At 70.7% G+C, this 115,343-nt stretch carries 61 protein-coding genes and 5 pseudogenes (1 of these 66 cut by a window edge); 27 read left to right on the forward strand and 39 right to left on the reverse strand.

All coding sequences use genetic code 11. From position 1 onward, the window contains the following. Positions 1-174: 174 nt before the first annotated feature. The 3 genes and pseudogenes from ACZ5NH_RS04555 to ACZ5NH_RS04565 form a co-directional block, all read right to left on the reverse strand. Positions 175-945 (reverse strand): class I SAM-dependent methyltransferase, encoded by a 771-nt coding sequence (locus ACZ5NH_RS04555; RefSeq protein ID WP_468772936.1) that lies wholly within the window; start codon positions 943-945, stop codon positions 175-177. Between the two features lie 255 nt (positions 946-1,200). Continuing rightward, positions 1,201-2,379: an acyltransferase family protein gene (locus ACZ5NH_RS04560; protein ID WP_388625733.1), complete on the reverse strand. Its 1,179-nt coding sequence runs from the start codon at positions 2,377-2,379 to the stop codon at positions 1,201-1,203. 180 nt (positions 2,380-2,559) lie between these two features. Beyond that, positions 2,560-2,766 (reverse strand): annotated as a pseudogene (locus tag ACZ5NH_RS04565) (TIM barrel protein); the annotation flags it as partial. Here ACZ5NH_RS04565 and ACZ5NH_RS04570 point away from each other — a divergent pair. Then, positions 2,761-2,934: pseudogene (locus ACZ5NH_RS04570) on the forward strand (substrate-binding domain-containing protein); the annotation flags it as partial. The pseudogenes ACZ5NH_RS04565 and ACZ5NH_RS04570 sit on opposite strands and share 6 nt — an antisense overlap. Before the next feature lie 18 nt (positions 2,935-2,952). Here the strand turns inward: ACZ5NH_RS04570 and ku are convergent. Continuing rightward, positions 2,953-3,918, reverse strand: coding sequence for a non-homologous end joining protein Ku (gene ku / locus ACZ5NH_RS04575; RefSeq protein ID WP_468772937.1), 966 nt, complete (start codon positions 3,916-3,918; stop codon positions 2,953-2,955). A gap of 55 nt (positions 3,919-3,973) precedes the next feature. Next, on the reverse strand, positions 3,974-4,936 hold the full coding sequence (locus ACZ5NH_RS04580; RefSeq protein ID WP_468772938.1) for a hypothetical protein: 963 nt from the start codon (positions 4,934-4,936) through the stop codon (positions 3,974-3,976). A gap of 131 nt (positions 4,937-5,067) precedes the next feature. Here ACZ5NH_RS04580 and ACZ5NH_RS04585 point away from each other — a divergent pair. The 4 genes and pseudogenes from ACZ5NH_RS04585 to ACZ5NH_RS04600 form a co-directional block, all read left to right on the forward strand. Beyond that, positions 5,068-5,251, forward strand: a pseudogene (locus ACZ5NH_RS04585) (abortive phage infection protein); the annotation flags it as partial. 447 nt (positions 5,252-5,698) lie between these two features. Beyond that, complete coding sequence (locus tag ACZ5NH_RS04590) at positions 5,699-6,136, forward strand: Fur family transcriptional regulator (protein ID WP_451556840.1); 438 nt, start codon at positions 5,699-5,701, stop codon at positions 6,134-6,136. 33 nt (positions 6,137-6,169) lie between these two features. Then, positions 6,170-8,395, forward strand: a complete 2,226-nt coding sequence (gene katG, locus ACZ5NH_RS04595) for a catalase/peroxidase HPI (RefSeq protein ID WP_468772939.1) — start codon at positions 6,170-6,172, stop codon at positions 8,393-8,395. Positions 8,396-8,614: 219 nt separating this feature from the next. After that, positions 8,615-9,328 carry a DUF4232 domain-containing protein gene (locus tag ACZ5NH_RS04600; protein WP_468772940.1) on the forward strand — a complete coding sequence of 238 codons (714 nt, stop codon included), beginning with the start codon at positions 8,615-8,617 and terminating at the stop codon, positions 9,326-9,328. A gap of 176 nt (positions 9,329-9,504) precedes the next feature. Here ACZ5NH_RS04600 and ACZ5NH_RS04605 read toward each other — a convergent pair whose 3' ends face one another. Next, positions 9,505-10,440: a serine hydrolase gene (locus ACZ5NH_RS04605; protein WP_468772941.1), complete on the reverse strand. Its 936-nt coding sequence runs from the start codon at positions 10,438-10,440 to the stop codon at positions 9,505-9,507. After that, positions 10,437-11,429, reverse strand: coding sequence for a LysR family transcriptional regulator (locus tag ACZ5NH_RS04610; protein WP_468772942.1), 993 nt, complete (start codon positions 11,427-11,429; stop codon positions 10,437-10,439). The genes ACZ5NH_RS04605 and ACZ5NH_RS04610 overlap by 4 nt, the downstream gene beginning before the upstream one ends. Positions 11,430-11,853: 424 nt before the next feature. Between ACZ5NH_RS04610 and ACZ5NH_RS04615 the strand changes: the two genes are divergently transcribed. Together ACZ5NH_RS04615 and ACZ5NH_RS04620 are read left to right on the forward strand one after the other, a co-directional pair. Continuing rightward, entirely contained in the window at positions 11,854-13,425 is a 1,572-nt protein-coding gene (locus tag ACZ5NH_RS04615) for a B12-binding domain-containing radical SAM protein (RefSeq protein ID WP_468772943.1), read from the forward strand. Between the two features lie 30 nt (positions 13,426-13,455). Then, a complete protein-coding gene (locus ACZ5NH_RS04620) occupies positions 13,456-14,280 on the forward strand; it encodes an AfsR/SARP family transcriptional regulator (protein WP_388625757.1) in 825 nt (274 codons plus the stop codon). Here ACZ5NH_RS04620 and ACZ5NH_RS04625 read toward each other — a convergent pair. Genes ACZ5NH_RS04625 through ACZ5NH_RS04655 form a run of 7 tightly spaced genes read right to left on the reverse strand, consistent with a single transcriptional unit; the run spans position 14,267 to position 21,039 of the window. Further along, on the reverse strand, positions 14,267-14,521 hold the full coding sequence (locus tag ACZ5NH_RS04625; RefSeq protein ID WP_468772944.1) for an acyl carrier protein: 255 nt from the start codon (positions 14,519-14,521) through the stop codon (positions 14,267-14,269). The two genes, ACZ5NH_RS04620 and ACZ5NH_RS04625, sit on opposite strands and share 14 nt — an antisense overlap. Next, the gene (locus ACZ5NH_RS04630; protein WP_468772945.1) at positions 14,460-15,116 is read right to left on the reverse strand and encodes an ACP S-malonyltransferase; all 657 of its coding nucleotides are present in this window, start codon (positions 15,114-15,116) and stop codon (positions 14,460-14,462) included. Before ACZ5NH_RS04630 ends, ACZ5NH_RS04625 begins: the two co-directional genes overlap by 62 nt. Further along, a complete protein-coding gene (locus ACZ5NH_RS04635; RefSeq protein WP_468772946.1) occupies positions 15,113-15,871 on the reverse strand; it encodes an enoyl-CoA hydratase/isomerase family protein in 759 nt (252 codons plus the stop codon). The genes ACZ5NH_RS04630 and ACZ5NH_RS04635 overlap by 4 nt, the downstream gene beginning before the upstream one ends. A 5-nt stretch (positions 15,872-15,876) precedes the next feature. After that, entirely contained in the window at positions 15,877-17,142 is a 1,266-nt protein-coding gene (locus ACZ5NH_RS04640; RefSeq protein WP_468772947.1) for a hydroxymethylglutaryl-CoA synthase family protein, read from the reverse strand. After that, positions 17,136-18,443 (reverse strand): beta-ketoacyl synthase N-terminal-like domain-containing protein, encoded by a 1,308-nt coding sequence (locus tag ACZ5NH_RS04645; protein WP_468772948.1) that lies wholly within the window; start codon positions 18,441-18,443, stop codon positions 17,136-17,138. The genes ACZ5NH_RS04640 and ACZ5NH_RS04645 overlap by 7 nt, the downstream gene beginning before the upstream one ends. Continuing rightward, entirely contained in the window at positions 18,440-19,213 is a 774-nt protein-coding gene (locus tag ACZ5NH_RS04650) for a phosphopantetheine-binding protein (protein WP_468772949.1), read from the reverse strand. Before ACZ5NH_RS04650 ends, ACZ5NH_RS04645 begins: the two co-directional genes overlap by 4 nt. An 11-nt stretch (positions 19,214-19,224) precedes the next feature. Then, on the reverse strand, positions 19,225-21,039 hold the full coding sequence (locus ACZ5NH_RS04655) for a polyketide synthase (RefSeq protein WP_468772950.1): 1,815 nt from the start codon (positions 21,037-21,039) through the stop codon (positions 19,225-19,227). A gap of 245 nt (positions 21,040-21,284) precedes the next feature. Here ACZ5NH_RS04655 and ACZ5NH_RS04660 point away from each other — a divergent pair, with 245 nt between their 5' ends. From ACZ5NH_RS04660 to ACZ5NH_RS04675, 4 genes are all read left to right on the forward strand, one after another. Further along, positions 21,285-22,055: a polyketide synthase gene (locus ACZ5NH_RS04660; RefSeq protein WP_468772951.1), complete on the forward strand. Its 771-nt coding sequence runs from the start codon at positions 21,285-21,287 to the stop codon at positions 22,053-22,055. Positions 22,056-22,131: 76 nt separating this feature from the next. Then, the gene (locus ACZ5NH_RS04665; protein ID WP_468772952.1) at positions 22,132-23,100 is read left to right on the forward strand and encodes a zinc-binding dehydrogenase; all 969 of its coding nucleotides are present in this window, start codon (positions 22,132-22,134) and stop codon (positions 23,098-23,100) included. A gap of 32 nt (positions 23,101-23,132) precedes the next feature. Then, positions 23,133-23,375: a hypothetical protein gene (locus ACZ5NH_RS04670; protein WP_450986668.1), complete on the forward strand. Its 243-nt coding sequence runs from the start codon at positions 23,133-23,135 to the stop codon at positions 23,373-23,375. A gap of 23 nt (positions 23,376-23,398) precedes the next feature. Then, positions 23,399-24,370 carry a 3-oxoacyl-ACP synthase III family protein gene (locus tag ACZ5NH_RS04675; protein ID WP_468772953.1) on the forward strand — a complete coding sequence of 324 codons (972 nt, stop codon included), beginning with the start codon at positions 23,399-23,401 and terminating at the stop codon, positions 24,368-24,370. Here ACZ5NH_RS04675 and uppS read toward each other — a convergent pair. The 11 genes from uppS to ACZ5NH_RS04730 all read right to left on the reverse strand — a co-directional run bounded on the left by uppS (position 24,358) and on the right by ACZ5NH_RS04730 (position 42,691). Further along, positions 24,358-25,065 carry a polyprenyl diphosphate synthase gene (gene uppS / locus ACZ5NH_RS04680; protein WP_468772954.1) on the reverse strand — a complete coding sequence of 236 codons (708 nt, stop codon included), beginning with the start codon at positions 25,063-25,065 and terminating at the stop codon, positions 24,358-24,360. The two genes, ACZ5NH_RS04675 and uppS, sit on opposite strands and share 13 nt — an antisense overlap. A gap of 81 nt (positions 25,066-25,146) precedes the next feature. After that, positions 25,147-25,926, reverse strand: a complete 780-nt coding sequence (locus tag ACZ5NH_RS04685) for an enoyl-CoA hydratase/isomerase family protein (RefSeq protein ID WP_468772955.1) — start codon at positions 25,924-25,926, stop codon at positions 25,147-25,149. Positions 25,927-26,009: 83 nt separating this feature from the next. Next, on the reverse strand, positions 26,010-26,231 hold the full coding sequence (locus ACZ5NH_RS04690; RefSeq protein WP_388625795.1) for an MbtH family protein: 222 nt from the start codon (positions 26,229-26,231) through the stop codon (positions 26,010-26,012). Further along, positions 26,228-27,475: a cytochrome P450 gene (locus ACZ5NH_RS04695; protein WP_468772956.1), complete on the reverse strand. Its 1,248-nt coding sequence runs from the start codon at positions 27,473-27,475 to the stop codon at positions 26,228-26,230. The genes ACZ5NH_RS04690 and ACZ5NH_RS04695 overlap by 4 nt, the downstream gene beginning before the upstream one ends. Continuing rightward, a complete protein-coding gene (locus ACZ5NH_RS04700; RefSeq protein ID WP_468772957.1) occupies positions 27,475-28,353 on the reverse strand; it encodes a thioesterase II family protein in 879 nt (292 codons plus the stop codon). The genes ACZ5NH_RS04695 and ACZ5NH_RS04700 overlap by 1 nt, the downstream gene beginning before the upstream one ends. Then, the gene (locus ACZ5NH_RS04705; protein WP_468772958.1) at positions 28,353-29,387 is read right to left on the reverse strand and encodes a class I SAM-dependent methyltransferase; all 1,035 of its coding nucleotides are present in this window, start codon (positions 29,385-29,387) and stop codon (positions 28,353-28,355) included. The genes ACZ5NH_RS04700 and ACZ5NH_RS04705 overlap by 1 nt, the downstream gene beginning before the upstream one ends. Beyond that, positions 29,384-30,760 (reverse strand): condensation domain-containing protein, encoded by a 1,377-nt coding sequence (locus ACZ5NH_RS04710; RefSeq protein ID WP_468772959.1) that lies wholly within the window; start codon positions 30,758-30,760, stop codon positions 29,384-29,386. The genes ACZ5NH_RS04705 and ACZ5NH_RS04710 overlap by 4 nt, the downstream gene beginning before the upstream one ends. Continuing rightward, positions 30,760-37,113 carry an amino acid adenylation domain-containing protein gene (locus tag ACZ5NH_RS04715; RefSeq protein WP_468772960.1) on the reverse strand — a complete coding sequence of 2,118 codons (6,354 nt, stop codon included), beginning with the start codon at positions 37,111-37,113 and terminating at the stop codon, positions 30,760-30,762. Before ACZ5NH_RS04715 ends, ACZ5NH_RS04710 begins: the two co-directional genes overlap by 1 nt. Positions 37,114-37,304: 191 nt before the next feature. Further along, positions 37,305-39,209: a methylaspartate mutase subunit E gene (locus ACZ5NH_RS04720; RefSeq protein WP_468772961.1), complete on the reverse strand. Its 1,905-nt coding sequence runs from the start codon at positions 39,207-39,209 to the stop codon at positions 37,305-37,307. Positions 39,210-39,248: 39 nt separating this feature from the next. Continuing rightward, positions 39,249-41,651 carry an amino acid adenylation domain-containing protein gene (locus tag ACZ5NH_RS04725; RefSeq protein WP_468772962.1) on the reverse strand — a complete coding sequence of 801 codons (2,403 nt, stop codon included), beginning with the start codon at positions 41,649-41,651 and terminating at the stop codon, positions 39,249-39,251. After that, positions 41,648-42,691, reverse strand: coding sequence for a TauD/TfdA family dioxygenase (locus tag ACZ5NH_RS04730; RefSeq protein WP_468772963.1), 1,044 nt, complete (start codon positions 42,689-42,691; stop codon positions 41,648-41,650). The genes ACZ5NH_RS04725 and ACZ5NH_RS04730 overlap by 4 nt, the downstream gene beginning before the upstream one ends. 203 nt (positions 42,692-42,894) lie before the next feature. Here ACZ5NH_RS04730 and ACZ5NH_RS04735 point away from each other — a divergent pair, with 203 nt between their 5' ends. Next, positions 42,895-43,215: a hypothetical protein gene (locus tag ACZ5NH_RS04735; RefSeq protein WP_468772964.1), complete on the forward strand. Its 321-nt coding sequence runs from the start codon at positions 42,895-42,897 to the stop codon at positions 43,213-43,215. A gap of 91 nt (positions 43,216-43,306) precedes the next feature. Continuing rightward, positions 43,307-44,722: an MFS transporter gene (locus tag ACZ5NH_RS04740; RefSeq protein ID WP_468772965.1), complete on the forward strand. Its 1,416-nt coding sequence runs from the start codon at positions 43,307-43,309 to the stop codon at positions 44,720-44,722. Between the two features lie 461 nt (positions 44,723-45,183). Here ACZ5NH_RS04740 and ACZ5NH_RS04745 read toward each other — a convergent pair whose 3' ends face one another. Further along, positions 45,184-45,897, reverse strand: coding sequence for a thioesterase II family protein (locus ACZ5NH_RS04745; RefSeq protein WP_468772966.1), 714 nt, complete (start codon positions 45,895-45,897; stop codon positions 45,184-45,186). Between the two features lie 336 nt (positions 45,898-46,233). On the opposite strand from ACZ5NH_RS04745, the gene ACZ5NH_RS04750 reads away from it, so the two are divergent. Together ACZ5NH_RS04750 and ACZ5NH_RS04755 are read left to right on the forward strand one after the other, a co-directional pair. After that, the gene (locus tag ACZ5NH_RS04750) at positions 46,234-47,424 is read left to right on the forward strand and encodes an aminotransferase-like domain-containing protein (protein WP_468772967.1); all 1,191 of its coding nucleotides are present in this window, start codon (positions 46,234-46,236) and stop codon (positions 47,422-47,424) included. A gap of 134 nt (positions 47,425-47,558) precedes the next feature. Then, complete coding sequence (locus ACZ5NH_RS04755) at positions 47,559-48,473, forward strand: lysylphosphatidylglycerol synthase transmembrane domain-containing protein (protein WP_468772968.1); 915 nt, start codon at positions 47,559-47,561, stop codon at positions 48,471-48,473. 32 nt (positions 48,474-48,505) lie between these two features. On the opposite strand, the gene ACZ5NH_RS04760 is transcribed toward ACZ5NH_RS04755, so the two are convergent. Then, complete coding sequence (locus tag ACZ5NH_RS04760; RefSeq protein ID WP_388625820.1) at positions 48,506-48,964, reverse strand: RrF2 family transcriptional regulator; 459 nt, start codon at positions 48,962-48,964, stop codon at positions 48,506-48,508. Between the two features lie 141 nt (positions 48,965-49,105). Between ACZ5NH_RS04760 and ACZ5NH_RS04765 the strand changes: the two are divergent. The 4 genes and pseudogenes from ACZ5NH_RS04765 to ACZ5NH_RS04780 all read left to right on the forward strand — a co-directional run. Beyond that, positions 49,106-49,585: pseudogene (locus tag ACZ5NH_RS04765) on the forward strand (FAD/NAD(P)-binding protein); the annotation flags it as partial. 966 nt (positions 49,586-50,551) lie between these two features. Continuing rightward, positions 50,552-51,070 carry an adenylyl-sulfate kinase gene (cysC, locus tag ACZ5NH_RS04770; RefSeq protein WP_468773090.1) on the forward strand — a complete coding sequence of 173 codons (519 nt, stop codon included), beginning with the start codon at positions 50,552-50,554 and terminating at the stop codon, positions 51,068-51,070. A gap of 8 nt (positions 51,071-51,078) precedes the next feature. Next, entirely contained in the window at positions 51,079-52,008 is a 930-nt protein-coding gene (cysD, locus tag ACZ5NH_RS04775) for a sulfate adenylyltransferase subunit CysD (protein ID WP_468773091.1), read from the forward strand. Positions 52,009-52,010: 2 nt separating this feature from the next. After that, positions 52,011-53,273, forward strand: coding sequence for a sulfate adenylyltransferase subunit 1 (locus tag ACZ5NH_RS04780; protein WP_468772969.1), 1,263 nt, complete (start codon positions 52,011-52,013; stop codon positions 53,271-53,273). Positions 53,274-53,404: 131 nt separating this feature from the next. On the opposite strand, the gene ACZ5NH_RS04785 is transcribed toward ACZ5NH_RS04780, so the two are convergent. From ACZ5NH_RS04785 to ACZ5NH_RS04830, 10 genes are all read right to left on the reverse strand, one after another. Then, entirely contained in the window at positions 53,405-55,240 is a 1,836-nt protein-coding gene (locus ACZ5NH_RS04785) for an ABC transporter ATP-binding protein (RefSeq protein WP_468772970.1), read from the reverse strand. A gap of 55 nt (positions 55,241-55,295) precedes the next feature. Then, entirely contained in the window at positions 55,296-55,754 is a 459-nt protein-coding gene (locus tag ACZ5NH_RS04790; RefSeq protein ID WP_468772971.1) for a GNAT family N-acetyltransferase, read from the reverse strand. Further along, positions 55,751-56,797, reverse strand: a complete 1,047-nt coding sequence (locus ACZ5NH_RS04795) for a sulfotransferase domain-containing protein (protein ID WP_468772972.1) — start codon at positions 56,795-56,797, stop codon at positions 55,751-55,753. Before ACZ5NH_RS04795 ends, ACZ5NH_RS04790 begins: the two co-directional genes overlap by 4 nt. Next, complete coding sequence (locus ACZ5NH_RS04800; RefSeq protein ID WP_468772973.1) at positions 56,794-57,555, reverse strand: thioesterase II family protein; 762 nt, start codon at positions 57,553-57,555, stop codon at positions 56,794-56,796. The genes ACZ5NH_RS04795 and ACZ5NH_RS04800 overlap by 4 nt, the downstream gene beginning before the upstream one ends. Then, positions 57,552-58,544: a 2,3-diaminopropionate biosynthesis protein SbnA gene (sbnA, locus tag ACZ5NH_RS04805; RefSeq protein WP_468772974.1), complete on the reverse strand. Its 993-nt coding sequence runs from the start codon at positions 58,542-58,544 to the stop codon at positions 57,552-57,554. The genes ACZ5NH_RS04800 and sbnA overlap by 4 nt, the downstream gene beginning before the upstream one ends. Before the next feature lie 106 nt (positions 58,545-58,650). Further along, a complete protein-coding gene (locus tag ACZ5NH_RS04810) occupies positions 58,651-58,995 on the reverse strand; it encodes a hypothetical protein (protein WP_468772975.1) in 345 nt (114 codons plus the stop codon). Beyond that, positions 58,988-59,302: a hypothetical protein gene (locus ACZ5NH_RS04815; RefSeq protein WP_388625835.1), complete on the reverse strand. Its 315-nt coding sequence runs from the start codon at positions 59,300-59,302 to the stop codon at positions 58,988-58,990. The genes ACZ5NH_RS04810 and ACZ5NH_RS04815 overlap by 8 nt, the downstream gene beginning before the upstream one ends. Further along, on the reverse strand, positions 59,299-59,517 hold the full coding sequence (locus ACZ5NH_RS04820) for an MbtH family protein (RefSeq protein WP_388625836.1): 219 nt from the start codon (positions 59,515-59,517) through the stop codon (positions 59,299-59,301). Before ACZ5NH_RS04820 ends, ACZ5NH_RS04815 begins: the two co-directional genes overlap by 4 nt. Then, complete coding sequence (locus ACZ5NH_RS04825) at positions 59,507-60,355, reverse strand: tryptophan 2,3-dioxygenase family protein (protein ID WP_468772976.1); 849 nt, start codon at positions 60,353-60,355, stop codon at positions 59,507-59,509. The genes ACZ5NH_RS04820 and ACZ5NH_RS04825 overlap by 11 nt, the downstream gene beginning before the upstream one ends. Beyond that, positions 60,352-72,396, reverse strand: coding sequence for an amino acid adenylation domain-containing protein (locus tag ACZ5NH_RS04830; RefSeq protein ID WP_468772977.1), 12,045 nt, complete (start codon positions 72,394-72,396; stop codon positions 60,352-60,354). The genes ACZ5NH_RS04825 and ACZ5NH_RS04830 overlap by 4 nt, the downstream gene beginning before the upstream one ends. A gap of 683 nt (positions 72,397-73,079) precedes the next feature. Between ACZ5NH_RS04830 and ACZ5NH_RS04835 the strand changes: the two genes are divergently transcribed. The 6 genes from ACZ5NH_RS04835 to ACZ5NH_RS04860 are packed head-to-tail and all read left to right on the forward strand — an operon-like array spanning position 73,080 to position 112,056. Continuing rightward, positions 73,080-84,437 (forward strand): amino acid adenylation domain-containing protein, encoded by an 11,358-nt coding sequence (locus tag ACZ5NH_RS04835; protein ID WP_468772978.1) that lies wholly within the window; start codon positions 73,080-73,082, stop codon positions 84,435-84,437. A 56-nt stretch (positions 84,438-84,493) separates the two neighbouring features. Next, positions 84,494-85,543, forward strand: coding sequence for a TauD/TfdA family dioxygenase (locus ACZ5NH_RS04840; RefSeq protein ID WP_450987148.1), 1,050 nt, complete (start codon positions 84,494-84,496; stop codon positions 85,541-85,543). 18 nt (positions 85,544-85,561) lie between these two features. Continuing rightward, the gene (locus ACZ5NH_RS04845) at positions 85,562-90,214 is read left to right on the forward strand and encodes an amino acid adenylation domain-containing protein (protein ID WP_468772979.1); all 4,653 of its coding nucleotides are present in this window, start codon (positions 85,562-85,564) and stop codon (positions 90,212-90,214) included. Continuing rightward, positions 90,211-102,615, forward strand: coding sequence for an amino acid adenylation domain-containing protein (locus tag ACZ5NH_RS04850; protein ID WP_468772980.1), 12,405 nt, complete (start codon positions 90,211-90,213; stop codon positions 102,613-102,615). The genes ACZ5NH_RS04845 and ACZ5NH_RS04850 overlap by 4 nt, the downstream gene beginning before the upstream one ends. A gap of 31 nt (positions 102,616-102,646) precedes the next feature. Next, positions 102,647-107,344, forward strand: coding sequence for an amino acid adenylation domain-containing protein (locus ACZ5NH_RS04855; RefSeq protein WP_468772981.1), 4,698 nt, complete (start codon positions 102,647-102,649; stop codon positions 107,342-107,344). Further along, complete coding sequence (locus ACZ5NH_RS04860; protein WP_468772982.1) at positions 107,341-112,056, forward strand: amino acid adenylation domain-containing protein; 4,716 nt, start codon at positions 107,341-107,343, stop codon at positions 112,054-112,056. Before ACZ5NH_RS04855 ends, ACZ5NH_RS04860 begins: the two co-directional genes overlap by 4 nt. Here ACZ5NH_RS04860 and ACZ5NH_RS04865 read toward each other — a convergent pair. Continuing rightward, complete coding sequence (locus ACZ5NH_RS04865) at positions 112,031-112,924, reverse strand: oxygenase MpaB family protein (RefSeq protein ID WP_450982027.1); 894 nt, start codon at positions 112,922-112,924, stop codon at positions 112,031-112,033. The genes ACZ5NH_RS04860 and ACZ5NH_RS04865 overlap by 26 nt on opposite strands. 121 nt (positions 112,925-113,045) lie before the next feature. After that, positions 113,046-113,999 carry an aspartyl/asparaginyl beta-hydroxylase domain-containing protein gene (locus tag ACZ5NH_RS04870; RefSeq protein WP_468772983.1) on the reverse strand — a complete coding sequence of 318 codons (954 nt, stop codon included), beginning with the start codon at positions 113,997-113,999 and terminating at the stop codon, positions 113,046-113,048. Between the two features lie 170 nt (positions 114,000-114,169). Between ACZ5NH_RS04870 and ACZ5NH_RS04875 the strand changes: the two are divergent. Continuing rightward, positions 114,170-114,433, forward strand: a pseudogene (locus tag ACZ5NH_RS04875) (hypothetical protein); the annotation flags it as partial. Between the two features lie 102 nt (positions 114,434-114,535). Then, positions 114,536-115,343: the 5' portion of an ABC transporter ATP-binding protein gene (locus ACZ5NH_RS04880; RefSeq protein ID WP_468772984.1), read on the forward strand. Its footprint extends 59 nt past the window's final position; 808 of the gene's 867 nt are visible here — the first part of the coding sequence; the start codon lies at positions 114,536-114,538; the stop codon falls past the right edge of the window.

Consider the following 115,343-nt stretch of genomic DNA (forward strand, 5'->3'; position numbering starts at 1 on the left):
GGTGTCGAACAACCCCCACCCGGGGGTCCTACGTAACCCCCCCCCAGCAAACACCCTCCCCACCCCCCCCCCCCCCCCCCCCCCCCCCACCCCCTCCCCCCCCCCCCCCCCCCACGGCTGTCCGAGGCCGGAGGCGGTGGAGCGACCGACCGGTGCTCTCCTCGGGTCGTGCGGCTAGCGAGGGCGGCGGAACAGGGCCGTCCACAGGAACTCCTGGCCGAACAGCGGGGAGTCGGCCGGCTCCTGCCGCATGGCGCGCAGTTCGATCTCCTCCAGATCGGAGAAGATCCGACGCAGTGACTCGGGGGTGTAGGCAAGGCCGCCGTGCAGCCCGGGCTCGCGGTAGAAGGCCGCGTCGGGAAGCTCGGAGCCCATGCGTCCCGCGGCGAAGCAGGTGAGCGCGAAGTAACCGCCGGGCGCCAGTACACGCTCCAGCAGTGCGAGGTGACTGACGCGGCGGTGCGGTGGCAGGTGGTGGAAGCAGCCGGAGTCGTGGACCAGGTCGTACGGGCCACCCAGCCCGCTCGTGCCGTCGGCCGTCAGGGTGAAGGCGTCCCCGCAGTGGAACCGGACGCCTCCCGCCCGGGCGCCGGCTGCCTCGCGATCCGATCCCGCATCCCGCGCGCGCTCCTCGGCCCAGGCGATCGCGGCGGGGGAGAGATCGACGGCGTCCACGTCGAAGCCGTGCGCGGCGAGGTACAACGCGTTACGGCCGGGCCCGCACCCCAGGTCGAGGGCCCGCCCCGGCGCGATCAGACCGCGCTCCAGGTAGGACGCCAGGTTCTCGTCCGGCTTCGCAGTGAAGAACGGCACCGGTCTGTCCCGTTCGGCATAGAAGCCGTCCCACCAGGCGGCCGCGCCTTCCGTCCATCGGTCGGCCGCCGGCGTGAACAGCCCGTCCAGGAGTCGTAGCACGTCTTCCACCGTGCGGATGCCCCGGTCCATCCGGCCCCCTTTCCCGATGCCCGGAACCTAGCGGCGGGGGCCGCTGGACACCAGGCCGCAGGGGCCGCTGCGAGGGCACCGGCGGGCGGCTGAGCGGGCGACGGAGGGGAGGCGCGGGCACCTCCCCGACGGCCGGCCGGCAGCCCTTCGGATCCCCACAGCGCACCGGCAGGCAGCCTTCCGCGACCGGGCCGGGGGCACTTTTTCGACTTTCCCCCGCTCGTCCGAGAGCCTTCGAGCGGCCGAGGGACCGGTTCAGTCCGGTGTCGCGGCCGGTGCCTCGCGACCGGCCTGGGCCGCATCCGGCTGCGCGGCCGGGCGGCGGCGCCGGCGCAGCAGCAGGCGTCTCGCCGGGCGCTCCACCGTCTCGTACAGGAGCCAGGACAGCCCGAGCGACACCGCGAAGGCGGTCGTGGTGACGGCGATCCCGGCCAGCAGTCCGAAGTGCGGCTTGGTCCCGAGCAACTGGGTGGCGGACCGCAGCACCAGCAGATGGATCATGTAGAAGGCGAACGACAACTCGCCGAGCCGCACCAGCCGCCGGCGTCGCCACAGCGAGGGAAACCCCTGCACGTCCGCGACGGCTGCGGCCGGGATCAGTAGCGTGAACCCGGTGATGGTGCACACGTTGGCGGAGTATCCGGGCGCGACCTGCGGGACGAGGAAGTAGCCGATGATCGCGAGGGCGAGTGAGGCCTCCAGACCGGGCCCGCGCCACCGGCCGAGCAGCACCAGCCGCGCGGTGACCGCGCCGAGGACGAACTCGGGCAGCCGGGCCGCGGGGAACGAGTACAGCGCGTACGTCCACCAGTGGTGGGCATCCGCCCGGGCCAGCACCAGGACCGCCACTACCGACAGACCGCCCAGCACGGTCGAACCGCGCGCGCCGAGCCGGCGCAGCAGCAGGATCAGCAGCGGGAAGGAGGCGTAGAAGAACGCCTCGCAGGCGAGGGACCAGCTGACCGGGTTCAGCGTCTGCCACCAGGGGCGCCACCAGGAGTGGAGCAGCAGCACATTGGACAGCGCCTGTTTCGGTGTCGGTCTCGGCTGGTTCGCCAGCGTGTACGCCATGCCCAGGGCGAGGACCGCGGTGACCAGGTGCACCGGGTAGACGCGCGCGATGCGCCGTCTCCAGAAGGCGAGCGCGCGGTCGCCGGGCCGGGCCGACCAGGTCAGTACAAAGCCGGACAGCACGAAGAAGAACGACACACCGGTGGCACCGGCACTGAATCCCCAGGAAACGAGGCGGCCACCGGTGCCTCCGAAGTAGCCGAAGTTGTTCACGTGGAGTCCGAACACCAGCAGTGCCGCCATCCAGCGCAGCCCCGTGAGGGACGGGAGCGAGGGCATGGCGGCGGCTGGGGAGTCCCTGGCGGTCATGTCGCCGGGACGGGTCGGCGTCGTCCGGAACGTCCGGGTCGTCGCCGTTGTCATCGAATCACCTGCCGCAGAGGGTTGGCGTGGAGCATGAAGGGGTACCTTGCCCGTTTACCCCAAGTCCATCACGCCACATGGCAAACATCACACTCGCTGCCGAACGACAGAGCTCTGCGTATGCCACGGACGCCTGGGCCGGGTGCACCCGCACGAGTGACGCCCCACGTACCGCCTTCATCAGCCCGCGGCCAGTTCCTTCGTGATCCGCTCCAGCATGAACGCCGAGGACTCCCGGGCCCGCCCCTCCCAGGCGAACACACAGGCCGTGGCCACGCCGTCGAACCTCAGCTCCCGCAGGGTGCCGAAGAACGCCTCCCATTCCACCTCGCCCTGGCCGATGTCCAGGTGCTGGTGGATCCGGGCCGGGGTGCCGGGCGGACCCATCTGATGCCGATCGGCCTGACGACCGTGCGCCAGGACGCCCGCCTGACGGCCGAGCACGCGGTCCGCTTCGCCGTACAGCGCCTGGAGGACCCGGAACTGGAGCCCAGCGAGGCTGAGTTGGGCCCGAAGCTGGTCGTGCGGGGGACAAGCGGCCCGCCACCGGCCTGAATCCGGTGACTTGGGCGGTCAAGCCGCCTGCGCGGCGAGGGCCTCGACGAGCTGATCCCGCGTCATCTTCGACCGGCCCGGTACGCCCGCGGCGCTCGCCCGCTCGTACAGCTCCGCCTTGGACAGGGCACCCAGGTCCTCCTTCTTGCCGGCGGCCTGCTTCTTGCCGGTGGCCGGCTTTCCGCCGCCCGTGCGGCCCCGGGACCGGCCCTGCTCGACGCTCCGGCTGAGCACCTCCATCAGGTCGATGACGTTGGTGGCCTCCGGCGGCTCCGGTTCGCCGACGACCTCCTCGCCCTTGCGCTTCGCGGCGACGAGCTTCTTGACGCGTTCCTCGTAGGTGTCGTGGTAGTCGGTGGGGTCCCAGTCGATGGTCAGGGCGTCGATCAGCTGCTGGGCCGTCCGCAGCTCCTTGCTGTCGCTCTTCGTGCGCCGCTGAGGCAGTTCGGGCACCACGTCGGCGGGGTCACGCACCTCGTCGGCCCAGTGCAGGGTGTGCAGCACGAGAACGCGGGGCTGCGCGCGCAACGCGGTCAGATACTCCTTGCCGCGCATGGTGAGCGTGGCGATCCCGGCCTTGTCCGCGCGATCCAGCGCCGCCCGCATCAGCTCGTACACCTTCACGTACTCCTTGCCACGCGGGCCGACGTAGTACGTGCGGGCGAAGTACACCGGCTCGACCTGGCGCAGGTCGACGAACCCGGCCAGGTCGATCACCTTCGACCGCCCGGGCGCGATCTCCTCCAGCTCCTCCGGTTCCACGACGACGTACTCGCCCTCGTCGATCTCGTAGCCCTTGACGATCTTGTCGGTGTCGACCTCCTTGCCGGTGCGCTCGTTGACCCGCTTGTTGCGGATCCGGTCCGCGGTGCCGCGCTGAAGCTGGTGGAAGTGCACGGTGTGGTCCTCGGTGGCGGTGTACAGCCCCACGGGCAGGGTGACCAGCCCGAAGGTCAGGACACCGGTCCAGATGGGTCTCGCCATGGCCCTTCGCCTCCTCTGACGGGTGGGCCGTCCGTTCCGTCGTGGTGCTGTCCGGTCACCGCCGGTGCGCCCCGCCCGGGGACGCTCGCTCGACCCGGCCGTCGGCCAGTCGCTCGGCCTGGGACGCGGTCGTCTCGGCGTGGCGCCGGGCCTCCCGTAGGGCGCGGTCGGCCTCCCGGACCCGGTCCCGCGCCTCCTGCTCGCCGGCACGGGAACGGCGCTGCTCCTCCTCGGCGTCGCGCAGCCGCACGCGCAGCTCACGCACCCGCTCCGCCGCCGCGGTCACCCGGTCGCGGGCCTTCTCCGCCTCCCGTCCGGCGGCCTCGGCCTCCGTCTCGCGGGCACGCAGGTCCCGCTCCGCGTCCCGGGCGGCTCTACGGGCCTCGTTGAGACGGCGGCGGTGTGCCAGTTCGTCCTCGGGCTCCTTCGCCCTGCCCCGCTTCCTCTCCGCTCCGCGTCCGCCGGGCTCCCTGCCCTGAGCACGCTTCTTCGCCCTGGTCGCCGCGCGGGCGGCAGGACGGTGGTCGAGGACGCCCTCGTCCGCCTCGGGAAACCCGAACGTGGCGCTGAGCGGCTTCACGAGCCGCCCCGCGGCCCACTCGCGGGCGGCCTCCGGATCGGCGAGAACGGCGTGCAGGGTCTCCTCGACCTCTCGTTGCACCCCCTCGCCCACGGGACGCCCGGCCTCCGCCGCCAGTCGCCGCGCCTGCCGCCCGAGCCCGCCGATCACCTCGCCCTGCCGGCGGACGAGCCTGCGCAGCTGCGGACCGTCCAGTTCGCGGTGTGCCCGGCGCAGTTCCTCGCCGAGCTCCAGCAGCGGCTGGACCTCCTCCGGCTGTCGGCGCACGAGCAGATTGCCGACCCAGGCGGCCAGACTCGGGCGCCGCAACGCGCCGATCTCCTTGGCGAGGGCCTGATCACCGGCCTTGCGGGCGTCCAGGGCGCGGCGGTCACGGGCGGCGACGAAGTCCTCCGGCCGCAGCCCGTAGAGCTCGTCGGCGACGGTGTCCAGGTCCACCGGCGTCCCTCTCGACGGCAACTGGTGACGTGGTTCGAGTTTCTCGGTCCAGGGCGCTTATGTGCTATATGGGGGGTTTCATCTGGGTCAGTGATCATTTCACACTCTTCGACCCCGCTGCGTAGACCGGCGGCGGGCTGCGCCACTACGGGGTCGTGTACACCGTGGGCGCGGGGGAGACCCCGGGTACGGCGTTCAGCGCGACGCGGATGCCATCTGGCCGAGACCGGCCGGTTCGCGGAGCGGCTGCGCCGGCACGGGGCGGCGGTGGAGCTCGGTGTGGGCTGCGAGTTCTGGCTGCTCGTGCCCGGGATCCGCCATCGGTGGTGGGGCAAGCCGCCGACCGTCGCGAGCTACGCCATCACCAAGACCATCAAGGACCGCCCGGACGACTCCGGCTCCGGCCGGCACTGGGAGCCCAAGGAGGCCCTCCACGCCGGCGGATGTACGGCGCGGCTCGCGCGGATTCCGGCTCACCCGTTCGGAGGACCGTCCGGCTTGGCGCGCCGTCGTCGCTGATTCCGGGCCACATGATGCGGGCATGCTCCCGACCCGCCCCACGCCCCGCCCAACGGCGCGCCCGCTGCGCAGGGCGGCGCCGGGTGCGTGCGGGGCGGGGTCATGCGAAGGCAAAGGTGAGCGCAGATGCCCGGGTGGGCGCCGAGGCGGACGCGGAGGTGAACGGCGGCCGCCGGGACGCGACCAAAATTGCATCGCTCGTTTTCTTGAATCACTCGTGTTTATGAGGGTAGGTTCGCCCTCATGACCGCCTCCCCGACCCCGACCACCGCCGAGGAGCTCCGCGGTGCCGGCCTGCGCGTGACGGCAGCCCGCGTCGCGCTGCTGGAGACCGTCCGGGCGGGCGACCACCTCGGCGTCGAGGCGATCGCCTCCGGGGTACGCGACCGCGTGGGCCACATCTCCCTGCAGGCCGTCTACGAGGCCCTTCACGCCCTCACCGCGGCGGGTCTGGTCCGCCGTATCGAGCCGGCCGGTCACCCGGCCCGGTACGAGGGACGCGTGGGGGACAACCACCACCACATCGTGTGCCGGTCCTGCGGTGCCGTCGTCGACGTCGACTGCGCGGTCGGCGACGCGCCCTGCCTGACCGCATCCGACGACCGCGGCTTCGCCATCGACGAGGCCGAGGTCGTCTACTGGGGCATCTGCCCCGACTGCTCCACCGGCCGCAGTTCCTGAGCACCGAGTTCCGCACAGTTCGGAAGGATTGCCATGACTGAGAACCACGACGCGATCGTCACAGACGCGAAGGCGGAGGGGGCGAGCGGCGGCTGCCCCGTCGCCCATGACCGGGCCCTGCATCCCACCCAGGGCGGTGGCAACCGCCAGTGGTGGCCGGAGCGGCTCAACCTGAAGATCCTTGCCAAGAACCCGCCGGTGACGAACCCGCTGGGCGAGGAGTTCGACTACGCCGAGGCGTTCAAGAGCCTCGACCTTCCGGCCGTTAAGCGGGACATCGCCGAGGTGCTCACCACCTCCCAGGACTGGTGGCCCGCCGACTTCGGCCACTACGGCCCGCTGATCATCCGTATGGCCTGGCACAGCGCGGGCACCTACCGCATCAGCGACGGCCGCGGCGGCGCCGGCGCCGGCCAGCAGCGGTTCGCCCCGCTGAACAGCTGGCCGGACAACGTCAACCTGGACAAGGCCCGCCGCCTGCTGTGGCCGGTGAAGAAGAAGTACGGCCAGAGGATCTCCTGGGCCGACCTGATGATCCTCGCCGGCAATGTGGCGCTGGAGACCATGGGCTTCGACACCTTCGGCTTCGGCGGCGGTCGCGCGGACGTCTGGGAGCCGGAGGAGGACGTCTACTGGGGTCCCGAGACCACCTGGCTGGACGACAAGCGCTACACCGGCGACCGTGAGCTGGAGAACCCGCTCGGCGCCGTACAGATGGGCCTCATCTACGTCAACCCCGAGGGCCCGAACGGCAACCCGGACCCGCTGGCCGCGGCCCGCGACATCCGTGAGACCTTCCGCCGCATGGCCATGAACGACGAGGAGACCGTCGCCCTCATCGCCGGTGGCCACACCTTCGGCAAGACCCACGGCGCCGGCCCCGCCGACGCGGTCGGTGCCGACCCCGAGGCCGCCGGCTTCGAGGAGCAGGGACTCGGCTGGAAGAGCACCTACGGCACCGGCAAGGGCGCGGACGCCATCACCTCCGGCCTCGAAGTGACCTGGACCGCCACGCCGACCCAGTGGGACAACGGCTTCTTCGACATCCTCTTCGGCTACGAGTGGGAGCTGACCGAGTCCCCGGCCGGCGCCAAGCAGTGGGTGGCCAAGGACGCCGAGGCGATCGTCCCCGACCCGCAGGACCCGTCGAAGAAGCGCCTGCCCACCATGCTCACCACCGACCTGTCGCTGCGCTTCGACCCGGTCTACGAGCCGATCTCCCGCCGGTTCCACGAGAACCCGCAGGAGTTCGCCGACGCCTTCGCCCGCGCCTGGTACAAGCTCACCCACCGTGACATGGGCCCGAAGTCGCTGTACCTCGGCCCGGAGGTCCCGGAGGAGACCCTGATCTGGCAGGACCCGCTGCCGCAGCGCGAGGGCGAGCTGATCGACGACGCCGACATCGCGGCCCTGAAGACCAAGCTGCTCGATTCCGGTCTGTCCGTCGCGCAGCTGGTCACCACCGCCTGGGCGTCCGCCTCCACCTTCCGTGGCAGCGACAAGCGCGGCGGTGCCAACGGCGCCCGCATCCGGCTGCAGCCGCAGCGCGGCTGGGAGGTCAACGAGCCCGACGAGCTGGCCCAGGTGCTGCGCACCCTCGAGGGCGTCCAGCAGAACTTCAACGCCTCCTCCGGCGCCAAGAAGGTCTCCCTGGCCGACCTGATCGTCCTCGGTGGTGTCGCCGCGGTCGAGAAGGCCGCCAAGGAAGGCGGCTTCGAGGTTCGGGTGCCCTTCACCCCGGGCCGTGTGGACGCGACCGAGGAGCACACCGACGCCGAGTCCTTCGAGGCGCTGGAGCCGACCGCGGACGGCTTCCGCAACTACCTCGGCAAGGGCAACCGCCTGCCGGCCGAGTACCTGCTGCTCGACAGGGCGAACCTGCTGACCCTCAGCGCCCCCGAGATGACGGTGCTCGTCGGTGGTCTGCGCGCCCTCGGCGCCAACCACCAGCAGTCCCAGCTCGGCGTCCTCACCAAGACGCCCGGCGTCCTCACCAACGACTTCTTCGTCAACCTGCTCGACATGGGCACGACCTGGAAGTCGACCTCCGAGGACCAGACCACGTTCGAGGGCCGTGACGCCGTCACGGGCGAGCTGAAGTGGGCCGGCAGCCGTGCCGACCTGGTCTTCGGCTCCAACTCCGAGCTGCGCGCCCTCGCCGAGGTCTACGCCTCCGACGACGCGAAGGAGAAGTTCGTGACGGACTTCGTCGCCGCGTGGGACAAGGTCATGAACCTGGACCGGTTCGACCTGGTCTGAGTACGACTGTGAGGGCGTCCGGCCCGGCCCGCGCGGGCCGGGCCGGACGCCTTCGTCGTGCGAGCGGAGGCCGGTCCCGCTGTCACCGGAAAGTCACAGGAGATCCACAACCGTCACAGACGGGCCACAGCGGAAACCCGGAGCCTCCCGGCTCTGTCTCCCCCGGCGAGCACCGGCACGGAGCCGGTCGAACCAGGCACACCGGAATCGGGGGACCTCATGCACCACCGCAACACCATCCGCCTCGCCGCGTCGGCGACGGCCGTGATCGCCGCCGCACTGACGCTGACGGCCTGCGGGCCGGGCGACGGCGACGGGTCGGCGAAGGCCTCCTCCCCGACCCCGGCCTCCGCCACCCCCTCCCGCACCACCCCCGCCACCGCGAGCCCCGCCGGCACGGCGCCGTCGGCCTCGGGTGCCTCCGGCGGCGGCACGTCGACGGCCTCGGGCACCCCGGCCTCTCCGGCGTCCGCCACCTCGGCCGGTACGGCGCCGGCGTGCTCGGTGTCGGCCGTGCAGGCGAAGGCCTACCAGGCGACCAACCGTCCGGACGGCACCGGCACGGGCGCGGCGATAGTCGAGTTCACCAACGTCTCCGGGCACGCGTGCGTCCTGCGGGGGCACCCGTCGGTGGCCGGAGCGGGCAACGGTTCCCCCGAGCACAACCTCCCCCTGAAGGTGACCCCCACGGGCACCGCCTTCCCCGTACGCCTTGCGCCGGGCGGCAGGGCGTGGGTGAAGCTGACCTTCCACCAGGTCCAGGGCGAGGGCGACGGCTACTGCAAGTCCGGAGCGAAGCCCGCCGTCTTCCCGACACTCGTGGTCGGTCTGCCCGGCGCCGGCGCGCATCAAGTCGCCCTGACCGACGGCGAGTTCGCCGAGTGCGACAACACCGTCACCGCGACCGCGGTCTCGGCGGCGAAGCCTTCCTGACCGGCGGGTGACGAGTGGGGCGGCCGGGGCGCAGACGCCGGCCCGGACCGCCCATCGTCAGGCACCGAGGAGGGGCAGCGCCCCGCACGGGGGGCGGGGAACTGCGCGGGCAACCACGACGTACCCGCGGACGCCCGACGACCGAAGGCCCGACGGCGCTGCCGCGAACGGCCCCTTCACCCCCGCAGCGCTTCGAAAGCCTCCCGCCCCGCAACCCCGATCGCAAGGTCGATGTCCGGAGCGAGCCCCGCCCGACGCCCGGCAATCGTGAGCGCCGCCATGGCCACCCGGTGGCCGGACTCCGCCTCCACCACACCTATCTCGTGCCGCAGATGCAGAAACGTCCCGGTCTTGCCGCTCCACCGCAGCGAGTCCGCCCGCAGTTCGCTCGCCAGCCGGTGCGTGAAGACCTGCAGGCCCATCAGCCGGCGCAGCTCCGCCGTAGCCGCCGGCGTGGAGACCTCGTCGCACCACACCCGTTGCAGCAGCTCGACGAGCGCCGCGGCCGACCCGGAGTTGGCGTACGCCGGATCCAGGGTCGCGATGGTGTGCCGGCCGGACCGCTCGTCCCGGAGGGCCAGTTCCAGCGCGAGCGAGAAGTCGTTGCCGGCGGCACCGGCGGCGCACTCGTACATGTGGTTCATCCGGTGCCGCATCCGGATCTCCCCGCACCCCCAGGCGCGCAGTCGCTCGTCCACCTCCGCCACCGGTACCAGGTCGAGCAGGGCGTCCGCCGCGGCGTTGTCGCTCACCGACAGCATGAGCAGGAGCAGATCACCGACGGCCACGCCGGCGGGGTACCGGAACGCCGCGAGCCCGGTGGGACCGACGCTGCTGCGCGCCGGATCGACCGTCACCGGTTGCGCCGGATCGAGCTCGCCGTTCGCGATCCGGTCCAGCACGACGAGTGCGACGGGGACCTTCACGACCGACGCGAGCGGCATCGACTCATCGACGCCGAAGCCGAGTTGCTCACCGGTGTCGAGGTTCCGGGCGAGGAAGGAACCGTGCATGCCGAGGGCGGCCCAGTCCGCGGCAATCGCCTCGGCGACGTCCAGCAGGGTGCCGTCGTCCCCGACGTATACCGGGCGGTGCACCGGCAGCGCGCTCATCCGCGGGCCGCCAGCCGTGCCGACGCCTCCGCGGCGCCGCTCCCGCAGGGTGCCGAGCCGGAAGCGCGGGTGACGGCCCCCACGGCCGACGCCAGCAGCGGGGCCAGCCAGTCCGGCACATCCGCCGAGCCGTTCCGGACATGGCCCGCGTTCACGTCGTACCCCCGGTGCAGTGACCGGTCGCCCAGCGGCGTCCAGCGTGCCCCGTGCTGCCGGGCCAAGGACTCGGCGCACAGCAGCAACGCCCGCCCGGCCAGGGTCTCGGCCAGTGCGGTGGCCGCGGGCCCGGCCGGCCGGAACCGGTCCGGAGGCAGCCCGGCCCGGGCCACGGCGCGCTCCAGACGGTCCTCGCAGGACGGCACCTGGTCCTCCGGCAGGGTCAACACCGGCAGGCGAGCGGCGCGTTCGGCGCCACGGCCGCGGCGGGGCCGCAGATCCTCCAGGTGGACGGCGCGCCGCCTGCCTCCGTACTCCGGGCCCCCTCCGTCCGCCACTCCCGGCTCCGGCGCCGACGCCAGGCCCAGCGGCACCCGGAAGGTGCCCCGCTCCGGCGGAACCCGCACGAGCGCGTAGGAGAGCGAGCCGTCGGCCAGTCCGGAAACCCTTTCCCCGGGCGGCAGTTCCCGCATGCCGAAGGTGATCCCGCGCCCGGCGCCGGCGCGGATCACGCGTGCCAGCGCCGCCGGGGCGCAGTGCGCGGGCACCCCGACGGCTCGCACGCGTGCCCGTCCGGCCGTACCGGCGACCTGCCGCAGCCGCTGGGCCCGGTCCAGCACGTCACTCGCGTACGGCAGGAGCAGCGCGCCCAGCTCCGTGATCGTGATCTGGCGCCGTGAACGGTCGAACAGCAGCCCGCCGAAGTGCTCCTCCAGTGTCTTGATACGGCGGCTGAGCAGCGGCTGGGCGATGTCCAGCCGGTCCGCAGCGCGGGAGAAGCTCCGCTCGTCGGCCGTCGCGACATACGCCTCGAGATGCGCGAGGAGATCCATCCTGCACTCATATCAATAAGGCATCTGACGCGTCCACGTTGATCGCCGAGCCGGGGGCGCGCAAGCAGCGGTGTCTGGGGATTCCGGCCGTGGCCGTCGGGTGATCCAGGCGTCCTTGAAGCTGGTGCTGGAGCCGGGCTTCGAGGCGGTCTTGCAGCGTTCTTGAAGGCCTCTTGTCCTCATGGCAGGCGGTGATGTGGCCGCAGGCCCGTGTCACGAGCGCATGATGACCTATTTGATCGCATCCTTCGGAATCTTGCCCGTGTGTGATCAAGACTCTTACGCTGGCTGTCAATACGTTTACCTCGACCACGCACGGAGAGGTTGCGCCACGGGGATGTCTCTCGAACCGGCCAGGGAAGCAATCGGAATCGACGCTCGGTACTCGTGGAAAATTCCACTCGACAGATCACGTGCTTCTCGGTTGCCCTTCCAGTCGGTCTGGTACATCGCGCTTCCGCTGACTTCGGCGCATCGCGGAAGTCATTCCGGGGGAGGTGCGCAGATTGCCGGGGCGGGCGGTCAGGAGAAATATCTCAACGAGGGAACCGTCTATCCTCATTCCTCGCTCGTGGAAATGGTCACGTATCATGAACTTTGCTTCCCCGATGTGCCGTGGCGCTATATCGACATGAGCCACATCGGATGGGCGGTGATACGTGAGCAGATCCGCGAGAACCCGCCGGACGTGGCGGCCTTCTCCGTCTACACTGCCACCGCTCCCTGGGCGTTCATCGTCGCGGCCGAGATCAAGCGGGTGAATCCCGACGCGGTCATCGTTTTCGGGAACGACCATGCGGCCATCCTGTACGAGGAGGTGCTCACCGGCCGGTACGGGAGCCGTCTCGTCGACTTCGTGGGCACCGGGAACAACGGGCCGTTCACGATGATGGGCCTGCTGTACGCGCTGGGCGGGGAACTGGAGGAGGAACGGGTGCCGTCCTTGGCCTATCGGCGGGGCGGGGCCGTAGTCCATCAGAGCGCCCCCACCTATCCCCTGAACCGTCGTCGGCTGCCGGACTACTCCCTGATCACCGATCAACTGGTGGAGCACTATGACAAGGCGTTCAAAACCTGGTACGCGGGCCACTACGACCTCCAGCGCATGATCACGATGGCCATCGACGGCGGTTGTCACTGGGGGGAGTCGCCGCGGCGTCGGTGCAAGCACTGCTCGATCCAGGGGCTGACGCCGAAGACGGCCGCGATCGGGACAATCGTTTCCGCCCTGGAGCACGCGGTCGGGTCCCTCGGGGCCAACGTGTATGCCGCCGGCGACTCCACCCTGGGATTCTCTCGAGGCCAGTGGCAGGGCCAATTCTCCCTGCTCGACGACCTGGCAGAGGCCTGCGCCGCCTCGCCGGTGCTGAGGGACCGGCGATTCATGCTCGCCTACGGTCTTGTCTACGAGTTCCTGCAGTCGGCGAAGCTCTGCCAGGGATTCGTCCGTACCTGGAACGTCGGACTCGAGGCGTTCGACCCGAAATTGCTCAAGGAGAACTCGAAGGGCATCAACAAGGGGCCCGATCGCATCTACGAGGCACTGGAGCTCGCTCGTGACCTCGACTACCGGCTGTATGTGTCCGGAATCCTCGGACTGCCGGGGACGGACACCGCCAAACTGCGTTCCGAAGTCGACAACTGGCTGGCTCTGGCCGAGCAGTACCAGGACATCATCACCACCGTGTCCGTCGCCGCTCCGGCCGTCGTTCCAGGTTCCCGGATGTACTGGGAGGCCTACAACTCCCGTCCTGAGGTGCGTTCCTGGCACGGCGAGATCCTGCCGTCCAGGAAGCTGACCGATCTGTATCTGCGCAGCAACACGGAAGTACGGCTCCCCGACGTCGAAGCGGCGCTGACGGACCTGGGCCGAGGCGTCATCCGGATGGGTGAGGCGGGCAGTGGGATGAAGTTCGGCGGCTACATGCTCGGCGGCACGGATCAGGAAGAGCGACAGGAACAGGATCTCCTCGACGCCCTGTGCCGACAGTTGTGAGCCGAATCGTGGCCTTAAGAGAGGTGGCCCATGCAGTTACCTGATGGCGGCATTCAGCACGCCGTCTGCCTTCTCCGACCGACCCTGCTCATAGCCGCCACGGGCGCGACCTGCAGCCCCCGTCCCTCCCTGCGCCGCAGTCTGCTGGAACTGCTGGCCATCTCGGCTCGGCAGCCGGTGGCGACCGGCGTCATCGTCGAGGAACTCTGGGGAGGTGCGTCACCGCTCCAACCAGAACAGGCGGTGCAGGCGCACGTTGGCCGGCTGCGCAAGACCCTCACGCGTCTCGGATGGAGTCCGACGGAGCTGCAGGTGTGCACAGTGGGAGGTGGATACATGCTGGACGTCTCGCCTTCGTGGGTGGACGCCCTGCACTTCGAGCGGCTGGTGCGCGAGGCCACGGCGCTGTGCTCCACCCGCATCGAGCCCGCGATCCGGGTCCTGGACCAGGCCCTGGCGATCTGGCAGGGGCAGCCGTTCGGCGGCGCCGTAGACGGTGAGTGCCATCGCCTGGCTGCACAGTCCTGGGAGGAACTGCGCACGCTGGCCCTGCGCACCTGGGCGGAGGCCCAGCTGCGCGGGGACCGTCCGCAGGCCGTCGTGGCCCGGCTGCACCCCGAGGTGCTGGCCGGTTCGGCGGACGAGGGACTCAACATGATCCTGATCACGGCCCTGTGCCGGATGGGCCGCAGGGTGGACGCCATGGAGATCTACCGGTCCCTGCGGAACCGGCTCGTGCGCGACTACGGCATCGAACCCTCCCCTGAACTGCAGTCCCTGTACCAGCGCATCCTTCTCGACGAGGCGGATACCCGCCTCCGGCTCGAGCTGCCCTACACGACTACTGCGCGCTGATCCGCTCGCAGATCTCGGCCACCATCTCCGACACGGTGGCGTAGAGATCGAACTCGGCGGCCCTGATCTCCACTCCGAGTTCGCGGCGCAGCATCTGGCTGAAGTCCACGACGCTCAGCGAGTCGACCCCCAGATCCAGCAGCAGTGCTTCGGGGTCGACCGGTCCCTCGACCTCCAGCTCACGCAGCCATGCGTCGACGAGCTCCTCGATGCTTTCCCTGGTGCGTGTGTTCGCGTCCATGTCCCTCCTTGACCCTCCCTGTCGTCAACTCCGTGGGGCGGAGGCCAGACGGACCGCCCTCACCATTCCCGTCAGCGTGGTGCCACCGCCGATCTCGCGGAAGCGCGGCCGGGCATGTCCAGCAGTGCCCGCAACGTGCTGTGGTACGGAACGCCCCGCTCACCCGCAGCGGCCGTGCCTCACACACCCGGCTCGTGGTCAAAATGTCGGCCAGGTCTCGCAGTTGAGGCACGGGGACCGCGGCCATGGCCTCGGCACGGCGGCGCACCAGTCGTAGCCCCTCGGCGAACTCCATCGCTCCGGCGCGTTCCAGGGCGTTGTACTCACCGAGGCTGTGGCCGCAGACCACATCGGGCGGTGGTGCCCCGGCGGCCAGCGTCGCCCGCCAGGCCACGGAGCCCACGACGTACAGGGCCGGCTGCGGGTAGCGGGTGTCGTCCAGCTGCTCGCGCGGTCCGTTCGCGCACAGGTCAGGCACGGAACAGCCGAGGACGGTGTCGGCTGCGGCCACCAGTTCCGGGGCGGCGTCCCACCAGTCCGCACCCATGCCGACGCGCTGGCTGCCCTGCCCGGGGAACATCCAGATCTCGGTCATGCGTCCTCCGGCGACGGGCGCACCAGATCCATCAGCCGGCGCACGTCCGGGCTGGCCAACCGCTCCATGAGAACGGCCTGTGCCCGCTCTGCCAGTCCGGGTGGCCAGGGGAACGCCTCGCGCCGATAGGCCTTGAGCGCGCGCACGGCTTCGGGCCGGCACCCCCGCAGGGAGCGCAGGGCGTCCGGCAGCAGCCCGGCGGCGTCGGTGCCCACCAGATCGGCCAGCCCCCACTCGGCACCGCGGGCCGAGTCGACCCGCAGGGCGGTGAGCGCCATGGCGCAGGCACGGTGCTCGCCGATCCGCCGTGCGATGAACGGCAGGGCCATCGCCGGGACGAGGCCCAGCAGCGCCTCGGTGCAGCGCCAGCAGGCCCGGGGGCCGGCGAGGACCAGATCGCAGGCCGAGGCCAGGGCCACGCCGCCGCCGACGGCGGGCCCGTCGAGCACCGCGCATGTCACTACGGCGCAGCCGGTGAGGCGCTCGAAGAGGTACCACGGCGAGGTCACCCGACGGCTCAGCCACCGCTCGTCGGCGGCGGTGCCGAGCGGCAGTCCCGAACAGAAGGTGTCCGAGGCCGAGCTGAGCACCAGGGCCCGGCATCCGGGCGTCGCCTCGGCGCGGTTGACGGCCCGGTGCAGCAGGCGGACCAGCTGCGCGTCCAGAACATTGGGATCGCGGCCGTGGCGGCCGATGCGTGCTTCGAGATAGCCGGGGCGCTCTGTGATCCGCAGCCCCGAGGCCTCTGTCGTCACGCCGGTCACCGGGGAAATCCGTCCGTCCACGTGTACTGCCGGCGGTAGTTGTGCACCGCGGTCAGCACCAGCCGGGGCGCACCCGCCTTCTCCACGTGCCGCAGGACCGGTTCCGCGGCCTCCAGATCGACGTCCGCGTCGCGGACACCGGCGGGCACATCGGTGCCGGCGAGTCGCGCGTACTGGTCGAAGGCCAGAGGGCAGCGGCTGTCCAGAGCCTCCCGGACGCGTCCCTCGGCCACGCGGTCCACGGCGCCGGGTGCGAGGTCGCAGCCGTAGAACTCGGCGGAGCATCCGGACCCGTAGGAGAACACCCCTGCGGTGGCCGCTTCGCGGCTGCCGCTGTGTGCCACGGCGCTGATCAGGCACAGCAGGGACGTACCGGTGTACATGTTGCCGGTGCGGCGCACATACACGAGCGACGGTTCGACCCGGCGCTCGAAGTCGGCCTGGATCTGCGCCGGTGTCAGTCCCACGACGTCACGGCTCAGGGTGCGGTGCGCCCCCTTGACCATGGCCGCGAACGGAGTGTGCATGGCCAGCAGGTCGAAATCCCGCACGAAGTCCGCGCCCGGCACCCTGGCCGAGTAGTCCTGCCAGCAGCAGCGCAGGCACTCGAGGTAGCTCAGCAGGGACAGGTCCGGGTCGATCACCTCCTGCGCGTACGAGGGCCGGAGCGTGTCGGACACGTCGTCGCTGTGCAGCCCGCTCAGCCCGGGGCGCAAGGCAGCGATGCGAGGCTCGGCCGACACCAGCACCGCCACACCGCCGACACCCGTGACGGCCTCCGGCAGACTGTGCAGGGGATGGTGGCCGACGTCCCCGGTGACGACCAGGGCACGGGCGTCGGGCCGGGGACTCGTCGCCACCACGGCGGCGGCCAACTGAACGGCGGCGGTTCCCGAGTAGCAGGCCTGTTTGACCTCCAGGGTGCGACAGGCGCTGGGCAGGCCCAGCAGGCGGTGCACGGCTCCGGCGAGCGACTTGCTCAGGTCGAGGCCGCACTCGGTGGCGAACACCAGGAACTCGATGGTGTCCCGCTCGCTCGGCGTCAGCTGTTCCAGGACCCGGCGTCCGGCGGTCGAGCCGAACACCACGGGATCGTCACATGGAAGTGCCACCCCCCGCGCCTCCATGCCCAATGCGCGCACCCGGCGATCGTGTGCCGCGTCGCCCCGGCACAACTCGTCCACCGCGACCACGGCCGCACCGCAGTCGACGCCGATCGCGTCGATGCCGACCGTCCGGACCCCCTCCGCGCGCCTCACCATGCCGAGCCGGCCTCTCCTGCCGCGGCCCGGGCGCGGGCCAGCACGAGCGAGCAGCTGATGCCGCAGAACGCATAGCTGGAGCTGACGGCCACCGCGAGGTCGGCCTGGACGGTGTTCCGGGGGGCGAAGGTGAGTCCCTCCGTGCAGGGCCGGGTGAGGTGGGGGTTGCCGTGGCAGAAGCCGTCCCGCAACTGGATCGCGGTGGCGATGAGTTCCAGCAGACCCGAGGCACCGAAACAGTGGCCCGTGAGCGCCTTCGTGGAGTTGACCAGCGGGCGAGTGCCGAAGAGCTCGGCGAGGGAGCGCCCTTCGATTTCGTCGCCGAGGCGGGTACCTGCCGCGTGAGCGTTGACGTAGTCGACGTCGCACGCGTCGACACCGGCTCGTTCCAGGGCCCTGCGCAGCGCGCTCGTCTGCCCCTCGGACAGCGGGTCGGCGGCCCGCCTGCCGTCCAGCGCCTGGCCGTGGCCGAGGAGCAGCGCGAGAGGGTCGTACCCGCGCCGTGCTGCGTCCTCGACGGGTTCCAGCAGCACGGCCGCAGCGCCCTGACCGGGGACGAAACCACTGCGGTCGAGGTCGAACGGGCGGCACAGGGTTCGTGGATCGCGGTGCGGCACGGCCCCCGCGAGTGCCCCGGCCTGCCGCAGCGCTGCCAGCTCCACGGCCGAGTGATCCGTGGCGGGTGCCACCACCAAGCAGCGCGCCACCTCCCCGGAGGCCACCAGACGGGCCGCCTGGAGCACGGCCAGCGCGCCGCCGGCCGCCGACGCACCCAGCACCCAGCCTTCGCCCACGGCGCCCGTGACCTGGCTGACGGTACCCACGACGTCGACGTCCATGTGAGTCAGCGCGTACGACGGCGCCACATGGCCTCGCTCGGCGAACCGCGCCGCGGTCTCCGCCTGATGTCGTGGGGAGAGGTTGCCGCCGGCCACGATCACCGCGCAGCCCTGCAGGTCCTCGCGGGTCAGGCCCGCGTCGTACACGGCTGCGGCGGCGACGCACGCCGCGGTGACGGCGGGCAGCGTCCCACGTGCTGTGACGGCGGTCAGTCGCTCCCGCAATCCAGGTGCCCCGCCGAGGTGGTCGCGTGCCCACGCCGACGGTTCGAAGCCATGCAGCGCGGCGACGGCTCCGGCGCCGGCCTGCCGGTACGCGGATCCCTCCGGGGGAGCGGTGATGGCCGACTGAGTGTCGGTGAGCACCTTGGTGTAGTCGTCGAGACTGCCCGCCTGACCGGTCAGGACGGCGCCCGAGGTCAGGGACAGCGGTATGGCGGTCCGCGCGCGGTGTGCCGTCATGCGCGTTCCCTGCACTGCTCCAGTAGGGTCGCGAGGGCACCCAGGTTCTGCGCGGCGGCCAGCCTCTCCACGGGGGCCCGCACGCCCAGCTGGTGCATCGCCTGGGCCACGATGTCGGCCCGATCCAGCGAGGAGGCACCCAGCTGGCGCAGTGAGGTCTGCGGCGTCACCGTGTCCCTCGACGTCTCCGGCAGCACCTCCAGCACGGCCTTCCGCAGGACGGCGAACGCCTCCGCGGGCGGTTGTCCGGCCTCCAAGTCCGCCTGGCTCGCCAGGTAGGCGGCGAAGCGGGCCGGGGTCGAGTGTTCGCGCAGCAGTGCCTCGTCGTCGGACCTGTCCAGCCGGCTGTTGAGCACGGCGATGAACTCCATCCGGAGGATCGAGTCCATGCCGAGATCGGCGAACGTGGTGTGGTCCGTCGCCGGCTCGACCTCGGCCATCAGCACCTCGGCGAGGCACTCACGGACGATCGAGAGGTACGGGGACGTCGCCCCCGCCTCGTCCGCATCGGTAGTCAACTGCACGTAATGGGCCGCCAGTCGGCGGGGCGTGGGGTGCTCGTTCAGCTCGGCGGCCCGGACCTGCTGGTCGAACACACCGTTGAGCGATTCCAGCAGTTCGACGGCGAGGATGCTGTCGAGGCCCTGGTCGACGAGCGGGACGTCGGGGTCGACCTCCTCCGGAGCGACGAAGAGCACCTTGGCCGCGCTGTCCACAACCGTGTGGAGCGCCTTCTGGTCGTCAGCGTCGCCGTTGCTTGGCAGGGACACGATGTTTCCTCTCATTGGGGGCCGTCGTCCGGCGGCGGGGCATCCTTGAGCTCGGGTTCGCCGGGTATCCAGAAGCGGTGGCGATCGAAGGGGCACGTCACCAGGGCGGCACGGGTCCGCGCCGGCGGATGGTCCGACGGCCATGCAGACATGGCGCCGGAGAGCCATTCCGCCATGGCGGGGGACGGCGCGGGGTGCGGTTCCACGGGGCCGAGCAGCGCCGGGTGCGGTCGGCTCTCGGCCAGGGCTTCGAAGGCCTCCCGTGCCTCCTTCACGCTCTGCGCGAGCACCACGGCGCGCCGGTCCAGATGGCGCCGGCCGGCCCCGAGCGCCGCTGCGACCTCGGGCAGTGGCGCCCCGCGGTCGGGCAGCTGGCGCGCCAGCAGGGCAGCCGTTCGGCGCAGGGTACGGTCGCCGGTCGCGGACAGCGGAAGAGCCACCGGGGCCACCTCGACGGCTTCCCGGCCCGTCTCCACGCCGTCCGGTTCCCACGACTCGACCACGACGTGGGCGACGGAGCCGCTGATACCGAAGGCGTTCACACCGGCCAGCCGCCGTCGACCGGTGGCCGGCCATTCCACCGGGCGGTCCGCCAGCGCCACGTTCGACTCGGCGAGCTCGATGTCGGGATTGATCTCCCGCAGTCCGGGGATGGGGAACACCCGGCCACCGCGCAAGGTCAGCACCGCCTTGATCAGGCCGATACAGCCCGCCGCCGCTTCCAGATGGCCGACGTTGGCCTTCGCCGAACCGACCCACACCCGGTCCTGCGCATCGCCGTCGGCCGAGGACGAAGCACCGCGCTCTGCGCCGGTCACCCGGCACAGGGCGGCGATCTCCAGCGGATCCCCGGAAGGTGTCGCGGTGCCATGGGCCTCCAGGTACCCCATCGCGCGGGGGCTGAGCCCGCTGTCGCGCCACGCACGGGAGATGACCGCCGTCTGCGCGGACAGGCTGGGCGAGGTCATGGTCCTGGCGCGTCCTCCGTGCCGCACCGCGGCGCCCCGGATCACCGCCAGGACCGGGTCGCCGTCGCGGCGGGCGTCCGCCAGGCGCCGCAGGACGACCACCGCCCCGCCCTCGCCGCGGACATAGCCGTCCGCGTCGGCGCTGAACGGAACACAGCGACCGCGAGGCGAGAGCATGCCCGACTGGAGGTAGGCTGCCTCGTTCAGCGTGGCACAGAGGATGTTGGCCGAGCCCGCGATCGCGGTGTCACAGGCCCCGGCGCGCAGTTCGGACACCGCGAGCGCGACCGCCGTCAGACCGCCGGCGCACGCCGTGTCCACCGTGATGCTCGGGCCGCGCAGATCGAGGTGCTGCGAGATGCGGTTCGCGTTGAACGAGAGCAGGTTGCCCACGCCGGTGTACCCGTCCCGTATGCCGGCCGCCGCGACCCGCTCCCGGAAGTCGTACCCGCCCACCGCGACATAGACGCCGGTGTCACCGCCGGCCAGCCGGTCCGGCGCGATCGCCGCGTGTTCCAGCGCCTGCCAGGTCAGTTCGAGCAGCAGGCGCTGGGCCGGATCCATGGCCATCGCCATACGGTTGCGGATGCCGAAGAACGCCGCGTCGAACTCGTCGATCCGGTGCAGCAGGGCGGCCCGCAGCAGGGGCTTGTCGGTCATCTTCAGCGCCGAGACGTCCAGCCCGGGAAACCGGTCCTCGGGGACCGGCCCGAACCGGACCTCGCCCCGGTCGAGCAGGCCGGCGAACTCGAGGAGGTCGTCGGCTCCGGAGACCCGGCACGCCATCCCCACCAGGGCAACGGGCTCACCGGCCTGGCGGTCGGCCTCCTCGGCGGGCCCGTCTGGCTCGCGGAACATGGTCAACACACAGTCCCTTCCCGATCGTCGAGGGGCCGGACCGGCCGCTCTGCTCCCGGCAGGCGGCTCGGCAACGAGTATCGGGGCGGGCCACCGACACCTTGCCGACACAACGCCGACGCCGTACCGGGCGCCCGTCTCCGCAGTCGATCTTGTCGTCACAGTGTCGGCGCTCTCCGCAAGACTGTGATCGGACCGGGTGATCCGGATGCCCGGCGGTCCGACGCGGTGAAGGGGGAAGCCGTATGTCCGTCGCTCCGACCAGCAGCGACTCTCCCGTCCGCGTGACGGTGGGCCGGCCCGTCGCGCGCGTGCGCATCTGCGACCGGGCCGAGCGGAACCGCATCACCCCCCGGCTGTGCGCCGAGCTCCCGGCGGCCCTGCGTGAGGCGGCGGCACATCCCGCCACGCGGGCCGTCCTGTTGAGCGGAGAACCCGAGGTGTTCTGCGCCGGCGGCACGCAGGACGAACTGCTGGGCTTCCACCAGGGGCGGTCCGTCCTCGAGGCGGAGGAGTGCATCACCGCGCCGCTGAACTGCCCCGTCCCCGTCGTGGCGGCGATCCGCGGCCACGCGATCGGCGGCGGGCTGCTGCTCGGGCTCTACGCGGACCTCGCGGTGCTGTCGGAGCGGTCCGTGTACGCCGCCAACTTCATGGCCTACGGCTTCACTCCCGGAGTGGGAGCCACGGCTCTGCTCCCGGCACGGTTCGGTGCGGTGCTCGGCACCGAGATGCTGCTCACCGGCCGCTCCTTCCGCGGGGCGGAGCTGCGCCGACGGGGCGTGCCCTACCAGGTCGTGGCGCACGACCTCGTGGAGAGCGCGGCCCGCGAGCTGGCCGTGCGCACCGCCCGGGCGCCGCTGCCGAGCCTGCGTCTGCTCAAGCAGCATCTGAGCACGCGGCTCCGCAGTGCGACGGACGAGGTGCTCGGCCCCGAACTGCGGATGCAGGCGGTGACCTTCGCGCTACCGGAGGTCGCCGCCCGCATCACACAGGCCTACCGGCCACCTGACTGAGCCGTCACCGGCCCGGCCGGCCTCCCCGGCAAGTGGCCGACCCCATGCCCGGCCCCCAGCCGCACAGGAGCTGCCCATGAAGGCGGTCTACGCCGAGCGACCCCGCCCCGACGACCCGCTGGCCGCGCTGCGCTTCGGCGAGCGCCCCGAGCCCGAACTGCCCGACGGGGACTGGGCGGTGGTCGAGGTCCGGGCGGCCGGCCTCAACCACCACGACCTGTGGACCCTGCGCGGATCGGGTCTGCCGTCCCACAAGTACCCGCTGACCCTCGGGGTGGAGTGCGCCGGAACGGACGACACCGGCCGTCACGTCATCGTGCACGGCATGGTCTACGGCCGTGAGTTCCTGGAGTGCCCTGTGCGCGATCCGGCCTGGACGATGCTCGGCGAGGGCCGGCCGGGGACCTTCGCGGAGCGGGTCGCCGTGCCCCGGCACACGCTGATCGCCAAGCCGCCCCAGCTGAGCTTCGCCGAGGCGGGCGCGATCACCGGCACCTGGCTGACGGCGTACCGGATGCTGTTCACCCGAGGCGCGCTGCTCCCCGGCCAGACGGTGCTGGTGCAGGGCAGCGGGGGAGGCCTGTCCACCGCTCTCATCCAGCTGGGACGGGCGGCCGGACTGCGCATGTGGGCCACGTCCCGTACCCGGTGGAAGCGTGATCTCGCGCGGGAACTGGGCGCGGACCGGGTGTTCGTCCCGGGCGCGCCGCTGCCCGAGCCGGTGGACGCGGTGATGGAGAGTGTGGGCCGGGACACCTGGGCGCACAGCCTGCGTTCGGTGCGGGCAGGTGGCTGCGTCGTGGTGGCGGGGGCGACGACCGGGGCGCTGCCGCCGGCGCACCTGACCCGGATCTTCTGGAACGAACTGCGGGTGCTCGGCGTCATGTGCGGAACCATGGCGGAATTGCGCAGCCTGTTGTCGTTCATGGTGGCCCACGACCTGCGGCCCCACATATACCGGGAATTTCCCGCCGAGTGCGGCGCCGAAGGATTCCGCCTGCTGGCCGAGGGCGACGTCGGCGGAAAGATCGTTCTGAATTGGTGAAATCGACTGGAGTCGTGTACGGAGGATCGCACGTGAGTACAGGGGCGCCCCCGAAGGGCATTTCGGAGATCACGCTGAGCCTGGTGATCAGCGAGTTGGAGGACCCGTCCCGTGAGGAGGTGTCCGCCACGGATGTCGCGCAGAGCACGGGGATGAGCACCGTCACGGCCCGCCGCTATCTGCGCTTCCTCGCGTCCGTCGGCAGGGCCGAGGTGTCCTGCCGCTACGGCAAGGTCGGGGCGCCCGAGCGGTTGTACCGCCGGTGTGGCTCCTGAACGGGGGGCGCGAGGTGGTCGCGGTGGTCAGTGGTGTCGGTGCCGCACGGCCGGCGCGGGTGATCCGCAACTCCCACTTCGCGCATCTCGGCATCTCCGACCAGTGGATCACGAGCCGGACGGGAATCGAGGAACGGCGCTGGCTCGGGCCGGGCGAAGGACTGACCGGGCTGGCGGTCGAGGCGAGCACCCTTGCGCTCGTCGACGCGGACTGCGCGCCGGAGGACATCGATCTGGTCATCGCGGCGACCGCCACCTCCGACCGGGTGTCGCCCGGCCTGGCACCCGAGCTGGCCTGCGGTCTCGGTCTGCGGGACGTGCCCGCGGTCGACCTCAACGCCGCGTGCACCGGCTTCCTGTACGCGCTGGACCAGGCGGTGGCGCAGATCGACTCCGGCCGGCGACGGTGCGTGCTGGTGTGCGGTGCCGACGCGGCCTCGCGGATCATCGACCCGGACGACCGGTTCACCGCCCCGCTGTTCGGGGACGCGGCCGGTGCGGTGGTCGTCAGGGCGGCTGATGCCGGGCGCTGCTGTGCCACGTGCGCTCCCGCCGTCGTGCTCGGCGCCGACGGCTCGCTGGGCGACATCCTGTACGTCGACAGGGAGCGGCACACCGTGCACATGGAGGGCGCCGAAGTCTACGAGCGGGCCGTCGACGCCATGGCCGACAGCGCGCGCCGGGTCTGCGCGCTCCGGGGAGCGGCGCTGGAGGACATCGACCTGTTCGTGCCGCACCAGGCCAACGCGCGCATCATCAAGTCCGTGCTCCGCCGGCTGGAGTTCCCCGCGGAGCGCACCGTGGTGTACGTCGGAGCGTTCGGCAACACGTCGGCGTCCTCCATCCCGCTGTCGCTGCACCGTGCGCAGCTGGACGGGCGGCTGCCGCGGGGCACCCGGGTGAGCATGGCCGCCTTCGGGGCCGGGCTGACCTGGGCCGCCGCCCTGCTCGACTGGAAAGGGTGCCGGCACACGCCGCCGGGTCAGGCGCCGTAACGCCGTTGGCGCGCCGCGTAGGCCCGAAGGGCGCGCAGAAAGTCGACGCGCCGGAAGGCCGGCCAGTAGACGTCGCAGAAGTACAGCTCCGCGTACGCCGTCTGCCACAGCAGGAACCCGGACAGCCGCTGCTCGCCGCTCGTACGGATGACCAGGTCCGGGTCGGGCTGGCCGCTCGTGTACAGATGCGCGGCGATGCCGTCGGCGGTGAGCTTGTCGGACAGCTCCGCAACAGGAGTGCCCGCCGCGACCTCGGCGTCGATCCAGGCACGGAAGGCGTCGATCAGTTCCTGCCTGCCGCCGTAGCCGATGGCGACCGTGAGATGGTGGTCGGTGTCGTAGCCGCTGGTTGTCTCCTCGGCCGACTTGAGGGTGCGCGCCGTGGAGTCGCGGATCAGGTCCAGGTTGCCCGCGATGTGCATGCGCCACAGGCTGGACGGCTGTGTGAGGTGCTCCTCGACGACCCGCTCGATCACGCCCATGAGGAAGTCCATTTCGGACGACGAGCGGTTGCTGAGGTTCTCGGTCGAGGCGGCGAAGATGGTCACATGCTTGATTCCCGCCGCGGCGCACCAGCTGAGGACCTCTTCGACGTGCTCGGCGCCGTGCTGATGGCCGAGGCTCGTGTTCCCCAGGCCCGCGCGTCGCGCCCATCGTCGGTTTCCGTCCATGATGATGGCGACATGGCGGGGCATTGACCTTTTCATCAACTGGTGCTGAAGTCGGCTTTCGTAGAGCCGATAGAGCAGTCGACGCATGAGCTTCACCTTACACCGTCAGTTTCCGTGGAATTCCGGCCAGTTCCCCGACTTCCGCGCGTTCAGTCCGCGTTGCACATCTTCGGTCATGAGTCCCCGGACGAAATAGTCGTGTTCCAGTCGCAGGTGATCCGCCAGCGACAGCGAGCCCTGACCCACCAGGCGCTTGGCGGTGCGCACGGAGTGCGGAGCCGACCGCGCCAGGGCCCGCGCCCGGCGCAGTGCCACGGACACCAGGTCGTCGGATGGGACCACGGCTGAGACCAGGCCGATCCGGAGCGCGGCGGCGGCGCGCAGCACCGGCTGCTCCAGCAGCAGGGTCAGCGCGTGCGACGGGCCGACGACGCGTGGCAGAAACCAGGACATCGCACCGTCCGGAGAACATCCCAGCATGCCGTACGCGAAATGGAAGACGGTCTTCTCCGAGGCGATTCGCATGTCGCAGGCCAGCGCCAGGGAGAACCCGGCGCCGGCCGCCTGACCGTTCACCGCCGCGATCACCGGACACTCCAGCGTGGCCAGGCCGAGGACGACCTCGGCCAGGGCCCGTACGGGTGCGAGTGCCGGCTCGTCGGCCCGGCCGTCACCAGCACGGACGTCTCCGGCCAGTCGCTCCAGTTCGTCGAGCGAGCCGCCGAGGCAGAAGTCTCGTCCGGCGCCGGTGAGCACCACCACGCGCACCCCGGGGTCGTCGCGCAGCCCGGACACGGCGGTCGCCAGCTCGTGCAGCACGGCGGGGGTCAGCGCGTTCCCGGACTCCGGCCGGTCCAGCGAGAGCAGGGCGACTCCCTCGGACACCTCCACACGGACGGCGGGGCCGTCCCCCGCCGTCCCGTCCGGTTGCGAGGCACCCGCCGTGGGATCCGGACGCCCCACGCGGGTCATGCGGTCTCTGAGCCGGTCATCGCCTCGACCAGGCTCCTGGGCCGCAGATCCGTCCAGTGCCGCTCCACATAGTCCAGACAGTCCTGCCGGGAGGCCTCCGGGTGGGCGACGCGCCACCCGTCCGGCACCGCTGTGAAGGAGGGCCACAGGGAGTGCTGTCCCTCGTCGTTGACGAGGACGAGGTAGCTGCCGTCGGGGTCGTCGAAGGGGTTGGTCATGTCCGTCCTTCCGTCGTGCGCGAGCCGTTCGCGGGTGTCAGCGAGACGGGCAGGGACTCCAGTCCGCCGATGAGGTTGGACCTCATCCGGCGGACCGGACCGGCCAGTTCCGCTCGTTCGACCCGGCGTATCAGCTCGTCGAACATGATGGTGAGCTCGGTGGCGGCCAAGGTGGCGCCGATGCAGTGGTGCGGCCCGTGGGCGAACGTCAGATGCCTGTTGGGCGAGCGGGTGATGTCGAAGGTGTCGGGGTCGGCGAAGACGCGTTCGTCCCGATTGGCCGAGGCCAGCCACAGGGTGATGCGGTCACCGGCACGAATGTGTTCGCCGCCGATCTGCGTGTCCTGCGTCGCCGTGCGCAGCAGGTGCATCGCCGGCGAGGTGTGGCGCAGCACTTCCTGCACGGCACCGGGCAGCAGCTCCGGCCGTTCCCGCAGCAGCGTCCACTGGTCCGGGTTCTGGATGAAGGCGAGGAGACCCCCCAGCGTGGCGTGTCTGGTCGTCTCGTTGCCCCCGGAGATCAGGCCGTTGCAGTTCAGGACCACTTCCGTGCTGGTCAGCGGCTCACCGTCGATCGTCCCGTGCACCAGGGCGCTGATGATGTCGTCCCTGGGGGAGCGGCGCCGCTCGCGCATCAACTCGTCGTAGTACTGGAACAGTTCCGTGTGCGCCACTGCGGCGGCGGCCGCGTCGGTGGCACCGGCACGGTCGCCCACGCCGAAGGCGGTCATCGTCCGGCTCAGCATGAAGTCCCAGTCCGCGCGCGGCACGCCCAGCAGATCGCAGATGACCGACAGCGGCAGCCGCGCCGCGACCTCGGTGAACTCGCAGACCTCGCTCGCCAGCGCGTCCCGAAGAAGACCGGTCACCGTGGTGCGCATGTTCCGCTCCAGCCTGCGGACCGTGCGCGGGGTGAACGCGCTGCTCATGATGCGCCGAATCTTGCCGTGCCGCGGCGGGTCGGAGATCACCATCATCTTGCCCGCACCGGCGGCCGTCGCCATCTCGTCCGCGTCGAGGCGCATGCCGCCCGTGGAGGAGAAGACGGCCGGCTGGGACAGCACCCGCGCAACGAGGTCGTACGAGAGCACCGCCCAGAACGGTGCGCCCTCCGCACGGACGACCCGGCACACCGGACGCTCGGCGCGCAGGCGGCGCCACACTGCGAATGCCTCTCCGCTCTCGTACAGCAAGGGGTCGGAGAGATCGGGGACTTCGGTCGCCGTGGCGGCATCGGACCGCATCAGCGCACCCTCCCTCGTCCATATCGGTCCACGACGGTCTCGGCGCCCGCACCCGGCCCGGTCCGCTCCCGGTCGGCGCCCGGTGCCCGCCCGCCTGCCGGGCGGACGGCGGACTCGATCAGGTCCATGACGGTCGGCAGCTGGTCGAAGAGGTAGAAGTGCCCGCCGGGGAGGACCCGGACGTCGCAGGCACCGCCGGTCAGATCGCCCCAGCGGTCGAGCAGCCCAGGCTCGACACCCGGGTCGTCCGTGCCGCCGAGGACGGTGACGTCGGCCGTGAGAGGGGGCATCTCCTCGTATCCGTAGCTCTCGCACAGGGCGAAGTCGGCACGCAGCACGGGCAGCAGCAGCTCCAGGAGGGACGGATTGGCGAGCACGTCCTCCGGCGTGCCCTGCAGCCTGCTGATGTGGTCGACCAGCCCCTCGTCGGACAGTGCGTGCACCCGCGTGGGCCGGTACAGGTGCGGGGCGGTCTGCCCCGACACCAGCAGCCGTACGGGCGGCTGCCCCAGACGGGTCAGCAGGCAGGCCACTTCGTAGGCCACGAGCGCGCCCATGCTGTGCCCGAAGAGTGCGTACGGCCCCTCGCCGGCCCGTTCCGCGACCGGGCCGGCCAGCCGCTGAGCCAGCCGCTTCAGGGATGTCTCCGGGGGCTCGGACAGCCGCGGTGGCCGTCCGGGGTACTGCACCGGAACCACGTCGATGCGCGGATCGAGCAGCGTGCTCCATTCCCGGAAGACGATGGGGCCCGCCCCCGCGTGCGGCAGACAGAACAGCGACACGTCCGCGGTGCCGGCGGACCCGTCCCCGCAGGGGGTGGCGAACCACCAGGCGGAGCCGCCGGCCACCGGCGAGCCGTGAGCCTCCGGACCGTTCATCAGCGCCGCGCCACGAAGAGACGGCCGGTGGGGAACCCGAGTTCCACGGTCTCCACCTGGGAGAAGCCCGCGTGCCGCAGCTTCGCCTCCCACTCGGCCACGGACAGCAGCCTTCGACCCATGAACTGCCGGTGGTAGTAGGTGACGATCGCGCTGAACCGTCGCTCGCGGTCGTTGCGCAGGTACGGCACCGCGTCCGTGATCGCCATGATGCCGCCCGGCTGCAGCGCCTCCCGGCAGTTGGCGAGCACCTTGTCGGCCACCGCCTCCTCCTCGGGCATCATGTCGTGGAAGACGAAGCCCGCGTGGATCACGTCGGCTCCCTCCACCGGTTCGGGATCCTCGGCGATCGACTGGATGGACCGTTCGACCACCGTGATCCGCTCGGCCATGCCGGCGGTGCGGACCGCCTCACGGGCCGCCTCGCAGGCGTCGCCGCTGAGGTCCAGACCGACGCCGGTGGCGTCCGGGAACCTCTCCAGCGTCTCTATCAGCAGCCGGCAGGTGCCGGCTCCGAGGTCCGCGATCCGCTGGGGTTTGGCATTGAAGATCACTTCGAGTGCCGCGGGATAGAAGGCGAGCGACCCCATCCACTGCGAGCTGACGGCGACCTGCCGGCCGTCACGCGCGTAGGTCTCGCCGGCCGCGACCGGATCCGTGAGGAACTCCCGGGCGTGCTCGATGAACGGACGGTTGGCGTTCATGGTCCAGGACACGTACCCCGCCCGGTGCAGGATGACGTCGAAGTCCGGCACCGCCCGGAAGACCGAACCGCCGGCCGGGGTCGGCTCGATGAGACCGGCGGACTCCAGGGCTTCCAGATACCGTCCGGCTCCGTCCTCGGGGAGGTCCGCCCGCGCGGCCACCTCGGCGCTGTCGAACGTCCGCCCGGGTGCGATCACGTCCAGCACGCCGAGCCGGTCGCCCATCTCCAGCAGCGCCGCGGCGGCGGCTATGTCCGGGGCGGCTCCGCTGTGCTCGACCTCGGTCGAGAGCCGGCGTCCTGCCTCGTGGGTGTCGTGGGTGACGGTCATGCATGGGCTCCTTTCTGCCGTACCGGCCGGAAGCGCCACCAGGTGGGCAGCTCGGCTTCCCCGGACAGTACGTTCAGGGTGATTTCGGGTTCGGTGAGGATCCGCCGCAGCAGGGCCTGGCAGATCTCGCCCAGGGCGTGCACGTCCTCGGTGCTCAGGACATCGGGCCGGTGCACGAACCTCAGCGTCAGGTTGCGATCTCGTTCCTGGAGGAACACGGTCATCGCCCGCTTGGAGATCACTGCCCGGCGGTCGATCCGCTCCACGCGGACGCCGGGCAGGTCCCAGCGCACCGCCGCGGAGTTGTCCGTGCAGAACAGCACGTCCGGATAAAGGTCCTCGTCGCCGTCCGGTCCGCGGTCACCGGCCAAGGCACGCACCACGTGGTCGAACGGCAGGCCCTGATGGTCGTACGCGGACAGCACATGGGCACGGATCCCGGCGAGCAGCTCCGTGAACGGCCGGTCCTCGTGCACGGTCTCGCGCAGCACGATGATGTTCCGCAGATACCCGACCATGTCCTCGTACTCGGTGCGACCGCGGTTGGCCATGGCCGATCCGAGGGCGATGTCGCTCTCCCCCGTGTAGAGGTGCACGAGGAGGTACATCACGGCCAGCAGCACGAGGTAGGGCGTGCAGCCGTGCTCCAGGGCGAACTGCCGTGTCCGCGCAGACAGCGGTTGCGGGAGGATGAGGTTGTAGGCGTCCCCGCACGGTCCGTCGGCGGGCACGGCCCGGGCGGACGGAGTCAGCCGCAGAGGCCGGTGGCCGCGCAGGTCGCCGAGCCAGTACGACAGATCCTGCCGGGCCTGCTCGCCCGTCAACCAGGCGTACTGGCGGTCCACGAACTCGCCGTACTGGGCCACGGGCGCAGGCAGTTCGACCGGCCCGCCGGCGATGCGCCTGCGGTAGAGCGCGCCGATCTCCCGCAGGACGACGCCGCTGGAGTAGCCGTCGGTGACGATGTGGTGCATCGCCAGGGCCAACAGCCGCTCCGTGTCTCCGTACCGGGCCAGCGCGGCCCGCAGGAGCGGTGGGTCCGTGAGGTCGAAGGGCCGCTGGCAGTGCTCCTCGGCCAGGTCCAGGGCCTGCTCGTACGGTGACGCCGCCCGGCGCACGTCGAACAGGCCGAGCACACGGCGAGGCGGGTCCACGACGAAACGGCGCGGGCCCTCGGCGGTGGAGCGGAATCCGGTGCGGAGGGACTCGTGGCGGGCCACCACGGTCTCCACCGCGTCCTGCAGGGCGGCCTCGTCCACGTCGCCGGTCAGCCGTAAGAGCCCGGCCACCAGGAAGTCCTGCCGGCCCGGCTGCCGTTGTTCCAGGCGCCACAGCCGCTCCTGCGTGGGATACAGCAGCCCGTTGCCGGCCATCACGCCTCGTCCCGGGCATGGGCGGTGAGCAGCAGACCGATCTCGCGTGCCAGCCCGGCGACCGTCGGATGTTCGAACAGGACCCGGAGCGGGATGCTGACGTCGAACTCGTCGCGGAGCCGGTTGACGACCTTGCCGGCGAGCAGGGAGTGCCCCCCGAGCCTGAAGAAGTCGTCCGTGGGGACGATCTCGTCCACCCCGAGCACCTCGCCCCACACCCGGGCGACGGCCAGTTCCAGCGGTGAACCCTTGGCCGGGGACCGGGGCGTGCCCCGCTCTGGCGTCGGCAGCGCGGCACGGTCCAGCTTCCCGTTGGGATTGAGCGGGAACCGGTCGAGCACGACCACCCGCGCCGGGACCATGTAGCCGGGCAGGACCTCGGCGACCCGACGCCGGACGTCCGTACCGGCACAGTCGCCGCCCGGCTCGGGGAGGACGTAGCCGACCAGCCGTCGTTCACCCGGAACGTCCTCCCGGACCACCGCCGCCGCACCGGACACCCCGGGCACGGCGGCCAGCGCGGCTTCCACCTCGGCGAGCTCGATCCGGAAACCGCGGAGTTTCACCTGGTGGTCGACCCGGCCCACGAAGTCCAGCTGCCCGTCGGGACGCCAGGACACCAGGTCGCCGGTGCGGTACATCCGGGCCCCGCGGGTGGCCGTGAACGGATCGGCGACAAAGCGCTCCGCGGTCAGTGCCGGCCGGTTGGCGTATCCCCGGGCGACGCCGTCCCCGGCAAGGTACAGCTCGCCGGGAACGCCGGGAGGCACCGGACGCAGCCAGGCGTCCAGGACGTACAGACCGATGCCGGGGCGGGGCGAGCCGATCGGCGGGGCGGTGGTGCCGGCTAGCGGCCCCGCCCAACTGGTGATGACCGATCCCTCGGTCGGCCCGTAGAGGTTGACCATGCGGCGGCCGGCGGACCAGTCCCGTACGAGGGACCCGGGCACGCGTTCACCGGCGACCACCAGGGTCAGGCCGCTCGGCAGGTCCCCGGCGGGCACGGCGGCGAGCACCGACGGCGGCATGGTGACATGGGTGATGCCGAACCGTCGCACGGTGCCGCCCAGCGTCTGGTCGGGTACCAGGTCGCGGGGCTCGGCGAGCACGAGGCGGCAGCCCGAGAGCAGGGACATGCAGATCTCCAGCAGGAACGCGTCGAAGCTGGTGGATCCGAACTGCAGCACCCGGCTGTCCTCGGTCAGGTCGAAGAGCGCGCGTTGGGCGCTCACGAGATCGGCCGTCCCCTGGTGCGTGAGCAGTACACCCTTGGGCCTGCCGGTGGATCCGGAGGTGAACAGCAGGCACGCGGCGCCGAGCAGGTCCAGCGGTCCGCCGCGCTCCGCGTCGTCCAGGCCGTGGGGCGCGGCACGCTCCACTTCGGCGGCTACCGGCGCCGCGTCCAGGCAGAGGACCTCGGCGGCGGAGGCGTCGAGCAGGCTCCGGTGCGCCTCGGTGGTGACGGCGACGGTCGGCTCGCCGTCCTGGAGCATGGCGCGGATGCGTGCCGCCGGGTAGTCCAGGTCGACGGGCAGATACGCGGCCCCGGTCTTCAGGACGGCCAGCACCGCGGTGACCAGCTGCCGGGAGCGGGGCAGTGCGAGGGCCACCCGCCGCTCCGGGCCGACTCCCCGGGAGAGCAGCACCCGGGCCAGGCGGTTGGCGTCCGCGTCCAGTTCGGCGAAGGTCCGCAGCTCTCCGTGGCCCTGCACCGCCACCGTGTCCGGGTGACGCAGCACCTCGCGCTCGAAGAGGACGGGCAGCGGGCTCCGGTCGAGGGTGACCGGATCACGACGGCCCAGCGTCTGCAACGTGTGCCGACGCTCGGCATCGGTGAGCAGGTCGATCTCGCCCACGGGACGGCCGGGATCGGCGGTGACCGCGTCCAGCACGACGAGGTACAGCCGCACCAGGCGCTCGGCCGACGCGGCGTCGAACAGGTCGGCCGCGTATTCGACGAATCCCTCGACGCCGTCGCAGACGCCGTCTTCGGACACGGATTCGCGCAGGCTCACGGTGAGGTCGAACTTCGCGAAGCCTATGGGGATCTCGTCGCCCTCGGCCTCCCGCCCGTCCAGGCGCAGCCGCAGATCCGACCGAGGGGTGTTGCGCAGCATCAGCAACACCTGGAACAGCGGATGCCGGGCCGGCGACCGGGGCGGGTTGAGGACCTCCACGAGCCGGTCGAAGGGCAGGTCCTGGTGATCGAGTGCCGCCAGATCGGTCTCCCTGACCCGCGCCAGCAGCTCGCGGAAGTCCGGGTTGCCCGCCACGTCGGTGCGCAGGACGAGCGTGTTGATGAAGAACCCGACCAGATCGTCCCAGGCGTCGTCGGTCCGGCCCGCCACCCCGGTGCCCACCGGGATGTCCTCGCCGGCCCCGAGCTTCATCAGCAGGACGGCCAGCGCGGCCTGCAGGGCCATGAACAGCGTTGCGCCGGCCTCGGTGGCCGTGGCCCGCAGACGGCCGTGCAAATCCGGCGGAATGCGCACCGGCACGGTGCCGCCGAGATGACTCGCCACGGCGGGCCTGGGCCGGTCGGTGGGCAGCGGCAACTCGACGGGCAGACCGGCGAGCTGCTCGGTCCAGTAGGCCGTCTGACGGGACAACAGGGCATTGCCCTGTGCTCCGCCGGCGAGGAACCGCTGCTGCCACAGCGCGTAGTCGCGGTACTGGACGGGCAGCGGCGCCCAGCGCGGAGCCCTGCCGGCGCGCCGCGCGGCGTAGGCCCGTTCGAGATCACGTCCGAAGGGGGCGAAGGACCAGCCGTCGCCCGCGATGTGATGCAGCACGACCAGCAGCCGGTAGCCGCTCGGCGTGCGCAGCAGCCGGGCCCGCAGCGGGGTGTCCTGCGTGAGGTCGAAGGGCCGGCGCGCGGCCTGCACCAGCACCCTGCCCGCGTCCTCGTCCCGCACGTCCAGGACCGGCACGTCGGGACGGGAGCTGTCCGGGTCGAGAACGACCTGGTGCACGCCGTCGGGCGTCTGCGGGAAGACCGTCCGGAGGATCTCGTGCCGTTCGACCACGTCGCCCAGCGCGGCGGTCAGGGCCGCCACGTCGGTCGTGGGGTCGAGGGCGACGACGTAGGGGATGTTGTACACGGACCGGGGGATGTCCGACTGGTTCAGGAACCACAGCCGGCGCTGGGGCAGGGACAGTGGGACACCGCCGGTACCGGTGCCCGCGGAGGGGCCGGCCCCGGTGCGGTCGGCCGCGGCCAGCCGTTCGGCCAGCAGTTCCGGGGTGGCGAGGTCGAAGACTTCCCGGACGGACACCTCGGCGCCGGTGGCGGCACGGATGCGGGCCGCGAGCTTGACCGCGGACAGGGAGTGCCCGCCGAGGGCGAAGAAGTCGTCCGTCGCACCGACCTGCGCCACCCCGAGGACGTCGCGGAACAGCCGGCACAGCGTGGCCTCCTGCGGGGAGCGCGGAGCCCGGCCGCCGCCCACCGCGGGCAGCCGCTCGGGCACCGTCAGCGCTGCCCGGTCGATCTTCCCGTTCGGTGTGGTGGGGAGCCTGTCGAGCAGCACGAACAGGGAGGGGACCATGAAGCGGGGCAACACCCGCGACACATGGTCGCGCAGCACCGCTGCCGTGGGGCGCCGCTCCGGCACCGTCTCCACGTAGGCCACCAGCTGACGGTCGCCCGGTTCGTCCTCCCGCACCACGACGATCACCTGCCGTACGCCGGGATGAGCGGCGATCGCCGCCTGGACCTCGCCCAGCTCGACCCGGAAGCCCCGCAGTTTGACCTGGTGGTCGATGCGGCCGATGAACTCCAGTGCACCGTCGCCCCGTTGACGCACCAAATCACCGGTCCGGTACATGCGCTCGCCCGGGCCGCCGAACGGGTCGGCGACGAACCGTTCCGCGGTGAGCCGCGGTTGCCCCAGATAGCCGCGTGCCAGGTTCTCTCCCGCGATGTACAGCTCGCCCACCACACCGCGTGGCACCGGCCGCAGACCGGAGTCGAGCACGTGCAGCCTCGCACCGGCGAACGGGGTGCCGATCGGCACGGGGCCGGGCGCCGTCGCGGCCGCGGGAGGGATGCGGTGGTCCACACAGCCGCAGGTGGCCTCGGAGGGCCCGTAGTGGTTGATGACGGTGACTCCGGGATGCCGCAGGCGCCATTCCCGCAGCAGTTCCCCCACGAGCGGCTCGCCCGCGACGATGAATTCCTGGGTCGGGGAGCACAGATCGGGCAGGGTGTCCAGCAGCGCCAGGTGCGTGGGGGTCGCCTTCAGGAAGGAGTAGCTCCCGCCGGCGCCGCTGTGGTCGGCGTACTCCTCCACACTGGAGATGATGAGTTCCCCGCCCGCGGCCAGCGTGCCGAACAGGGCGGTGAGCGTGATGTCGAAGGACAGCGACGAATACAGGAGCACGCGGTCGGCCAGGCTCGGATAGGCGATCGTGGCGCGGCTCACGTAGTTCGCCACCGACCGGTGCTCCACCGCGACGCCCTTGGGCCGCCCGGTGGACCCGGAGGTGTAGATGACGTAGGCCAGGTTGCGCGCCCGGAGGAGACCGGTGCGCTCCTCGGGTCGGATCTCCTCGTCCGGCAGGCCTGCCAGGTGTGCCCGGACCTCGGGGCTGTCGAGCACGAGCCGAGGCGCCGACGAGGCGTCCAGCGCCCCGGTGGTGTCACCACCGGCCGTGGTGAGCAGCAGGGGCACGTCGGAGTCGCGCAGCATGTACGACACCCGGTCCGGCGGGTAGTCGAGGTCCACGGGCAGGTAGGCCGCGCCCGCCGTGAGGACTCCGAGCACCGCGACCACCATGTCGAGGGACCTGGGCATGGCGACCGCGACCACGTCGTCGACCCCGATGCCCTTGCGGAGCAGCAGCCGGGCCAACCGGTTCGCACGCCCGAGGAGTTCACCGTACGTGAGCCGCTCGCTGCCCGCGGCGACCGCCGGCGCCTGGGGGGCCTTGCGGGCCTGCTCGGCCACGAGATCCAGCACGGTCGTGGTGTGCGCGCCGGGCCGGGCGGGGGACGACCCCCAGCCGGCGTCGACCAGTTGGGACCTTTCGTCGGCGTCGGCCGCGTCGAGCGTGCCGACCGGGACGTCGAGGGTACCCGCGTCGATGATGTCGGCGAGCAGCCGGAGCAGGCGTGCCCGGTGGCGGTCGAGTTCCCCGGCGGTGTAGCGGCCGGGGTTGGCGAAGAAGTCCAGCCGCAGTCCCTCGCCGCCGAATCCGCTGTAGACGTAGATGTAGAGGTCGTCCACGGCCCCCAGGGTGAGGGTGTTCAGCTCGGCCCGGCTGCCCGCGAAGGACAGCCCGTAGTCGAAGGGAACGAGGTTGAGGTGCCAGCCGAACAGCCGCTCGTCGCCGCGCAGACCGAGCTCGCGCCTGAGCTCCTCGCTGCGGAAACGCTGCGCCTGCAGAGCCTCCATCAGACCGCTCGATGCCCGGCGGGCCAGGGCGGAGAGGGATTCCCGGGGCGAGACGTCCAGCCGCAGGGGCACGACGTTGGACGCCTGGCAGGGTGTCGTCCTGGTGGCCGTCCCGGTCCTGCCGGTCACGGTGAGCCCCAGGCTCACGTCGTCGGTGGCCATCACCTTGCCGAGATAGACGGTCACCGCCGCTGACACCGTTGCCGTCCAGCGGACCCGGGCCTGTTTGGACAGGTCGACGAGGCGGTCGAACCGGTCCCGGTCGAGGTGTCCGGTGGTGCGCAGGAAGCGGGCGGATGTGTCGGCGACGCGCACGGCCGGGGTCACGATGTCCGGGCGCTCGGTGAACCGGGCGCACCAGTAGGCCCGGTCACCCTCGTACTCCGGGGACTGCCGGTAGGCCTCGTCCTCGGCGACCACCTCGCTCAACGGGCGGAACGACGCCTCCCGCCGGTTGCGGCCCTCGACGTCACGGGTGTACAGCTCGGCGACCCGCTGCCCCAGCAGGAACAGGCCGTAGCCGTCCACCACGGAGTGGTGCGCGCGTACGTACCAGAGGTGTTCGTCGGGCCCGGTCCTCAGCAACGCGTGGCCGAACATGTCACCCCGGGCCGGGTCGACCGGCCGCGCGAGGTCCTCGTGCATCCAGGCCTCGGCGCGCTCCCGGGCTCCGGGCTCCGCGCCGAGGTCGAGGATGGGCAGGGGCCAGTCGTCCCGGACCTCCACGGTCTGCCGGAGTCCGCCCTCGGCATCCTCGTCGATGCGGACGTGGAGGCACTCCGCTTCCGAGACCGCCCGCCGCAGTGCCGCCTCGAAGGCACGCCGGTCCAGGGAGCCGCGAATGTGAAAGTAACTGCCGATGCTGAAAACGGGATTGTCGGGGTCGAGTTTCTGGGCCAGCCAGACCTCGCGCTGCGCTGCCGACAGGGAAAGCGATGTCCGATCGGGGCCAGGCATGCCGTGAACTCCCGGAGCATTTCGAGAAGCGGATGGAATGTCGGCGGCAGATCGGGCATGGACTGCCGCGCCGGACTTCGGCTCGGATATCGGGACCACGCCCGATGCTATCCGCGCGGGAACCGTGAACCCAGATCGTGACCGTACTGCTCGTTAGGGTTGTTGTGGTCGATTGCGCTCACGGCGGCGGCTCACGACAGGGGCCACTCGTCGAAATTCCCCTGGATGACCCGGCGGATGTCGGAGGCGGCCACCTCGGCGGCGGTTCTGCCGTTCTGGACGCGGTCCTTGGAAAGGCGTTCCTGGATCCGGTCGTGGTGGAATGCCCGTATGTCCGCGGGCAGCGGAAGCCGTCCCGGGGCGAGCAGCCGTACCGCACCGCCGGAGTCCCGGATGCCGAGTACCTCGCCGCGATTGTGCACGCTCGGCGCGAACGGTATGTCGAGCAGGCCCAGCCGGAATGCCCGGACGACGCCCCGGGTGACGCTGCCGCCCCCGCATTCCAGCACCGCGTTCAGCAGATGCTCGCACTCGGCACGCAGCAGCCGCTTCTCCTCGTCGACGGCCTTGTGGTCGAGGTCGGCCGGCGTGGCGGAGGCGATCGAGCGCTGAGCCTCGCGGATGGCCTCGGCGTTCTCCTCGACGGTCGGGATTCCCCATGCCTCGGCGGTGGTCTTGAGCAGGACGCGGCCGCATCCGGAGAGACCCGCCGTGCGTGCCGATCCGCGGAGCAGCAGGAGCGCCTTGCGCCTGGTCTCCGGGAACGCGGCCATGTACTGGTGGAAGACGGTCGTGATCAGTACCCCGTGCCGTGCGTGGCCGACCAGCTCGTGGGCCATCTCGTCCATGACCTGGATGGCGGCGACGTCCTGGGACCGGCAGCCCTGCTCGGCATAGCCGAGACTCACCGAGTGGACCCCTTGCGCGACGGCCATCAGCATTTCCAGCAGGCAGGTGACGATCGCCAGGCACGGCGGCAGCAGCGTCGCGGTCAGAACGCCGAAGAACTCCCGGTCCAGGATGATGCCGTAGCGTTCCGCGTACAGTCCGGTGAGCCGGTCGACGTACTGCCAGGCGGGGATCGACTCCTCCAGCGGATAGTCCTTGTAGTAGGGCAGGTTGTAGGTGATGGCGCCGCCCTCGAACGCGGTGACGCCTCCGGCGTAGGAGATCTCGCCGAGCAGCCGGGGGTCCCGGGTGCTGTGCCGGGTCTGCAGCGGAGTGGGGAGCCGGGCCCCCAACTGCCGCAGGGCGTGGACGCCGTGGTTCACGACCGGGAAGCCGTTGAGCACGGACCGGGCCGGGGAGCTGGCACGCAGGCCCTCCTCGGCGCCGGGATAGTCGTTGTTCCGGGACAGGGAGTCCACCTGGTACGACAGCACGTGCGCGCCGGCCCGGTGCAGTGCGGTGAACAGGCGTGCCTGACCGACCGCGTCGGCCACGCCGCACCGGGGTTGCAGCAGGGGTCGCCCGGTGTGCCGGGCCCGTAACTGAGCGGCCGCGAGCGACGGCCGGCCCGCGACGAACTCGGCGTTGGCGTCGAGTTCGGCGGCCGCCCGTCCGGTGCGCCAGTGCTGCAGCACCTCCTTCCGGACGACCCGGAAGTGCTCGTCCTCCATCCGCTGGTCCTCGGGCATGACCAGACTGCGGGGCCGTCCCGCCGGGGCCGTCTCTTCGTGGACGGCGGACAGGGCGGGCCGCCGCCCCGCGAGGTCCTGTGCCAGGTACCGCAGTACCTGGCGCAGGTCGGCATAGCCGGGAAACACCCGGCGGAAGCCCAGTTCGAGGAAGTGGCGCACGACATCGTCCCGGGAGGACGACACGGACAGGTTGCCGCCGATGTACCAGTGGGCGTCGAGCGGGCCGTACTCCTTGCAGAGCTCGCGGAACTCACGCGTGTAGAAGCGGCTGTGCCCGTCCATGCTGGAGATCATCACCACGTCGGCGGTGCGCGCCGCCTCGAAGAAGTCGCGCAGTTCGTTCTGGGTGCGCAGGTCGATCACCTGGTAGCCGCTCTCCGCCAGGGCGTGCCGGAGAACGAACAGTCCTACGGAGTGGGCGTCGGCCCCGATGCCGCCCAGCACTATTCGGTGCACAGGGTTCTCCTGGTTCGTGCTCGGTCGGACGAGCCTGTCTCACAGCGTCTCCGGTTGCGCGGTGCCGCCGGGTGGGGCGTCGAGCGAGCCGGACAGGGCACGGGCCAGATGGGTGACGGTCCGCCCCTCGTACAGCGCCCGTGCCGGGACGCTGACGTTCAGCCGGCGTTCCAGCGCGTTGAGGAGCCGTGCGGCGAGCAGTGAGTGGCCGCCGAGGTCGAAGAAGTCGTCCTCCACGCCCACCGGTTCCACGTCCAGCACCTCGGACCAGATGGCGGCGAGCTGTGCCTCCAGAGCGGTGCGCGGCAGCACGAGGTCCACGGCGAGGGCCCGCGGCGATCGGACGAGCGCGGGCAGCGCCCGGCGGTCCACCTTGCCGTTGCGGTTCAGCGGCAGGTCGTCGCGGACCATGATGGCCCACGGCACCATGTGTGGCGGAAGTTCCGCCGCCAGCGCCTCGCGCAGCCGGGCACCGAGACCGGCCGCACCGTCATGTCCGGTGGACGCGGTGTCCGCCCCATCGTGGCGTGGGACGACGTAGGCGAGCAGTCGTTGGCTGCCCGAGCCGTCCCGCTGGGCGACGACCACGGCCTCCTTGACCTGGGGCCGGCCGATCAGGTGGGCCTCGACATGTGCCGGTTCCACCCGGAAGCCGTGCACCTTGACCTGGTGGTCCGCCCGCCCGACGAACTCCAGCGTGCCGTCGGGAAGCCGGCGCACCAGATCGCCCGTGCGGTACAGGCGCCGACCGGGCTGCGTGGCGAAGGGGTCGGCCACGAAGCGCTCGGCGGTGGCGGTCGGCTGCCCGAGGTAGCCGTGCGCCAGCCCTTCCCCACCGGCGTAGAGTTCGCCGACGACCCCGGGTGGCACGGGACGCAGCGCCGGGTCGAGAACGACGACCCGAGTACCGCGCACCGGGCTTCCGATCGGTACCCGCGGGCCCTCCGGGAGAACTCCCGTGGTCGTCCAGCAGGTGGTGAACGACGTGTTCTCCGTCGGGCCGTATCCGTTCGTGAAGGTGAGGGCGGGAAACTCGGTCAACAGGCGCCGGACATGGGCCGGGGAGGCCGTCTCACCGCCGGTCAGGACGTGTCGCACGGCGCCGAACAGGCCGGGTTCCTCCGTCACCAGATGGTTGAACAGCCCTGTCGTCAGCAGCAGGACCGTGACGCCCTCGCGTTCCACGACGGGCCGGATCCGTTCGACGACGGTTGGCGGTCCCGGCAGCACCACCAGACGGGCACCGTTCATCAGCGGCGCCCAGATCTCGATGGTCGACGCGTCGAACGCCACCGGTGAGAGTTCCAGGAACACGTCGTCCGGCCTGATCTCCATCCAGTTCGGTCCGCGCAGCAAGCGGGACACGGCCCGGTGCGGCACGCCCACCCCCTTGGGCCGGCCGGTGGATCCCGACGTGAAGCTGACGTAGGCGAGCGCGTCCGGCGGCAGCGTCGCGTCCCGGTGCGGGGCCGGGGCGTCCGCCCGGCCATCGGCGCCGCGCGGGCGGCAGGAGGCCACCTCGATCGCCGACTGCTCCGGGGGCAGCAGGTCGCCCAGCCCGGCCTGTACGACCACATGACGGCTGCGGGCCGCGGCGAGGAGTTCGCCGTGCCGGGCCGGCGGGTCCTCCGGGTCGAGCGCCAGGTAGGCCGCGCCGGCGCGCAGGATGCCGAGCAGGGCGACGATCAGATCGGTGGAACGCCGGTGCAGGACACCGACCACCGCGTGCGGGACCACGCCCTGGGCCCGGAGGGTGTCGGCCACCGCGCCCGCCCGGCTCCACAGGTCGCCGTAGGTCAGCGTCTCGTCCCCGCAGGTGACGGCGGGTGCTCCCGGGCGGTCTGCGGCCTGGTCGGCGACGAATGCGTGGACGGCGCGTGCCGGTTCCGCCGGAACCTCCGTCCCCTGTACCGGCATTGCGTGGGACGCCGGGCCGGGCGGCAGAAGGTCCAGCACGGACAGCGCCACCGCTGGATCGCGGACACCGGCGGTGAGGGCGGCACGCAGCAGTTCCGCCCATCCGGGCTCGTCCGGGGCGGTGCGGACTTCGGCGGACAGCAGGCCGTCGTCCGCCGTCTCGGTGAGCACGACTTCCAGGGCGGGTGAGTCGGATCCGTCGTGGCCGGTGCCGTCCCGGCGCTGCGGCCGGGCCGGCCCGCCGCGTGCCGCCCGCTGCCCGACGGCCGGACCTGCCTGCGGAGCACGGGAGTTCAGCGCCTCGATCTCCGCCGCCGCCCACTTGACCAGTGCGCCGAAGGAGGGATCATCGGACAGCCCGGCGCACAGGACGCCGTGCCGGGTGCCGGACGCCCCGGTGATCCGGCAGCGGATCCGGACGCTGTCGTCGGTGGTCATGCGGTGCGCCACCGTGACGGCCGCGGCCACGAGGGCCGCCGGGTCGTGCGGCCCGAGGTCCGCGCAGTCGATGACCGTCTCGTTCATCGGGCACTTCCTTCCGGGCGCGGACGTCGTGTCGTTCCGTGCTCCGCCGCAGGAGCGTCGGGCGACCTCAACAGCGAGGGCAGGGCGGGAATCACCCGGGGCCGGGGCATCGGTGCGGGCAGCCCGCCGGGCAGGCCGCGCACCGCGTAGCACCGGCGCAGCCAGCGGTCCCGGCCGTCATAGCGGGGGGTGAACGCGGTTCGGCCGTGGACGACGACACGGTTGTCCAGAACGGCGAGTTGGCCGGCGCGAAGCCGTATCCGCCGGGCGACCTGCTCCAGCGCCGTGCGCAAGGCGGCCAGCGCGTCGGAGGCCCGTTCCGTCGCCCCGGTGGTGTTGTGGGTGTTGTAGCGGATGGTGGGTGCGGCCCGTGGGCCGGCCAGCACTGCGTGCGGGGCGGAGACCGGCCGCCTGCCCTGGGCGTCCAGCCCGAACGACGTGGGGTACAGGCTGTGGAACAGCGGCTCGCGCAGGACGTCGAGCGTCCCGGGCGGCAGGTGCCGTACGGCTTCACGCACGGACGAGAGCCGCAGTGCGGCCACGTCCTCGTGGTCCTGGCGCAGGCACAGCAGGCTGACGAAGTCCGGCCGGAGCGGGTGGTGGACGTTCTCGGTGTGCAGGCCCAGGGACGAGGAGCCGACGTTCTGGATGTACTCCTCCATGCCGGGCTCCGGAGCGACTTCATGGATCAGGGCGCCGTCGTTCTCGTCCGCATACCCGACGAGGTCGCCGAGGATCTCGGCGACCAGGAGCAGCAGACCCGCGGACCAGTGGCCCCCCGGTGCGGGGCGGTCGGCCGTCGGCGTGGGCGGCAGGGTGGAGAGGGGTTCCGGTGCGGCCACGTCGACGAGACAGTAGGGCCGTGTGCTGTCGGGTCGGGTGAGGGCGGTCAGGGTCCGGCGCAGTGCGGCCGGTACCTCGTCCAGTGCGTCCCCGGCCCGATCCGGGTCCCCGGGCAGGAGTTCGGCGACCTTGCCCGCCAGTTCGTGCAGTGCCGCGGTTTCCCGGCAGTCAAGAGTGCACTGGTATTCGGGCCCCACTTGACTCCTCCAACGGTGCGGCTTCGGATACGAGTGGAATGACACGCCGAACGTACGTTCAGGGACAAGGCGGGTCAATATTTCGAAGGTTATGTGCGTTGCGTGCAATGAAATCAACACCGCAAAGCCTTGGTAATGCCCTGTGGTGTTCCGGAGTCCGGGCGCGTATCAAGGATGTCGGGGAACGACGAGGACTGCTTGTGATGCTGACCGAAGAGCAGAAGTTTCTTTTCGACGTCAATGGTTGTCTGACAGTGGAGCTGATGCTCGAACTCATCGGAGACGGCTTTCGCTTCGACACCCTGGAGGGCACGATCATGACGCGCGGAACGGAGGGGTTCCGGCTGCACGGCGGGGATACAGCGGATGGAGGCCCACGGCGAGTACGAGGACTTCGCCGACGAGCTGACGCCGCTTCAGCGCGCCGTATTCGAACCGCCTACTACCTCAACCGCCCCAAGGTCTCCCAGCTCCTCGCGGAGGAGCTGAGGGGCGGGGCACTGGACTCCGACGGGGTAACCTGACTCGGACCTCATCCCGCCAGCCGGCCGAGCAGCGCGCGGAGGACCATCCGTCGGCCTGTCGCCCGGAGAGACCCTCGGACGGAACGGTTCCATGAACGAAACTGAGTCGGTCGGCTCCCTCTGGCGTCACCGGGACTTCATGCTCCTGTGGGGCGGCCAGTCCGTCAGTCTGATCGGTGCTCAGGTCACCGTGCTGGCCCTGCCGTTGCTCGCCACCCTCACCTTGCACGCCTCGACGTTTCAAGTCGCGTTGCTGACTTCTTTCAGCACCCTGCCATGGCTGCTCTTCTCCCTGCCGGCGGGAGTGATCGTCGACCGCTCCCGCAAGAGAGAGGTGATGCTCTGGTGCGATGTGGCGCGGTTCGCCGTTCTGTGCACGGTGCCGGTGGCGGGCGCACTGGGCGCCCTCTCGCTGGTCCAGCTCTACGCGGTGGCGCTGGTGTCCGGAACTCTGGCGGTGCTGTTCAACAGTGCGTACCTGAGTTTTCCCGGAATTCTCCTGACGAAGTCACAACTCGTCGACGCCAACGGAAAGGTCAGCACCGCGTCGGCGGCGGCCGGCGTGATCGGACCGAGTTCCGCGGGCTTCCTCGTGGCTCTCGTGGGCGCGGCCACCGCTGTGACCGCCGACGCGGTGTCCTATCTGGTGAGCGCGGGCGGTCTGCTGCTGGTCCGGTTCCGGGAGCCGCGGCCCGCGCAGAAACCCGCGAGCGACCGAGGGTTCCGGCGGGAACTGTCCGCCGGGCTCCGGATCATCGTGGCCGACAGGATTCTGACCTTCGTAACGATCTCGAACAGCCTGGGCAACTTCCTGCTCGCGGCCATCAGTTCTGTCTGGGTTCTGTACGCGGTCCGTGATCTCGGCTGGTCCGCGCAGACCGTCGGTCTTGTCGGAGGAATCAGCGCGGTCGGGGGTGTGATCGGCAGTCTGATCGCCAAACCGCTGATCAGGCGGTACGGACTCGTCCGGGTGCTGCTCTTCAGCCCGGTGCCCTTCGCCCCGGGGCAGATCGTCGCCGGGTACGTGCTCCCGGGTGTCCACGGACAGATCATGGTGACCATCGGGTTCACCGTGACGCTCGCCTCAGCTCTCACCTACAACATCGCCCAGCGGTCCTACCGCATGGCGTCGTGTCCGCCGGGCATGCTGGGCCGGCTGAACGCCACGGCCAGTTGGCTGCAATGGGGGCTGCGGCCGCTCGCGGGTGTCGTGGGTGGGGCCCTTGGCACAGCGCTGGGTCTGCGTCCTACTGTCCTCCTGTTCGCCTGGCTTCTGCCGTCGGTCGCCGTGATTCTGTGGTTGTCGCCTCTGCGGAAGGACCGTGGAACCGAAGGGAGGGACTCTGCCCCACCGGCACCGGCGATGAGCGGTGCGACGGGTGGTGGACGAGGGTCGGCAGTCTTTGGCGAGCGAGAGCTTCCCGCAGCCGATACAGCCGCTCAGGCGCCCCGACTCGGCCGTAGCGGTGGGCAACCTCGGCCACACCGACCCGGGCAAGGAACCTGAGATACCGCCGAGCGGTCACGGTGCTCATTCCCGTGTCCTTCGACACGTCGGCTGCGGAAACGTCTTCCGGTTCTGCTGCTCTGAGGGCCTTGACTACATTTCGCAGGGTTATTTCAGATATGCCTTTTGGTAAGGAAATTGGAGCCACCTCCGGCATTTGTGATACTCAGTCCGGACATCTGGTGTCAGGCATGGCTCACAGCAGCTTCCGCTGTCGGTGGGCGTCGTGTCAACAGGGTGAAAGAGACGTGCTTGCATCTTGAACCTTTCTTGGTGCTTCTACGGCGCACCATTTATTTCGGACAACTCGTCGACGGTGGTGAATATTGGCCGAATCCTTGTCGCTGATGTCTGAAAACAGCTGACCGGTGGCCTGAAAAAGAGAGCCGGAATCTTTTGACCGGGAGATGTAGAGGGCTTGTGAAAGTTGGGGCGCGGGGTGCGATGCGTCGGGCGCCTGGCTACTCCCGGGGAATGCCGAGCTTCCCGGTGAGGACGTCGAGTACGGCCTCGAGCTGGTCCAGGAGGTAGAAGTGCCCGCCGGGGAAGACTTCGATTCCGACCGGCCCGCTGGTGAGCTCCGCCCACCGCTCCAGCATCGGCACACTCACGCCCGGATCGCTGTCGCCGCCGAACGCGGTCAGCGGGACGCCGAGCCGACCGCGTTCGGCGTACGCGTAGCTGTCGCAGGCCGCGAAGTCCACCCGGAGCACGGGCAGCAGCAGATCCAGCAGTTCGGGACTTTCCAGTACGGCGGGAACGGTGCCCTCCAGACCGGCGACGTGATCCAGGAACTCCTGGTCGGAGAGCGTGTGGACGTGGGTGGGCACGCGGACGTGCGGGGGAGCGTAGGCCGACACGGTCAGATGGGCGGGGGGCCTGCCGGCCCGGGTCAGCCGGTGGCTCAGTTCGTACGCCAGCACCGCACCCATGCTGTGCCCGAACAGGGCGAACGGGGTGCCTCCGGCCCTTTGGAACAGCGGCTCCTGCAGCCGCTCGGCCAGCCTTGTGATCGACGGCTCCGCAGGCTCCGTGAACCGTCCTTCGCGTCCCGGCAGCTGTACCGGTACGACCTCGATGCGCCTTCCGATGAGCTTCTGCCAGTTCCGGTAGGCCGAAGCTCCCGCGCCCGCGTGGTGCAGACAGAACAGAAGCAGTTCGGGAGTGCCGTTCATGGCTTCTGCCGGAAACCAAGGGGACTCTGTGGACGGTTGCATACGGATTCCTCCAGCCATGATCCGAGCCGGGGTCCAGCGCTTTCGTCGGCGAAGCGAGAAGTGATTTCCGCCTGCCGCTTGCCGGGTGTGACGCTGTATTGCGTCTGACGGTCGTCGATCCGGCCGATACGCGGCTCCGGGTCGCGGCCGCCTGGGAGCGTAACTCACAGCAGCCGTCCGGAAAACCCTGTTCCTGACGACTCGGCGGGGCATAGGGTGCTGTGTCAACACAGGGAAGTCGGCGGAGTTCCGCAGCGCCGGTGCGGCAGGAGGGCGATGTCAGGCACAAGGCACGTGAACTCTGCGGAACCAGGAGCCCGCATCGATGCCGCGAGCGCCCTCGCGGCATCGCTCGGTGAGATTCTCGCGCACACCTCGCGGCCGGGCGTGATCTCCTTCGCCGGTGGCATGCCCGCGCCCGATCTGTTCGACGCGCAAGGTATTTCGGCGGCCTACGCCAAAGTGCTCGCAACTCCCCAGCGGACGTTGCAGTATTCGACAACCGAAGGCGATCCGCAGCTGCGCGCGGTGTTGGCCGAGCGCATCTCGCGGCAGGGACTGGCCACCGAGCCGGACGCGCTGCTGATCACCACCGGCGCCCAGCAGGCACTGTCGCTTGCCTGCGCGGCGCTGCTGGCCCAGGGCGATACGGTGCTGGTCGAAGAGCCCACCTATCTGGTCGCCTTGCAGTGCTTCACCCTCGCCGGCGCACGGGTGGTCGCCGTCGGCTGCGACGGGGACGGGGTCGAGCCGTCCGCGCTGGAGGAGGCCGTCCGGCTCCACCGGCCCAGGCTGGTCTATCTCGCGCCGACCTTCCACAACCCGACCGGCCGGACGATGCCGGTCGGCCGCCGTCGTGCGGTCGCCTCGCTCGCGGCACGGTACGGATTCTGGATCGCCGAGGACGACCCGTACCGGGAACTGCGGTACGAGGGCGGGGCCGAGCCGTGGATCGCCTCGCTGCCCGAGGCCGCCGATCGGACGGTGCTCCTGGGCAGCCTGTCCAAGAGCGTGGCTCCGGGGCTCAGGCTCGGATGGCTGCGCGCGCCCGCCGCCCTGCGCCGGGCCTGTGTCACCGTCAAGGGGGCCACCGATGTCCACTCCTCGACCATCGATCAGGCCGCCGCAGCCGCCTACCTGACCGACGGCGACCTCGACGGCCACCTCAAGCTGGTGCGCAGCGCCTATCAAGAACGTCGCGACGCCCTGCTGGACGGGCTGGCACGGTGCCTGCCGCCCGGCAGCCAGTACGTCCGGCCCAGCGGTGGCATGTTCGTCTGGGCCCGGCTGTCGGCCGGGTACGATGCAACCGCCCTGCTGGGACGGGCAGTTGACCAAGGGGTCGCTTTCGTGCCGGGCGAGCCCTTCTTCTCCGGCTCTCCCGACCGAAGAACCCTGCGCCTGTCCTTCCCGACCCATCGGCCCAGCGAGATCGAGGAAGGCCTGAGACGGCTGAGACGCGCCTTCGCACAGGAATCGATGTGACACCGAGTGACCGTGGAGATGCGCCCGAAGAGCCTGATCGCGGCCATGGAGTCCGACTGACCAGAGCGTCGAGGTCGTCGAGCGGCGTACACCGGGTGCGGGACGGGTCACCAGGGCCTCGGCGAGGGGTGAGAATGCGACTGCGTACCCTCCTCACGGCCGCGGCGGCAGCGTGTGGGGTCTTCTACCTGATCACCACGTTTCCCGGCAACGGGATCGACCTCGCCCAGGTGAACGGAGGCTGGCTGTCGCTGGCGTTCGTGGTCGCGGTCCTCAGCCATGGAGCGGCCGCGATGTGTCTGATCGGCTTCGTACCGGAGCGGCTGCCGTTCGGCAGGGTCGTGGTGGCGCAGCTCGCGGGATCGTTCGTGAAAGCGGTCACTCCGACGGCGCTTGGGGGCGTGGCACTGACAACCCGCTTTCTGCAGAAGGCGGGTGTGCCGCCCGCCCAGGCCCTGGCGAGCGTCGCCGTCTCCCAACTGGCCGGGGCCATCTGCCGCGTACTGCTCTTGCTCACCTTCGGCTCGCTGAGCGGCTTCGCCTGGCTTCGGAGTCTCGGGCAGTCTCCCGTGCTCCGCATCGGGCTGCCGGCCGCCGTGCTCCTGGTGCTGGGGGTGACCGCCGTCCCGCTGTCGAGGCGGTGGGTGGTGAGGCGGGCGCGTGAGTTCCTGGCGGGAGTGGGACCCCGGCTGCTGGAGCTGCTGCGGCGGCCGCTCGGACCGGCCCTCGGCTTCGCCGGATATCTGCTGGTCACCGCCGGATTCGTGGGATGCCTCGACGCGTCCTTACGGGCCTTCGGTGCCGGCGTCGGCATCGTCACGGTGACGGTGGTCTACCTGACGGCGCATGCGGTGGGCTCCGCGGTGCCCACACCGGGGGGTGTCGGGGCGATGGAGGCGGCGCTGGTCGGAGCTCTCCTGACCCTCACCCATGTGCCCGTAGCGGTGGCCACCCCGGCCGTGCTGCTCTACCGACTCCTGATGTTCTGGCTTCCGGTACTGCCCGGGTGGCTGTCTTTCGGCTACCTGCAGCGCAAAGGCGCCGTGTAGAGGCGCATCCGCAGGAAGACGTCAGCGGTGGCCTACCCGTGCCGCCTGTCGTCGCGGTACTCCTGGGCCTGCTCCCGCACGGGCGAGGGGAGCTCGCCGATCGCCAGGTCCGCGAGGGTCACGCGTTCCAGAACCTGCCGCAGGCTGACCCGCACCGCTCGCCAGACGTCCGGCAGCGAGGCGGCCGCGCCCGGGTAGCTGAGATCGCTGAGCCTGAGATCCCGGAAGCTGGCCAGTGACCCGTCGATGGCCCGGATCACATCGGCGATGGAGATCTCCTGCGGCGGTCTGGCGAGCCGATAACCCCCTTCGGGGCCACGGCTGCTGAGCACCAGCCGATGCTGCCGCAGCTCGCGCAGGATCGACAGCAGGAAGCGGAGGGGGATGTCCTGGGAGCCGGAGAGCTGTTCCGCCTTCTGCGCGGCGTCCGGAGTGCGCGCGAGCTCGGCCATGGCCCGGATCGCGTAGTCCGTCCGCGCTGAGATCCGCATGGAAAGAAGCCTCTCATGTCCGTCCGGTCATGGGTGACGCAACGTCAACTTTGTTTCAACTGAACACCGTTGCTCTCACTGGCAGCAAGGGTCCGACCATATAATCCACCGGATTGGTGGAGAATCCCTGTGGAGGTCCAGATGGTCGGCGCAAGCGGTCGTGTTCCTCTGAAGCTGGTGATAGTGGGGGCGGGAGCCGCCGGGAGCATGGTCGCCATCCAGGTTGCCGAGGAGTCCCGCAGGCGACGCGCGCCGGTGGAGCTCACCCTGGTCGATCCGGGCCCGCCGACCGGAGTGGGCAAGGCGTTCACCACGAAGGATCCCCGGCATCTGCTCAACGTGCCGGTGGGCGCCATGAGTTGTCTGCCCGACCGGCCCGATCACTTCGTTCACTGGCTGGCCCGGAACCGATGTCCCTTAGCGACCCAGCGGTCGTTCGTGCCCAGACGTCACTACGGCGACTATCTCTCGGCCACCCTGGCCGCCTGCGTCGAGCGGGCCGGCGGCCCGCTGACCTTCCGGCGCCTGCCCACCCGAGCCGTGGCCTGCTCGGTGCAGGGCGACCACACACGGGTGCGGCTGGCCGACGGTATGTGCCTCACGGCCGACAGCGTGGTGATAGCCACCGGTCCGCCGGCCGGTACGGCGCAGTGGGCACCTGCCGAACTGAGGAAGTCCGAACGGTTCGTCCCCGACCCCTGGCAGCCCGACGCACTGGCCGGCCCGCTCATGGACGGCGATGACGTGCTGCTGGTCGGCACCGGCCTGACCGCGGTGGACGTCGCACTGGCGGTCGACCGCCCGGGTCGTACCGTGCACGCCCTGTCCCGGCACGGACTGCTGCCCCGGGCCCATGCCGTGGTCCCACTGCCGCCCGTGGCCCCGGAGGAGCCTCTGGACGGACTCCCGCTGCGCCAGCTGCGGTCCGCCGTCCAGCGCCACATCCGGCGGGTGCAGCGTGCCCAGGGTGACTGGCGTCCGGCCGTCGACGGCCTGCGCCGCGTGACCTCGGGGCTGTGGAGCCGGCTGGACGAGGCGGACCGGGCCGAGTTCCTCCGGCACGACCGGCACCTGTGGGACGTCCACCGGCACCGGATGCCGCCCGAGACGGCTGAGACCGTCGCCCGGCTCAGGACCGCCGGGCGGCTGCGTCTGCGTACCGGTGAGGTCACGGCCGCCCGGGACAACGGCGATGCGCTCACGGTGACGGTGACGGGATCCCGGGAGATCCGGGTCGGCTGGGTGGTGGACTGCACCGGGCCGGACCTGCGGCCGGCCGGCTCCGGTGATCCGCTGCTGAGGTCCCTGGTGAACTCGGGACTGGCCCGTCCCGGGCCGCTGGGCATCGGCCTCGCGACGACCGCCGAGGGACGGCTGCGGGGCCGTGACGGAGTCGTCCGCTCGGTGTGGACCCTGGGCGCCCACCGACGTGGCGAACTGTGGGAGACCACGGCCGTCCCGGAGATCCGGCAGCAGGCCGCGGATCTGGCACGGGCACTGCTGCGTTCCTCGTCGCCTGCCGCACGGCCGGCCCGGCGCGCCCAGGACGAACGGCCGGCGCCACCGCCCGCCCCCCAGGGCGCCACGGTGTGGCTGACCGGGCTGCCCAGCGCGGGCAAGAGCAGCATCGCCGCAGAGCTGGGCGCCCGGCTGCGGGCCGAAGGCCGTCGGGTGGAGGTCCTGGACGGCGATGCGGTCCGTACCACCCTCTCGGCAGGCCTCGGCTTCTCCCGCGAGGACCGCGACACCCATGTGCGGCGGGTCGGCATGGTCGCCGAGGTGCTCGCGCGCAACGGCGTCATCGTGCTCGTGCCGGTCATCGCGCCCTACCGGAGCAGCCGCGAGACCATCCGGCTCCGCCATGACCTCGCCCGCGTACCGTACGTGGAGATCCACGTGGCCGCGCCCGCGGAGGTCTGCGCCGCACGCGACGTCAAGGGACTCTACGCCCGGCAGGCCGCCGGCGCGCTGTCCGGCCTCACCGGCGTGGACGACCCCTACGAACCCCCGGAATGCCCGGAGTTACGCCTGGAGACACACCGTCAGACACTCGCCGAGTCCGCGGACGTCGTCCAGGCCCTGCTCGCCGAGAGGGGACTGGTGTGAGCGCTCCCGTGTCCGGCACCGCGCCGACGGACCCGAGCGGCGGATACGCGCTGACGCACCTGGACGTGCTGGAAGCCGAGTCGGTGCACATCCTGCGTGAGGTGGCCGGGGAGTTCGAGCGTCCGGTGCTCCTCTTCTCGGGCGGCAAGGACTCCCTCGTCATGGTGCACCTGGCCGTCAAGGCCTTCTGGCCCGCGCCGGTCCCCTTCGCCCTGCTGCACGTCGACACCGGCCACAACTTTCCCGAGGTGATCGACCACCGGGACCGGGTGGCGGCCAGGCACGGGCTGCGCCTGCACATCGCCCGTGTACAGGAATACATCGACGACGGCCGGCTGCGGGAGCGCCCGGACGGCACCCGCAACCCGCTGCAGACCGTGCCGCTGCTCGACGCCATCGAGGCGCATCGTTTCGACGCCGTCCTCGGCGGTGGCCGCCGCGACGAGGAGAAGGCCCGCGCCAAGGAGCGCATCTTCTCGCTGCGCGACGAGTTCGGCGGCTGGGACCCGCGCCGCCAGCGCCCCGAGCTGTGGTCGCTCTACAACGGCCGGCACGCGCCCGGAGAGCACATGCGGGTCTTTCCGCTCTCCAACTGGACCGAGCTCGACGTCTGGCAGTACATCGAGCGGGAGAAGATCGACCTGCCGGAGATCTACTTCGCCCATGAGCGCGAGGTGTTCTCCCGCGACGGCATGTGGTTGACCGCCGGGGCGTGGGGCGGCCCCGCGGACCACGAACCCGTGCAACGACGGCTGATCCGCTACCGCACCGTCGGCGACATGTCCTGCACCGGTGCCGTCGACTCCGACGCCGCCACCACCGAGGCCGTCGTCGCCGAGATCGCCGCCAGCCGGCTGACCGAGCGCGGCGCGACCAGGGCCGACGACAAACTCTCCGAATCCGCCATGGAAGACCGCAAGCGCGAGGGGTACTTCTGACCATGACCATCGCACCCGCCGCCTCGCTGCTGCGCTTTGCCACCGCGGGCTCGGTGGACGACGGCAAGTCCACCCTCGTCGGACGGCTGCTGCACGACTCCAAGGCGGTGCTGGCCGACCAGTGGGAGGCCGTCGAGAACGCCTCCCGGAACCGGGGACACTCCACCGTGGACCTCGCGCTGCTCACCGACGGGCTGCGGGCCGAGCGTGAGCAGGGCATCACCATCGACGTCGCCCACCGCTACTTCGCCACCCCGCGCAGGCGGTTCATCCTGGCCGACACCCCAGGGCATGTGCAGTACACCCGCAACATGGTCACCGGCGCCTCCACCGCCGAACTGGCCGTGGTATTGGTGGACGCGCGCAACGGAGTGGTCGAGCAGACCCGGCGCCATGCCGCGGTGGCCGCCCTGCTGCGGGTGCCGCACCTGGTGCTGGCCGTCAACAAGATGGACCTGGTCGACTACGCCGAGCCGGTCTTCGCCGCCACGGTCGAGGAGTTCAGCGCCTACGCCGCCTCGCTCGGCATCGCCGACCTCACCGCCGTTCCCGTCTCGGCACTGGCCGGGGACAACGTGGTGGAGCCCTCGGCACACATGGACTGGTACAGCGGGCCGACCCTGCTGGACCACCTGGAGACCGTCCCGGTGGGCGGTGACCCGGGCCGGGAGCCGGTGCGTTTCCCGGTGCAGTACGTGATCCGGCCACAGGGACCCGAACACCCCGACTACCGCGGCTACGGCGGACAGCTGGCATCCGGCGTGCTGCGCACGGGCGACACCGTCACCGTTCTGCCGTCGGGCCGGACCGCCACCGTGGCGGGCATCGACGCGCTCGGCCGGGCCACGGACATCGCCTGGGCGCCGCAGTCCGTCACCGTCCGGCTCGCCGAGGAGCTCGACGTCTCGCGGGGCGACCTGCTCGCGACAGGCCCGGCTCCCACACCCGCCACGGAGGTGACGGCCACCGTCTGCCACCTCCATGAGCGTTCGCTGCGCCGGGGGGACAGGGTGCTGCTCAAGCACACCACCCGCACCGTGCGGGCGGTGGTCAAGGAGATCTCCCACCGGATCGACATCGACACCCTCGAACGGCGCGGCGCCCCCGAGGGGCTGGGCGTCAACGACATCGGCCATGTGGTGCTGCGCACCGCGGAGCCACTGGTCCTGGACGACTACGGCGACAACCGGCGCACCGGATCGTTCCTGCTGGTCGACCCGGCCGACGGGGCCACCCTCACCGCAGGCATGGCGGAGGTGGCGTAGGGTCGGCGGCGCGAGGCCGTCCGCCGGCCCTCCCGGTGGGCGGAGCGTGCCCAGGGTTCACAGGTCCAGGGCACGGGTGCCCGGGGGCGAAGCTCGCCTCGAACCGGGCGGGGTCGACCGCAACCGCATTCTCAGTTCCGGGAAGCCCCATCGGCGCCGGCGCCGGCGGTGGCGAGGAACTGGGTGGCCGCGAGCTCGGCATAGAGCGGGTCAGCGGCGACGAGTTCCTCGTGGGTGCCGATCGCGCGCACTCGGCCGGCGTCCATGACCACGATCCGGTCAGCCATGGCCACGGTGGACAGCCGGTGTGCGACCACGAGAACCGTGGTCGTACGGGCAACGTCCGCGACGGTGTCACGCAGCGCGGCCTCGTTGACCGCATCGAGCTGCGACGTCGCCTCGTCGAGCAGGAGCAGCCGCGGTCGGCGCAGCAGGGCGCGCGCGATCGCCACCCGCTGGCGTTCGCCGCCGGAGAGCTTCGTGCCGCGGTGGCCGACGAGGGTGTCCAGACCCACCGGAAGGCGGTCGACGAGGCGATCGAGGCGGGTGATGCGCAGGACGTGGCGCAGCTCCGACTCGGTGGCGTCCGGATTGCCGAGCAGGAGATTGTCGCGCACCGAGCCGGACAGTACGGGAGCGTCCTGCTCCACGTAGCCGATGGTGGCGCGCAGCTCGGGGACAGCCCAGGTCGCCAGGTCACGGCCGACGAGGGTGATCCGGCCGGCGCTCGGCTCGTAGAACCGCTCGATGAGGGAGAAGACGGTGGTCTTGCCGGCACCGGACGGCCCGACGAAGGCGGTCAGGCCCTGCGCCGGTATTGCGAAGCTCACGCCGTGGTGGATCTCCGGCTGATCGCCGGCGTACCGGAAGCGCACGTCCTCGAAGGCGAGCGCGACCGGTTCGGCGGCGTCGGCAGGCAGCGGCACGGGCTCGGCGGGCGGCTCCGCGGGCAGCGCGAGGGCCTCCTGGATACGGGCGATCGCCCCAGCCCCGATCTGGTACTGGGTAACCGCCCCGACCACCTGCTGCACCGGCGCCACCAGATAGAAGACGTACATCAGGAAGGCGATCAGCGAGGCAACGTCGATCGCGCCGGTGGCGACCCGCGCGCCGCCCACCGCCAGCACGGTGAGGAACGCGATCTGGGTGGCCAGCCCGGCCGTGTTCCCGACCACCGCCGACCACTTGGCGACTTGGACGCTCTGCCGCCACGAGTCCTGCGCCGCCGCGTGCACCGCCGCCTCCTCGCGGTATTCCGCACCGGAGGCCTTCACCGTGCGCAGCGCGCCGAGAACGCGCTCCAGGGTCGACCCGATCAGACCCACCGCGTCCTGCGCCTTGTGGCTGGCCCGGTTCACACGCGGGATGATCACACTGATCAGAAGGGCAGCGCCGCCCTTCACGACAATGGTGACGCCGAGCAGCACCGGGTCGATGACACCCATCATCACCAGCGTGGCGATCAGCGTGAGGCCGCCTGTGACCAGTCCCACCAGGCCGTCGGTGGTCACCTCGCGTAGGAGCGTGGTGTCAGAGGTCACCCGGGACATCAAGTCGCCCGGCTCGCTGCTGTCCACCACCGCGATACGCAGCCGCAGCAGATGCGAGGTGAGCTGCAGGCGGGCACCGAGAACCACCGACTCGGCGGCGCGCCGCAGCACGTACGTGCCCAGCGCACCGATCGCCGCATTGGCACAGACCAACAGGCACATGCCGACCACTTCGGCGGTCAGCGAACGGTCGTGGGCGAGGTCGCTGATGAGCGACCGCGCCACCAGCGGCAGCGCCAGCCCGGAGGCGCCGGCGGCGAGCGTCAGGACCGTACCCCCGAGCAGTTGCCAGCGGTGTCGGCGGGCATAGCCGAGCAACACCCGCCACGCCGGCGATCCGGGGGTGACAGGTCCCCCGCCACCGGCCTGCTCGGATGCTGCGACGTCGTCCGGTAGGTCCACGATGGTCTCCCTCATCGGTGCAGGCATGCTCGTCGTAGGGGAACCGCCGGAACGAGCCTCGCCCGGGCCGTCACGACAGCAGCACCTCGCCCGTCGTCTCCCTGCCGGGCCCGCTGCTGATGGGGCGGAAACCCAGCCGCTGGTAGAAGCCCTCGGGGCCAGATCCGCCCGGCGTCCACTGCACCAGCACGCGTCGCATCCCCCGGGCGCGCGCCTCGGCGCAGAACGCCCCGACCGCGGCACTCCCGTAGCCGCGGCCCTGGTACCCCGCACCGATTGCCAGACGCCAGATGCCGCAGGTCCGCGGGTCCGCCTGGGTCGGCCCCGGGAACGCCCCCATCAGGAATCCGACCAGTACGGAACCGTCCATGACGACGCGCGGCCAGGCCGTCTCCGGGTGAACATAGGCATCTGCCAGGGACCTGGCCACCGAAGCGACGTACTTCTCCTGCCCGGGCAGCACCTCGAGTCCGCAGGCATCGTCCACGTTCTCGGGGCCGATCTGCTCCAACCGCACTCCGGTGCTCACCGAGCGTCCGCTCCCGTCGACATCCCGAGGGCGCGCATGCCCGGAGCGCAGCTTTCCTGGAGGGCCGCCAGTTCCTCAGGGGGCAGGGCGAGTGAGGCGTGCCGCCGCGTGGGATCCAACTCGGCCTTGCCGGCATCGAGCCACTCGGGCAGGGGCACCACGCCCAGGAAGCCGGCGAGGCGGGTCAGTTCGGACTCCGGACGGTCGAGCAGGTCCTCGAAGGCGAATGAGGCCAGCCGTTCGGGCGGAAGGCCCGCGAGGTGGTGCAGCCCATCGAGTACGGAGTCGGACCACATCTTTCCGAACGCGGACGTGGGTACGTCAGCGTTGAGGATCGGCCGGACGTCCACCTCGCCGTCGCGGAACATGTCGGCCATCTCCTCGGAGACCCCCTCCTGCCCGCGCCCCTTGGCGATCGCGCGCTCCAGCAGTACGCGCAGCACCTGGAACACCGGGTACTGGCTCATGGACAGCGCCGTATCGGGGCCGTTCCGGTACAGATGGACGAAGCGCGCCTCGGGGAACAGCTGCCTGAGGCGGGGGACCGTCCGGAGCGAATACCCCGACCGCTCCGTCACCACCCGAGTGCCGAACCGCTGACCCAGGATGCGGAACAGCGCCCGGTAGTGATCGGCGACAGGTGCGGTCGGCAGGTTGGGCAACTCCTTGCGGAGCTGCGACAGCAGGTCCTGCGGATCGTCCGTCAAGTGCGGCAGGACCGTGACGGACAGGGCGCCGAGGACCGGCATCTCGTTGTCCGGGCCGGTGCCGGGCGGCTGTTGCCCGGTCTCCACCACGGTGGGCCAGAACCCGTGGCGCATCACCGATGTGGTGAAGGCGCGCGGTTCCTCCAGGAAGCGGAGGAACTGCTCGCCGGTCAACAGGCCGTCGGGGAACGGGTCGGGCTCCATCGACGCGACGAACTCGCTCAGGCTGAGGATGTGCGGATGTAGCCGCAGGACGTTCGAGAGGGCGGTCGAACCACATCGGCCGGTCCCGACAACGAAGATCAACGGCTGGTCCGCCGACTGCTGGTCCGTCACTGAAGCCTCCCTGAGCTGGTCGTGGGCGTGCGGTGGAGCTGGACGAGGGCTGCGGCGTCGCAGGCGGCGCGGACCAATGCGGCCTTGTGCTCCTGCAGGTAGAAGTGGTCGCCCGGGTAGACTTGGTGGGTGAAAGCGCCGACCGTGGCCGAACGCCAGGCAAGGATGTCGTCCACGGTCACCGAGGGATCCCGGTCGCCGACACACGCCAGGATGGGGGCGCTGATGGGGCGGTCCGGGTCCGGCGAGTAGGCGTCGCTCAGCCGGCAGTCCGCACGAAGGGCCGGCAGGACGATCTCCAGTAGTTGCCGGTTGCCGAGGATCTGCGGACTGAGCCCGCCGAGCCTTGCGAGCCGGTCGAGGAAGTCTGCGTCGTTCAGGTCGCTCAGCGCCTCTTCGTTGGCACGTCCCGGCCCGCGGCGGGCCGAGAGGATGACCAGGGCGGGGGAATCGGGCAGTCGCAGGGCGCACTCGTAGGCGATGGCAGCGCCCAGGCTGTGACCGAACAACACGGTGGGCAGGCGAGGAGCTTGGTCGAACGTCGGCAGCACGTCGTCGACCAGCTCCGACACGCTCGTCGGACACGCCTCCGCCAGTCGATTGTGGCGCCCCGGATACTGCACGGCCCACAGTTCGACATCGAGGGGAACCGTGTCCTTCCAGGGCTGGAAGGACGAGGCGGTTCCCCCCGCGTGCGGGAAGCAGACGAGGCGGACGAGCGGCTGCTCCGGCTCGGTGAGTCGGTGGATGGAATTCATTGTTCCGTGCCGGATTCCCCTCGGCTTGATGTCGGATTGCTGACGCGCTCCAGCCAGCCCTGCTGGTAGACGGTATTGGTGTAGGCGATGCCGCGGTCCGCGCAGAGGAAGAGCACGGACAGGCGCGGCCCCCGGTACGACGCGAAGTACCGCTCGATCGCGGCGTACACGCTGCCGGTGGAGCCACCGCAGAAGAGCCCGAATCGCGTCAGGAGGCGGCGGCAGGCCACCACCGATTCGTGTTCCTCGACGATGACAACATCGTCGATCTCCGCCTGATCGAGCAGCGGCGGCCGGATGCTGGAGCCGATGCCGGGGATGTAACGCGTTCGGGCCTGCTGCCCGAAGATGGCCGATCCTGCGGAATCGACGGCGATGACTTTGGTCTGCGGCAGGTACTCGTGGATACGGCGGGAAACTCCCGCGATCGTCGCGGCGGTCCCCACGCCGACGAATATGTAGTCAAGACGGTCGAAGGTGCGGCAGATCTCGGCCCCGGTGAGGAGATAGTGCGCGTCCGCCGCGTCGGGATTGCTGTACTGGTTTGGCCAGAAGGTGTTCTCCAGCGTCTCGGTGAGCGTCTTGACACGGTCCAGCCTGGTGCGCAGATACCCGCCCGTCCCGTCCCTTTCGGCAACTTTTTCCACGCGGTCGCAAGTCGCCCGTAACAGCATCTCGGTCGGCGCGTTGACGTTCTGGTCGATGACCGGGACGAAGGGAATGCCGAGTAGCCGGCACAAGGCTGCCAGCGAGATCGCCAGATTCCCGGACGACGACTCGACGACCGTGCTGTCCGCGGTCAGCTCGCCGCGTTGGACAGCCCGTTGCAGCATGACGTAGGCGGACCGGTCCTTGACACTTCCGTTGAGATTGCAGTACTCCGTCTTCGCGAACAGGTCGAGCCGTTCGTGGTCGAGCGGAATAACGGGGGTATCGATGAATCCGGACCTGATTCGTTCCAGTTGGTCGGCGAGGGCGGATTCACCCATAGCGCACACCAATCCTCTCTGCTCGTTCGCTGCGGGGGCCGTGAGAAGGGCCCGCGCGGCCCCTGGGCCACCGTGCCCGGCCGCTGGCCGGGCACGGTGGGCGACGTCAGCTGCTCACGAGCTCGGACTCGGCGACGGGCACCAGGCGGCCGGTTCCCGTGAGGGACGCCAGATCGATGTCCGCGACGCACCGGACGGGATCGTCATTGAGGATCAGCGTGCCCTCCAGGTGCACCGATCCGGTGCCGGCGTCGAAGTCGGCCGCACTGCTGTCGGTGGCCGTCCGGTCCAGGCGCACTCCCAGGTCGGTGCCGCCAGTGGTCTCCGTGAACTTCACGAAGACGAAGCCGAGTTCCTCGACCCTGCGGCGCAGGTCTTCCAGCGAAGCCTGCGGTCCGCCCGCGGCGACCGGGTGGGACCCTTTCGACAGGCGTTGGGTCAGCTCATCCATGCTGTGGCTCCTCACTCGCCCGGCCCTCGGCCGGAGCGGACTCGTCGTCGGCACCCGGCCGCAGGTAGGTCAGGTCGTCGGGAATGGCGAACCCGAGGTCGACGGCGCAGAACTCCCGCCACTCCGCCGTGGTCTGATCGAAGAGCAGCCCCTCCTCGCGGATGGGGTCTGCCAGCACGACGAGATCGTCCGCCAGGTAGACGATGTCCTCGTCGGCGTACTCGCGCTCCTCGGCCGCCGCGGACTTCGACCAGCCGGGGAACCGCCTCAGGTCCCCGAGGACGTATGCCTTGCTGTAGCTCCTCATGACGCCTCCTGCTCCATCTGCCGGCGCAGGCTCAGCGGTCGCATGTCGGTCCACACCTTGTCGATGTGGCTGAGGCACTCCTCCTTGCTTCCCGACATGCCCTCGTCCCGCCAGCCGTTGGGATTCTCCCTGTCAATCGGCCAAATGGAATATTGTTCCTCGTGGTTGAGTACGACCTTGTAGACAATGCCGTCCTCGATGTCGTCATGCGCCATGAAGATCACCCCTTCTTTCTGTCCAGCTGGCGGTAATGCTGTCGCGGATGTCCCAGAGGAATGGGAAGAACTTGATGTCGATCCGCTTCTGCAGGTATGCGGAAGAGCCCCCGCCCGTACCGGTTGAGCCGGCACCGATGGTCTTGGCCACCAACAGCAGGTGCTCCTGGCGCCACATGACCCAGTGTCGGTCGTACTCCAGGAGGGCCTCACCGATCAGAAAAAGCGGGCCGTGCAGTTCAGGATCCGAATAGACCTCGGACCAACCGCCCACTTCTGCGGCGCCTGCGGCTCGGCTGGCGGTTTCGGCGAGGCTCGGCTTCGACAGGATGTCGTGGAGAGGCTCGGGCAGGCGCCCGTGCTGATCGCGGCTCAGCCGGGCAATGTACGAGGGATCCCGGAGGCCGCTCAGCAGCTCCAGGGCCCGGAACTGCACCGACTGGAAACCGCTGGCAGAGCCGAGGAACTGGCGGAACTCCTGAAACGCCCGTGGATCGAGGGAGCAAAGGGTGCCCATCTGTGCAGTCTGCGTCTGCAGGATGAGGTTGACTCGGCTCAATTTGGCCAGTGCCTGCGTCCAGATCTGTTTCTCCAAAAACTCCTGAACCCGGGACAGTTCGTGCAGCATGACCTTGAACCAGAGCTCCATCGCCTGGTGGGTGACGATGAAGTGAAGTTCATCCGGATGCTCCGGGCTGCTCCGTGGGGTCTGTAGCCCCAGGAGCTCATCGATATGCAGATAGCTTGAGTACGTCGGTGAGTCGCAGGTGTTGGCCGGATATGCCGCCACCTCCGCCTTGGTCTCGTACAGTTCGGGCCCAGAGTTCCTGTCGGTCATCGCTCTCGCTTTCCGCTGCTTCCCAGGTCCGCGACGTACTTGCTGATGTGGGCTGCCACGGTCGTGAGGTTCGGGGGGTCGAGCATGGTCATATGGGTGCCCGGCACGTCCTGGATGATCAGGCTCTCCCCGATGAGGTCACTCCAGTTGTCGCGTGGGTCAGGACCCGCGTCCGGGCCGAGGTCGTCGCATCGCAACAGGAGCACCGGGCCGGAGTACGGGAGCGGTCGATAGGTCAGTGCGGCGCGGGTGTGCGCGCGGACGATGTCCACGTAGCGCGTCATGGACTTGAGGTCCATGTGCTCGCTCTCCAGTCCTGCCTCGGCAGCGAGGTCGAGGAGATGGAGCATGCGTGCATCGGGGGTCAGCGAACGCAGGTGCTCCTCGTTCACCGGCAGCGCTCCGCCGAATTGATGGACGAGGAAGGCGGCGTCGTCCATGGCCTCGAACTCGGCGAATGTGGGCGAGTCGTCGCCCAGCACCGGATAGCTGTCGAGCATGATCAAGCCGGCGACCTCGCGGCCCTGCGCGGCGAGCTGCCGGGCGAGCTCGTAGGCGATGGTCCCGCCCAGCGAGTATCCCGACAGGAGGTAAGGCCCCTGCGGTTGGGTCTTGACGATGTCCCGCAGGTAGGCGGCAGCAAGTTCCTCGATCGAGTCCAGGGGGCGGACCTCGGGATCCAGACCGTGCGCCTGCACGCCGTAGACGGGTCGCTCCACCTCCAGCGTCTGCGCGAGTCCGGCGAAGCAGAAGACGGTGCCGTTCTTCGGGTGGATGCAGAAGAGAGGGGGACGGCTGCCGGTCGCCCGCAGGGACACGATGGAGGACGGCCAGTCGTGGCGCCCGGCGCCCGCGCTGTCGATGCGAGCCGCCATCGCGGCGGGGGTGGGGTGCTGGTAGAGGTCGGCGAGGGGGAGCCGGCCTCCGAACGCCTCCTTGATCCGGTCTGCGAGCCGGAGCGCTAGGAGGGAGTGTCCGCCGAGGGTGAAGAAGTTGTCGTGGATGCCGATGTGGGGGTGGTTGAGGGTGTTTTGCCAGAGGTGGGTGAGGGTGGCTTGGGTGGGGGTTTGGGGGGGTGTGGGGGTGTGGGTGTGGGTGTGGGTGGTGTCGGGTTGGGGGAGGGCTTTGCGGTCGATTTTGCCGTGGGGGGTGAGGGGGAGGGTTTTGAGGATGGTGTAGGTGGCGGGGGTCATGTAGTGGGGGAGGGTCTGGGTGAGGTGGGTGGTGAGTTCTTCGGGTGTGGGCTGGGGGTGGTGGGGGCGCAGGGTGAGGTAGGCGATGAGGCGTTGGTCGGTGGGTGTGGGTTGGTGGAGTTGGATGTGGGCTTGGTCGATGGCGGGGTGGGTGCGCAGGGTGTGTTCGATTTCTCCGGGTTCGATGCGGTAGCCGCGGAGTTTGATCTGGTGGTCGGTGCGGCCGAGGAAGGTGAGGGTGCCGTCGGGGTGTTGGCGGGCGAGGTCGCCGGTGGCGTAGAGGCGGGCGCCGGGGGTGGGTGAGTAGGGGTCGGGGATGAAGTGGCGGGCGGTCAGGGCGGGGCGGTGCAGGTAGCCGCGGCCGACGGGGGTGCCGCCGATGTGGAGGTGTCCGGGGGTGCCGAGGGGGACGGGGTGTCCGGTGGTGTCCAGGAGGTAGAGGCGGGTGTTGGGCAGGGCGGTGCCGATGGGGGTGTGGGTGGTGTCGGGGTGGGGCGGGGTGGTGAGGGTGTGGTGGGTGACGTCGTCGGAGCACTCGGTGGGGCCGTAGGCGTTGAGTGCGGGGATGTGGGGGTAGCGGGTGAGCCAGGCGGCGGCGAGGTCGGGTGGGAGGGCTTCGCCGGTGAGGATGAGGTGGCGCAGGGCTGTCAGGGGTGGCGGGGGTGTGGTGCGGGTGTCGAGGTGGGTCAGGAGTGCGGACAGCAGGGAGGGCACGATCTGCAGGACGGTGAGGTGGTGGGTGTCGGTGGTGGTGATGAGCTGGTGGGGGTCGTGGGCGGTGGTGTCGGGCAGGAGGTGGGTGGTGGCTCCGGTGATCAGGGGGGCCAGGAGTTGCCAGACGTGGATGTCGAAGGTGGGGGAGGCGGTGGCGGCGAGGTTGTCGCCGGGAGCGAGGTCGAGGTCGCGGATCTTGGCATACAGGTGGTTGATCATGCCGCGGTGTTCGACCTGGGCGGCCTTGGGAGTCCCGGTCGAGCCGGAGGTGTAGATGAGATAGGCGAGATGACGTGACGTCAGGCCACGGCCGACAGGATCCGTGCTGTTCCCACCAGCCCAGGCCGGCCGGTCCAGGGTGAGGACGGGCAGTCCGGCCGGACCCGGCCGGCTGTTCCATGCGTTGAGGTGGGTGGTGTGGGTGAGTAGGGCGAGGGGGGTGGCGTCGGTGAGTTGGCCGGTGAGGCGTTCGGTGGTGTGGTGGGGGTTGAGGGGGAGGTAGGCGGCGCCGGTCTTGAAGGTGGCGAGGATGGCGGTGACGAGGTCGGTGGTGCGTTCCAGGGCGAGGGCGATGCGGTCCTCGGGGCGGGGGTCGAGGGTGTCGATGAGGTGGTGGGCGAGCTGGTTGGCGCGGGTGTTGAGCTGGCGGTAGGTCAGTTGGAGGTCACCCTCGCGGACCGCGATCGCGTCCGGGGTGCGGGCGGCCTGCTCCTCGAACAGTTCCGGCAGGGTCTGCTCCAGCGGCAGCGCCACCGCCGTGTCGTTGAATCGGGTGGTGAGGTCGTGTTGTTCGGTGTCGGTGAGCAGGGGGAGGTCGTGCAGGCGGGTGTCGGGGTGGGTGGTGGCGTGGCGGGTGAGGGTTTCCAGGCGGGTCAGGAGGTGTTCGATGGTGTCGGGGGTGAACAGGTCGGTGTTGTATTCGAGGCTGAGGACGAGGCCGTCGTTTTCCTCGTAGGCGGTGAGGGTCAGGTCGAATTTGGCGGTGGTCTGGGGTGTGTCGTCGAAGGGGGTGAGGGTGAGGCCCGGCCAGGCTTGGGGGTCGGCGGAGTGGGGGGTGTTCTGCAGGACGAGGAGGGTTTGTATGAGGGGGTTGTGGCTGAGGGAGCGGTCGGGTTCGAGGGCTTCGACGAGTTTTTCGAAGGGGAGGTCCTGGTGGGCGTAGCTGCGGAGGGTGGATTCGCGGACGCGGTCCAGGAGTTGGCGGAAGGTGGGGTTGCCGTGTAGTTCGGTGCGCAGGGTGAGGGTGTTGGCGAAGAAGCCGATGAGGTTTTCCAGCTCGGGGCGGGTGCGGCTGGCGGTGGGGGTGCCGATGAGGATGTCGTCCTGGCCGCTCCAGCGGTAGAGGAGGGTGGTGTAGGCGGCCAGCAGGGTCATGAAGAAGGTGGCGCCTGCTTCGTGGCCGAGTTGGCGCAGGTCCTCGGCGAGTTCGGCGGGCCAGCGGGTGATGTGGTGGGCGCCGCGGTAGGTCTGGACGGCGGGGCGGGGGTGGTCGGTGGGCAGTTCCAGCACGGTGGGGGCGCCGGCCAGTTCGGTGCGCCAGTGCTGGAGTTCGGTCTCGAGGGTGTCGCCGGAGAGCAGGGTGCGCTGCCAGACGGCGAAGTCGGGGTATTGCAGGGGCAGCTCGGGAAGGTTCGGGCGGGTGTTGCCGGCGTGGGCGCGGTAGAGCTCGCCCAGTTCCCGCAGCAGGATGTCGTTGGACCAGCCGTCGCTGGCGATGTGGTGCACGGTCAGCAGCAGCACGTGCTGGTCGGGGGCGGTGCGCAGCAGGCTCATGCGCAGCAGCGGGCCCCGGGCCAGGTCGAAGGGGCGCTGGGCTTCGGCGGCGGCCAGGCGGCGGGCGGTGGCGTGGCGGGCGTCGGCGGGCAGTGCGCTCAGGTCGATGACCGGCAAGGCGGTGCGGGCGACGGCGGTGATGTGCTGGTGGGGTTCGCCGCGGTGGCTGGTGATGGTGGTGCGCAGCGTTTCGTGGCGCTGGGTCAGCGCGTGCAGGCCGCGGTGCAGGGCGGCGACGTCGAGGGGGCCGCTCAGGCGGGCGGCCATGGGCAGGTTGTAGACGCTGCCGCCGGGTTCGAGCTGGTCCAGGAACCACAGGCGCTGCTGGGCGAAGGACAGCGGGAGTTCGCTGTCGCGTCCCACCGGCCGCAGCGGCGGCGTAGGGGCCGGGGTGTCGCTGTCGGCCCTGGCCTGCTCGACGCGGGCGGCGAAGCCGGCCACGGTGGGTGCCTCGAAGAGGGCGCGCAGGGGCAGCTCGACGCCCAGTTCCTCGGGAAGGCGGGCGATGACCTGCATCGCTAGGAGGGAGTGTCCGCCGAGGGTGAAGAAGTTGTCGTGGATGCCGATGTGGGGGTGGTTGAGGGTGTTTTGCCAGAGGTGGGTGAGGGTGGCTTGGGTGGGGGTTTGGGGGGGTGTGGGGGTGTGGGTGTGGGTGTGGGTGGTGTCGGGTTGGGGGAGGGCTTTGCGGTCGATTTTGCCGTGGGGGGTGAGGGGGAGGGTTTTGAGGATGGTGTAGGTGGCGGGGGTCATGTAGTGGGGGAGGGTCTGGGTGAGGTGGGTGGTGAGTTCTTCGGGTGTGGGCTGGGGGTGGTGGGGGCGCAGGGTGAGGTAGGCGATGAGGCGTTGGTCGGTGGGTGTGGGTTGGTGGAGTTGGATGTGGGCTTGGTCGATGGCGGGGTGGGTGCGCAGGGTGTGTTCGATTTCTCCGGGTTCGATGCGGTAGCCGCGGAGTTTGATCTGGTGGTCGGTGCGGCCGAGGAAGGTGAGGGTGCCGTCGGGGTGTTGGCGGGCGAGGTCGCCGGTGGCGTAGAGGCGGGCGCCGGGGGTGGGTGAGTAGGGGTCGGGGATGAAGTGGCGGGCGGTCAGGGCGGGGCGGTGCAGGTAGCCGCGGCCGACGGGGGTGCCGCCGATGTGGAGGTGTCCGGGGGTGCCGAGGGGGACGGGGTGTCCGGTGGTGTCCAGGAGGTAGAGGCGGGTGTTGGGCAGGGCGGTGCCGATGGGGGTGTGGGTGGTGTCGGGGTGGGGCGGGGTGGTGAGGGTGTGGTGGGTGACGTCGTCGGAGCACTCGGTGGGGCCGTAGGCGTTGAGTGCGGGGATGTGGGGGTAGCGGGTGAGCCAGGCGGCGGCGAGGTCGGGTGGGAGGGCTTCGCCGGTGAGGATGAGGTGGCGCAGGGCTGTCAGGGGTGGCGGGGGTGTGGTGCGGGTGTCGAGGTGGGTCAGGAGTGCGGACAGCAGGGAGGGCACGATCTGCAGGACGGTGAGGTGGTGGGTGTCGGTGGTGGTGATGAGCTGGTGGGGGTCGTGGGCGGTGGTGTCGGGCAGGAGGTGGGTGGTGGCTCCGGTGATCAGGGGGGCCAGGAGTTGCCAGACGTGGATGTCGAAGGTGGGGGAGGCGGTGGCGGCGAGGTTGTCGCCGGGAGCGAGGTCGAGGTCGCGGATCTTGGCATACAGGTGGTTGATCATGCCGCGGTGTTCGACCTGGGCGGCCTTGGGAGTCCCGGTCGAGCCGGAGGTGTAGATGAGATAGGCGAGATGACGTGACGTCAGGCCACGGCCGACAGGATCCGTGCTGTTCCCACCAGCCCAGGCCGGCCGGTCCAGGGTGAGGACGGGCAGTCCGGCCGGACCCGGCCGGCTGTTCCATGCGTTGAGGTGGGTGGTGTGGGTGAGTAGGGCGAGGGGGGTGGCGTCGGTGAGTTGGCCGGTGAGGCGTTCGGTGGTGTGGTGGGGGTTGAGGGGGAGGTAGGCGGCGCCGGTCTTGAAGGTGGCGAGGATGGCGGTGACGAGGTCGGTGGTGCGTTCCAGGGCGAGGGCGATGCGGTCCTCGGGGCGGGGGTCGAGGGTGTCGATGAGGTGGTGGGCGAGCTGGTTGGCGCGGGTGTTGAGCTGGCGGTAGGTCAGTTGGAGGTCACCCTCGCGGACCGCGATCGCGTCCGGGGTGCGGGCGGCCTGCTCCTCGAACAGTTCCGGCAGGGTCTGCTCCAGCGGCAGCGCCACCGCCGTGTCGTTGAACGAGTCGAGGACCAAGGACAGCTCGGACTCAGGAAGCACCGGCAGCTCGCCGAGCGGAAGGTCGTACCTCGACGGCAGGCCCTCCAGGAAGGTGCGCAGCCGCTCGTTGAAGCGCCATGCACTCTCCTGTGAGTAGCGTCCCGCGTCGTACATGAGCTGCAGCCGCAGGCGGGCGCCTGGCGCGACGATCAAGGTGAGCGGATAGTTGGTCTGCTCCAGGCCGCGGAACTGTTCGAGGACGAGATCGTCGAGATCGGTATCGCTCTCGTCAATGCCGGCGATGCGCTCGGCGAGGTAGTTCTCGAACACCACCACGGTTTCGAAGAGCTGGGTGCCGCGCGGCACGTCGGTCCAGCCCTGGATGCTCAGCAGTGGCGTGAACTCGTACTGCCGGCCATCGGCCAGGATGTCCTGCACCTGATGCAGCCAGGCCAGCGTCGGCTTGCCCGGGGGCACCGGCACCCGGACCGGCTGGGTGTTGATGAACTGCCCGACGATCTCCTCGGAGCCCGGCAGATCCGCCGGTCGGCCGGCCACGACCGTTCCGAACACGACCTCCGTCTCGTTGGAGTGCCGCTGGAGGAACAGCGCCCAAGCCGCCTGGACCAGCGTTCCCACCGTCAGATGATGACGCTGGGCGAAGTCGCCCAGAGCCTTGGTGGCGGCGGCCGACAACTCCAGGACCTCCGTGGCCATCCCGCCGACGGTCCGCTCCGGCTCGGACGCGGCCGGGAGAGGAGTGGGCGTGTCGAAGCCCGCCATGGTGCGGCGCCAGTAGTCCTCGGCCGTGGTGAGGTCCTGCCGGTCGAGCCAGCTGATGTAGTCGCGGTACGGACGCACCGGTGGCAGCTGCGGCGCACGCCGCTCAAGCCGGGCCCGGTACGCGGCGACGACCTCCTGGAGCACCCGGGACAGCGACCAGCCGTCGAGCAGCAGATGGTGGTGGGACCACACGAGTTGCACCACGTCCGGGCCGCGGCGGATGAGGACTATGCGCATCAGCGGGGCCTGGCCCGGCTCGAATCCCCGGGTGCGGTCCTGGCGGAGGAAGTCGGCGAGTCTGTCGTCCTGTTCGACCGTCGTCAGGTCCGTCCAGTCCAGCTCCTGCCATGGCACGGCCACCTGTGCGTGTACCGCCTGCAGAGACTCGCCGTGCTCGCGCCAGTAGAAGGAGGTGCGCAGGACCGCATGCCGTGCCACCACGTCCTGCCAGGCTTGCCGGAAGGCGGCGACGTCCAGGCGTCCCTTCAGCTGGCAGGTCACCTGCTCCAGATTGACGCCGCCATCGGGATCGTAGAGCAGGTGGAAGAGCATGCCCTGCTGCAGCGGTGAGAGGGGATACAGGTCCTCGGGCTCGCCCATCGACGCGACCAGCCGGTCGATGCCGGCTTGCCGAATCCCTCTGACCAGCGGGAAGTCCACCGGGGTGAGGAGCGCCGCCGGCTCCTGGCGGACCCGGTCGAGCAGCAGGCCGATCTGGTCCGCGAACGCGTCGGCGAGACGGCCGATGGTCGCCTCGTGGTGGAGCCTGGGGCTGTACGTCCAGCGGACCTGGAGGCGCCCATCGGTGACCAGGGCGCTCACCTCCAGGGCGTGTCGGCGCGGCGCCGAGGGCTCCTGGGCGATGCCGGTGGACTCGGCCGCGGCCTGCCAGCCGCCGTCCGGGCCGAGGCCGCCGTGGAACCGTCCGAGGTAGTTGAACAGCACGCTGCGTTCGGGAAGTTCCCGGAGCCGGCCGGTGATCTCGTCAGCGTCCCGGACGTAGCGCAGCAGACCGTAGCCGAGGCCGCCGCCCGGAATGGTGCGATAGCGGTTCTTGAGTTCGCGCAGGACGTGGAGGGGTTCGCCGGAGTCGATCACGAGCGGATGGATGCTGGTGAACCAGCCGACCGTGCGGGTGGGGTCCAGCCCAGCGGCGAAGGGTTCGCGGCCATGGCCCTCGATGTCGATCGCGACCCTTTCCGCGCCCGACCACTCGGCCAGGGTCCGGCCCAGGGCGGCCAGCATGATCTCGACGGGCCGGACCCGCGCGTCCGACGCCGAACGCAGCAGCGCGGCGGTCTGCTCGCGGTCGAGCACACGAGAGACGGACAGTGCCTCACCGGCCGTGCCCGCGTCGTCGGCCGGGACGTCCCCGGCGATACGGGGCAGCGCGGTGGTTGCGCCGTCCATCATCTCCAGCCAGAACGGCAGCTCGTCCGCCACTTCCCCGGAGTTCGCCCGGGCGGCGAGGGCGCGGGCCCAGCCGTCGAACGAAGTCGGCGTGTCCGGCTGTTCCGACGGCGACTCGCCGCGCAGCAGCTGGCCGTGGATCGTGCCGAGGTCCTCCAGGAGAAGGCGCCAGGAGACGCCGTCGACCGCGAGGTGATGAAGGACCAACAGCAGTCGGTCGCCCTCTTCGCCCAGTTTGAAGTAGGCGGCCTTGAGCAGCAGGCCCGCGCCCAGATCGATGCTCGACTGGACCTCGTCCGCCGCGGCCCCGAACGCGGCGGCCCGCTCGTCGGCCGGAACGGCGCGGAGGTCCACCTCGCGGAGCAGCCCGCGGGAGGCCGGGTCCCCGCCGGTGATCTCCTGCTGCCACTCGGCACCGTTCCGGGTGAAGCGCAGCCGCATCGCGGGATGACGCAGGACGAGCAGCCGCAGCGCGGAGCGCAGGAGTTCCGGATCCGCCGCTTCGGCGGGCCTCAGGAGCAGCGACTGGTTGAAGTGGTGCGGTGCGGGGCGTTCCTTCTCGAAGAACCAGTGCTGGACGGGAGTGAGCGGGATGGGCTCGCCGTCCCTGCCCACCGAGGCAGCGGGGGCGTCGTCGGCCTGGTCGTCGGGCGTCGCGGCCACCGCGGCGAGTTCGGCGATCGTCTGGTGTGCGAAGAGATCCCGGGGTGTGAAGCGCAGGCCGAGGCGGCCCGCCTGTGCGGCGACCTGCATGCTGATGATGGAGTCGCCGCCGAGGGTGAAGAAGTTGTCGTGTCGGCCGATCGGGTCCACGTGCAGGAGCGAGGACCAGAGTTCGGCGAGCCGTGACTCCACGGGCCCCTGCGGCGGTTGGTAGGCGGTCGGCACGTACTGCCGCATCGTGCTCGGCGCCGGCAGCGCTCGGGAGTCGATCTTCCCGTTCGGCGTCAATGGCAGCTCGGGCAGCACCACGTGCGTGGCCGGCAGCATGTACGTGGGCAGCGCGGCCGAGGCCGCCTGCCTGGCCCGCTCCACCAGCTCCTCGGCGTCCGTGTGCGGGTCGGCGGCCACCAGATAGGCCACCAGGCGCCGGGCCCCCGGCTCGTCCTCACGCACCTGCACGTGAGCATCCCCGATCTCCGCCACAGCGCGCAGCGTCTGCTCGATCTCGCCGGGCTCGATGCGGTAGCCGCGCAGCTTCACCTGCTGGTCGGCGCGCCCGAGATAGTGCAGGACGCCCTCCTCGTCGGCGCGGGCCAGGTCGCCGGAGCGGTACATGCGGGCGCCGGGCTGCTCGGCGTAGGGGTCGGGTCGGTAGCGGTCGGCGGTGAGCCCGGGCCGGCCGTGGTAGCCACGGGTCACCGCCGGGCCGGCCACGCAGATCTCGCCCGTCACGCCCGGCGGGACCTGCCGGCCGCGGGCATCGAGCAGGTAGACGGCCAGGTCGGGCAGGGCGCGTCCGACGCGTCCCGACCCGCCAACGGCCAGATCCCGTTCGGCGAGACGATGGTAAGTGGTGTGCACCGTGGTCTCGGTGATCCCGTACATGTTGATCAGATCCGGGCACCGCGCTCCCCAGGACGAGGCCCAGCGCGCGAGCCGGTCCCCGGCCAGCGCCTCCCCGGCGAAGACGACGGCCCTCAGCCCGGTGGGGCGCATGCGCTCCAACTCGGCGGCGAGCGGGGTGAAGGCGGACGGCGTCTGGCTGAGGATCGTCACGGACTGCTCGCGCAGCAGCGTGGCCATCCGGCCGGGCTGCCGCCGGGTCTCGTCATCGACCAGCACCAGCCGCGCGCCGTGCGTCAGCGCGCCGAACAGTTCCCACACCGACACGTCGAAGGCCATCGAGTGGAACAGGCTCCAGACGTCGTCCGAGGTGAAGCCGAAGTGCCGGTCGGCCGCCGAGAAAAGGCGCGCGACCTGATGGTGTTCGACGAGGACACCCTTCGGCGTGCCGGTCGAGCCGGAGGTGTAGATGACGTAGGCGAGCTGCCGCGGCCGGACCCGGCGGGCGAGCGCCACCGGCTGCCCGATCCCGTCGTCAGGACCCGCGGTTTCCGGCTCGTCGAGCAGGATCGGCCGCATGCGTTGCCGGACCGGCTCCGCAAGGCTCTCCCAGAGCCGCCGGACGGTCACCACCGTACGGCAGCCGCCGTCACCGAGAATCCGCTCCACCCGATTCACCGGCAGAGCCGCGTCCAGTGGCACGTAGGCGCCGCCCGCCACCTGAACGGCGAGCGCCGCCACCACCTGCTGCGCCGACCGCTCCAGCCAGACCCCGCAGCAGTCCTCCGGGCCGGCGCCCTCCGCGCGCAGCCGGCCGGCCAGCTGCCCGGCCCACGCCAGCAGTCGCCGGTAGGTCCATTGCCGATCCCCCGACACCAGTGCCACCGCGTCGGCACGCACCCCGGCGTGTTCCGCGAATCCCGCCACCGGCATCACCGCCTCGGGCAGCGCGGTCCGATGCGCGTTCAGCTCCTGCGCCACCCGGACCTCACCGGCGGCGTCCAGCAGCCCCACGTTCCCCAGGGGCTTCTCGGCCCCATTCACCAGGCCCGTGAACACGCACTCCAGTTGTTCCAGCAGCGCTGCCGCCTCGTCCCGGGTACAGCACCCGCGGCGAAACAGCAGCCGCAGCTCAAGACGGCGCCCCGGCGCCGCCACGAGCGTCAGGGGCACATCGGTCTCGTCCGCCACCCGTACCCCGGACACCACTTGGCCCCGGTCCGACGCGGCCGCATGGCCCGCATCGCCGCCCGCCGAGCCTGAGACGGGATGGTTCTCCACGACCACCAGGCTCGCGAACAACCTGCGCCCGCGTCCCACACCACTCCATGACTGCACCTGCGCCAGCGGAGTGTGCTCGAACTCCCGTAGTGCCACGAGATGTTCCTGCACCCCCTCGAGCCATGCGCCCGCTTGGGTCCCGTCGGAGACATCGACCCGCACCGGAAGGGTGTTGATGAACAGGCCCACCATCTGCTCGACGCCCGACAGCTCCGCGGGACGGCCCGAGACGGTGGTGCCGAACACCACCTCTGACTGCCCGCTGTGCCGCGCCAGCAGCACTGCCCAGGCCGCCTGCACCGCGGTCGCCATCGTGGCGCCACGGGCCGTGCACAAGCGCTGCAGCCGAGACGTCAGACCTTCGTCCAGCTCGCGGACCACGCTCTCCGCCCCGCCGCCCGCGTCCGGCTCCCGCCGGTCGGCCTCGAACGGCAGCGGGGTGGGCGCCGTGATCGCCCCCACTTCGTGCCGCCACATCCGCTCGGCCGCCGCACCGTCCTGCTCCTGCAGCCACGCCACGAAGTCCCGGTACGGACGCACCCGCGGCAGCACCGCGGGCTTCCCCGACCGCAGGCCTTCGTACAGGGCCAGCACCTCGCGGAAGAGGGTGGCGCGGGACCAGCCGTCGAAGATGAGGTGGTGGTTGCTGCACACCACCTCGAAGGTCTCGTCGCCCAACTGGATGGCCGTCATGCGCATCAGCGGCGCCTGCGTCACGTCGAAGCCGCGCCTGCGGTCCTCGGCCAGAAACGCCTCCAGGCGCTGCTCCATCTCGTCGTCAGGGGTATCGCGCCAGTCGAGTTCGGTCCAGGGCAGGGTGACCCGTCGCCGCACTGCCTGGATCGGCTGGGGCAGGTTCTCCCAGAGAAACAGGGTGCGTAGCGCGGTGTGCCGTTCGATCGCCTGTTCCCAGGCCGAGCGGAAGGCCTCCAGGTCGAAGTCGCCCTCGACGCGGAAGGCGAGCTGCTCCACATAGACGCTTCCGCCGTCGGCGACCGCATGGAACAGCATGCCCTGCTGAAGCGGCGTCAAGGGGTAAATGTCATCAACATTCTTCAACATCGGTTCCCTGGGATCCTCGGACTCGACGGGGAATACCTGGAGCGATCGGTTGGCGCAGCGACGTGAACACGAAAAGAAATGCGGGGCGGGAAAACAGCTGAATGCCATATGGCGTCAATGCAGTGAAAAAGACCGGCCCTGCCTGCGAATGATCTCGTGCTTGTGAAACCACGAGCCCCCAATAGTCCAACCGGTGTACGGGTGGCTGGTGAAGCCTGCTTACCCCCTTAGTCCTCCGCTCCCGTGAATCGGGCTACGGCCCGATCGGTGGACTGCTGCAGCATGTGCTGGCCGGCCTCCGGGAGTCCGGCCTTGTGAGAGTAACGGCAAGGTTTGTTCGTGTCAGGGCGTCGACGGTAAACCTTTGGCCTTCCCGTGGCATAAGTGCTGGTGGCACTGACTTTACAGAGGCTACGGGTGTTCGACTGCGAAGTAGTTTCGGCCGCCATACTCGTACGAACGCGCCACCTGCTCGCTCGACCAGGCCCAACGGGGTCCAGGCGTGTCCTGCTCGTCGCGCCCGCAGACGCGTCCGTGTGCCAGTACTACCAATCTGACCAGCAGAGATTCCATCTGGGCGGGTCTGAACGAACCGCTGGAACCATGCCGTCCGACGCCGCCCCGCGGTGCCTGTCACGCGAAGGAGCCGGTTCCGGATGCCGTCCGCAACGGCGCGGGCGGCACAAAGAAACACGCTAGCCATGATCTTGGTTGTGGGTTAGGATCGCCGATCAGAATGCCGCCCGTGGCTTAGATAGGCCGGATGCAACTCCACCCGCAGGTGATATCGCATGTGTTGGAGTGGGTTGCGCTTCTATGGGGGAGCCGATTTCGTGATTTCACAGTTTCAGCAGGATGTCCAGGCGCCAAGAACGCTGTTTGACGTCTTGCGTCATCGAGCTCTTCATCAGCCCGACCAAATCGGTTGGACATTCCTTGCTGACGGTGAACAGGAGACGGGCCGACTCTCCTACTCCCAACTCGATACCCGTGCCCGCGGAGTCGCCGGCTGGCTGCAGTCACGCTTTTCTCCAGGGGACCGCATCCTCCTGCTCTGTCCCTCTGGCCTGGATTTCCTGGCCGGGTTTCTCGGTTGCTTTTACGCGGGAATGATTGCCGTTCCGGTGAATCTTCCCCTCGGTAACGCGGCCCGGCAACTCGCGCGTATTCCCGCGATTCTCTCGAGTGCCGGCGCACGATGTGCCCTGACGACCGCCGAGGGCCTGGCCATGGCCGGCGACCTGGCGGCCCAGTTCCCCGAGACGGAGGCGCTCGTCTGGCTCGGCCTTGATCAGTTCGATCAGGATGAGTGGGCGGAGCGCTGGAGCCCCGCGGACGTCGGGACCGACGACATCGCCTTCCTGCAGTACACCTCCGGATCAACCGCCCAGCCCAAGGGCGTGATGGTCAGCCATGCCAACCTCATGCACAACTGCCGGGTGATGGAGGACCTCTGGGGGGTCACCGAGCGCGATCGCATCGTCAGCTGGCTGCCGCTCTTCCACGACCTGGGCCTGATCGGGAACATCCTGCTCTCGCTGTACAAGGGAATCCCGGCCGTCTTCATGCCGCCCGCCGCGTTCGTCAGGTCACCCGTGAGGTGGCTCGACGCGATCTCCCGCTATCGCGGCACCATCAGCATGGCGCCCAACTTCGCTTTCGACATGTGCGTGGAGAAGGTGCCCGCGCGGCTCCGCGAGCGGCTCGATCTGAGCAGCTGGCGGCTGGCGGTCAACGGGGCGGAGCCGGTGCGGGCGGCCACGCTCGACCGGTTCACCGAGGCGTTCGCCGACAGCGGCTGGCGAGCCGAGGTCATGGCGCCGTCCTACGGACTGGCCGAGGCGACCTTGCTCGTGGCGGGCCACGGCGGCCATGGGGCACCGCAGTCGGCCCGTTTCGCCAAGGAGGGCCTGCAGGCCGACCGCGCGGAGCCTCAGGACGACCCGGCCGTTCCCGGCCGGACGCTGGTGAACTGCTCGGTTCCGTCTCCGCTGCAGCGGCTGGCCATCGTCGACCCGGAGTCCCGCACCGAACTGCCCGAGGGCCGTATCGGCGAGATCTGGGTGTCCGGCTCCAGTGTGGCGATGGGGTATTGGGGCCTGGAGGACGAGACGCGGAAGGTGTTTCGGGCCACTCTGGACGGCGAACCCGGCGAAAGCTTCCTTCGAACGGGCGATCTGGGTTTCCTGCACCAGGGTGCGCTGTACATAGCGGGACGGCTCAAGGACTTGATGATTGTCCGAGGGCAGAACTACTACCCTCAGGATGTCGAACTGGCCGCCGAGCGCAGCTGTCCCGAGGTGCGCCCCAACTGCTCCGCCGCCTTCACCGTGACCTCGGCGGACGAAGAGCGCGTGGTCCTGGTGGCGGAGGTCCGCAGGGACGCCGACCGCGGGCGGATCGACGCGGCCGGCGAGGCGATCCGTGCCGGTGTGCTGGAGGAGACCGAACTGCACCTGGACGCGGTCGTGTTGATCCCGAACGGCCGGATCACCAAGACGACCAGCGGCAAGATCCAGCGCGGCGCCGCCCGCGACGCGTTCCTCAAGGGCGAGCTCCCCGTGATCGCCGGCGACGTGCCCGAGCGGCTGAAGCGGGAGCCGGCGGCCGACCCCGGCCAACCGCTCGCGCCCACGGACGCGATCGTGCGGGCCCGGGCAGCCGACGCCGGCTCCCGCGATGCGGAGCCGATGCAGTTCAGTCTCCTGTACTTCTCCAGCAACGCCGCGGACTTCGCCGAGGACAAGTACCGGCTGCTGCTGGAGGGCGCGAAGTTCGCCGACGAGCACGACTTCACCGCGGTCTGGCTCCCCGAACGCCACTTCCATGCCTTCGGGGGCCTCTATCCCAACCCCTCGGTTCTGGCCTCGGCGCTGGCGGTAGCGACCCGGCGGATCAGGCTGAGGGCGGGAAGCGTGGTCCTGCCCATGCACCATCCGGTGCGGGTGGCGGAGGAGTGGGCGGTGGTGGACAACCTCTCCGGGGGCCGCGTCGATCTGGCCTTCGCCGCCGGGTGGAACCCCAACGACTTCGTACTTGCCCCCGACAAGTTCCACGACCGGTACGGGCACCTGTTCTCCGGCATCGAGACCGTCAAGAGCTTGTGGGGCGGAGGCTCCGTCGAGCTGCCCAACGGCAAGGCCGAGCAGACCCCGGTCAGGATCCACCCCGCGCCCCGGCAGCCCGAACTGCGGACCTGGCTGACCTGCTCGGGATCGCCGGAGCGCTTCGCCGAGGCGGGCGAACACGGCCACCATGTGCTGACCGGCCTGCTGTTCCAGACCGTGGAGGAACTGGCCGAGAAGATCGCCGTGTACCGCGCGGCGCGCGCCCGGGCCGGCTACGACCCGGCTGCCGGACATGTCACGCTGATGCTGCACACCTTCGTGGGCGACGACCTCGATGAGGTGCGGGAATCCGTGCGCGGCCCGTTCATCTCCTACCTGGAGTCCTCCGTGGACCTGTGGCGCCACGGATTCCAGCGGCTGGACGAGATGGCGGCCGCTGAGCGCGAGCAGGTCCTGTCGTACGCGTTCGAACGCTACTTCCAGTCCGCGGCGCTGTTCGGCACGCCGCGCACCTGCCTGCCGTTCGTGCAGAGCCTGCGGGCCGCGGGTGTGGACGAGATCGCGAGTCTGATCGACTTCGGCGTCGACGTCACCACCACCCTCGACGGCCTGGACTCGCTGAACGTGCTGCGCAAGCGGGCTCAGCGGCTGCCCGCCCGGAGCGAGGGACCGGCGGGATCGTCCGCGGCGTCCCCGCCTGCCGCAGCGCCCATCGCGGCCCCGACGGTCACACCCGCTCCGCCTTCCCCGTATGCCACCCCGCGGGACAGGCGGGACAGGCAGGACAGGCAGGAGCAGCAGGACCCCCCGGAACCGGCAGAGATCTTCCGTCGGCTGAATGAGGCGGTGCCCGGCGCCCGGGCGGCCCTTCTGCAGCAGTATCTGCGGGAACGGGTGGCGCACGTCCTGGAGCGCGGCATCGAGGAGATCAGCCGGGTACACAGTTTGCGGGGACTCGGTCTCGACTCGCTGATGGTGGTCGGCGTGATGAACGCCTGCCAGCGCGACCTCCGCCTCGTGCTGGCCCCGGCGGACTTCCACCGGTTCACCGACTTCGCCGAGCTGGCCGAGCATCTGGCCGGCGCCTTCTCCCGCGCGCACTCCGGCGCCGGGCCGGAGGCCGGCGCCGGGCGCGGGGCCCTGGAACTCCGCCGCAGAGTGCGGACGGAGACCTTCCCGCTCTCCCTGCCTCAACAACGGCTGTGGTTCCTGGAGCAGTTGGCCCCCGACACGCCGGCCTACTGCACGCCGATGGCCCTGCGCCTGTCCGGGCCGCTGGAAGTGGCGGCCCTGGAACGGTCGCTGAACCACGTGGTGGCGCGGCATGAAGCACTCCGCACGGCGTTCATCGACCGGGACGGGGAGCCCTGCCAGGTCGTCACCGAGTCCCAGCGCATCACCGTCTCGGTCACCGACCTCCGCGACCGGCCCGCCGAACTACGGGCGGACGCCGCCTTGGAGCTCGCCGCAGAGCAGGCCCGTACCCCATTCGACCTCGCCCGCAGCCCGCTGTTGCGAGCCGCTGTGTATCGCATCGCGGAGGATGACCACCTGCTCGTCATGGTCGGACACCACATCGTCATCGATGGCTGGGCGATCAAAGTGCTGTTCGGCGAACTGGCGGCGGGCTACGCGGCCGCGCTGCAGGGCGCCGAGCCCGAGCTGCCCGAACTTCCCTTGCAGTACCCCGACTTCACGCTCTGGCAGCGCGAGTGGGCAGAGAGCCAGGACGTGGCCGGGCAACTCGGCTACTGGAAACGGCAACTTGCCGGCGCCCCCGCCATGCTGGAGCTGCCGACGGACCACCCACGTCCGGCGGTCCAGCGCTTCCGTGGCCGCACCCGCGGAGGGCTGCTCCCGGCGGAGCTGGTACGGGCTGTGCACGGCCTTGGCAAGGAAGAGGGGGCGACCCTCTTCATGGTGCTGCTGGCGGCATTCGACGTGCTGCTCGCCCGCTACAGCGGCCAGCAGGACGTCGTCGTCGGCACCCCCGTGGCCAGCCGGACCCGCCCCGAGCTGGAGAACCTGATCGGGTTCTTCGCCAACACCCTGGCGCTGCGCGGTGACCTCACCGGAAACCCCACCTTCCGTGAGTTGCTGGGGCGGATCCGGCGCACCTGCCTGGACGCCTACTCCCACCAGGAAGTCCCGCTCGAGCTGGTCGTCGATGCGCTGCGGCCCGAGCGGGACCTCAGCCACCAGATGCTCTTCCAGACGCTGTTCGTGCTCCAGGAGACCGGCCTGCCCGACCTGCCGCTGCCGGGGATCGACGCCAAGCCCGTTGCACTCGATCCGGGCACCTCGCGGTTCGACCTCGCCTTCTCGCTGAACGAGGCGGAGGACGGGCTGCATTGCGCCGTCGAGTACAACACGGACCTGTTCGACGACTCCACTATTGCCGACATGCTGGAGCACTACCGGGTGCTCCTGGAGTCCGCGGTTGCGGACCCCGAATGCCCGGTGGAGCTGCTGGATATGCGCACCGGCTCCGAGCGGGCACGGCAGGAGGAGTGGAACGCCACCGATCTCCCGCTCCCGGCCGCGGGCGACGGTCTGCTCCATCGCCGCTTCGAGCGGCAGGCGGCCCTGACCCCCGACACGGTCGCGTTGTGCTGCGGGCACCGCCAGCTGACGTATGCCGCCCTCAACCGGCAGGCCAACCGACTGGCCCGGCTGTTGCGGGAGCTCGGGGTGCGGGCCGAGACGCCGGTCGGAGTCTTCCTGGAGCGCTCCGCGGACTCCGTCGCGGGGCTGCTGGCGGTGCTCAAGGCCGGCGGTGTCCATGTGCCGCTGGACCCCTCCTATCCGCCCGATCGGCTGGACCACATGATCGGCGACAGCGCGGTGTGCATCCTGGTGACCACGGCGGACCTCGCCGAACGTCTCCAGTCCCGCCCCACCGCGGTGATCCGCCTCGACCAGGAGGCAGACGCCGCGCGCCTCGCCGGGCACAGCCCGGACGACCTGCCCGAAGACCCCGCGCCGGACCAACTCGCTTACATCGTCTTCACCTCGGGTTCCACCGGGCGGCCCAAGGGCGCGATGATGGCCCACCGGGGCCTGGTCAACCTGGTCGAGGTCGAGAGGGCGGAGCTGCAGTCCGGACACGGCAGTCGGGTGCTTCAACTCGCCTCGCTGGCCTTCGACGCCTCTCTCTGGGACATCGTGATGGCCCTGCCCTTCGGCGGGACGCTGTGCGTGGCGACCGGCGCCGAACGGGTGCCCGGCGACGAGCTCACCCGGCTGCTGACCGAGCAGGCCATCACCCACGCCACCCTCGCCCCCTCAGTGCTGGCCGTGCTCCCCCCGTCGTCCGCCCCCGATCTGCGCGTGCTCACCTCCACCGGTGAGGCGCTGCGGGCCGAGGTGGCCGACCGCTGGGCCGCCGGATGCCGGCTGATCAACGGATACGGGCCGACCGAGTCCACCATCGGGGCGACCATCGGTGACTGCCGTCCGGGCAACCGAGAACCGGACCTGGGGCGCCCCTTCGCCAACACCCGGGTCAGCGTGCTGGACCCGCACTTCCGGCCCGCCCCGACGGGAGTGCCGGGCGAGATCTGCATCGGCGGCGCGGGACTGTCCCGGGGCTACCTGGGACGCCCGGGCCTGACCGCCGAGCGCTTTGTCCCCGACCCCGCCGGCGACGGGGCCCGCCTGTACCGGACCGGGGACCGTGCCCGGTTCCTCCCGGACGGTCGCCTGGTGTTCCTGGGGCGGTCGGACCACCAGATCGAGCTGCGCGGGTTCCGGATCGAACTGGGGGAGATCGAGGCCGTGCTGCGCGAGCACCGGGCCGTACGGGAGAGCTCCGTGATCGTGACGGAGCACACGGGGGACGGCCGGGCAGCGGACGACAGCGACAGCGCGGGCGTCGCGGTGACCCGGTTGGTCGCCTACGTGGCCGCCGAGCCCGGCACGTCGGCAGCGCAGCTACGGGCACACTGTGCCGAGCGCCTGCCCGACTACATGCTGCCGAGCGCCTTCGTCGTTCTGGATGCTCTGCCGCTCACCCCGAACGGAAAGCTCGACCGGCGTGCCCTGCCCGCGCCGGACGCGACCCCGCAGGGCTCTGCGGGCGGGTACGAGCCGCCGAGATCCGACGAAGAGAAGAAGATCGCCGAGATCTGGGAGGGCCTGCTCGGCCTGGCCCGGGTGAGCCGGTCCGACAACTTCTTCGAGCTTGGCGGGGACTCCATCCTCAGCCTGCGGATGGTGGCACGAGCCGTGGAGGCCGGCCTTGCGCTGACCACCCGCATGGTCTTCCGGCACCGTACCGTGGCCGAGCTGGCAGCCGCGGTCGGCGCTGACGCGAGGACCGCGGGAACCGTGGGGGCCACCCCGGCCGCGCTGCTGGAGCAAAAAGAGGTGGACCGGCTGGTCGAGCGCATAGCCGACCTGGAAGAGGTCTACCCGGCGACCCCGCTGCAGCAGGGCATGCTCTTCCACTCCCTCGCGGACCCGGAGAGTGCCGTCTACCGGGTGCAGCTGGCGCTGCGCCTCGAGGGCGCGCTGGACCCGGGTGCCCTGCGTACGGCCTGGGAGCGGACTGCGCAGCGGCACGCCGTGCTCCGCACGTCCTTCCACCGCAGCTCGCAGGGGGAACCGGTGCAGGTGGTGCACCGCAGCGCGGTACCAGCCTGGACGGATCTCGACTGGCGCTTCGAAATGCCGGGAAACACCGAACCGGCCGACCGGCTGGCGGAACTGGCGGAGCGGGAGCGGGCCACGCCGCTCGGTCTTGACACGCCGCCGCTGCGCATCACCCTCGTGCGGCTCGAGGACGAGGCCTGGCACCTGGTGTGGACGGTGCACCACGCATTGCTCGACGGCTGGTCCCTGCCGATCGTGCTCTCCGACATGCTGGCACTGTACGAGGCGATCGTCGGCGGAAGTGCCGCCGCCCTGCCGCGGGTGCGTCCGTACCGGGACTTTGTGGAATGGCTGGGCCGCCAGGAGCCAGGTGCCGCGGAGCAGGTGTGGCGCCGGGTGCTGGGCGACTTTGTGGAGCCCACGCCGCTGCCGTGGCATGCGCCGGTGAGGCTCGGATCCGGCGTGGGCAGCGTGGTGCGTGAGGCGCCGGCCGGGCTGTCGGGCCGGCTGCGGGAGCTGTCCGAGCGGTCCGGGGTGACCGTGGGGACGGTGCTTCAGGCGGCCTGGGGCGTGCTGATGGCCCGGCACAGCGGCAGCCAGGACGTGGTGTTCGGCGTCACGGTCTCGGGGCGTCCCCCGGAACTCAGAGGCGTGGAAGGGATGGTGGGGCTGTTCATCAACACCCTGCCTGTGCGGCTGCGGCTGGCACCGGGTACCGAGGTGGAGACCTGGTTGCGGGAGGTGCAGGAGCTGCTCCTGGAGCTGCGGGAGCACGAGCATGTGCCGCTGACGCAGGTCAAGGGATGGAGCGGAGTGCCGCAAGGCCGGCCGCTGTTCGAAACTCTGGTGGTGGTGGAGAACCATCCGGTCTCGCTGCCGGGTGCCGATCCCGCTGGTCCGGATCGGGTGCTGGTCCGTGACGTGAGCGTGGCGGACGAGACGAATGCGGCGCTGACCCTGGTCGCGGTGCCGGAGGGCGATCGGATCGGGCTGCGCCTGCAGTTCGATGCCATGCGCTACGACGAGGCGTCCGCGGAGCGTCTGCTGGCTCAGCTGGAGACGGTGCTCGAGGGGTTGTGCCGGGCACCTGCACAGTCGCTCGGGTCGATCGGACTCATGGACGGCTCCGGCGAGCAGCGGCAGCGGGCGGTACTGAACCCGCGGCGACGCACCTTCGGGTCGGCGGTGGCGCCGGTGGTCGGCTTCGCGAAGCAGGCCAGGGTGCGCCCGGATGCGGTGGCGCTGGTGTCCGGGGACCGGCAGTGGACCTACCGGATGCTGCTGGGGCGGGCCCACGCGGTCGCCGAACGGCTGCGCGAGGCCGGAGTGACGGCGGAGTCGCTGTGCGCGGTGCTGCTGGAACGCTCGGTTCACCAGGTGGCGGCAGTAGTGGGAGTACAGCTGGCGGGCGGAGCATATGTGCCGCTGGACACCGCCCAGCCCGCGGAACGGCTGGCCTATGTGCTGCGCGACAGCGGCTGCCGGGTGTTGGTCGCGACCCGTGCGCTGGCCCGGCGGATTCCAGCGGAGGCGCTGCACGACGTCCGGGTGGTGCTGCTCGACGAGGACGGCGCGGTCAGTGACCGGTACGAGCCGGCGCCCGCCGAAATCGAGGTGCACGAGCACCAACTGGCGTACGCCATCTACACCTCCGGCTCCACCGGCGCCCCCAAGGGCGTACTGGTCGAGCACGCACAGGTGGCCCGGCTGTTCGCCGCTGCGCAGGAGCGGCGCGCCTTCGGCAGCGACGAGGTGTGGAGCCTCTTCCACTCCATGGCGTTCGACTTCTCGGTGTGGGAGTTGTGGGGCGCGCTGCTGCACGGCGCCCGGTTGGTGCTGGTGGGCGAGGACGAGCGGCGGGACCCGGACCGGACGGCGCGCTTGCTGCGGGCACAGGGGGTGACGGTGCTCAGCCAGACGCCGTCGGCCTTCGCCCCCCTCACCGAGGCACTCGGAGACCGGCCGACGAGCCTGCGCACGGTGGTCTTCGGCGGCGAAGCCCTCGTGGGCGACCGATTCGCGCAGTGGGCGGCAAGCCTCGGCGGCCGCTGCCCGGAACTCGTGAACATGTATGGCATCACCGAGACTACCGTTCACGTCACCCACCACGCCCTGACCGGCGACGATCTGGCCCCCCGAGCCCCCAGCGCCATCGGCCGGCCCCTGGGCGACCTGAGCGTCTACCTCCTGGACGACAACGACCACCAGGTCCCGGCCGGCGTCGCCGCCGAAATCCACGTGGCCGGCCCCGGCGTGACGCGCGGTTACCTCAACCGTCCTGGGCAAACGGCGGATCGCTTCCGCCCCGACCCCTTCTCCAGTGCCCCTGGAGCCCGCCTCTACCGCACGGGCGACCTGGCTCGCGCCAACCCGGACGGCACCCTCGTCTACCTGGGCCGCACCGACCAGCAGATAAAGCTGCGCGGCTACCGCATCGAACCCGGCGAGATCGAGCACGCCTTGCGCACCTGCCCCGCGATCGCCGACGCGCACGTCCGTCTGCGTGAAGACTCGCTCGGCGACCGCAAGCTGACCGCCTACCTGGTCCCGGCTCCCGGCGCGGACGGCTCCGGAACGAAGCTGATCACCGAGGCGCGCGCCCACCTGGCCGCCGCCCTGCCGCCCTACATGATCCCGGCCGCCTTCGTCGTGCTGCCGGCCATCCCGCTCACCTCCAATGGCAAAATCGACACCCGCGAACTTCCCGCGCCGGCGGGCGACCGCCTGGGCGTGGAAGCCGCCTACGAGGAGCCCCGGGGCACGATCGAGACCCGCCTGGCCCAGCTGTGGAGCGACATGCTGCACGTCAGCCCGGTCGGGCGCGGCGACAGCTTCTTCCGACTGGGCGGCGACTCCCTGCTGGTGACGGCGCTTCAGAGCCGTATCCAGTCGGAGTTCGGTGCCGACGTGCCTCTGCGCACCGTCTTCACCGCCCCCGACCTCGCCGCGCTGGCCGCCGAGATCGGCGGCGACCGCTCCGGGTCGGCCAGTGCTGGACGGTCCCAGGAGTCTGAAGGCGCCGGGGAGCATGCGGCAGCCATTCCGGCGCTTGCACCGCACCTCCGGCAGGGCGGGCTGCCGCTCTCCTCCGGCCAGCGGCGATTCTGGTTTCTGGAGCAGTGGTCGACCGGCACCCCGCTGTATCACATCTCCGGCGCACTCAGGTTGACCGGCGAGCTCGACGTGGCCGCGCTGCGAGGCAGCCTGGACGGACTGGTACGGCGCCATGAGAGCCTGCGGACGCATCTGGTCGAGGCCGATGGCGAGGGGCGCCAGGTCGTCCTGCACCCGCACCCCGCGCCGCTGCCCCTGCTCGACCTGTCCGGCTTGGCGCCGGAGCAGCGAGCGGGCGAGGCCGAACGCGCGGTCCGCACGGCGGCCGAGGCGCTCTTCCGGATCAATGGCGGACGGCTGTGGCGGTTCGCCCTGGTGCGGACGGGCGTCGAAGAGCACCGGCTGGTGGTCTGCCTGCACCACCTGATAGCCGACGGCCAGTCGCTGTCGCTGCTGCTGACGGAGCTGGGAGAGGACTACGGAACTCTGCGCTCCGGCAAGGAGGTGAGCCGCAGCGCGCCCCGGATCCAGTACGGCGACTATACGCAATGGCAGCGGGAACGGCTCGCAAGCGACGCGCTGCGCCCTGAGCTGGAGTACTGGCGGGAGCGGCTGGGGGACGTGGCCGACCCGAACCTGCCCACCGAGCTGCCCCGCCCCGAGGAGCAGAGCCACGACAGTGCGGTGCACGAGATCGGGCTGCCGGAAGAGACGGCCCGGGGTGTGGAGGAACTCGGCCGCCGGGCCAACGCCACCCCGTTCATGGTGCTGTTCGCCGCCGCCGCGGTCGCCGTCGGCCAGGACCGCGACCTGACCGAGGTGGTGATGGGCACCCCCGTCGCGGGTCGCAGCCGACCCGAACTGGCGGGAATGATCGGCTACCTGTCCAACACCCTGGTGCTACGCCTGCGGGTGGCAGGCTGCGGCACCTTCGGTGACCTGCTGTCCCGCGCGCGGGAGGTGTGCCTGAGCGCGTACGAGCACGCCGAAGTCCCCTTCGACCAGGTGGTCCACGAGCTGAGGCCGAACCGGGTCGAGACGCATCTGCCGCTGTTCCAGACCTGGTTCGTGGTCCAGGAGGACCTGGGGGTGGAGACCGCCTTCGACGGGCTGCGTGCCGAAGCTGTCGGGGTCACGCCAAGCCTCGCCCGCTACGACCTGCGGGTGGAGTTCCGCCGGTCGCCGAGGGGCCTTCGGCTGGTCTGCGAGTACAAGACGGCTCTGTTCTCCGCGGCCGGGATCGGCAGGCTGACCCACCGCCTGGCTGGGGTGCTGGCGGCCGCGGTGGACCGCCCGGACATCCCGCTCGACGCGTTGGCCGAACGGCTCGACTCCGCCGAGGAAGCGAGACAAACCCGGGCGGAGGCCGATGCCGCGGCCTACAGCGCCACTGCCCTGCAGCGGCGCCGCCGACGCGGTCGCGGTGGAAGGTGACGAAACCGCTCGGCGCTCCTCCGGCGGAACCACAGCGAAAGGCAGGGAAGACAGACATGACACATCGCCTCGACGGGCCGGCAGCGTTCGGCCGCAGGCGTCGGGAGGCCGTGAGCCTGTCGTCGGGCTCGCTGGTCACGGCGACCCCGTTGCTGGACGGCCCGGCCGGACCGATATGGCTGCGCCCCGCCGTCGACGGCGTCAATCTGCTGGCTTGGGCCGACAGCAACAGGGAGGCGATCCGCGGCCATCTGCGCACGCAGGGGGCAGTGCTGTTCCGCGGATTCGCGCCCCTTCGCACCGTGGCCGAGTTCGAGCAGCTGATCAGCGGCATCGCCGGGAGCGAGCTGCTGAGCTATTCCTACGCATCCACCCCGCGCACCAAGGTGTCGGGTGGTGTCTACACCTCGACCGAGTACCCGGCGCATCAGGAGATCCCGCTCCACAACGAGATGGCCTACGCCCGGCAGTGGCCGATGAAGCTCGGCTTCTACAGCATCAAGGCCGCGGAGCGCGGCGGCGAGACGCCGCTCGCGGACAGCCGACGGGTGCTGCGCGCCATCCCGGCAAAGGTCCGGGACCGATTCACCGAGCACGGTGTGATGTACGTCCGGAACTATGGCGAGGGCGTGGACCTGTCCTGGCAGGACGTGTTCGGTACCGGGGACCGCGCGGAGGTGGAGGCGTTCTGCCGCCGCGCCGGCATCGAGTTCGAGTGGAAGCCGGGGGACGGGCTGCGCACCCGGCAGGTGTGTCACGCCACGCTGAAGCACCCGGAGACCGGCGAAGAGGTGTGGTTCAACCAGGCGCACCTCTTCCACGTGTCGAACCTCCCCGACCAGGTGCGCAGCTCCCTTCTGGAGACCACTGCCGAGGAGGACCTGCCGCGCAACGCCTACTACGGCGACGGATCACCGATCGACCCGGCAGACCTGACGGAGGTCCGGGAGGCGCTGCGCCGCGAGGAGATCGCGTTTCCGTGGCAGGACGGTGACGTCACGGTGGTGGAGAACATGCTCGTGGCGCACGGAAGACGTCCCTTCGCAGGTGCGCGCCGCCTGGTGGTGGGCATGGCCGAGTCGTACGCCGCCGACGCGGCCGCCTAGAGGAGGACTGAAGAACCGATGGATGGCTACCGGCTGTCACCGCAGCAGAAGCGCCTCTGGCTGCTCCAGGAGACTCACCCGGACGACCGCTACTTCTCGCTGGCCGAGGTGGACCTCGCGCCCGGGAGTGGCGAGTCGGACCCGTCGGGGCTGAAGGCCGCGCTGGAGGGCCTCGTGCAGCGGCACGAGGTGCTGCGAACCGTGCTCAGGAGCCTGCCGGGGGTCGAGATACCCCTGCAGGTGATCGAGGAAGGATCGCCGGTGGACCTTGCCGTGCACGACTTGGCCGAGCACGGGACGGACGGTGCTGACGCGGCCTGGGCGCAGGTGCGCGACGCGCGGTCGCGGGAGCCCTTCGACCCCGCGTCGGGGCCCCGGCTGCGGGCGGACCTGGCTGTGATGCCCGGTGGCGGCTCCCGGCTCCTGCTCGTGCTGCCCGCTGCCGCGGCGGACACGGCCGCCCTGCATGTACTGCTGAGTGACCTTCAGCGTCTGTGGCACGGCGGCGTCGGTGGGCCGCCGCAGGACGTCTCCGACGCCGAGGAAGTGCTGCAGTACGCCGACGCCGCGGAGTGGCAGTGGGATCTCCTCGAGGCCGAGGAGACGGCGGTGGGGCGCGCCTTCTGGAGCGCCAGGACCCCTGCGCTTCCGGTGACGGAGCCGCTGCCCTTCGAACGTCCGGTGGCCGCGACGGGGTTCCGCCCGGCCGCATACGCGCTGTCGGTCGAAGCGGCGGTCGCGGACCGCGTGCGCGAATTCTCCGCTCTCGCGCAGGTCCCGGTACGAACGGTGCTGCTGACGGCATGGCAGCTGCTCTTTCAGCGGATCAACGGGGACGAGGTGCTGTTCGCGCTGATGGGGGAAGGCCGGCCGTACGCGGAGATGAGCGGCGCGGCGGGGCCGTATGCCCAGGCGCTTGCGTACGTGGCCCGGCGGGCGGAGGGCGAGACGTTCCTCGAGGCGGTCGCGCACACCGAGCGGCTGGTGGCTGAGCTGCTGGCCCAGCAGGAATACCACGACGCTGCGGCGGCGGAAGGCAGGCCGGTGGCCCGGCTCGCCTTCGAATGGAGCGAGCCCAAGGTTTTCGGCGAGACGGACGGCGGCTGGCGCGTGCGGACGGCCGCCGCTTACCCGGAGCCGTTTACGCTGCGCCTCGCCGCAGCGGTGGCCGGCGGGCGTCTCAAGGCTGTCGTGCACTACAACGCCTCGTACCTGACGGAGGACCAGGTCGGGCGCCTGGCCGAGATGTACATGACGCTGCTGGAGTCCGCGCTGGCGGAGCCCGGGGCGGACTGCGCGGCGCTGGCCATGACAGGCCCGCAGGAGCGCCGGCGCGTGCTCGCCGCGGCCGAGCCGAGGCGGTCGGCCGGCGAGCCGGCTGGGTTTGTGCATGAGCGGTTTGCTGGGTGGGCGGGGCGGGTGCCGGGTGCGGTGGCGGTGGTGGCGGGGGATGGGGTGTTGTCGTATGGGGAGTTGGAGGGTTGGTCGAATCGGTTGGCGTGGTGTTTGCGGGGGTTGGGTGTGGGGGCTGAGGTGCGGGTGGGTGTGGTGGCGGGGCGGTCGGTTGGGTTTGTGGTGGGTTTGTTGGGTGTGTTGAAGGCGGGTGGTGTGTTGGTGCCGTTGGATCCGGGGGTGCCGGTGGGGCGGCGGAGGGTGATGGTGGAGGAGGCTGGTGTGGGGGTTGTGGTGGGTGGTTTGGGTGATGTGGCGGGTTTGGGTGAGGGTGTTGTGGGGGTGGATGTGTGGGGTGAGGGGGTGGCTGGGTGTTCGTCGGATCCGGTGGGTTCTTCGGGTGCGGTGGGTTCTTCGGGTGGGGTGGGTGTGTTGGGGGGTGAGCAGTTGGCGTATGTGGTGTTCACGTCGGGGTCGACGGGGGTGCCGAAGGGTGTGTGTGTGACGCATGGGGGGTTGGCTGAGTATGTGGCGGGTGTGGGGTCGGTGTTGGGGTTGGGGTCGGGTGCGGTGTTCGGGGTGGTGTCGTCGTTGGGGGCGGATCTGGGGTTCACGGCGGTGTTTTCTGCGTTGTGTTCGGGGGGTGTGCTGCATGTGTTGCCGGAGGAGTGTGTGGGGGATCCGGTGGAGTTTGGGGGGTATTTGGCCCGGCATGGGGTGGATTGTGTGAAGGTGACGCCGTCGTTGGTGCGGGCGTTGGTCGAGGGTGGTCGTGGGTTGGGTGTGGAGGGTGTGGGTGTGTGGGTGGTGGGGGGTGAGGCGTTGGACTGGGGTGTGGTGCGGGGGCTGCGTGAGGTGGCGCCGGGGTGTCGGGTGGTGAATCACTACGGGCCGACGGAGACGACGGTGGGGGTGTTGGCGTTCGAGGTGGGGGATTGTCTTCCTGAGGTTGATGGGTCTGTTGCGGGTTCTGATGGTGCTGTTGTTGAGGGTGTGGGTTCGGTGCCGTTGGGGTGGGGTCTGGGTGGGGCGCGGGTGGTGGTGCTGGATGAGTGGTTGAGGCCGGTTCCGGTGTGGGTCGAGGGTGAGGTGTATGTGGGGGGTGCTGGTGTGGCGCGGGGTTATGTGGGTGGTGGTGGTGTGTCGGGGGAGCGGTTTGTGGCGGATCCGGTGGGTGGTGGGGGTGGTCGGTTGTATCGGACGGGGGATCGGGCGCGGCGTTTGGGTGGGGGGGAGTTGGTGTTTGTCGGGCGTGGCGATGATCAGGTGAAGGTGCGGGGTTTCCGGGTGGAGCCGGGTGAGGTGGCGGCGGTGTTGGGGGCGCATCCGCTGGTGGGTGGGGTTGTGGTGGTGGGGGTTGGTGCGGGTGTGGGGGTGCGCTTGGTGGCTTATGGGGTGTGGGAGGGGGTGGGTGAGGAGGAGTTGCGTGAGTGGTGTGGGCGGTTTTTGCCGGGCTATATGGTGCCGTCGGTGTTTGTGGGGTTGGAGCGGTTGCCGGTGACGTCGAATGGAAAGGTGGATCGGTCGGCGTTGCCGGTGGTTTCGGTGTCGGCTTCTCGGGGTGCCGGCGGGGTGTTCGAGGCTCCGGTGGGTGTGGTGGAGGAGTTGTTGGCGGGGGTGTGGTGTGAGGTGTTGGGGGTGGAGCGGGTTGGGCGTTGGGATGATTTTTTTGTGTTGGGTGGGGATTCGATTATGTCGATTCAGGTGGTGGCGCGGGCGGCGCGTTTGGGGTTGGGGTTGTCGACGCGGTTGTTGTTCCGTCATCGGTCGGTGGGGGCGTTGGCGCCGTTTGTGGGTGGGGGTTCTGGTGGGGTGTTGGGTGAGCAGGGGGTGGTGTCGGGTTCGGTGGTGCTGACGCCGGTGGTGCGGTGGTTTGTGGAGGGGGGTGGTGCGGTCGGTTTTTACAACCAGGCGGTGTGGTTGCGGGTGTCTGGTGGGGTTGATGTGGGTGTGTTGGGGCGGGTGTTGGTGGGGTTGGTGGGGCATCACGATGCGTTGCGGTTGCGGTTGGTGAGGGATGGGGTGGGTGGCTGGGTTCTGGAGGGTGTGGGTGTGGGGGGTGTGGTGGAGCGGGTGGTGTTGGGTGTGGTGGATCTGTCGGGGGTGCCGGAGGGTTTGAGGGGGGATGTGCCGGGGGTGTTGGAGGGGTTCGCGGGTGCTGTGGGTGAGGGTGTGGAGGTGGGTTCGGGGTGTTTGTTGCGGGGGTTGGTGGTGAGGTTGGGGGGTGAGGATCGGGTGTTGTTGGTGGTGCATCATTTGGGGGTGGACGGGGTTTCGTGGCGGGTGTTGCTGGAGGATCTGGGGCTGGGGTACGGGCAGTTGATGTCGGGAGATGTGCTGCGGTTCCCGGTGAAGACCACGTCGTTCCAAACCTGGGCCCAACACCTCGCGGATCGGGCCGAGTCGCCTGAATTACTCAAGCAGCTTCCGTATTGGGAAGACACGCTTTCCGAAATACAGGGAGAGTTGCCACGGGGCGCCGACTACGGTGAATTCGGTGATGCCCGCCTCGTCGGCGCTGAGCTGGATTCCGACAAGACCGCGGCGTTGTTACGCGCATCCTATGGCATCACCGCGCTCGATCTGATCGCTACCGCCCTCGCCGACACGATCGCGGAATGGACCGGTATACCGGACACCGTAATCGACCTGGAGGGCCACGGCCGCGACAGCGACGACGCAGACCTCGACGTCTCGCGCACGGTGGGGTGGTTCACCACCATCTACCCGGTGCGGCTGTCGTCCGTCGCCGGTGACACGCCTCTCCAGGCGGCCCGGCGGACGGCGGAGCGGCTCGACGAGCCGAACCGGCTGGCGGACGGCCCCGTCGGCTACGGGCTGCTGCGCTACGGGCGGAGCGACGCATCGACGGACGGGCTGCGCGCCCTCCCGGCACCGGCCCTGCGCCTGAACTATCTGGGCCGGCCGACCGACGGAGCCGCCTGTGCCCCCTTCGAACTGCTCACTGGCAGCACGGGTCCCGCCCAGCACCCCCGAGGCCGGCGACGGTACCTCCTGGACATCATCGCCGTGGTCCTGCATGGCCGGCTGCGCTTCAGCTGGTCGCACCACCCAGGCCGACACGAACCGGGAGAGGTTCAGCAGTTGGCCGATCGCGTGCTGGACCGGCTGTCGGCGTTGGTCGCCGCGTGCCGGGCGGAGGCACCCGACGCGGACGGCCTGAGCGCCGACTTCGCCGAGGCCGGTCTCAGCGACGAAGAACTCGACGGGCTACTGGACCAATTGGATGACGTCTTCACGGAGGACAGCGGGGAATGACAAGTCAGACCGGTGCGGCAGGCCGACGTGTCGAGCGGATCCACACTCTCTCCCCGCTGCAGCAGGGACTGCTTTTCCACAGCATGCTCGGGTCGGGCGCGGACTCCTACCTCGAACAGGTCTCCTGCCGGCTCGACGGACCGCTGGACTCGACGGCGTTCCGGGAGGCGTGGACGCGGGTGATGGCCCGGCACGGCATCCTGAGGACCTCGATCCACTGGACCGACCAGGCGCAGGCCCGCCAGGTGGTCCACCGGAAAGTGGCGCTGCCGTGGACCGAACATGACTGGCGCCGGCTTCCCGCGGCCGAGCAGGAGGGCAGGCTTGAGGCCCTGGCGCACGAGGACTGGATCCGGGGGTTCGACCTCGCACGCCCGCCGCTGATGCGTCTGACGCTCGTCCGGCTCGCCGACGACGTCCATCAACTGGTGTGGAGCAACCACCATCTGATCCTCGACGGCTGGTCGCGCGCGCAGGTCTACCAGGAGGTGCTCACCTACTACCGTGCCGCGCTCTCCGGCCGTCCGGTCTCCCTGCCCACGGCCCCCGATACCGGTGAGTACCTGGCCTGGCTGCGCGCCCAGGACTCGGCGGAGGCGGAGTCCTTCTGGCGCACCGAGCTGGCGGGCATCGAGGCTGCCACGCCGCTGCCCGCCGCTTCCCCGGCGGCGGATGCGACCGGGGCCGGTCGCGAGGTGGTCGACCTGAGCCTGCCTCAGGAGGTCGGCACCGCACTGCGGGAGACGGGACGTCGGCACGGGCTGACGATGAGTACCCTCGTGCACGCGGCCTGGGCCCTGCTCCTGGGCCGCTACTCGGGCGAGTCGGACGTCCTGTTCGGAAGCACGGTCGCCGGCAGGCCCTACGACCTTCCCGGGGCCGAGCGGATGGTCGGCCTGTTCATCAACACCCTGCCGGTGCGCCTGGGCCTGCCCCGAGGGGCCTCGACCGTCGCCTGGCTGCGCGATTGCCAGGATCGTATGGCCGCCGTCGGGCAGTACGCCTACAGCGCGCTCTCCGACATCCAGGGCTGGAGCGGTATACCCCGCGGTGCGCCGCTGTTCGAGAACATCGTCGTCGTCGAGAACTTCCCCTTGCGAGCCCAGGACACGTCGCCCGACGACGGGCCGGTGCTCGGGGACGTGCAGGCCCGCGTCCAGACCCATTACCCCCTCACCCTGGTGGCGGCCCCGGGCGATCGGCTGGAGCTGCGGCTCGCCTATGACGTCGCCCGCTATGACGCCACTGTCGCCGAGCGGCTGCTGACCCAGCTGGGCCGGCTGCTTGCCGGGATCGCGGCCGACCCGGAGGGCCCCGTCGACGCTCTGCGGATGCTCACTGCCGAGGACGAAGAGCTCCTCGCCGCGCTGGCGGATGGCGGCCCCGCGGCCCGGCCAGGGTATCGGCCCCTCCCAGCGCTGATCGCGGAGCGACTCGCCTCCCGTCCGGACGCCGTCGCCGTGGTGGCCGGGGAGCGGCACATGACCAACGGCGCGCTGTTGACCGAGGCCGGTCGGCTGGCCCACCTGCTCCGCAGCCGCGGGACCGGCCCCGAGGTCCCGGTAGCGGTGAACCTGGAGCGCTCCGCCGACCTCGTCGTCGTACTCCTCGCAATCTGGCTGGCCGGTGCGCCGTACCTGCCCATCGACCCGGATTACCCCGCGGAGCGGCTGGCCTACCTGCTGGCCGACAGCGGGGCGCACATCTTGATCACCCGCCGCGGCCTGGTCCCGGCCGGCCTGCCGGACGAGGCACTGCTGTGCCTGGACGACCCGCGGGTGGCTGCCGAGCTGGCCGGGCAGCCCGTCGCACCGCCGGCCGTCTGCGATCCCGCGCCGCAGTCGCCCGCCTACCTCGTGTACACCTCCGGCTCCACCGGCCGGCCCAAGGGCGTCACCGTCACCCACGCCGGCCTGAGCAACCTGGTCGCCTGGCAGGAGGACGAATTCGGACTGGGCCCGGACGACCGGGTCAGCCAGGCCATCGGACCGGCCTTCGACCCCTACGGCCTGGAGGTCTGGCCTGCGCTGAGCGCGGGGGCACGCCTGCACGTGCTCGACGAGGCCGAGCGGGTCCGGCCGGACCTCTTGCCGGCCTGGCTGCACGAGCAGGGCTGCACCGTGGCGATTCTGCCGGTCGCGCTGGCCGAGCAGGCGCTCGCCGCCGACTGGCCGCAAGGTTCGGCCCTGCGCCACATGGTGAGCGGTGGGGACCGCCTGCACGCCCGGCCCGCGCCGGGATTGCCGTTCCGACTGGTGAACAACTACGGCCCCACCGAGGCGACGGTGGTGGGGACCTGGTGCACCGTCACCCCGGCCCCGGCCTCGTCCGGGCTACCGCCGATCGGCCGGCCCATCGCCGGAGTCCGCGCGCATGTGCTTGACGGCCTGCAGCGCCCCGTGCCGCAGGGCGCCGTCGGCGAACTCTTCCTCGGCGGCGCCGGGGTGGCCCGGGGCTACCACGGCCGCCCGGGTCAGACCGCCGCCTCGTTCGTCCCGGACCCGTTCTCCCCGGTCCCCGGGGCACGGCTGTACCGCACTGGTGACCGGGTGCGCCTGCTGCCCGATGGCCAACTGGAGTTCCTCGGCCGGGGAGACCGGCAGGTGAGCGTGCGCGGCCACCGCATCGAGCCCGCGGAGATCGAGGCGGTGCTGCTGTCCCACGAGGAAGTCCGAGCGGCCGCGGTGGTGGTCCGGCCCGATGCCTCGGGTGGCAGGTCCCTGATCGCCTTCGCGGTGCCCGTGCCCGGAAGCAGGCCGGCCGGGCTGCGCGAGTACTGCGGCGCCCACATGCCCAGGCATCAGGTTCCGGCCGCGGTCGTCCTTTTGGACGAGCTTCCGCTGACGCCGAACGGCAAGCTCGACGAGGCCCGGCTGCCGGCCGCGGACGACGGTGCCCGGCGGGCGGCCCCGAGCACACCCACCGAGGAGCTCATCGCCGGGGTGTGGGAGAAGATCCTGGGCATCCGCGAACCCGGCGTGCACGAGGACTTCTTTGCCCTCGGCGGGCACTCCCTGCTGGCCGCGCAGATCCACAACCGGGTGTGCTCGATCTTCCGGGTCGAGCTCCCGTTGCGCACGCTCTTCTCCGCGTCGACCATCGCCGGGCTGGCCCGCGAAGTCGACGCCCGCAGAGCGGTGGCCCGCTCGGAGCCGCGGCCGCTGGTGGCCGGTCCGCGTCCCGAGGTGCTGCCGCTGTCCTCCGCGCAGAAGCGGGTCTGGTTCTTCGAGGAGTTCGAGCCGGGCAATCCGCTGTACAGCATCAGCAACGCGGCCCGCCTCGTCGGCCGCCTGGACGTCGCGGCGCTGGCCGCGAGCGTGACGGCCGTGGTGGCCCGGCACGAGACGCTGCGCACCACCTTCGTCACCGTCGACGGCGAACCGCGCCAGGTGGTCGCCTCCCCCAAGCCCGTCCCGCTGCCCGTCGTCGACCTGCGCGGAGTGGATGAGAACCGACGAGACGGCGTGTTGCGGGAACTGGCCGCGGCCGAAGCCGCGCTGCCGTTCGATCTGGCCCGTGGCCCCATGCTGAGGCTGGTGCTGGTATCGCTGTCGGCAGCGGAGCATGTCCTGCTGCTGACCTTCCACCACATCGTGGCGGACGGCTGGTCGATGGGGGTGCTGCTGGACGAGCTGACGGCCGGTTACTCCGCGGCGTTGCAGGACTCGGACGAGAGCGGCCCCCGGCGACAGGAGCTGCCGGACCTGAGCGTTCAGTACGCCGACTACGCACTGTGGCAACGCGACGCCCTGAACGAGGCCGGCCTGCGCCAGCACCTGGACTACTGGCACGAGAAGCTGCGCGGTATCCCGCCGCTGCTCGCGCTGCCCACGGATCGCCCGCGCCCGCAGACCCTGCGGTACGAGGGCGCCGCCCATGCCTTCACCGTCCCGGAGCCCGTCAGCCGGGCGGTGGACGCGCTGGCGCGGCGGTTGGGCGCCACTGCCTTCATGGTGCTGCTGGCTGCCTTCCAGGTGGTTCTGGCCCGCTACAGCGGGAGTGACGACATCGTGGTGGGCACCCCGGTGGCCAACCGCCCTCTGCCCGAGACCGAGCCGATGATCGGGCTGTTCGCCAACACCCTCGCCCTGCGCACCGATTTGAGCGGCGACCCGGACTTCGCCCGGCTCGTCGGCCGCGTGCGAGACGTGTGCCTGGAGGCCTACACCCACCAGGAGGCGCCGTTCGAGCAGTTGGTGGAGGAGCTGAGCCCGACCCGGGATCTGAGCTATTCGCCACTGGTCCAGGTCATGTGCAACTACCAGCGAGTGGACGAGACCGTGCGGCGATGGCCCGGTCTGGAGGTGCGTCCCTGGGAGTCGGCACCAGGCCGCGGCAAGACCAAGTTCGACCTCACCATGAACCTCAATGAGGCACCGGGCGTGTTGTCCGGCAGCCTGGAGTACAACACCGACCTCTTCGAACCCGCCACCATTGCGCGGATGACCCGCCACTTCCTCACTGTGCTGGGGGCCCTGGCGGCGCGCCCGGACACGAAGCTGAGCGCGCTGAGCATGCTCGGCGCGGACGAGCAGCGGCAGATCCTTCAGGAGTGGAGCCGGACGCCCGCTCCGGGCGCGCCGGTGCTCGACCTGGTCCAGCTGATCGCGGACCAGGCCGCGCGCACCCCCGACGCCGTGGCGCTGGTCCTCGGCGCCTATCAGCTCACCTACGCCGCCTTGCTGGCCCGGGTCGATCGGCTGGCGCGGCGGCTGCGCGCACGGGGTGTCGGCCCTGACGTCGCCGTCGGCGTGGCTCTGGAGCGGTCGCCGGAGACTGTGCTGAGCATGCTCGCCGTGATGCGCGCGGGCGGCGCCTACGTGCCGCTCGACCCTGGCTACCCCGTGGACCGCCTTGCGTTCATGGTGCGCGACAGCGGGCTGCGCCTCGTGCTCACCCGCGGTGAACTGGCTGCGCGCCTCCCGCTCGACGGTGTTCCCGTCCTCCTGCTGGACGACCGGCACGAGGCAGCGGACGGGGCCGCGACCGACCCCGCGCCGCCCGGCTGCACCGCCCTGGACCGGCTCGCCTACCTCATCTACACCTCGGGTTCCACCGGCACCCCGAAGGGCGCCATGGTCTCCCACCGTGGCATCGCCGCGTTCGCGCTCGCCCTGCGTGGCGCCCTTGAACTCGGATCCCGCAGCAGGGTGCTGCAGTTCGCCTCCACCAGCTTCGACGCGTCGATATTGGAGATGGTGGCGGCGCTGACCTCCGGCGGCTGCCTCGTGGTCGCCGACGCCGAGCACCGGATGCCCGGCCCCGGCCTGATCGAGCTGCTGAACGAGCAGGCCGTCACCGCCACGCTGCTGCCTCCCTCCGTCCTCGCGGCGCTGCCCGGGAGCGAGCTGCCCGCCCTGCGGACCCTCGCAGTGGGCGGCGAGGCCTGTCCCCAGGAGGTGGTGGACCGCTGGTCGCCCGGCCGGCGCCTGGTCAATCTGTACGGTCCCACCGAGGCGACTGTCTGGTCCACCTTCACCGAGTGCCGCGCCGGAGAGCCGGTCACCATCGGCCGTCCGATCGCGGGAACGCGCGTCTACGTCCTGGACCGGCGGATGCGGCCGGTGCCCGCCGGCGTGCCCGGCGAGCTCTATCTGGGTGGTAGCGGACTCGCCCGCGGCTACCTGGGCCGCCCTGGCCTCAGCGCGGACCGGTTCGTGCCCGACCCGTTCGGCCCGGCGCCCGGCGCCCGGCTCTACCGCACCGGTGACCTGGTGCGGTTCCTCCCCGGCGGCTTACTGGCCTACCTGGGCAGGACCGACGAGCAGGTGAAGATCCGCGGTTTCCGGATCGAACCGGGCGAGATCGAGACCGTCCTGAACCGCCACCCGGCGATCCAGGAGTCCGTGGTCACCGCCCGGCGGGAGGCGAGCGGCGGCGCCCGGCTGGTCGCCCACGTGGTCCTCCGGGAGCAGGTGGGGGAGGCGGAGCTGCGCGACTTCTGTGCCCGCAAGCTCCCCAACCATATGGTTCCGGCGGCCTTCGTCCTGCTCGACGCCCTGCCGACGACCCCCAGCGGCAAGGTGGACCGCAACCGGCTGCCGGCGCCCACGGCGGCTGCCGGCGCACCGTCCGCCGGCACGGACGACGGTGGCGACGCCGCGCCGCGAACTCCCGCCGAGCAGACCCTGGTCGCGATCTGGGCCGAAGTGCTCGGCGTCGAACGGATCGCCCTCGACCAGAACTTCTTCGCCCTGGGCGGCGACTCCATCCTGAGTATCCAAGTGGTCTCCAAGGCAACCCGGGCCGGACTCCCCGTCACCCCGAAGCTGCTCTTCGAACACCCCACCGTCGCCGAACTGGCGGAGGCGGTGACGGCCTCGGCTGCCCCGGACGGGCCGGGGACGCCCCGGACGCAGACCGCCGGCGGGGCCGAGCGGGCCGCGGCCGCCATCGGCCCGATCCGGCCCACACCCGTGCAGCGATGGTTCCTCGACCGCGATGCGGCCGTGCCCCACCACTTCAACCAGTCGCTGATGCTGCGGCTGCGCAGGCCCGTGCCGCCCAGCGTCCTGAAGGGAGCCCTGCAGGAGCTGGTCGGGCACCACGACGCCCTCCGGCTGCGGGTGCTGGCCGGCACGGACGGCCCTACGCTGGAGGTGGCAGGACGGCAGGTGCCGCCGGACAGCCTGCTGACGACGGTGGACCTCGGCGCGCTGCCGGTCGCCGAGCAGTCCGCTGCCCTCGCTCGGCTGACCGACCGCGTGCAGGCCGGGCTCAACCTGTCCGCCGGCTGCCTGATACGCGCCCTTTACGTCCGGCTCGGCACGCGGCTGGGCGACCGCCTGCTGCTGGTGGCCCATCACCTCGCCGTGGACAGCGTCTCGTGGCGGATCCTGGCGGACGATCTCGCGCTTGCGCTGCGCTCGGCCGCCGACGGGCGCGAGATCAGCCTGCCCGCGAAGACCGCCTCGTTCCGCGAGTGGAGCGAGCAACTGGCGGAAAAGGCACGGTCGGACGAGCTGGACCGCCAGATCCCGTACTGGGTGGACACACTCACCTCCGGTGCCACCGCCCTTCCGGGCCGCCCTGTCGTGGACGGGGATGCGGCGGCCGACACGTACGCCGATGCCGCGAGCGAAGAGATCGTCCTCGGCGAGCGGGAGACCCGCGCGCTGATCCGCTCCGGCGGACAGGCGGCCGACGCCACGATCCAGGAGATGCTGCTGACCGCGCTGGGCCGCGCGCTCTCCGCCTGGACGGGCGCGCCGCGCGTCACAGTCGACGTGGAGGGCCACGGACGCGGCGACGGAGACCTCGATGTCTCCCGCACCGTCGGGTGGTTCACCGCCATTCACCCGCTCCTGCTGGACACCGGCGGCGATGCCCGCACCGCTCTCGCCCGGGTCCGCCAGCGGCTGCGCGACGCACCGGACCGGGGTCACGGCTACGGTCTGCTGCGCTACCACCGCTCCGACGCGGCCACCGAGCGGCTGCGCTCCCTGGCCGTCCCGGACGTCGTCTTCAACTACCTCGGCCACGTGGTCGACGCCCCGGCCGGCAGCGAGACACCGTGGGACGCCGCCCCCGAGTCCGCCGGAGACAACCAGCCCGCGGACGAACAGCGGCCCTACCGCCTCGCGGTCGGCGCGATCGTCTCCGGCGGCCGGCTGCGCCTGCGACTGGACTACAACGTGCGGCTGCACACCAGCGCCGAGATGCGCCGACTGGCCGGACTGCTGCGCGAGGAAGTCGCGGCCGTGACGGAGGCCCGAGAAGCGGCGGACACCTACCCGCTTTCCCCCCTCCAGGAAGGCATGCTGTTCCACTGTGCCGAGGAGCCCGGCAGCGGCGTGTACATCGTCCAGCTCGCCTGCCGGCTGAGCGGCGACCTCGATCCGGAGCTGCTGCGCACCGCATGGGCCGAACTCGTCGACCACCACGAGGTGCTGCGCACCTCCTTCCTGTTCGACGGCCTGGAACGCCCGCTGCAGGTGGCGCACCGCCGTGTGCCGCCGTCCTGGACCGAACTCGACTGGCGGGACCGGACCGACGCCGAACAACTGTCGGCGCTGGAGGCGCTGCGGCGGGAGATCCGCTTCAACCGCTTCGACCTGTCCTCCGCCCCCCTGATCAACCTGACGCTCGTCCGGGTCGAGGACGACGCCTGGCACATGGTCTGGACGCACCACCACATCCTGCTCGACGGCTGGTCCATGCCCCTGCTGACGAAGGAGCTGTTCGACCGCTACCAGGCGACGCGCGATCAGCGGTTCTTCGTGCCGCAGCCGTCCCCGCCCTTCCGCGAGTACGTCGCCTGGGTGGAGCGCCAGGACCCGGCCGAGGCCGAGGAATTCTGGCGCGGCGCGCTGCGCGGCCGCAGCGGGCCCACGCCCCTGCCCGCGGGGGACCCCGCCAAGACGGAGGGCGGACCGAGCTGTGCCCAGGAGGAGATCCGGCTGTCCGAGGCGGAGACCGAGCGGGTGTACCAACTTGCCCGCGGGCTCGGACTGACGCCCAGCACGCTGGTGAACGCCGCCTGGGCGCTGCTCCTGGGCATGTACAGCGGCGACGAGGACGTCGTGTTCGGCGTCACGGTGGCCAACCGGCCCCCCGAGCTGCCCGGCGTCGAGAACATGATCGGCCTCCTGATCAACACCGTGCCGCTGCGCGTCGACGCGGGCGCCGACCAGACCGTCGGGGCCTGGCTGCGCGACCTGCACGCCCGGAGCCTGGACGTCCAGCGCTACTGCCACCACTCGCTGCTCCGGATTGCCGACTGGAGCGGGATGCCCCGCGGCCGGAGCCTGTTCGAGAGCATCGTGGTGTTCGAGAACTATCCGCCGGGCGAGGCGGCCGGCGGAGTGCCGGCCGGGCTGCGGATCGAGGACGTCCAAGGCGTCGAGCAGACAAGCTATCCGCTGACCCTGGGTTCGGCTCCCGGCCCGCAGATGCCGCTCACCCTGCTGTACGACACCGGCCGCTACCGCGCGCAGGACTGCCTGCGTCTGCTCGGGCAACTGCGCGGGCTGCTGGCCGGGATGGCGGCGGATCCCGACCGTCCGCTGCGCGAACTGCCGCTCGCCGATGAGCCCGAGCCGCGGCCGCTGCTGGACGGCCCGACCCCGTCGCGGGCCAACACCGCGTCGGAGGACCTGCACACGCTGGTCGAACGGCAGGCCGGGCGGGCCCCCGACCGGGTCGCCGTCGTCTGGGGGGAACGACAGCTCGGCTACGGTGCGCTCAACGCGCGGGCGAACCGGCTGGCGCGGCTGCTGCGCCGGCACGGCGTGGGCCCCGAGACCCGCGTCGGACTGCTGCTCGACCGGAGCCCGGACCTGGTCGTCGCCGTCCTCGCGGTGCTCAAGGCCGGCGGGGTCTATGTGCCCGTCGATCCCGACCACCCGGCCGACCGGCGCGCACTCATCCTTGCCGACGCCGGAATCCGCGTGCTGCTGAGCGATACGGCGGACGGGCACGAGGCCGCTCCGCCGGGAGCCCTGAGCCTGGCCTTGAACGAGCTGACCCAGGAGCTGGCCGCCCAGTCGGCCGACGACCTGAGCGACGCCGTGGACCAGGGCTGCCTCGCCTATCTCATCTACACCTCAGGCTCGACAGGGCGTCCCAAGGGCGTCGGGATCACCCGCGCCGCCCTGGCCCGCGGCGTGGCGGCCTGGCGGGAGGCAGCGGGGCTGGGCGCGGCCGACCGCACTCTGCAGACCGCCAGCGCCGCCTTCGACGTCTTCACCGAGGACCTCGCACGGGCGCTCGGCTCCGCGGGCACGCTCGTGCTGTGCCCGCGCAGCCTGCTCCTCGAGCCGGCCGGCCTGCTCGCCCGGATGGACGAACAGCGGATCACCGCGGCCGAGTTCGTCCCCGTCGTGCTCCGCCACCTGACCGGGGAGGCACGCCGCGCCGGCCGGGTGCTGGACGCGCTGCGGCTGCTGGTGAGCGGCGCGGACGCGCTGCCGATGCGGGACCTGGAGCGGGCCCGCACTCTCGGCGGCCCCGGGCTGCGGCTGGTCAACTCGTACGGCGTCACCGAGGCCACCGTCGACAACACCTGGTACGTGGACCTCGCGGCCCGGGAGGAGCGGACCGACGACGCCCTCACGCCGATCGGCAGGCCCCTGCGCCACACCCGGGCGTACGTTCTCGACCACCGCGGCCGGCTACTGCCGGACGGCGTCGCCGGCGAGTTGTATCTGGGCGGCGCCGCGGTGGGCCGCGGCTACTTCGAGCGGCCGGGACTGACCGCCGGGCGCTTCCTGCCCGATCCGTTCGGCCCGCCCGGCAGCCGGCTGTATCGCACCGGCGACCGGGTGCGCCGTCGCGACGACGGCAACCTGGAGTTCCTCGGCCGCTTCGACGACCAGATCAAGCTGCGCGGTCTGCGCATAGAACCCGGCGAGGTGGAGGCCGCGCTGACGGCACATCCCGATGTCTCGGCCGCAGCCGTCGTCGTGGTGCCCGACCGGGCGGAGGCCGAATCCCGTCTGGTCGCCTTCGTGGTCGCGCCGCCGCCCACCGACGCGGAAAGCGGCCGGGACACCCTGACCGCCGAGCTACGGGCAGGCGCGGCACAGCGGCTGCCCGCGGCGCTCGTCCCGACGGCCTTCGTCCGCCTGGACGCGCTGCCGGTCAGCCCGAACGGCAAGGTGGACCGCGCGGCCCTGGCCGCGCTGCCCGTGCCGCTCCCGAGCGCGGAAAGGGAGGCGGATGACGAGGAGCCGAAGACGCCCGCCGAGCGGGCGCTGGCCGCGATCTGGGCCGACGTGCTGGGTGTGGAACGCGTGGGTGTCCACGACAACTTCTTCGTCCTCGGCGGGGATTCCATCGTCAGCCTCCAGGTCGTCACCCGGGCCCGCACCGCGGGCTGGCTGGTGCAGACCAAGCAGGTGTTCCGGCACCAGACGCTCGGTGAGCTCGCCGCTGTCGCGGTGGAGGCGGGCGATGCCGCGCTCGCCGGGACGGTGCAGCGCGCCGAACAGGGCGTCATCACCGGGCAGTTCCCGGCGACCCCGATCCAGGCGGAGTTCCTCGCCGAACGCACGGGGGCGCCGGAGCACGCCAACCAGGCCGTGCTGCTCCGTGCCCGCGGCCCGGTGGACCCGACGGCGCTGAACGCCGCCCTGACGGCGCTCACCCGTCACCACGACGCATTGCGCCTGCGGTTGCCGCGAACGGCGAACGGCTCGTCCCCGGACGACGGGATGACCGGGCTCATCGAACAGGCCGGTCTCGACGGCATCCCCGACCGACTGCTGCAGGTGGTGAACCTCGCCACGCTCCCGGAAAAGGACCGGTCCGCGGAGCTGGAGCGGATGGCCGCACGCGCCCAGACGGCGCTGGACCTGGCCGCCGGGTGCCTGCTCGGAGCCTGGTACTTCGATCTCGGGCCGGACATTCCCGGCAGACTGCTGCTGATCGGCCATCACCTCGCGGTGGACGGAGTGTCCTGGCGGATCCTGCTGGAGGATCTGCACGAGGCCTACCGGCAGGCACTCGCCGACGGTCCGGACGTGCAGGTCGCGCTGCCGGCGAAGACCACCGCCTTCCGCGACTGGGCCCGGCACCTGCACGAGCGCGCCCAGTCCGAGGAGGTCGGCGCGGAGGCCGACCACTGGGTCTCGACGGTGCAAGCCGGAGCGCAGACCGCAGTGCCGCTCGACCTGCTGCCGCACGAGGACGAATCCCTGGAGGACGTCAACACCCGGGCCGATGCGGACTCCGTGCGGGTGAGCCTCGACGGTGAGCGGACCGCGGCGTTGCTGCGGGACGTGCCGCGGGCCTACGGGGCCCGGGTCGACGAGGTCCTGCTGACCGCGGCCACCCTGGCGCTGACCGAGGCGACGGGCGAACCGGGCGTCCTGGTCGAGCTGGAGGGCCATGGGCGCGAACAGGTGCCGGACGGGATGGACATCTCCCGCACGGTCGGCTGGTTCACCAGCGTCCACCCCGTCCATCTGGAGATAACGCCGGGGGTCTCGCCCGCCCGCGCCCTGCAGCAGGTCCGCGAGCGGCTCGCCGCGGTGCCCGGACAGGGCCTCGGCTACGGGCTGCTGCGCCATCTGCGCTCCGAGGACCCGGCGACCCGGAAGCTCGCGGAGCTGCCGACGGCCTCGATCGTCTTCAACTACCTGGGCCGTCTCGACAGCAGCTTCCGGCCCGGCGGGCTGTGGGAGCCGGCGCCGGAAGACCCCGGGCCGGCCAGGGACCCGCACGCCGTGCGTCTCCACCTGCTTGAGATCAACGCCTTCGTGCTGGGCGGGGAGCTGACTTTCACCTGGATCTACAGCCGCCGCTTGAATCACCGCAGGACCGTCGTCGACTTGGCGGAGCGCTGCCTGGAGACACTGCGCGGCCTCGCCGACGAGGCTCGCGAAGTGTCCGCCGCATCCCCGTCCGGCACCCTGTCCGCCCGCCAACTGGCCAAGCTGAACGAGCGGTTCGACGACTGACGGCAACCTACGGACCGAAAGGGCGACTGCCATGAGCGATGCCACCCCGGCACCCCGGCCCACACCGGTCGGGGGTGCCTACCCGCTGACCCCCATGCAGGAGGGCATGTGGTTCCACTCGCTCCTCACCCCTGAGGACGACGCCTACGTCGAACAGGTCGGCGTTCTCATCGAGGGCCGGCTCGACCCGGCGGCTTTCCGCCGCGCCTGGATGGCGGCCGTGTCGCGGCACACGGCACTGCGTACCTCCTTCCACGCGGTGGAAGGAAAGCCACCGGTCCAGCTGGTCCACCGCACCGTCGAGGTGCCCTGGAAGGAGGAGGACTGGCGTGACGTCCCGGAGCCGGAGCGGGACGAGCGACTGGCGCAGCTGTTGCGCCGCGACCGGGAGGCCGGTTTCGACGCGGCCCGTCCTCCGCTGTTGCGCTTCATGCTGCTGCGGCTGGACGAGGCCGTCCACCAGTTCGTCTGGACGCACCACCACCTGCTGCTCGACGGCTGGTCGGTGCCGCTGGTGCTGCGGGACGTGGCCGCCGGCTATGCGGCCGCCTGCGGCGGCGGTGCACCGCAGCTGCCCGCTGCTCGCCCGTTCGAGGACTACGTCACCTGGCTGGCGCGTCAGGACCTGAAGGCCACGGAGCGGTTCTGGCGTTCCGAACTGGCCGGCTTCACCGAGGCCACCCCGCTGCCGTTGGACCGCGGCACAACCCCCGCCCCCGAGGAGGGCGAGGGCGGTGCGCACCGGGTCGAGCTGCCCGAGAGGGTGGCCGAGGACCTGGACGCCCTGGCCCGGCGCGGGCTCACCGTGAGCACCGTCGTTCAGGGTGCCTGGGCGCTGCTGCTCGGCCGCTACAGCGGCGAGCACTCCGTGCTGTTCGGCACCACCACGGCCGTGCGGCCCCCGGAACTGCCCGGCATCGAGGACCTGGTCGGTCTCTGCATCAACACCGTGCCCGTCCGGGTGCCCATCGAGCCCGGCACACCGGCCGTTCAGTGGCTGCGGACCCTGCAGCACCGCTTGGTGGAGGGGCGTCAGCACGCGCACCTTCCGCTCTCCCGGGTACAGGGCCTGGCCGACCTGCGCCCCGGCGCCCCCCTGTTCGAGTCGCTGGTGGTCTACGAGAACTACCCGTCCGACCCTGGCGGAGTCCGGCTCGACGACACCGGCCTGACCTTCCGCCGCAACGCCGGACAGGAACGGACGACCTTCCCGCTGACGCTGGTGGCGCTGCCCGGCCGGGCCCGGGGTCCGGCCCTCCAGCTGATCTACGACGGCCACCGGATCGGCTCGCGGGAGGCAGCCACCCTGCTGCGCCGGCTCGTTCACCTGCTCTCCGCACTCGCCGCCGCACCCGACACCCCCATCGGCAGGCTGCCGCTGCTGCCACCGGAGGAGGCGCTGCGGCTGGCCGCACAGGGCAACGCCACCAGCACCGCATACCCGCGCGAGCGCGGGCTGTTCGAGCAGTTCGAGGAGCAGTGCTCGGCCCGAGCCGATGCCATCGCCCTGAGCGAGGGCCCCCGACAGTGGACGTATGGCTACTTGGCAGACCGGGCGGCGCACGTCGCCGGCCGGTTGGCCGACCGAGGCCTGCGGCCGGGCGGCCGCGTCGGCGTCTTCCTACCGCGCTCGACCGCCTTCGTACAGGCCGTGGTCGGCATCGTGCAGGCGGGTGGTGCCTATGTACCGCTCGACCCCGGATACCCCGCGGCACGGCTGGCGCGCATGATCGCGGACAGCGGGCTCGACCTCATCGTCACCGACGCCGAGCACGAACCTGGCATGCCCGAGGCTTCCGGCGTGCCGACGCTCCGCATCGACGCGCCTGCCGACCCGGTCGGCTCCCCGCGGCCCGCGCGGCACAAGGACTGCGGGGAGTGGCCCGCGTACGTGATGTACACGTCGGGATCGACCGGGGTTCCCAAGGGCATCGTCATTCCGCAGCGCGCCGTCAGCCGCCTCGTGCTCAACACCGACTACGTCGACCTCGGCCCGGGCGATCGGATCTGCCACACGTCCAACACCGCCTTCGACGCAGCGACGTTCGAGATCTGGGGCGCGCTGCTGAACGGTGCCGCCCTCATCGTGATGGACGGGGACGACGTTCTGTCCACTGGAGGCTATGCCCGCACGATCCGCGAACTGGGCGCCACCACCGCCTTCCTGACCACCGCGCTCTACCAGCAGATCGCCGCGGCCGACGCCACGGCCTTCGCCCCGCTGCGCACTCTGATGTTCGGCGGCGAGCAGCTCGATCCGACGCTCACCGCGGCTGTGCTGCGCGAGGGTCCTCCGGAGCGGCTGCTGCACGTCTACGGCCCGACCGAGAGCACCACCTTCGCCCTGTGGCACCGGATCCGCGACGTCCCCGACGGCGCCCGTTCCGTGCCGATCGGCCGGCCCCTGGCGAACACCATCGCCTACGTCCTCGACGAGGCCGGCAACCTGGTGCCCCCCGATGCGGTCGGCGAGCTGTACGTCGGCGGCGACGGGCTCGCCCACGGCTACGCGGGGCACCCCGCGTTGACAGCAGAGCGCTTCCTGCCCGACCCGTTCGGTGCCGTCGGCGGCCGCATGTACCGCACCGGCGACCTGGTCCGGACCGACGGGGACGGCGCGGTCACCTTCCTGGGCCGGACCGACCAGCAGGTGAAGCTGCGCGGCTTTCGCATCGAACCCGGCGAGATCGAGCAGGCCCTGCAGCGCCACCCGGCCGTACGCGCCGCCGCGGTGCGGCTGCGCGACGGCGGTCCTGGCGGGGACCGGCAGCTGGCCGCCTATGTTGTCGCCGAGGGGGCTGCCCCCACCGCCGCGGAGCTGCGCGCGCACTGTGAGCGGCTGCTGCCGGAGTTCATGGTCCCCGCCACATTCACCCTGCTGGACGGCCTGCCACTGACTCCGAACGGCAAGACCGACTACCGCGCCCTGCCCGTCCCCGAGCGGACGGCCGCCGGCCCCGACAGACCGGGGCGGCGCGAACCGCGTGGCGCGATCGAGGCGGTCGTGTGCGGCATCTGGCAGGACGTCCTCGGCCTTGAACGGGTCGACCCGGGCGACGACTTCTTCGTCCTGGGCGGGCACTCGCTGACGGCGGCCCGGGTGCACAACCGTCTCCGCGAGGTGTTCGACGTCGACCTGCCGTTGCGGCTGGTGTTCACCGAGACGACGGCTGCCCGGCTTGCCGCCGCTGTCGAGAAGGCCCGCGACGAGCGGGACGGTGGGCCCGCGGAACCGGTTCCCGAGCTGCGGCACACGCCGGAGGCCGGTCCGGCCCCGCTCTCGTCCGCACAGCAGCGGCTGTGGTTCCTGGAGACCTGGGAGCCCGGCACGGCCCTCTACCACATCACCGGCGCGGTCCGATTTCACGGCAGCCTGAACGTTGCCGCGCTGAGGAGCGCCTGGCAGCGGCTCGTGGGCCGCCATGACGCGCTGCGGATCCGCATCGACGACAGCTGCCCCCAGGAACCGCGCCAAGTGGTGACCCCGCGAATCCGTGCTGATGTGCCGCTGTTCGACCTGAGCGGGGTGGCCGAGCCCGACCGGCACAACCTCACCACACAGCTGGTAGGTATGGCCACCGGTACCCCGTTCGCGCTGACCGAGGGTCCGCTGTGGCGGCTTGCGCTGCTGCGGCTGGGACCGCAGGAGCACGTGTTGGTCTTGGCCCTGCACCACCTGATCGCCGACGGCCGCTCGCTGGAGGTGCTGCTCGAGGAGTTGGGCGCGGGGTACCGGGCCATGCAGGACGACGGCGCGGACGAACTCGCACTGGCGCCGCTACCGGTCACCTTCACCGACTACGCCCGCTGGCAGCGCTCGTGGCTCGGCGGTGAGCGGCTGGCGCGGCAGCTCGCCTACTGGCGTGGGCAGCTCGCCGGCGTGGCGGACGCCCCGCTGCCCACCGACCGGCCTCGTGGGGAGGCCGGAGTGACCGGTGATGCCGCGGTGGTGGCCGCGGAGTTGCCCGGCCCGGTGGTGGCCCGCCTGCAGGAATTCGGCAACGAAGCGGCAGTCACGCCGTTCATGGCGTACCTGACGGTGTTCGCGATGGCTCTGGGACACAACCGGCACCTGGGGGACGTGGTGGTCGGCACCCCGATCGCAGGCCGCGGTCGTGCGGAGCTGGAGAACACCGTGGGCTTCTTCGCCAACACGCTGGTGTTACGGATGAGTCTGGAGGGGGACCCCACCTTCCGCGAGCTCTTGGAGCGCACCCGCGAAGTCTGCCTGGATGCCTATGCCCACCAGGACGTCCCCTTCGAACGAGTGGTCCAGGAGCTCAGACCGGAGCGCAGCGAGGGCCATCTTCCGCTGTTCCAGACCTGGTTCGTGGTGCAGGACACCCCGGAGCTGGCCGAGACCTTCCCCGGGATACGGGTCGAGCCGCTGCGCGGCGGCACCCGGCAGGCCCGGTACGACCTGCGGCTCGACATCCAGCGGCAGGGCGGGCGGCTGCGCGCCACATTCGAGTACAAGACCGCACTGTTCGAGAACGCGACCGTCTCCCGGCTCGCCCGGCACTTCGAGCGCCTGGTCGAGTTGGCGGTCCTTGAACCGGATGCCCGACTGTCGGACCTCACCCGGCGCATCGAGGCCGTGGACGAGCGTGCACGCCGCGAGCGAAGCGGCGCCGTCAGCCTGGCCAGTTTGAACCGTCTGAAGAACGCTCGTCGGGAACGCACGCGGGACGCGGGCGAGCCCGAGCCTAGGCAAGGAGGACGTGCATGAAGTCGGCCATCGAGGGATTCCGGCTGTCGAGCCAGCAGCGCCGTGTCTGGAGCCTGTTGACGACAGGAGGCGCGGCCGGCTACGCGGTCCGCTGCTCCGTCCGCCTGCCGGAGCCCTGCGACGCCGAGGCGCTGCGCGGCGCGCTCGGGCGGCTGGTGGCCAGGCATGAGATTCTGCGGACCGGTTTTCGCCGCCCTGAGGGTGCGGATGTGCCGCTCCAGGTGATCGACGAGGAGGGCGGAGAGGTCGCCCTCACGGTTCATGACCTGCAGGGAAGTGCGCCTGAGGAGCAGCGCAAGAGGTGTGCTGCGCTGTGGGAGGCACTGCGCACGGCCCCGTTCGACCTGGAGAGCGGCCCGGTCATCCAGGCCCTGCTGGTCCGGACGGACGCGGCGGAAGCGGGATCGGGCACCCGCCTGCTGCTGCGGGTGTCGGCGATGTGCGCGGACGTGGCCTCGATGGGTGTCCTGGTCGCCGAGCTGGGGCAGGAGCTGGCCGGCGAGAAGGACCAGGCCGATGACGAGGTGCTGCAGTACGCGGACCTGGCCCAGTGGCAGCAGAGCCTTCTGGACGAGGCGGAGTTCGAGCTCGAGCGAGAGTACTGGCTCGGCCGGGACCCGGCCGCCCTGGCACGTCCCGAGCTGCCTTTCGTGCAGCGCGGCGCGCACACCGCGCCGTACCGGCCCGGCTCGACGGTCAAGTACCTGACGGAAGGGACGAACGCGCGGCTGCGCGCGCTGGCCGAGACATGGGGCGTCCCCCTCTCCACCGTGGTGCTGGCCAGCTGGCGCCTGTTGCTTGACCGGATCACCGACGGTGGGCGGTTCGCCGTCGACGTCCGCTTCGGCAACCGGCGTGCCGAGGAGCTGCGGTCGGCCGTCGGACCGATCGCCAAGTACCTGCCCGCCTCCGAGAAGCCGGAGGGCGGCGAGCAGCTGGCGGCGTTCGTGCTGCGGCTCCAGGCGGAGCTGGAGCGGATGGCGGAGGTCCAGGAGTACTTCGGCCGGGAGCAGCTCGACTCCCGTCTGCGCCAAGGGGAGTCGGGCGGCGCCGGGGAACTGGGTGACGGCGGCTTCGGGGCGGGCTTCGACTGGGAGAACGGGGAAGCGTCAGGGGCGTTCGACACGGCTGTCGACCGCCCCGCCATCGATGTCCTGGAAGCGGTGACCGAACGGTTCGAGGTACGGATCTCGGGCTGGGAGGAGCAGGGCGGCGTGCGGCTCGAGCTGTGGCATGACCTTGGCTCGATGTCGGCGGCCGATGCGCTGCTGCTGCTGGGCCAGCTGTGCGCGGTGCTGGGCCGGGTCGCGGAGGACCCCGAGGTCACGGTGCGGGAGCTGGCCGTCGTGGAGGCGAAGCCGGAGGACGGGGCACCGTCGTCCGTGTTCGCCGTCCGCCCCGACGGCGGCACAGATGTGTCCGGGGCTGGGTTTGTGCATGAGCGGTTTGCTGGGTGGGCGGGGCGGGTGCCGGGTGCGGTGGCGGTGGTGGCGGGGGATGGGGTGTTGTCGTATGGGGAGTTGGAGGGTTGGTCGAATCGGTTGGCGTGGTGTTTGCGGGGGTTGGGTGTGGGGGCTGAGGTGCGGGTGGGTGTGGTGGCGGGGCGGTCGGTTGGGTTTGTGGTGGGTTTGTTGGGTGTGTTGAAGGCGGGTGGTGTGTTGGTGCCGTTGGATCCGGGGGTGCCGGTGGGGCGGCGGAGGGTGATGGTGGAGGAGGCTGGTGTGGGGGTTGTGGTGGGTGGTTTGGGTGATGTGGCGGGTTTGGGTGAGGGTGTTGTGGGGGTGGATGTGTGGGGTGAGGGGGTGGCTGGGTGTTCGTCGGATCCGGTGGGTTCTTCGGGTGCGGTGGGTTCTTCGGGTGGGGTGGGTGTGTTGGGGGGTGAGCAGTTGGCGTATGTGGTGTTCACGTCGGGGTCGACGGGGGTGCCGAAGGGTGTGTGTGTGACGCATGGGGGGTTGGCTGAGTATGTGGCGGGTGTGGGGTCGGTGTTGGGGTTGGGGTCGGGTGCGGTGTTCGGGGTGGTGTCGTCGTTGGGGGCGGATCTGGGGTTCACGGCGGTGTTTTCTGCGTTGTGTTCGGGGGGTGTGCTGCATGTGTTGCCGGAGGAGTGTGTGGGGGATCCGGTGGAGTTTGGGGGGTATTTGGCCCGGCATGGGGTGGATTGTGTGAAGGTGACGCCGTCGTTGGTGCGGGCGTTGGTCGAGGGTGGTCGTGGGTTGGGTGTGGAGGGTGTGGGTGTGTGGGTGGTGGGGGGTGAGGCGTTGGACTGGGGTGTGGTGCGGGGGCTGCGTGAGGTGGCGCCGGGGTGTCGGGTGGTGAATCACTACGGGCCGACGGAGACGACGGTGGGGGTGTTGGCGTTCGAGGTGGGGGATTGTCTTCCTGAGGTTGATGGGTCTGTTGCGGGTTCTGATGGTGCTGTTGTTGAGGGTGTGGGTTCGGTGCCGTTGGGGTGGGGTCTGGGTGGGGCGCGGGTGGTGGTGCTGGATGAGTGGTTGAGGCCGGTTCCGGTGTGGGTCGAGGGTGAGGTGTATGTGGGGGGTGCTGGTGTGGCGCGGGGTTATGTGGGTGGTGGTGGTGTGTCGGGGGAGCGGTTTGTGGCGGATCCGGTGGGTGGTGGGGGTGGTCGGTTGTATCGGACGGGGGATCGGGCGCGGCGTTTGGGTGGGGGGGAGTTGGTGTTTGTCGGGCGTGGCGATGATCAGGTGAAGGTGCGGGGTTTCCGGGTGGAGCCGGGTGAGGTGGCGGCGGTGTTGGGGGCGCATCCGCTGGTGGGTGGGGTTGTGGTGGTGGGGGTTGGTGCGGGTGTGGGGGTGCGCTTGGTGGCTTATGGGGTGTGGGAGGGGGTGGGTGAGGAGGAGTTGCGTGAGTGGTGTGGGCGGTTTTTGCCGGGCTATATGGTGCCGTCGGTGTTTGTGGGGTTGGAGCGGTTGCCGGTGACGTCGAATGGAAAGGTGGATCGGTCGGCGTTGCCGGTGGTTTCGGTGTCGGCTTCTCGGGGTGCCGGCGGGGTGTTCGAGGCTCCGGTGGGTGTGGTGGAGGAGTTGTTGGCGGGGGTGTGGTGTGAGGTGTTGGGGGTGGAGCGGGTTGGGCGTTGGGATGATTTTTTTGTGTTGGGTGGGGATTCGATTATGTCGATTCAGGTGGTGGCGCGGGCGGCGCGTTTGGGGTTGGGGTTGTCGACGCGGTTGTTGTTCCGTCATCGGTCGGTGGGGGCGTTGGCGCCGTTTGTGGGTGGGGGTTCTGGTGGGGTGTTGGGTGAGCAGGGGGTGGTGTCGGGTTCGGTGGTGCTGACGCCGGTGGTGCGGTGGTTTGTGGAGGGGGGTGGTGCGGTCGGTTTTTACAACCAGGCGGTGTGGTTGCGGGTGTCTGGTGGGGTTGATGTGGGTGTGTTGGGGCGGGTGTTGGTGGGGTTGGTGGGGCATCACGATGCGTTGCGGTTGCGGTTGGTGAGGGATGGGGTGGGTGGCTGGGTTCTGGAGGGTGTGGGTGTGGGGGGTGTGGTGGAGCGGGTGGTGTTGGGTGTGGTGGATCTGTCGGGGGTGCCGGAGGGTTTGAGGGGGGATGTGCCGGGGGTGTTGGAGGGGTTCGCGGGTGCTGTGGGTGAGGGTGTGGAGGTGGGTTCGGGGTGTTTGTTGCGGGGGTTGGTGGTGAGGTTGGGGGGTGAGGATCGGGTGTTGTTGGTGGTGCATCATTTGGGGGTGGACGGGGTTTCGTGGCGGGTGTTGCTGGAGGATCTGGGGCTGGGGTACGGGCAGTTGATGTCGGGAGATGTGCTGCGGTTCCCGGTGAAGACCACGTCGTTCCAAACCTGGGCCCAACACCTCGACGAGCTGGCCCAGTCGGACGAGTTGCTGCCCGAACTCGACCACTGGACCTCGGTGCTCTCCGGAAAGGGTCTGGCGGTGCCGCGGGACACCGATGCCGATCCTGCGGAGGTCAATACGTATGCCGCCGCCGCCACGGCGGCCGGCCGGCTGGACCCGGCGGAGACCGAAGGACTGCTGCGCCCGGGCACGGCCGATGTCGGCGCACTCGACCTGCTGCTCGCCGCGCTGGGCCGGACCCTGGCCGAGTGGACCGGCGATACCCGAGTGGTCGTGGAGATGGAGGGGCATGGCCGCGAGTCTCGCTGGGACGACGTGGATGTCTCGCGGACGGTGGGATGGTTCACCACCATGTACCCCCTGGCCCTGGACTTCCCCCCGGCGGCCGACGGGGCGGCTGACGACGTGTCCCGGGTGCACCGCACTCTGGCCGCGGTTCCGGGCGGCGGACTCGGCTACGGGCTGCTGAGGCACAACCGGAGTGATGCCGCGGCTGACGGGCTGCGCGCGCTGCCCCACCCCGAGGTGCGCTTCAACTACCTCGGTCAGCTCTCGACGGGCGGCCCGGGCGAGGACGGCGTCTTCACCATGAGCCCGGACAGCACCGGACCCACGGCCGCACCGGACGGCATACGCCGCTACCTCCTGGACATCACCGCGGTGGTGGCCGAGGGGCGGCTGTATGTGAATTGGATCCACTGCCCGCACATCCATGACACCGCCACCGTCGAGCGGTTGGCGGCCGCCTTCCTGGACCGGATCCGGGAACTGTGTGCCGCCCACGCCGGGACGGGATCCACGAGTCCCCGCGACTTCCCGCTGGCCCAGCTCGACCAGGACCAGTTGGATGCCCTCGCGGCTATGTTGGGGGACGAGGAGGACTGACAGCCGGCAGGCCGGGCCGGAACTCACCGCTGCGCACCCGGGCGACCTCGCGCATGTAGCGCCACCGGTCCGGCAGGACGCTGTGGCCGGCCCGGACCGCCGCCGCCAAGGCGTTGAACTCCCACTGCTCGGTCCGTGTCCAACGCTCGCCGAGCAGTTCCCGGACCTCGGGCGGAATCGTGCCGACCGCCAGCAGGCGGGCCGTCCGGCCCAGCGCCTCCCGGAGCGCCGGCCAGGCGGCGTCGAGGCCGGCCGGCAGTCCGGGCGGGCGCGGCGGGCGCCGCATTTCCTCGAGCAACGTGCGGGCCGCGGGAGTGTTCGTCAGGCCGTGCAGGATCATGTCCCGGAAATAGCGGCGAAACTCCTCCACCGTGGGTGGCATCTCCCGCTCGGGAACTTGCAGGACGCGGCCCAGCTGCCGCGACTCCGCGTAGAGGCGTCGCAGCTGGGCTGGGCGTAACGGGCGGCCGAACAGCCGCCGGGTGGTGGCATAGCGCTCGAACAAGGTGGCATTGACCCAGGCGTACGCCGCTCCGTTGAGAGCATGGTAGGTGCGCCCGTGCTCGTCGACGCCCCGGAACGAGCGGTGCAGCGCACGGAGCCGCTCCCCTTCCGCCACCGCCAGCGGGCCGCCGTAGATGTAGCGGAGCATCGAGGATCCGGTTCGCATCGCACGTCCCCACGAGTCGGAGCCCAACACCGAATGGCGGGAGACCGCAGCGCCCACCATCGGATGCGCCACCTGAAGCAGGAGCGCGGAGGGGACGATCAGCAACGCGCGGTACTCGCCGGCGATGTCCCACATCAGCGAACCGGGGCCCAGTGGCTCGGGAGGCATCCGGCCTTCGGCCGGCGGGTTCGTCGTCACCGTGGCAACGCTAGTCGGTCCGCGTCCCGCTCGCGGCTGCCGGCGGCGAGAAGCGCTTCCGGCCGCCGACCACACGAGTGTGGTCTGCGGCCGGAAAGGGGTACGGGGGCGAAAGTGGGCGTCAGCCCACCAGGTGGGGCTGCTGCCGCGTGGTCTCCAGCACCTGGTTGCCGATCCGGTACCGGAAGACGATCTGGCGCCTACCGGCGTGGGACTCGATGGCGAAGGTCTGCTCCTCGGTCCAGCACAGCGGCCGGAAAGCCCCGTTGCCAAGATGGGCCAGCTTCGTCTCGTGCTCACCCAGCTTCACCATGAGGTGGCCGTCGCGAACGGACAACTCCGCTTCGACGTCGTCCTTCTCGAACGCGTTCCACTCCTTGGCGGTGGGAAACTCGGGATAGGGCCTGAGGAAGGACGAGGGCAAGGTGATTGCGCCACTGAGGCCCTTCAGATCGTCAGGCAGTGATTGGCCTCCGTTGAAGTACATGATGTCCTCGGTCTCGATCTCCTTCCGCAGCTGCTCCGGAAAGAGTTCGAAGAGCCGTTCGCTGATGTAGCAGTCCAGGATGAGATGGACCCGCGCTGCCTCGCCCTTGTTGTAGAGGGAATGTGGCGTTCCGAAGTTCGCGTACCAGAACTCGCCGGGCTGCCAGCAGTAGTCCTTTCCGTTGAGGACCAGGACGGCGTGGTCGTTTGTCACGACCGGGATATGAAGGCGCACCCAGCCCGCGGAGAGCCCATAGGGTCGGTCGGAGTGCTCGAGTACCGATTTTCCGGCGGCGAGCGAGCTGAACCGCACCGCGCGCAGCGGCAGGTCGATGGTCTCCAGGAGCTCCCGAACATACGGGGTGTGCTTCATGTACTGCGTGTCGGCTACCTCGTCCCGCCCGGAGCCCTCCGCGTCTCCGCCCGAGATGCGCAGTGGGAGGTAGGCCCATCCGCCGGCGTCCTCTTCGTCCGAGTCCTCTGGGGTCGGATTGGTGTGGGTACTGAAATGCTTTTCAACTGCGTACAGGTCCGCGCGCAGCCGATCGGCATCAATTTCGGGCCGCAACTTAACCGCGTCTGGCAGCATCGACACGTTCTCCCCATGCGTGGGCTGGATTTGACGAGGTTTGCCGACTTGCGGGTGGCGTACATCCGAACCCCGCTCGGCGCAGGGGAGTACGAAAACTCCCAGGCGAAATTCGCCCACATGCTAACCCGCTCGGAGTAGTGCAACAAGGGCAACGGGCTGACACCGTGGGCGTGCACGAGGTCGGCGAGCAACCAGGGATCTTTCCGCTGTCCACCTTCACCGAGTTGGACGCGGCTGGTGGCTGAGGCGGCCCCGGAGACGGCGAGCAACTCCTCGAACGTGCTGTTCGCTACCGCACGGTGGGGGACATGTCCTGCACCGGAGCGGTGGAGTCGACCGCGAGCCGACGCACCAGCGCCGACGACAAGCCGTCGGCGGCTGCCATCCGCAGGTCGGCGCTGCTGACGGCGCCGCTCACACGGTCGCCATGACACGACCCTGATAGTTCGCGCCGATTAGTACGCGACGAGCGCTACGCGGCGTGTAGTATCCCTGGCATGGCAGACAGCGAGTCACCCGTTGTCCTTGCGGGTATGACAAAGAAGTTCGGAACGACCGTCGCCGTCGACGCACTGGACTGGGCCCCCAAGCGGGGCCAGGTCACCGCGTTGGTCGGCCTCAACGGCGCCGGAAAATCGACCACTATGCGGGTCATGACCGGGCTGATCCGTCCCACCGAGGGCTCGGTGACGATGCGGGTCGGCGACGGTGAACGGCCTCTCTCGGCGATGATCGAGGGCCCGGCCCTCTATCCGGGACTGTCGGTTCGCCGCAATCTTGAGATCCAGCGCGTCCTGACCGGCGCGCCCGCCTCCGAACTGAAGGAGGTGGCCACGCTGATGGAGATCGACGACGTGCTGGGCAAGCGCGTCAAGGCGCTCTCCCAGGGCTACCGGCAGCGGGTGGCGATCGGCGCCGCACTGCTGGCTTCGCCGGCGGTCATGCTGCTGGACGAGCCGACCAACGCGCTGGACCCGGAGGCGATTCAGCACCTGCGCCGCCTGATCCGCCGCACCGCGGACCGCAACGTCGCCATGGTGGTCTCCACCCACCAGCTGCGCGAACTGGAGGGAACCGCCGACGCGCTGACCCTCATTCATGAGGGCAAGGTCCACTATGACGGGCCGTTCGACGCCTTCGTCGGCAAGCCCAGCCTGCGCGTTCGCGCCCTCGACGGGGCTGCGACCGGAAGCCTGGCGGTGCTGCTCGAGGAGCAAGGCCTCGCGATAGAGCGGACCGGGGACGAGTTGAAAGTGACACCCGACGGGCACGCCGACCTGCTCTCCAGCCAGATCTTCGAGATCGCGGCCGGAGCCGGCATCAAGCTCGTCGAGCTCGCCC

This window comes from Streptomyces sp. NPDC031426, from assembly GCF_055581585.1.

Coding starts and splice junctions, on each gene's coding strand:
- ACZ5NH_RS04560 (WP_388625733.1), bottom strand. CDS start 2,379: ATGACAACGGCGACGACCCGGACGTTCCGGACGACGCCGACCCGTCCC.
- ACZ5NH_RS04715 (WP_468772960.1), bottom strand. CDS start 37,113: ATGCCTGGCCCCGATCGGACATCGCTTTCCCTGTCGGCAGCGCAGCGC.
- ACZ5NH_RS04705 (WP_468772958.1), bottom strand. CDS start 29,387: ATGACCGTCACCCACGACACCCACGAGGCAGGACGCCGGCTCTCGACC.
- ACZ5NH_RS04835 (WP_468772978.1), top strand. CDS start 73,080: ATGTGTTGGAGTGGGTTGCGCTTCTATGGGGGAGCCGATTTCGTGATT.
- ACZ5NH_RS04870 (WP_468772983.1), bottom strand. CDS start 113,999: ATGCTGCCAGACGCGGTTAAGTTGCGGCCCGAAATTGATGCCGATCGG.
- sbnA (WP_468772974.1), bottom strand. CDS start 58,544: ATGGGTGAATCCGCCCTCGCCGACCAACTGGAACGAATCAGGTCCGGA.
- ACZ5NH_RS04780 (WP_468772969.1), top strand. CDS start 52,011: ATGACCATCGCACCCGCCGCCTCGCTGCTGCGCTTTGCCACCGCGGGC.
- ACZ5NH_RS04590 (WP_451556840.1), top strand. CDS start 5,699: ATGACCGCCTCCCCGACCCCGACCACCGCCGAGGAGCTCCGCGGTGCC.
- ACZ5NH_RS04735 (WP_468772964.1), top strand. CDS start 42,895: ATGCTGACCGAAGAGCAGAAGTTTCTTTTCGACGTCAATGGTTGTCTG.
- ACZ5NH_RS04845 (WP_468772979.1), top strand. CDS start 85,562: ATGGATGGCTACCGGCTGTCACCGCAGCAGAAGCGCCTCTGGCTGCTC.
- ku (WP_468772937.1), bottom strand. CDS start 3,918: ATGGCGAGACCCATCTGGACCGGTGTCCTGACCTTCGGGCTGGTCACC.
- ACZ5NH_RS04825 (WP_468772976.1), bottom strand. CDS start 60,355: ATGACCGACAGGAACTCTGGGCCCGAACTGTACGAGACCAAGGCGGAG.
- ACZ5NH_RS04725 (WP_468772962.1), bottom strand. CDS start 41,651: ATGAACGAGACGGTCATCGACTGCGCGGACCTCGGGCCGCACGACCCG.
- ACZ5NH_RS04740 (WP_468772965.1), top strand. CDS start 43,307: ATGAACGAAACTGAGTCGGTCGGCTCCCTCTGGCGTCACCGGGACTTC.
- ACZ5NH_RS04830 (WP_468772977.1), bottom strand. CDS start 72,396: ATGGCATTCAGCTGTTTTCCCGCCCCGCATTTCTTTTCGTGTTCACGT.
- ACZ5NH_RS04820 (WP_388625836.1), bottom strand. CDS start 59,517: ATGGCGCATGACGACATCGAGGACGGCATTGTCTACAAGGTCGTACTC.
- ACZ5NH_RS04665 (WP_468772952.1), top strand. CDS start 22,132: ATGAAGGCGGTCTACGCCGAGCGACCCCGCCCCGACGACCCGCTGGCC.
- ACZ5NH_RS04655 (WP_468772950.1), bottom strand. CDS start 21,039: ATGTTCCGCGAGCCAGACGGGCCCGCCGAGGAGGCCGACCGCCAGGCC.
- ACZ5NH_RS04625 (WP_468772944.1), bottom strand. CDS start 14,521: ATGGACGCGAACACACGCACCAGGGAAAGCATCGAGGAGCTCGTCGAC.
- ACZ5NH_RS04610 (WP_468772942.1), bottom strand. CDS start 11,429: ATGGATCTCCTCGCGCATCTCGAGGCGTATGTCGCGACGGCCGACGAG.
- ACZ5NH_RS04555 (WP_468772936.1), bottom strand. CDS start 945: ATGGACCGGGGCATCCGCACGGTGGAAGACGTGCTACGACTCCTGGAC.
- ACZ5NH_RS04860 (WP_468772982.1), top strand. CDS start 107,341: ATGAAGTCGGCCATCGAGGGATTCCGGCTGTCGAGCCAGCAGCGCCGT.
- ACZ5NH_RS04850 (WP_468772980.1), top strand. CDS start 90,211: ATGACAAGTCAGACCGGTGCGGCAGGCCGACGTGTCGAGCGGATCCAC.
- uppS (WP_468772954.1), bottom strand. CDS start 25,065: ATGCCCCGCCATGTCGCCATCATCATGGACGGAAACCGACGATGGGCG.
- ACZ5NH_RS04605 (WP_468772941.1), bottom strand. CDS start 10,440: ATGAGCGCGCTGCCGGTGCACCGCCCGGTATACGTCGGGGACGACGGC.
- ACZ5NH_RS04645 (WP_468772948.1), bottom strand. CDS start 18,443: ATGACGGCACACCGCGCGCGGACCGCCATACCGCTGTCCCTGACCTCG.
- ACZ5NH_RS04745 (WP_468772966.1), bottom strand. CDS start 45,897: ATGAACGGCACTCCCGAACTGCTTCTGTTCTGTCTGCACCACGCGGGC.
- ACZ5NH_RS04630 (WP_468772945.1), bottom strand. CDS start 15,116: ATGACCGAGATCTGGATGTTCCCCGGGCAGGGCAGCCAGCGCGTCGGC.
- ACZ5NH_RS04660 (WP_468772951.1), top strand. CDS start 21,285: ATGTCCGTCGCTCCGACCAGCAGCGACTCTCCCGTCCGCGTGACGGTG.
- ACZ5NH_RS04620 (WP_388625757.1), top strand. CDS start 13,456: ATGCAGTTACCTGATGGCGGCATTCAGCACGCCGTCTGCCTTCTCCGA.
- ACZ5NH_RS04755 (WP_468772968.1), top strand. CDS start 47,559: ATGCGACTGCGTACCCTCCTCACGGCCGCGGCGGCAGCGTGTGGGGTC.
- katG (WP_468772939.1), top strand. CDS start 6,170: ATGACTGAGAACCACGACGCGATCGTCACAGACGCGAAGGCGGAGGGG.
- ACZ5NH_RS04785 (WP_468772970.1), bottom strand. CDS start 55,240: ATGAGGGAGACCATCGTGGACCTACCGGACGACGTCGCAGCATCCGAG.
- ACZ5NH_RS04800 (WP_468772973.1), bottom strand. CDS start 57,555: ATGAATTCCATCCACCGACTCACCGAGCCGGAGCAGCCGCTCGTCCGC.
- ACZ5NH_RS04640 (WP_468772947.1), bottom strand. CDS start 17,142: ATGGTGAGGCGCGCGGAGGGGGTCCGGACGGTCGGCATCGACGCGATC.
- ACZ5NH_RS04760 (WP_388625820.1), bottom strand. CDS start 48,964: ATGCGGATCTCAGCGCGGACGGACTACGCGATCCGGGCCATGGCCGAG.
- ACZ5NH_RS04695 (WP_468772956.1), bottom strand. CDS start 27,475: ATGCGGTCCGATGCCGCCACGGCGACCGAAGTCCCCGATCTCTCCGAC.
- ACZ5NH_RS04690 (WP_388625795.1), bottom strand. CDS start 26,231: ATGACCAACCCCTTCGACGACCCCGACGGCAGCTACCTCGTCCTCGTC.
- ACZ5NH_RS04600 (WP_468772940.1), top strand. CDS start 8,615: ATGCACCACCGCAACACCATCCGCCTCGCCGCGTCGGCGACGGCCGTG.
- ACZ5NH_RS04840 (WP_450987148.1), top strand. CDS start 84,494: ATGACACATCGCCTCGACGGGCCGGCAGCGTTCGGCCGCAGGCGTCGG.
- ACZ5NH_RS04710 (WP_468772959.1), bottom strand. CDS start 30,760: ATGGCCGGCAACGGGCTGCTGTATCCCACGCAGGAGCGGCTGTGGCGC.
- ACZ5NH_RS04855 (WP_468772981.1), top strand. CDS start 102,647: ATGAGCGATGCCACCCCGGCACCCCGGCCCACACCGGTCGGGGGTGCC.
- ACZ5NH_RS04815 (WP_388625835.1), bottom strand. CDS start 59,302: ATGAGGAGCTACAGCAAGGCATACGTCCTCGGGGACCTGAGGCGGTTC.
- ACZ5NH_RS04700 (WP_468772957.1), bottom strand. CDS start 28,353: ATGAACGGTCCGGAGGCTCACGGCTCGCCGGTGGCCGGCGGCTCCGCC.
- ACZ5NH_RS04810 (WP_468772975.1), bottom strand. CDS start 58,995: ATGGATGAGCTGACCCAACGCCTGTCGAAAGGGTCCCACCCGGTCGCC.